Raw genomic sequence first — 115,343 nt, 5'->3', positions numbered from 1 at the left:
CCAGCCACAGTGTCAGCAGGCCGCCCACCACCAGGGGGCGCTGGCTGAGGTGGACGGTGAGCGGGTGGTTCACCAGGAACCACACCCAGTCGGGGCCGGTCCACCCGGCTTCGCGCAGGGCGGCGAGATCGTCCGCGGCCGCGTCGGTCAGCTGGGGGAGGGCCGGCGCCATGTCGGCGAGGAACGAGCGGAGGGCGAGGCACAGCGCGGTGAGGCAGGCGGCGGCGCCGAGAAGGGGAACGTAGTACGGCGCGAGCGGCCTCGTCCGCGCCGGCGGGAGCCAGGCCCGCGCCGTGGCCGCGACCCAGGCGGTTGCCACCGCCGCGGCGGCGGCGAGCGCCACCCAGGCGGTTGCCCCGCCGCGGTAGACCTCGAAGGTGCCGGTGATCGCGCTGCCGGCCGACAGCGGCAGGCCGAGCGCCAGCCCCGCCCCCAGCCCGAGCCCGGCGGCCCACACCTCACGGACGGGCACGCCCCCGGTGCCGCCGGTCCCCGCGGACAGCACGGCCGCGCGCCACAGCGCGATGCCGGTCACCCCGGCGGCCAGCGGGGCGAAGACCAGCCCCGCCGCCCAGCGGGTGCCCAGCGCGTCGAGGTTGCCGGTCAGCAGCCAGACGTACGTCTCGACGTGCTCCCCGGCGATGGCGATCGCCAGCCCCGCGGCCAGCGACTCCCAGAACCCGGCCCGGAACAGCGGCCGCGGATCGTTCGTGGCGGCCAGCCTGGTCCCGGGATCGGGATGCGCCGCGACGAGCGCCGTCCAGGCCCTCCGGCCCGGCCCGGGCGGGCGCCGGTCCACCTGGCTGCCGAGCGCCCCCGCCCGGGTGAGCAGGCGTCGCAGGGCGCCGTCCCCGCTCCACCGCGCGGCTCGTACGTCGGCGTAAATCTCCCGCGACCGCAGCACCGCGTTGCGTGTGAGGTACACCAGGACCGTCATGACGACCAGCCGCCACCCGACGCCGGCGACGGTCGCGGGCTCGTCGAACAGGACCACGCCGAGCGGTACCAGCGCGACCGCCACGAACGACCACCACACCGCGATCGTCAGATACGTCCAGTCGACGTCCCCGCCCCGCAGATGAGCCAGCTCGTGCAGCACCACCGCGCGAAACCCGGCCCGATCGGTCACGAACGTGGTGACCAGCCCCGCGTCCAACTGGACGCGCCGCCGCCCTGCCCGCCCGAACGCCACCCCTCCGCCGCCGGGCCGCGTGCTGACCAAGAACTCCGGCGGCCGCCGCAACCCCGCCCGCCAGGACAGCTCGGTGAGCTCGACGACCAGATCCGGCGCGTCCTCGGCCGTCAGCCGGGTGAGACGCCCCCGCCGGACCCGCCACACGGGCATCAGCCAGTACGCCGCCAGCGCGGCCAGCAGCAGCACCGCCACCCCCGCGCCCATCCACAAGGCCTTGTCCCGCTCGTACGGCGCCACGCACTCGGCGAACCCGTACGCCCAGCTGCCGGGATCCCCGGTGCCGGCGACCGGCCGATCGGCCTCCTGGGCACACCGCAGGTACCGCGCCGAGGCCCCGGGCACCAGGTCGAGATAGATGACGTTGAACGCGAACAGACTGGTGCCCAGCGTCGACACGATCAGCAACAGAAACCGCGCCCCCGTCTGCGACGGCAGCAGGAACGGATCGGCCCGCCGGCCCGGCGGCGCGCTCATCCCCTGCCCACCCAGGACGGACCGCGACCCGGCGCCAGACTCATGACCGCCACACGATCAGGCGGTCCACCCATACCCCACCCACAAACGCCTCAGCCGCCCCCCGCCGCGCGTCGGCCGGGCCCTGCGGCGTGGCCATCACGCGCCTGAGAGTGCACCGCGCACGGCGTCGGCGAGCAGGTCCGCCTTGGGGGCCTCCAGCCCGAGCTGGCACGCCTTCTCGTACGCGGTCGCGCGGACCGTGTCGAGTTGCGCCCCGGTGAGCGGGGCGGGGTCGCCGGCCGCCGCGAGTTCGGCGGCCGTGCCGCGCCGCAGCACGGCCCGCAGCACCCTGCGTGCCTGCTCCGCCCCACGGTCCACCGCCGCCTCCGCGAGACGTTCGCCCAGCGCGTCCAGCACGAACGCGATCACCGGCAACACCACAGGAGTCAGCAGCACCACCGCGGTGTCGACCCCGAAACCGAGCAGGTCCTCTTTGCCGCGCGCCGGGCCGCGTCCTCCACGAAAGAACTCGTCCGCCATCGGCCGCACCAATGGCAGTTCCTCAGGAGCGGTGACGGCGACCACGTCCCGAGCCACCTGCCGGACAAGATCCTGGTCGGCGACAGCGCGCATGCGTCATCCTCCTGGAAACCTAGCCATCCCTCGCGACAACCGTAGATTCCCCACCGCCCCCAGACCACGATGTCCCCCGAAACCATGACAACAAGGCACCCCACCGTCCCGTCCGCTCGCTGGGACGCTATGGCGGGTGCCGCTCACCGGCTGAGGTCTTTCGGGGCGGGGGCGGGCGTGCCGGAGGGGGGGTGTGGGAGGGTGATCTTTGTGGAGGAGATGTGGGATCTGGTGGTGGTGGGGGGCGGGCCGGCGGGGGCGGCGGCGGCGCTGGGGGCCAGGCGGGTCAAGCCTGAGGCGCGGGTGTTGTTGCTGGACAAGGACGACTTTCCCCGGGACAAGGCGTGTGGTGACGGCATCGCCGCTCATGGGCGGGAGGAGCTCGCGCTGCTCGGGCTGCCGGACGTCATCGCCGACTACCGGCCCACGCGGCGGCTGGCGGTGGTCTCGCCGGGCGGCGCGCGGGTGGAGGCCACGGTGGCGCGGCCCAACCACGTCGTCCCGCGCAAGGTGTTCGACGCGCGGCTGGTGGACGCGGCCAGGGCCCGGGGGGTGGAGGTGCGCCGCCACCGGGTGCGGAAGGTCGACGCGCACGGCGGGCACGTCGTGCTGGACGGTGCCATCCCGGCGCGGGCCGTGGTCGCGGCGGACGGCGCCAACTCGGCGATGCGGCGCCTCATCGGGATCCCGGCGCCCGCCGAGCGGCACGTCGCCATCGCCGTCCGCGGGTACGCCGACGTGCCCGCCGACGACGACGTGCAGTTCATCGCCATGCAGAGCGAAGGCTGGCCCGCCTACGCCTGGTCGTTCCCCATCGGCGACGGCACCGCCAACGTCGGCTACGGCATGCTGCTCCCGAACCTCCGCGCCACCGGCCGCCCGGGCCGCGAGGTCCTGCACGGCCGCCTCGCCGAACTCCTCCCCGCCCTCCCCGCCCGCGACCTGCGGGCCCACCACCTCCCGCTGTCCACCGGCCGCCCCACCCCGGGCGCGGGAAGGGTGATGCTCGCCGGTGACGCGGCCGGCCTCATCAACCCCCTGACCGGCGAGGGCATCTACTACGCCGTCCTGTCCGGCCGCCTGGCGGGCGAGGCCGCCGTGCAGACCCCCGCCGCCCCTCTCCCCGCCTACCGCCGCGCCCTCCGCCGGAGCCTCGGCCGCCACCTCCGCACCACCGACGCCCTGGCCTACGCCGCCCGCTCACCCGGCTTCATCGACGCCGCCATCACCACCGCCGCCCGCCGCCCCAAGGTCTTCGACCTCCTCACCGAGGTAGGCCTCGGCTCCGGCACCGTCCCTCTCTCCGTCGCGCTCGCCGTCACCTGGAGCTGGCTGACCCCCAGGTGAGCCCGCGCGGCGCGAAGGGGCCCTCCGCCAGGCGAGAAGCCGTCTCGTCAGGCGGGACGCCGGGGCAGCGGGTGCCCGGGGCGGGAAGGATCAGTGAGATCAGGTAGTCGTCCACGATCGCGGTGGTGCAGGGGGTGCGGGGTGTGGCGCCGTGGCCCCAGCCGTCGTAGGTGACGAGCCTCGCCCGGGGGCCGAGCTGCGCGGCCACGTTCCGCGCCATCGAGTACCCGGTGACCGGGTCGTGCCGCGTGTTGATCACCAGCAGCGGGGGACCGGGGCGCACCCGCAGGCGGTGCTGCGGGTTGGGGATCGGGGCGGGGGTGCCCAGGCAGCGGGCGACCTCCTCGACGCGGTCGGCGGAGTAGCGCATGTCCGGCGCGATCAGGGCCGTCCGGCGCAGGTGCCGGGCGAACTCCCGGTGGTCCCGCACCGGCATGTGGAAGTCGGCGCAGCGGATCCGCACCGGGTAGGGCACGACCTCCGGTGACGGCGGCGGCAGGTCGGGCGCGGGGAACGGCGCCCCGCTGTCCAGGGCGCGCAGCACCTCGGCCGACTCGGCCCAGACCGGGCCGCGCAGCGCGTCGCCGAGCGCCCGCAGCAACTCGGCCGGCCGCAGCCGGTACGGCGGGCCGGAACCGAGGACGAGCTCGCCCCGCCCGGCGCGCGCGAGCAGGCGCGCCCAGAGCGCCCGCACGTCCTCGCTGTGCAGCGCGCAGCGGGTGTCGCGGGCGCACCAGGCGGCGAACTCGTCGAAGGAGTCCTGGCCGGAGGCCGCCCCGGCGTCCAGCAGCCCCCGGGTGCCGAGGCTGTGGTCGAGCACGCTGTCCAGCACGACGGCGCGGACCCGGTGCGGGAACTCCTCGGCGTACTGCCCGGCGAGGACCGTGCCGTAGGAGATGCCCATGAACGACAGCGAGGGCTCGCCGAGCGCGGCCCGCACCGCGTCCAGGTCGTACGCGGCGCTGCGGGTGTCCACGTGGTCGAACAGCGGGCCGGTGCGCGCCCGGCAGTCGGCGCGCACCCGCCGGTTGTGCTCCGCGATCCGGTCGAACTCCGCCTGGGTGGACGGCACGGGATAAGGCTCCTGGTCGACCAGGGCGCCAGAGCACAGCACGGGATGGCTGCGGCCCACCCCGCGCCGGTCCACGCCGATGATGTCGAAGTGCCGGCGCAGCCGTTCGCTGAAGTACGTGAACCTGTCGTCGGACAGCACCAGCCCGGCCGCCGACCCGCCGGGCCCGCCCGGGTCGAACAGCAGCGACCCGATCCGCGCCCCCGGATCGGCGGCGGCCCGGCGCGCCAGCGCCAGCTCGACGGACGCCCCGCCGGGCCTCGACCAGTCCACCGGCACGCGCACCGTGGCGCATTCCACGGCCTGGTTCCCGGCGCACGGCGTCCAGGTGATCGCCGGGTGCACACCGGCCTCGGCGGGGGCGGTGAGGGTCAGGGCCATGACGACGGCGAGCGCCAGGCGGAACGTCGCGCGCATGAGAGGGGTCCTCTGTCTCGGGCGTCACTCGGAGCGGACGGTGTCCTCGCGGGTGGACACGTCCATCAGGGGTAGGGCGGCCATGGTGATGGCCAGGGCGGCGAGCACTCCGGCGGTCAGGCTGAGCAGGAACCCTGGGCCCGGCGGGGACCAGGGGTCGTGGCCGACGGCGGCGAAGACGAACGAGGTGAACGAGCCGAGGGCCAGGCCGAGCAGGACGGTGAACAGGAGCGGGACCGCGGTCTCGGTCAGCACGACGCGGCGCAGCTCGCCGGCGCGGGCCCCGGCGGCGCGCAGCAGGGCGAAGGGGCGGCGGCGGTCCAGGAGCCCGGCGATGACCCAGACGGTCAGGCCGCAGCCGGCGATCAGGACGGCGAACCACGTCACCAGGCGGGCCAGCGTTCCCACGTCGGCCCACAGGCGGGTCTCGCGCAGGACGACGTCGCGCCGGCTGTTGAGGATCGCCCGGGGGAGCAGGATCGCGGCCTGGGTGCGGACGCGGGACTCGGCGGCCAGGGAGCCGTCGGTCGGGACGTAGACGGCGCGCACCGGCAGGTTCGCGAGGTCAGGGGCGGACTCCAGGAAGGATCCGGACATCACCCCGATGGTCGCCTCGCCGCCGAGGCCCCGGCGGCGTTCGGTGGGTGACAGCGGGCAGGTGGTGTTGACGACACGGGACAGCTCGCGGCAGGGGACCACGGTGTTCCAGGCGGGGTCGAGCCGGGTCACCACGGCGCCGCCGGTCATCAGCGGCGCGAGCCGGGACGCGGGCTGCCTGTCCACGAAGACCTCGACGACGCCCGGACGCAGCCCGCCCCGGAAGGCCGACCCGGGCCGGTCCCCGGCGACGCCCGCCAGGCCCGCGAGGAGCGTCGCGACGTACACCGCGAGCGCCACGCCGCTCACGCCGCGGTAGGCGGCCCGCGGGTCGTCCGCGATGCGCCGCGCCGCCATCAGCGTGGTCGCGCCGCGGCCGCGCCGCGCCAGTACGTCGCCGAGCACCGAGCAGGCCCACGGGCCGACGACGACCGAGCCCGCCAGCGTGGAGACCAGGGAGAGGGCGAAGACGCCCCGCAGCGTGTCGTTCCCCATCACGTCGTGGTCGCGCAGCACGACGGCGGTGAGGAGCCCGGCGAGGCCCGCCGCCAGCGGCAGCGCCCGCCACGCGGTGGGCCGGGGGCGGCTCTCGCGCCGCGCGATCCCGAGCGGGGTGATGCGCACCCGCAGCAGCGCCGCCATCGCGGTGAGCACCGCCAGCACCGGCACCCCCGCCAGGACCGCCGCCAGCCACGGGCCCGGCACGGCGACGTCGGCGTCGAAGAAGCCGAACCCGTCGAAGGTGACGTGCCGCGCCACGGCCGGCCGGGCCGTCAGGTATCCGGCGAGGCCGAGCGCCGTTCCCGCGAGGGCCCCCACGCCGGTCTCGACGGAGGCCGTCCGCGCGGACTGCGCCCGGGTGGCGCCCGCCAGGCGAAGCGCCGCGAAGCGCTGCTCGCTCCGCACCGCCGCGATCCGCGTGACCATGAAGACGAAGACGATGACCGGGAGCAGCAGCAGGACGGTCCCCACCGCGAGGAGGAAGCGCGAGATCAGGGTGTACGCGTAGTTGCCCGGCCGCCCGGTCATGATGCCCCGGACCTCCTGCGCGCCGGTGAGCTCCCGCAGGTTCTCCGGGGTGTGCCCGGCGACGCCCATCAGCTGGCCCGGGTACGCCAGCGCCGCCTCCCCGATGGTCGCGACGACCCGCCCGGGGAACCGGTCCTTGAGCTGGTCGTCCGGGGTGACCGCGAGCAGGCGCGCGAGCGCGGGCGACACCGCCACCTCCCCGGCCCGCGGGAGCCGGTCGAACCCCGGGGGGACCGGAGGGTTCGGCCCGAGCGGGGCCACGTGCAGCCGGAACAGCGGTTCCCCGTCGTGGTCGTCGCTGACGGCGAGCCACAACGTGGGATCGGGCGCCGTGGCCGGGGTGGCGGACGAGCTGTCCCGCCATGCCGACCGTTCCGCCCGCCCTTCCAGCGCGGACTGCGCGGTGAGGCTGAGCAGCAGCAGCGTCACCCCGAGCCCGACCCCGAGCGCGGTCAGCCCGAGCCGGGCCCACCCTTCCCGGCCCCCGCCGAACGCGAGGCGCAGTCCCAGCTGGAGGGTGTTCATCGCACACCGTTCCCCGGCACCCGCGGCCTGGGGTGAGTCGCCCGATGGGGCGTGTCGGTCACGGTCATGCCGAGGACTATACATGGCATGTATACATCATGGGTATAGTCGCGCGGACGTCACGGACGACAAGGCCCCGTGGCGCGCGGGGCACCACGGGGCCGAGGCCGGGCTCGGGTCAGCGGCGCAGGGGCTTGAGCGCGGTGTACACGGCGGCGGAGATGAGGAAGCCGACCTCGAAGGTGATGTCGCCGACGTCGGGGAAGCGCGCGGGGACCAGGCCGACGTACAGCTCCTGGTTGGAGAAGAGCCAGACGGACAGGACGACGCCGGCGACCATCGCGATGGGCCCGGCGAGGTTGCTGTGCGAGCGGTCGTACAGGCGGGCTTGGGGCACCTGGCCGCGGCGCAGGTAGTGGTCGACCAGCACGATGGCGAGCCAGGGGCCGATCCAGTAGGAGATGACGAGAAGGAAGGACTCGTACTTGTGGCCCGCGTCCTCCAGGCCGGTGAGCGCCACGAGGAAGCCGACGACGCCGCAGGCCAGGGCCGTGAGGGCGCGGCGCAGCGTCAGCGGGAGCCGCACACCCATGGTGAGCAGGGACATGGCGCCCGAGTAGACGTTGAGCGCGTTGGCGGAGATGGCGCCGAGCGCGATGGCCAGCAGCGTCAGGTTGGCGATCAGGGCGGGCATGTGGCCGGTGAAGGCGGTGGTGGGCTGGCCGAGGGCGTCGCCGCCGATGGTGACCGACGCCGCGCCGACGATCTCCAGCAGCACGCACGGGATGAACACGCCGAGCCCGGCAGCCAGCCCCACGGCCCGCTTGCTGGAGTCGGGCGGCAGGTAGCGGGTGTAGTCGGCCGCGTACGGGTTCCAGCCGGCCGCGTACCCGAAGGTGGCGCCGACGGTGAGCAGGAACCCGCCGATCCCGCCGCCGCTGCCCGCGAACCCGGGCTGCGCCTTGGACAGGATGACCACCGACGCCACCACGAAGATCACGGCGAGCAGCGGGAAGGCGTACCGCTCGAACGCCTGCACCAGGTTGTGCCCGAAGAACCCGAGCACCACCATCACGCTGACCACGATCACCAGGGACAGCCATGTCGGCAGCCCGGTCAGCGTGTTGAGCGCCAGCGCCCCGCTGACGCTGTTCACCGCGAACCACCCGATGCCGGCGGCCACCGAGTTGAACGCCGACGGCAGCAGGTTGCCCCAGTACCCGAACGGCAGCCGCCCGAGCACCATCTGCGGCACCCCGGCCGACGGGCCGCGCGCCGACAGCACGCCGTGCGACAGCGCGCCGAGGCCGGTGCCGACGGTGACGGCCAGGGCCGCCTGCCAGAAGCCCAGCCCGAACGCGGCCACCGCCAGCACGCCGAGGAAGATGGTCGCGAACTCCAGGTTGGGGGACATCCAGGTCCACAGCAGCTGCCTCGGCGTGCCGTGCCGGTCGGCCAGGGGGATGAACTCGACACCGCCGGGCTCGACCGCGGTGACCTTCGCGCCGTAGTCGCCTTCGCGGACCGTGACGCCGGGGGGTTCCAGAACCGTCATACCGTGATCGCCTTCAGTTTCTCGAGGAGGTATTCGGACGCGACGACCGGCGGGTGCGCGACCGCGCCGATGGGTGGCCCCAGGGACTCCACCTCGGCCAGCGGGTCGCACTCGTAGAAGTAGATGAGGGACACGAGTTCCTCGTCGGGCGCGCTCGGGTCGGGCGGCAGCACCCGGTGGCGCGTGGAGCGCCAGCGGTCGCCGGTCCAGCGGGCCAGCAGGTCGCCGATGTTGATGGTGAAGGAGTCCTCGGCGTAGGGGGCGTCGATCCACTCGCCGTCCAGGGTGAACACCTGCAGCCCGCCGACGCCCTGCTGCCGGTCCAGCACGGTGACCGTGCCGAAGTCGGTGTGCGGGCCGATGCGGAACTGTCCCGGCTCGGGTGGCCCGACCTGCGACAACGGCGGATACCTGTTGATGTTCATCGTGTACGACGGGTGGCCGGCCCGGGAGGTGAAGAAGTCGTCCGGCAGGCCGAGCGCCGCCGCGCAGACGACCAGCAGCTCGTCGGCCAGCGCGCGCATGTGGTCGAGGTGCGCGGTGACCAGGCCGCGCAGCTCGGGGACCTCCGGCGGCCACACGTTGGGCAGGAACCACTCGGCGTCGATCACCGGGTCGCCGATCGGGAGGTCGGCGCCCACCGCGAACGTCTCCTTCAGGTCCGGCGGGGTGGGCGTGCCCTCGGCGTACCCGTTGGCCTCCACGCCCGGCGGCAGCCAGCCCCGGCCGCCGACGGTGACGGCGTAGCGCCGCTTGACCTCCTCGGGCAGCGCGAAGAACCGCTTGGCCGCCGCCCGCACCCCGGCGCGCAGCTCCGGCGGCACCCCGTGCCCGGTGACGAGCAGGAAGCCGATCTCGCGCAGCGCCTGGTCGACCCGTCCGGCCACCTCGGCGCGCTCGGCGGGGCCGCCCTGGAACCAGGGGGCCAGATCGATGATCGGGACTGTTTTCATGGATTCATGAGTCCTCTCCGATGTCCTCGTGCCACAGCGCCGGGTTGGCGGCGATGAACGCGGTCATCAGCTCGGCGCACTCGGGGGAGTCCAGCACCGTGACGTTCACGCCGTTCGCCGCGAGCCACTCGTGCTGGCCGGTGAAGGTACGGCTCTCGCCGACGACCAGCCCGGTGATGCCGAACTGGCGGATCAGGCCGCTGCAGTACCAGCACGGGGACAGGGTGGTCGCCATGGTGGTGCCCCGGTAGGTGCGCTGGCGCCCCGCGCTCCTGAACGCCGCCGTCTCCCCGTGCACCGACGGGTCGCCGTCCTGGACGCGCCGGTTGCGTCCCCGGCCGAGCAGCCGCCCGTCCGGGCCGAACAGGGCCGCGCCGATCGGGATGCCGCCCTCGGCGAAACCCTTCCTGGCCTCTTCCAGAGCGATGGCGAGCATGGCGGCCGGGCCGGTGACTTGGCTGGTCATGCGGCAACTATCCCCCGGAAGGGGCCCGGCGAGAACGGGCAGATCGTCCGTAGTATGGCTACCTTCACCGGACAAACCGTAAAGCGGGTACGCATGCCGCTCACGCTCCGCGAACTGCTCACCTTCGACGTGCTGCGCGACGCCCGGCCGCAGGTCCTCGCGGGGGACGCCTCACTGGACCGGGTGGTGCGCTGGGTGCACTCCAGCGAGATCTACGAGATCGGGCCGCTGCTCACCGGCGGCGAGCTGCTGCTCACCACCGGGCTCGGGCTGGCGGGCACCGACGCGGGCGCCCGGCGGCACTACCTGCGGGAGATCGCCCAGCGCGGCGTGGCGGGGGTCGCGCTGGAACTCGGCCGCACGTTCCCCGAGACCCCCAGGGAACTCGTCGAGGAGGCCAGGCGGCAGGAGCTGCCGTTCATCGCGCTGCACGCCGTGGTGCCGTTCATCCGGATCACCGAGCACGCCAACACGCTGATCGTCGACTACGCCAGCAGGCGGCTGCGCCTCGGCGACCGGGCCACCCGGGCGCTCAACGAGACGCTCATCGCGGGCGCCGGGGTGGCCGGGGTGCTCGCCACCGGCGCCGAGGTGATCGGCGCGCCGCTGATGCTGGTGGCGGGCAGCGGGGCGCTGGTGGCGGCGCACGGCGTGGCGGGGGACCGGGACGCGTGGCGGGCCGTGGAGCACGCCGGGTGCGAGACGCCGGTCACCCTGCACGGGCGGCCCTGGGGACGGCTGGTGGCCGGGCCCGGCTCGGCGCTGCCCGCCGAGGATCTGATGGTCGCGCTGGAGCGGACGGCCGTCGCGCTCGCCCTGGCCATGCTGCGGACCGGCAGCCCGCCGAGCGAACGGGACCGGCAGGCGTCCGCGCTGCTGAGCGACCTCATCGAGGGCACCGCCGAGGCGGACGCCGCGGTGCGCGCCATGATGGCCGGGTTCCAGCCGCCGCCCGAGCACGTGCTGGTCGGGGTGGCGGCCGACGCGATGGAGTCCGCGGCGGCCCTCGCCGTCATCGACCGGGCCGCGCACATCCTGCACACCTCCGCGATCCGGGGCCGCGTGTCACGGCTGGTCCTCGGCGCCCTGGCCGTCCCGCGCACCGTCGCGGACGCCGTCGGCGCCGCCGGCCAGGCCCTGGAGGAGGCCCTGCGCCGCCTCAGCGCCACCCAGCTCCAGCTCGCGGTCGGCCACGCCGCCGCCGACCTCACCGAGCTCGGCGTCTCCCTCCGTGACGCCCGCGCCGCCCTCGGCCTGCGCCGCACCGCCCCCCTGGTCACCACCCGCGCCCTGGCCCTCGACCTGGAGCTCACCCGCCACTTCGACCCCGCCCACGCCGCCGACCTGGTCCGCCGCACCATCACCCCCCTGGTCGAATGGGACTCGGCCCACCGCACCGACCTGGTCACCACCCTGGAGGTCTTCCTCCTCCACGGCTGCAGCGCCACCCGCACCGCCGCCGCCCTCCACCTGGGCCGCCAGTCCTTCTACCAACGCCTCCAACGAATAGAAACCCTCCTGGGCCACACCGTAACCGACCCCGCCGTCCACACCGCCCTCCTCCTGGCCACCACCGCCCACCGCCTCCTCCGCTAACCCCCACCAACCCCAGAACATCGCCGCTACCCGCCTTTAGATATTGGGGTCGGATTCCCCCGGAAAGATTGAGCATCCGTTCGGCTGCTGGCGCCGCCTCCTCTAGTTCGTTCGCCTCTGCAAGTGCAACGGAAAGCCATGATAGGTACAGAGCCATTTCTCGGGTAAGCGTGGCGTTGTATCGGCTGAGTACATCAGTTAGGAGGGGAGGCGCGTAGTGGTCGCCGTAACTTGATATAGTCACGCGCATTCATAATGTGGAGTTCGCCGGCATCTACCCAGTACTGAGCGCACGCATGGCGGCTGGCGCGTTCCCTGCACGTGCGCCACGCCACGCGATCCCATGCCAGCGCCAGTGCTCGGGGAATGAGTGTTGCCGTGCCGAATCTAACGCCGCATAGGCAAGCGCTACCCCTTCGGCTGGATCACCCATGTTGGAGGTCTGGCATGCCGGCGATCCGATAAGGTTCGACGCAAGAATGCCATCCCCGCCATCCCGTGCGGCGCTAATGCCGAGCCGGTAAGTATGTGCTGTTTGGTCGTGCTGGCCGGCGTCGCCGGCGACCCATCCCGCAATCTGGGCAAATTCTCCAATGGCTCGGTGGGGCCGGCGGAATGGCCTAACGCGTCCGCGCCTCACCGGCTTCGCGGTCGAGGGCCGGGGCGCAGCGGACACTGGCGCCGATCCGTGAGGCCTCGGCTCGGATGACCTCGCCCCACTGCGGCCATAGCCGCGACAACCGGGAAGTGATCATGACACGGTCGAAGGTGTTGTCGGGCCAGGGTGTCCGCAAGCCAAGTCCGTGGTGCGTGATGAAGCGGCAGTCGACGGATGCCCCGGTGAGGAGCCTGTCGTCGAAATCGACCAACGCGCCGCGCAGCCCACGACCAGGCACGCTCGCGCCGCTGCCGAAGACCGCCACGCGGGCCCCGGGCGGCAGGTCCGCGGTGCCGCGGTCCACTTCTGGCCGCACGTCCAGGTCGGTGACCCGGTCCTCCCAGTCGACAAGGTCACGGTACGCGTCTTCGGCGGGGAACATGATGTAGTCGCGCGTCAGCAGTGCCCAGAAGAACTCGACGGCAGGGTCGGCGTGTGCCATGAGCATGCGCAGCGCGTTGCTCTTGTTGCTGGCGATACCGGCCTCGCGGTCACGCTCGTGCGGTATTTCCACCGCCCAGGGGAGGGTGTCGCAGGCGAACGGCACACCGTACCGGTGCAGGCGGTACCCGAGTTCCAGGTCCTCCCCTCCCCAGCTGTGAAATCGCTCGTCGAAGCCGGCCACCGCCGCGTAGTCGGCGGCATGCACCGAGACGTTCAGCGTCCAGAAGAACAGCCACGGCATCCTCAGCCCGGTCAAGCTGAAGTCGACCTTGTCCAGCGCTTCATGACGCGAGTCGCGGAACTGCGGATCGCAGAGATAGCGCTGGTACACCTGCTGCGGGCTGAGCGAGGTGAAGGACTCGGCAAGCCCCGGGGTAGGGTCATAGGGCCGGTATCCGTAGGTGTAGCCGATCACGGCCGCCCCGCGGGCCGGCGATCCGGGGCCCGGACGGTGCTCGGCGTGGCCGCGCAGGTGGCCGGCGAGCAGGTCAGGTCCCGCTAGCGTGCCGCTGTCCAGGAACACCAGGATCGGCGCTCTGGCGATGGCCGCGCCCATGTTCCGCGCCTTGGCCACCCGGTACCCTTGGTCCTCCTGATAGCGGTAGCGGATCGCCAGGCGGTCGCTGAACTCCTCAGCGACCTGCTCGCTGTCGTCGGCGGATCCGTCGTCAGCCACGATGACCTCGAACGGCGGCGGGTCGCGCTGATCGGCAAGCGACTCGAGCGTCTTGCGCAGCAATGGCGCCCGGTTGTAGGTGGGGACCACCACGGACAATTGTGGCTGGTTATGCATGCGATCACCTCAGGCGCTTTCTGCAGGAGACGTCTGCCGTTGGCTGCTCTGGGACGTGGTAATTGTACCCGACGGGATCTGAAGCCACGTTGCCGAATGTCGCCGTTACGCCACTACCGGAACGGTGTCTATGCGCTGTTTTCGCGTGGACGCGAGAGGGGTGCGATAAGAGCGCCGTGAGAGCGAAGGAGGACCGGTGCCCTCCACGATCGGGTGTGTAAGCCAGATGGCCGAAAGGGTCGGCTCGATTCACGATTACAAGGAGGGTCGAATCTCGTCGTGAGCGTCTCTGTCCGGGGCATTGACGGCATCTACGGAAGGCCGGCCGCCGGACTTACGGTTAGCCTCGGTCGAGAGGTCGACGACTCCCGCTGACTGCACCGTGTTCAGGGAGGATGGGTAATGAAAGCTAAGTCAGGAGTGCCTTCGCAGTCCCCGTCCCTGCCCGCAGGTCATATCACAGCCGGTGTCGCCGTTCTGCCCTCGACAGGACTGCGCCTTGACAGTGGGATACCATTCGATAATTGGCTTGGAATCGGCCAGGGGTTGGCCGAGGCCGTGAGTGGCTCGGCATGGTGCCTGGGCGACTGGCTGATTTACGGTGAAACTCGCTTCACCGGGCGTTACCGCAGTGCTATCGAGCAAACCTCGCTTGATTACAAGACGCTTCGCAACTATGCGTGGGTCGCCAGGAAGTTCGCGCACGCAAGGCGGAGGGCGGGATTGAGCTTCGAGCACCACGCCGCGGTCGCCGGTCTCCCCGAGCCGGAGCAGGACTATTGGCTTCGGAAGGCAGAGTTGTTCGGCTGGTCGAGGAACGACCTGCGGCGCGAGGTGCGCGCCAGCCTCGCCGCGCGCGGCGAGGACCTGGCTGACCGAGGTATCGCGGCCGGGGCAACCGCCGACGATCACGCCAGGGGTCACGATCATGCCAAGCATGAGGGTGCCGGTATCGGCGACAGCGCCATGGCCTTGAAACTGCACCTGGATGTCACCAACGATCAGCTTGCCATGATCACGGAGGCGGCCAGCAAGTCCCAGCTCTCCGTTGGAACGTGGGCGCAGCTGATGCTTGAGCAGGCCGCTCGCGCGACCCTGGCATTCGCTTCGCGTGACCCGAACCCGGCGACGCGAGCCATCGGAGTCAGCTGACACTCAGCGGCGGACAGCGACACGGTGCCTGCCGGCAGCTCGGCCTGGTGAATGACAAGCGAGGTCGCCCCGCTCCCCTCACCAATCAAGCTGGGCGAACCGCTGAACGGCGTCGCGGTACGCCGCAGTCGCATCGGCGCGCGTATGTGAGGAGCCCTCGGAGTAGAGCAGAATGCGGATTCGCTCGCCTACCTCTTCGCTTCGATTGAAGCTAGCCTCGAACGGGAAGTCCGTGTGGGACCAGTCCTCGACCGCCTCCAGCGTGTCCAGGTCGAGCCGTAGCGCGACGCCGGCGATGCTGTGGAAGCTGTTGAAACCAAACAGAGAAGCCGGTATTACGGCCCTGCCGACGGTGCGGGCCAATTGGGCCAGCGGAGTCCGGCCGCGCATGGTGACCTTCATCAGCTCCCGATGCGCCCGGGCAACGGCCTCCTTGCCAGGCGCTGCGACGTCGATTCGCAGCGGGGCGACGTTGAGGAACATCCCCCGCGCATCCACGCCGTTCGGTACCGCGAGCCGGGTATTGACAGGGACGCCGGTCAGGATGCTCCGCCCGCCGACCAGTCGCGCCTGCGCCTCAAGGTGGATCGCGAGAAGCACGGACTTCAACCCGGCGGAGGAACTCGCCGCAAGTCGGCTCAGCATCCGATTCTCCTGGCCTGCGATCTCCACCGAGTCCTGCCAGGTGTGGCGGTCGCGAGTGGTCTCGGCACTCGACAGCGTTTCCAGCCCGTCCAGGTACTGGCTCCACCACTGTGAGTCGGCGAGCGTGAGCGACTGGAAGAGCTGCTGCGCGCTGTGCTCGCGGAGTCTGAAGCGGGGCGAGGCGTTCGAGGCAGATGACGCCGGCCGCTCGGGTGGCCGCCCGGTGAGTTCCGCGACGTAGCGGTCTAGGAATTCCACCAGGTTCAGGTGGGTGCTCCACCCGTCAGCAATCGCATGCGGCTCAGTAAGGGTCAAGGTGATCGCCGTCTCGCTCAGCAGGTGGACCGTGATCGTGACGAGGGGCGGATCCTTCAGATCGATGGTCCGCGTGTTCTCGGCGTCAGCGAACTCGGCCAACCGCTGTTGCTGTTCACGGTCGTGGAGCCCCCGCAAGTCGCAAACTTTCACCAATGGCCGGTCGACGTGGTTCAGTACGACCTGCATCGGGCGCGAGTAGCGGTCCAAGTCCAGCAGCGAGCGGAACATTTCGTGCTCCCGCACCAAGCCGAGCCCGGCCGCCTCGAAGGCCGCGGGCTCCACGCGAGGTACGGTCAGACGCGAGGTCGCGACGTTGTGATAGGCCGGGACACCGATGGCGCCGCGGTCTCGGAGGGCAGCGGCCATGAGCATCCGGGTGGCCATCACGGCCTGTTGCTCGCTCATCGGGAAGGCATCCACGGCACTGGCCGGCAGCCGTCGGCGATCAGCCGGCGAGACCAGGCCCAGCGCGGGTATCTGCGCCCATCGGTCGTCTGGAACCTCGAATGCCTCCACCTCGCTGTCTCCGGCTGTCGCGTAGAGCGTCGCGCGGACAGACTCGGAGATGGTGTCGCGGCCCCGACCTGTCACGATCGCTCCCCCGTTGGACGTGCTCGGGCCGCGAGGGACTCGATCTCGTCGTCTTCCAGTACGTCGCGGATGGTGAGTTCGACACCCCGTGTACGCGCGACGGCGATGAAGCGCACACACAAGATCGAGTCGCCGCCGACGGCGAAGAAGCGCGCCGAGCGGTCAGGCGGTGCGTCAAGGCCGAGAAGCTCAACCCAGATGCTCCCGATCAGCTCCTGAGTTTCATCGATGGTTCTCACGGCTGCCTCCTGAGGTCCAAGAGCTTGCCTTGGCTACGGGGATCCACGGATCCGCCGGCCCCTTCTATCGCGACACCAGATGGTCTCCGATGACCATCGCGTCGATGTCTATCCGAGAGAACGTCGCCACCGCGTCCTCGGGTGAGCAGACGATCGGCTCCCCGCGCGAGTTGAACGAGGTGTTGAGCAGGACCGGAACGCCGGTGATCGCCCGGAAGGCATCGATCAACCGCCAGTAGAGATCGTTGTCCTCGCGTCGCACCACCTGGATCCGGGCAGTGCCGTCGACGTGCGTCACCGCCCCGAGTCTCGGACGCCAAGCCTCACGAACATCGACGGTTTCGATCATCCACAGATACTCGTCAGGATCGTCGATCTCGAAGCACTGCTCTGCGTACTCGAGCAGGACCGCCGGCGCGAGCGGCCGGAACTCCTCCCGTTGCTTGACCATTGAGTTGATCCGGTCCCTCATCTCGACCCGTTGTGGATCGGCGAGAATGCTGCGGTTCCCCAGCGCTCGCGGGCCGTATTCCATCCGGCCCTGGAAGAGCGCGACGACCTTTCCGTCACTCAGAAGCCCGGCAGCCTCGGCGACGAGGTCGTCGAGTTCGCATCGCCGCCATCGCAGGTCGGTGCGCTCCAGCGTGGCCTGGATGCGCTCGGAGGTGAACGCCGGACCGAGGTAGGGTGGCCCGATGCGCGGGCGAACCCGCTTCCTGGGCGCCTCGGCGCCCTCCTCCATCACCGTCAGCGCCGCACCCAGCGCCGTTCCGTCGTCGCCGGCCGCCGGTTGGGCGAACTGTCGCCGGTACATCCCGCTCTTGCGGATGGCCTGGTTGACGACGCAGTTCAGGGCCACACCGCCGGCCAGGCATAGATTCTCGCTGGACCGCTCATCCCGGTGCGCCGCCAGGAAGCCGACGATGGTCTCCTCGGTCACGGCCTGCAGCGCCGCGGCGATGTCGAGGTGACGCTGCTCGAGGTTCGCACCCGGTTCCCGGGGCGGGCCGAGAACCGAGGCGAGATGTTCCAGTGACCGCTGGTAAGTAGCGCGTTCCTGTGCTGTTTCGTTCAAGTATGTTAGAGGCGTGGTGTAACGGCCGTCGTTTTGGCGGACGACAAGGGTGTCGAACGCCGGACGAAGTCGTTGCGGGTCCCCGTAGGGCGCCAGTCCCATGACCTTGTACTCGTCGAGGTTCATCCAGAATCCCATATGCATGGTAACCAGCCCGTAGACGAGTCCCATGGAGTGCAGTCCGCGCACCTGGCCGCGCAACCGCAGTCCCTGCGATCCGCCTGTGTAAAGCGATGTGCTCTCGAACTCTCCCATCCCGTCGGCGACCAGGACATCGGCAGAGCCGAAGCCGGAACAGTGCAACGCGCTGGCGGCGTGGGCCTGGTGGTGCAATATCGGGATGACCTTCAGGTCATCGCTCCAGAGTTCCCTTGGAAATGCGTCGAATAGATCGCGGTGTATGACTTCCGGCGCGTACACGTTCTTGTATTCCTCGATCGCCCCTTCGGATTCGAAGTACGTCTGGTACCGGCCGAAGTCAAAGTTGTGCGCGACCGCGCTCACGTCACGCGGAGTGATGCCGGCCGCTCCGAGCACATACTCGATCGCGGCCTGCGGGAATTCTCCGGTGCCCTTGCGTCGCACGAAACGCTCCTCGGCCGCGGCGGCCACGATGCCATCCTCGGTGACGAGAGCCGCTGCCGAGTCCGCCCCCTGGGCGAGCCGGTACACGCGCTCGTCCAGCCCCGGAAACGACCGCCGCATGTATGGCTGGCTCTGGCCCAGCCCACTGATTCCCAGGACATACCGCACGATTGCTGTTCCTCTCTTATCGACACTGCCGGTTCGCATCGGTTTTCTTCGATCTCGATGAACCTTGGGCAGATGTTTCGTCGGCGGCTCCAGCCGGGCCGGGTCAGGTCAGGTCAGGTCAGGTCATCGCCACCGCGATCTGTCGTTCCCCCTCGTACGGTTCGCGTCCGTGGGCCGTCAGCATGTTGTCGATCATCAGCAGGTCGCCTCGCCGGTAGTCGAACCGTGTCGCTGCCTCACGATATTTCTCGCGGATGTGCGCGCATACCTCCGCTGGAATTTCCGCCCCGTCACCGTAGACGGTGTTATTGGGAAGGCCGGACCTTCCGAAAAGCTCCTCAAGGACTCCGATGACACGCTCGGGAATGGTTGTCCAGTGAAAGAAGGCTATGTGGTTGAACCACAGTTCATCGCCGTTTCCTGGATGGCGGTGAAGAGCCACTCGATCGGCTACGGTGCGGAGAGTCCCGTCGCTGTTCCAGTGCGTCTGTATGCCGTTGTCTCCGCAGTAGAGATCCACGGCTTCGCGGCTCGTGGTTCCAAATACCTCGCTCCACGGCAGGCCGATCTGTGGATGGTAATTCCGGATGTGCCGCCAGCCGCGCCTGCGGAACTCTTCGACGATGCCGACGTCAAGCGAGGCGGTGACCTGACGCACGTCGGCTAGTGGCGTTGCCCCACCTGAAGCGGGCGGCCGCTGGCAGAAGAAGAAGAGCCTGCCCGGCCAGGTCGCCTGGTAGGAGTTTTCATTGTGGAAGAATATTTCCTCCTCCCGGGTGTACTCGGTCGACGTGTAGATTCCGGACTCGAGTTGCTTCCGCGGCGTGGAGCGCTCCGTATACGGCAACGGGTCGCCACCCAGTGTCCGAACCGCCTTCGCGAAGTCGGCTGTGCTCTCGAGGGGAAACCCTCGGAACAGGACACGGCCCGCTGACATCAGCCGCTCGTTGATATGCCGGGACTGATCGTCATTCAGCCTGGCGGTCAGGTCACTGTTCAGGTCGGATGGTGTGATCGGGGTGTCCGGCACCTTTTCTGTCACTCCCATGACGCGCTCGACTTTCCACGTTCTGTGACGTTGATCTGTGTGTCGATCCGAATGGAACGCGGCAGCGCATAGGACGGAAATGTCTGGCGCAGGTGCGCAAGAAGATCGCTTTGGGTCGTCCCGCCGTCCCGAGTCACCACGGCCGAGTGGAGGCCGTGCACCTCGTCCGCCTGGACGGCGGCGCTCACCACCCCTGGAAAGGCGTTGAGGCAAGACTCAAGAGCGGCCAGGTTGATCCGAAAGCCGGCGACCTTCGCCTCCCGTCCCAGCCGGCCGACGTAGGTGTAGGTGCCGTCGTGGTCGCGCCGCACGCGATCTCCGCTGCGGTAGCTGCGCTCGCCGGCGGAACCGGGGAAAGGCCGCAACTGCCCGCGGCCGTCCGCAGCGTCGTCCGAGTCCGAGGCGGTGAGGTAACCAGTCGCCACCTGCACCCCGGCGATTACCAGCTCGCCCTCCTCGACCTCGTCTCCGGCCCGGGGCGGCCGTCCCTCGATACTCAACTCCACGCCTGGCGGGGCGGTCCCGATCGGAATCTCGTGACCGGTGAAGCCGGCCGGCACGAAGTAGCGGCAGCAGCCCACGGTCGCCTCGGAAGGGCCGTACTCGTTGACCACCAGCGTGTCGGGGAGGCTGTGCCGCCAGCGGGCAATACTTTGCCCGTACAGGGCCTCACCTCCGACGACCAGGACTGGCATCGAGCACCGGGCTCCACGCGCCTCCAGCAGCTCACACAGCATGTTGACCTGGCTCGGCGTCATCTTGACGAAACTGGAGCCCTGGAGGATGCCGGGGTCGGTGGCGACCTGAAGCGGCCAACGCAAGGGATCGAGAACCTGTACTCGCCTGCCGTTCAGGAGCGGTCCGAGGAGGCTGGTGATCGTCAGGTCGAAGCCCAGCGAGGTGAACAGCGGTGCCCCCCATCCTCGGGTGCAGTCGTACTCGCGCATCGACCAGCCGAGGTAGGCCCGCACGGCGGGCTCGGGTACGACGACTCCCTTTGGATCCCCGCTGGTGCCCGAGGTGAAGATCACGTACACGGTGTCCTGCGGGACGGTTGGTATGAGGCGGTTGGCGCCTGGATCGTTGGTCACGTCCCCGGGGCTGAGCCAGACGACGCCGTCGGTCGTCCCGCCGGCGTCCCCGAGGATGAAGGCGGCACCGCACAGACGGGCGATCCTGGCGGCAGTGCGTGGCGGCATGCGGAGATCGATGGGAGCGAATGCGGCTCCGGTCATCAGGATGGCCACGATCTGGACGAGGGCGGTCGTGCTCGGGGCCGTCTGGATAGGCACGATCGCCCCGGGTCCGGCCCCGCGTCGGCGCAAATGGATGGCGACCTCGCGTGCGTGCGAAAGTAGCTGCGCATGCGTGGTGACCGCGCCCCGCTCGATGACCGCGGCGGCGGTAGAACTGGTCAGTTCGCCGGCAAGGCTGTGCGCGCGTGTGGTCACGGCCTTGCCAATCCTGCGCAGTCAACGAGGTCGCCGACGGCGACCAGCAAACGACGCACGCCCGTATAGGGGTTACGAGCGTGGCTGCGGCGCAGGTTGTCGACGACTATCGCGCGGTCCGCCTTCCAGGGCACGACTTCCTCCAGGTCGGAGCAGATTTCTACAAGTTCGTCGATGACGCCGTCGGGGATCGGCCTGCCGTCCCCGCGTCGGCACCCTTTGGGAAACTCGTGAGGCTCGTAGAGCAGACGGAGCGAATCGTGAATTTCCTCGTCCAGTGCCCGAGGATGCCAATGCAGGATTTGTGCTGTCAGCGAGGGTCGGCCAGTGGCCGGGTCGAGGATGACAGCCGGCCGCCGCTGCTCGGTGGTGAGGATGCCGCCGCGCTCATCCCACCTCCAGGTGGCGCCTTCCCGTTCGCAGGCGCGCTCGGCAGCGGCTGGATCAGTGGTGCGGTAGACCTGGCGCCAGTCGAGCCCGAGGTCCATCCCCAGTCGGCGAACGTAGGTGACGCCGGTGGCGAGGACGTCCCTGGCCGAGCTGCTGAGCCGCTCGTAGACGGCCGTCATGTCCGCGGTCGGTGTCTGCCCGCCGTCCCCGATTTCCTGGCAGCCGAAGATGAGTCGCCGGGGCCACATGCGCGCGAACGTGTTCTCGTTGTGCCACAGCAGCTTCCTGGTCCGTGAGAAGGGGGTCGGACTGTTGATCGTGCCCGTGGGGTCATCGCCGATGCTGTTGTGCTCCGGGTTGTCTTTGGCGAGCGGCCCGCAAGCCGCAGCGGCGAGTCGCTGGAAAGTCGCCACGTCCTGGCACAACCCATCGCCGTCGATGACGACCGCACCGTCACGGCGAAGGTGCTCCGCGACCGCCGTGGAGTTGGCGAGCCACCACACTTCCGGTGGGCCATCGAGCCTAAGGTGCCGCATCGGAGGCCGCCCTTTCACCGTGTGCCGCCGCCGAGATCAGGTGCCGGCGTGCCAGCTGCGCCAAGCGGGCGATACCGGTGCTGTCGGCGGTGCCGCGTCGTGCGGTCACCGTCACTTCAAGGCTGGTGTCAGTGACCGTCACGCCTACTGACAGCTGGTTACGTGCCACCGGCAAGCGGATGTCGATGGGCCGCAGGTGATGCAGACGACGCCGATACCGGATGTCACGCAAATAGAACTTGCAGGGCCGACCGCCGTGGCCGGCGGCTTCGCTGCCCGGGCGGATCTCCTGCCGCATGGCGGCGGCCAGCCGGCGCATCACGGCCGTGTGGACGGCGGCGGCCGCGGCCGGACCGGACGTGCCGCGGTCGACGGTGGCGATCTCCAGTTGAGACAGGTGGAATCCCATCGTGTCCTGGGACGTGCCGGCCAGCGGGCGGAGGTCTACGTCGATGTACGCCATGACCGACGCCGGCTCCGACCAAGCCGCCGCGGCAGCCGCCAGGTGCCCGACCGTCCAGGCGAACGGGGTGACTCCGGCCCTCCGCGCCGCGGCCGCGAGCCGCTCCCAGACACGGTCGCCATTCGAGATCGCCAGGTGCCGCTGCAGGTCGGTCACGAGCGGGGCATGGTCTCGCGTGGCAACGCGGTGCACGGAAGGGCCGAAGCCGGGATGGCGATGTCCCGCGTCGCCTGCCCCGGGTCCGGTGAGCCGGCGGTCGACCTCGGTCCAGAAGATCTCCTCGGAATGCGCGTCCCAGACGATGTGGTGGGCCAGCACGAACAGCCGCGTGGCGTTTCCCTTGTGATCGGCCTGTGCGGCCAGGTGGACCAGCGGCCCGGTCGCGAGGGAGGTCGGCAGCCCTGCCAAGTGGGAGACGACGTCCGTGCGCCGCCATTCCGCCGGGAACGCGAGGACCTCCGCGGGCAGCGAATCCGCGGGCGACTCGAGGAACTTGTGAAGTAGGCCTTGCTCGTCGACTGCGAACCGCGCCAGCGCCTCGGGATGGCCGGCCCGGACAGCGGTCATGGCGCCGGCCGCGTCGCGAAGGCTTACCTGCGACCCGGGGCATAACTCCGCGGCCGCCAGGCACAGGTAGCGCCCCCGCGGTTCGGCCGCCTGCTCCTGATACCACAGGCCGAACTCGGCCGCGGTGGCAGGCAGGACCATCGCCACCTCAGCGTCGCCTCGCTTCGATGACGCAGCGCGTTATGGTGGCCAGCTGCGGAGTCTCAAAGACCTCGAGCATCGGCAGCGTGACATCGCACGCGGCTTCGACCGATCGCAGCAGCCGGATGAAGGTGAAGGAGTCGGCGCCGCTTTCGAAGAGGTTGTCGTGCGGTGCCAGCTTCATCGCGGACTCCGGCGCGATATCACGCCAGCAAGCTTCGACCTCTTCCAGCACCTGCGGGTAATCCATTGGCCTCATCGACCCGCCTCTTCTCGAGCACCGGCTGCGGCGGTCTGTTCCGCGACGAGGTCGCCGGCCAGGTCGTGCCGGAGGAATTGGCGGGTTTGCTCGATGTCGCCGGCCAAGACGCGGTCGTCCTCGAGCCGGGGCACTCGTGTGCGGTAACGCTCCTTCGCGCCGCGGACTGCGGGGGAAAGGACCAGCCCGGCCTTGAGATCGGCGGCCTGGCATGCGGTCATCAACTCGATGGCCAGCACGTTCTCCAGGTTGTCCACGATCTGCCGCAGCTTCAGCACGGAGGTGCCACCCATGCTCACGTGATCTTCCTGCAGCTGGCAGGTCGGAATCGAGTCGACGCTGCCGGGGTGCGCCAGGGTCTTGGCTTCGCTCACCAGCGCCGCGGCGGAGTACTGGCTGATCATGAGCCCGGAGTTGACGCCGGGATCCTCGGTGAGGAAGTCCGGGAGACCGCGGCGTCCGGACAGCAGCTGGTAGGTCCGGCGCTCGGAGATGGCGGCGAGCTCGGTGGCGGCGATGCCGAGCATGTCCGCGGCCATGGCGACCGACTCGCCGTGCAGGTTGCCGCCCAGGAGCACCAGGTCGTCATCCACGAAGAACAGCGGGTTGTCGGCGGTCGTGTTGATCTCGTTGAGGATCGAGTTCTGGGCGTATGCGATGTGCTCGCGCACGGCCCCGTGGACCTGAGGAATGCATCGAAACGAGTAGGGGTCCTGCATCGACGGTACAGCGGTGTCCAAGGCTGAGTGGTTTCCGCCGTGGGTGTAGTGGGAGAGGTTCGTGGCGACCACCGCCCGCCACCGGTTCCCCGAATCGCGGTGGTATCGCTCGTGGAAGAACCTGTCGGCGCAACTGAATGCCTGGGTGCTGATCGCCGCGATCAGGTCGGCCGAGCGCGCGAGCTCGAGGAGGCGCCGCAGTTCGATCACCGCGACGGCCGAGATGTACTGGGTCCCGTTGGTCAGCGCGAGACCGTCCTTGGGACCGAGCTCCACCCGGCCGAGGCCCAGCTGCTCCTCGACGTCCCTGGTGTCGCACACCTGGCCGTCCACGGTGATCTGGCCGAGGCCCAGGAGGGGAAGCGCCAGGTGGGACAGGGGTGCGAGGTCTCCGCTCGCACCGACGGTGCCGCGCTCGGGTACCACGGGGTGGATGCCGTTGTTGAGCATCCTCACCAGGCTTTCGGCGACCTCCAGGGACACGCCGGTGTAGCCGCTGCGGAAGGTCAGCAGCTTGATCAGAAGCATCATCCGGACGACTTCAACGGGCGCACCGAGCCCGATGCCGCATGCGTGGGAAAGGATGTGGCGACGCTGGAGTTCTGCCTCATCGCCGGGCCGGACGCGGATGTTGGCCAGCGCGCCGAAGCCGGAGTTGACGCCGTACAGCAACTCGGGCCTCACGGTGAGCGAATCGACCCACTTGGACGAACGTCTGATCGCCTCGGTGGCCTCATCCGCCAGGACTACTGTGTTGCCGGGATCGATCCCGGCCATCAGGTGCTCGAGCTCCCAGCGTTCACGGGGCCGAATCGCGACGTTGGCCATCGCCGAACCTCCTCATTGAGAACTGCTTTGTCATGGTGGCGAGAGTGGCGTCGGCCTCAGCACGCAGTGCACGTGCCATCCCACCGTCGGAGCGGCCCGTGACGACGCAGGTGATGTCCTTGGCCAGTGCGCTGGTCCGGAAGTAGCACGCGAGGGCATGGCGCGGGGGCGAGCCGATGAGCTGCGTGGCCGAGCTCGCCACGCCGTCGATCTCGACAGCCGGCGCGGGCACCTGATCCTCCAGGACGACGACGACGTCGCCGACGGGTGCCCACCCTTGTCCCGGCCGTACGCTGCCGAATCCCGGGACCAGCGCCGCGAAGTCGACAGCCGCCAATAGGTCGCGGTTGACCGCTTCGATGACGCGGGTGGTGTCCTGGCCGGCGGCATCGACCAGCAGGGGCACGTCAACCACGTAATTGCCGATCGAGCGGACCTCGTCTGGAGTCCGCGTCGAGACCGGTGTCTCGACGACAACCTGGTCCCGGTCCAGCATCCGGCCGGCCGCCCTGGCGATCAACGTGATGAGGACAGCCGCCCGGCTCACTGACAGGCAGTCCGCGAGTTCCCTGATTGGCTGCGTCGGCAGCCGCCAATCGACCACCGACGCTCCCGCGGCAGCACCGTCCGGGCGCAGCCGCTCGTCGTAAGGCTGAGCCTTCAGCCCATGCCTGACCGTGGACCAGTGCCCTGCCGCAGACTGGACGAGACGGGCATCCGGTCTTGCTGGGGGCAGCACGCACAGCGAGGACAGCGATGTTCGGCGTTCCGGTGTGCTCAGGCGGTGCTGCAGCTCCGCCACGAGCAGTCCCATGCTCACTCCGTCGCACACCAGGTGGTGGGCAACCAGATAGACGCCCACCGGTGCGGGCTCCGTGCGCGAGCGGACCAATATGGCCCGGACCAGCTGATCCGCCTCGACGTCGAACGGCTGGTACGCACTGCTGTCCACCTCCGGTTGGGGGAAGGTGCCGGCGGATGCAGAGATCTGGAGTACGTCGACCCGCGCGACGCCTGCTCCGCGCAAGACCCGTCGCGGGCGATCGCGGCCCGGGACGTACCGGACTCTCAGCTGGGCTACGTCCTCGAGCAAGTCCGACAGCGCTTGCCGGAGGCGCTGCTCGGTGATGGCCGCATGCGTGGTGAATCCCCCGACGACGTTCAGTGCACCGTCGCTGGGAAACATCTGACTCCACACCCAGATCGGCCGTTCAGTGGAGGTCAGCTCCTCGCCGAGGGTCACGGGGGCGGCGGTCGACGCGGATTGCGGAGTCTGACGACGCTTGCGGTCCACCACGCCGGCGAGCCCGGCGACCGTGGGGTGGGCCAGGTAGTCACGGATCGTCAGCCTGACTCCCAGGTCGCGCTCCAGGTGAGCGCTCAACTCGAGTGCCAGGAGGGAGTGTCCGCCGCTGGCGAAAAAGTCAGTCGAGCCTGTTACGGCCACGTCGGGCAGTACCCGCTCGAACGCCGCGGCGACCGCCTTCAGCGTCGTATCGTCCGCCGTCACCTCCACCTGTTCGCCGCCCGATCCGGCCACCTTGAGCGACCGGTAGTCGACCTTCCCGGAATGCAGGCGCGGCAGGTATGGACGGATCACCACCCGGTCGGGCAGAAGGCGGAGCTCCACCGTCTCGGCGATCTGCGTCAGGACCGCGACACGATCGAGGCGGCTGTCGGACGGCACGATCCAGACGTGGATCGCCACCTGCCCGTCTGTCTCATCGGCTCGAGCGGCCGCCTGCCCCACGGCCGGGAGCGCGTGGAGCACCGCCTCCACCTGGTCGAGATTGATCCGTACACCGCGTCGTTTCACGGTTCGATCGCGCCGTCCCGACAACCGCAGACGACCACGGTGGTCCAGATAGCCGAGATCCCCTGTCCGGAAGACCGGGACGCCATTGGGTGCCGGGAAAGCTACAAGCGAGCCGACCTGCTCCGATCCGTATCCGCGACATAGGTGCTCAGACTCCACCACGATCTCGCCGGGGTGTTGCGCTGAGGATCCGGATCGGCCGTCCAACGGCTCGATGGACAGCGTTCGTCCTGCGATCGCTTCACCAACCGGAATGTCGTCCGAGTCGGCGTCCTCCGAGGTGATCTGGTGCCAGGTCAGCAGAACGCACTCCGAAGGGCCGTACTCATTGTGCAGTCCGACCTTGGCCCCGCAGCGCTCCGCAGCGTCGAAGACCTGCCTTGCCACCTGCGGGTCGAACCGCTCGCCGCTGCACATCACCTCCGTCAGGTGCGGCGGCCACGCCGCCCCGGGCCGCACCGCGGCGGACGCCACCCGCCTCAGGATCGACGGAGTGGTCTCAAAATGGGTGATGCGCGCCTCCCTCAGCCACTGAAGCACCGCGTCCCCGTCATTGCGTATGGACATCGGCGCGACAACGCCTGCCGCGCCACTGGCCAGGGCCGAGATCAGTTGGCAGTAGTGGGCGTCGTAGGTGGGGGCCGCCCACAGCGCCAGGCGGTGGCCCGGCGCGAGGCCATATCTGCCGACGAACTCCGCGCAGTAGTACTCGATCGCCGCACGACTCATCTCGATCAGCTTCGGGTCCGCTGTCGTGCCAGAAGTCCGAACGCAGTATGCCGCTGCCTGCGGTGTCCGCACCGCCATGCGTTCGCTGTGCTCGAGCACGGCATGGTCATCCCATTGCCGGGCGACTTCACTCAGGTCCCGCCCGGTAACGGTGACCAGTTGATTTATCAGGTTCGCGGGCGTGGTTTCGGCGGATGGGCCGGCCAGGAGGACCACATCGGCGGCGAACTGATCGATGAGCTGCCGCCGCACGGCGTCGCTTTCCTGTTCGTCGATGACCATGAAGGTCCGCCCCGCCCAGAGACATGCCGCCATCAACGCGCTGACCTCAATCGACGCCGCACCGACGATGGCGACCCGTTCCGCGTGCCGTCGACCGAAGAACTCATCACATGCGCAGGCAAGGGCACCGAGGTCGGCGTACGACAAGACATCGCCTGTGCTGTCCACCAAGGCCGTCTCGGCAGCTCCACGCCGGATCCGCTCATCCAAGATCGTGACTAGCGATGCCCGTCCGTCTGGACCAGAGCTGATCATGATGGCTTCCCCTTGGTCACTCGGCGTTCGCCATCATCGCCACGAATTCATTCATGCTGGCCGCAGACAGCAGGTCGTCCAGTGAAACGTCGTATCCAGCCTCCCGCAGCCCTCCCAGCAGGGAAAGAATTCCTAGCGAGTCGAGACCAAGCCCGAATACGTCTACCGCCATGTCCGTCAGCTCGCGACCAGTCACCACGCGGAACTCTTGCTCAAGAACCTTGCGCGCCTGCATCGTCAGCCTCCTTTGTCGCGTAACGCGACGTAGTCACATCGCCGCGATCACGCCCATCGGCTTTTCCCTGCACTCCGGGTGCCTGAAGCCTGCGTGCTCGACAGTCCAGCGCATCCGTCACCGTACTTATCTGTTGCCCGATGATCTCGGGAAAGCCGGCCATCAGCCGGCGCAGTGCCGAACGGTCATCGTTATGCTTCGCACTGAATACCGCCACGGGCAGAGCCGAATAAAATCGAAGTACCGTGCTATATCGTTCGCTGATGTAGCGTTGCCATAGATCATCGCCGAGCAGCAACTGCAATCGCTCAGACATCAAACTGCTGTGCTCGAACAGCGCCCGCGGGGCATGGAGATCGAGCCCCGTACCTTTGGGCGGCGTGTCCAGGAGCTCATCCCGGTACGCTTCGAGCGCCGCTACGCCGTACAGGCGACCGTCCGGCATGGCCAGACCCTGGGTGGCTCGACCCGGATTCCCGGAAGCGAGAAAAAGCTCGAGCTCAGCAACCACAAACCGTGGGTCGAACCGGTAGGACGCCATTGGATTGAATTTGAAAAGAATAAATGATCGCGTCCACGGATGGTCCGCGTTCGCGCAGGACTCGTAAGCGGCGTCAAGCTCCGCCCATGAAACATGAGTGGTTTCAAATCGAATCAACTCGTCGTAACCAAGTAGATGCGCGATCCCCGCATCACCGTCTGATCCATGGATAAGAACGTCATGATGACAAGGACTCTCCCCGTACGTCGGTCGTCTCGGAATAAAGAACTCATCGACAAACGTGTAGATGTACCAGCCATCGAGAAGCTGTGCATGCACGAACTCGGCGAAGCTGCGGCCGATCCACCTTTGCATCCACTCGCGGCCGGCCCTGATGGTGTGCAGATACGGATTGGCCGCAAAATCATAGGAATAGAAGCACAGTGACGGGGACTCTATCGGGTGTTCATCATAGGCCAGGTGTATGAAGTTCGAGAGAATCCAGTCACGGTTCTTGGGAGCATGCGCCTCGATGATCGAGACCGGGTACGCATACGGCTGGTACGCCCGGATACTGGGATTCGTTGTCACCGGCAGAATTGTGCGTTGACGCCGCAGGTTCTCGACGTGTTCCGCCGCAACCTTGTTCACCGGTACTGTCCAACCGCCCACGCGCGCTCGGCCGGTCCCTGGATCCGGCTGACGGCAAGCGCGTCGGACATGAACTCGAGCGGGGTGACGATTTCATCCCGGACCGCCTCTTCCCATGCGATCGTCGGGCCGATCCCCCACTTGAACCAGGGAGTCAGGTCATCGACCACGAGCATGGCGCCTGGCTTGGCCAGCCGTCGAGCGTTCGTGATGTCCGCCTTGGCGCACGAGTACTCGTGGCCTCCGTCGATGAAGATGAGATCGAAACCATCCGCTGATCGGGGTACCTGGAAGGCTGGAACCGTTTGCGTGGAATCTCCGTAGATCAGGCGATGGCGACCCGGGTAACGAGAGTCGATGAACTCCTTTGCCGACTTGACGGAGGCCTCGGTGTTGATTTCAAAGGATGTGACCTTCGCCTGAGGAGAGCTTTCGAGGAAGGCGATGCTCGAGAAGCCGATATTGAAACCTATCTCGGCTATGGAACTTGCCTTCCGTGCACGCGCCAGATACATGAGATATAGGATCTGGGCCAGGCAGCTGATTCCGTCGTCCAGTGCGTTTCCGGGCCCTTGCGCATGCCGGAATATGCCCTCCATTAGCGAGTTGATGCGTGATTGATCGCTGATTCCCGAGTCGGAGAACAGGGCAGACTTGAGTCCCGCCGAAGGCATCGACATGTCCATATGGCAATGTTGCTTTTGAAGGCTTTCGCTGTCAACACTTCGGTGCTGCCGGCGCTGAGGAAACGTCAGAAGAGCCGTCATCGCAAGATTTCCTGCCGAGGGACCCCCGGTAGGGATGGAGTGATTTATTTGCGCGGCGTCACTCGGGAATCGATCACCCGGAAGCGGACATATTAGTACCGTCGCTGATCTTGACGGTCCTTCGCTTACTGGTATTGTCCGACTGCCCACGCGCGCTGGGCCGGCCCCTGAGGTCGGCTGACGGCAAACGCGTCGGACACGTACTCGAGCGGGGTGACGATTTCATCCCGGACCGCCTCTTCCCATGCGGTCGTCGGGCCGATCCCCCACTTGAACCAGGGAGTCAGGCTGTTGATCACGAGCGTGGCGCCTGGCTTGGCCAGCCGTCGAGCGTTCGTGATGTCCGCCTTGGCGCACGCGTACTCGTGGCCTCCGTCGATGAAGATGAGATCGAAACCATCCGCTGATCGGGGTACCTGGAAGGCTGGAACCGTTTGCGTGGAATCTCCGTAGATCAGGTGATGGCGATCCGGGTAACGAGAGTCGATGAACTCCTTTGCCGACTTGACATGAGCCTCGTTGTGAATTTCAAACGATGTGACCTCCACGGAGGGCGAGCTCTCCAGGAAGGCGATACTCGAGTAGCCGATGCTGAAACCTATCTCGGCTATGGAGCTGGCCTTCCGTTCACGCGCCAGATACATGAGATAAAGGACCTGGGACAGGGAGCTAACCCGGTCATCCAATGTGTTTGCGCGATCTTCTGCCTGCCGGAATATGTCCTCCATGAGCGATTGGATACGTGATCGATCGCTGATTCCTGAATCGGAGAACAAGGCAGACTCGAGTCCTGCTGGAGGCATCGACATGTCCATGTCGCAATGTTGGCTTCCGAAATTTACCGCTGTCAACGCTGTGGTGATGCCAGCGCTGAGGCAGCCTCAGAAGAGCCTTCCCGCGTGGCAGAAGGTCAGCTTCCGAGGTAGCGGAACGTCGCGGCATGATTGTTGTCCCGCCCGGCAGGACAAAAAACATGCAGTGCCCAGTTGACAGTTCTCTGGCTGACTCTCAGGCAGAGGCGGGGGCGTCTTGGTCACTTCGCGGGTGTAGTTTGTGCCGTCTGGCTGGTGCTGGTCGGCTGCTGGCGTTCGTTGAGTAGTGCGGCGATGCCGATCAGGCCTGCTACCGCGATGAAGGATCCCAGGCCGATGACCCAGCGCGGGCCGAACCATTCCGCCAGCACGCCGCTCGCGAGCATGGCGACGAGCGACACCCCGGCGTAGAGGGCGCCGGTCGTGCCCACGATCCGGCCGCGCAGCGAGCGCGGCGTGCTGAGCAGCAGCCAGGTCTGCCCGCCCACCCAGGAGATGGTGAAGGGCAGCCCGGACACGACGAAGGCGATCAGCGCCAGCGGCAGCGACGGCCAGATCGCCAGCACCACGATCGCGCCATTGGAGATGGCGGCGCCGAGCAGGACGGGAAGACGGTACCCCAGCCGGCGGACCACCGTGCCGATCACCGGGCCCGCGATCACGGCCGAGACCGCGAACGCGCTGTTGACCAGGCCCATCTGCGCGGAAGTGGCGCCGATCACGCCCAGCATCAGCACTGGAAACAGGGAAGACAGCGGCCCCTCCTTGATCGCGTCAAGGAGTTGCAGGAGTACCAGGCCCCGGACGCGACGGCTGCGTCGGAGCATCGCCAGATACCCGTCGCCGCCGCCTTCTTCGCCTTCCTCCGCCGTGCCGCCGGCGGTCGGCGTCTTCCGCCGGGAGCCCCGCAGGAGCAGGCTGAGCAGTGTGGCCAGCAGCATCAGCGCCGTCACCGCGATGGCCGTCCAGCGGAATCCGGCCCATCCCATGATGAACCCGCCGAGCGCCGGCCCAACCAGCCTGGTGGCATTGGAGGCGAACGAATTCAGGCCGTTGGCCTGGGCCAGGTCCTCGACGGTGACGTAGTCGGCGATGAGGACCTGCTCGGCGGGATTGTAGAGCTGCTGCAGGACCGCCTGGGCGAACACCGCGCAGACGAGGCCAAGCGGCGAGTCGGCGAGTGCGAAGAGGGCCACCAGTACCAGCACCCGGAGGAAGAGCGCGATCCGTATGATCCGCAGGGGGGCGCTCCAGCGGTCCGTGACAGTCCCGGCCAGGTGCCCGAAGGCCACCCCGGCCACGGTCGGGACCGCCGCGAGCACGGCTGTCCAGAGCGGCGAGAGGGTGAGCTGGTAGAGATGGACGCTCAAGGCGATGCCCACGCCCGATCCCACCAGCGATGAGACCAGGTTGACGACCAGCAACGTCCCGAAGTTCGGATTCCTCATCAAGAACCCGATCGGTTTGACCCCCTTGTTGACGCTCACCTGGCCGCTCCTCTCAGAAGGATGACCACATCAGCCATACGCGAAGACATAATCGTTACTTCAGTCATGATGTCAAGGTGTGTCTCTTGCTTATTGACGATTACAGATGCCTGCGCTAGAACTGGTCAAAGTCGATGGTCAAACCATCAATGCCTGCATTCGGTGAGCGTGCGTGGAGAAGTGGTATGTCAGTCGTCAAACTCACACCGCGATCTTCAGTACCCGTACATTTCTCGGCCGAGACCACCCGCCAAGGGCCACTGACCATAGGTCAGCTCAACATTCTGAAGTGGATTAATGATTTCAATTCGAGAGAGGGTCAGCCGTATCCCACCGTAATGTGTGCTGTCACCCTGAGTGGAACGGCGAGTGTGGAGGATGTCACTGACAGTCTTGCCCTCCTGATCGCCCGCCATGAAGTGCTGCGGACGTCCTTCGCCACCGGACCGCAGCCATATCAGCGTGTTTCCTCCGTTGGCACATTGATGGTTGACATCTATTCGCTGGAAGGCGGCCGAGCCGATCGGGTTGACGTTGAAGCCGAGCTCGCCAAGTACTTGGAGATCACAGCCCCAAGACAGCCTGCTGCGCAGCGGCTAGCCGGCCCACAGTTGCGAGTCGCCCTGGCCACGAGCGCCGAAGTGGTATGCGCAGGCCTCATTGAGTTCTCTCACATGGCTGTTGACAGGGCGGCCGCGCAAATCCTAGAGCATGAGCTGGCCGAACTGATAAGCGATTCTGCTGCTCGAGTCGTAGGACCGCCTCGTCATCAGCCTTTGGACCAGGCGGAACTCGAGCGCTCGGAGCGTGAATGTCAGAAACGTCGCAGAACGCTGGAACACTGGAGCAGCAATCTTGCCGTAATGCCCTCGCCTCTCTACCTGACGCCTTCTGCGGGGTCCGAGCTCACGGAGGCGAACGCTGACGACACGGTGGGCGTCTACATGTCATCACCAGCCATCGCACTAGCCGTGCAGTGCGTGAGCGCACGCACGCGAACCAGCCGGTCCAGCTGCCTGCTTGCCGCGTTGTGCGCCGTGCTCTCAGTGCGTACCGGCTATCGCGAGATAGTCTTTCCCGTGATGCCCTCAAACCGCTATGAGCGTCACCTTTACGACTACGTCGGTACGCTTGCCCAAACCGGCATCGCCGCTATCGATGTCGGCTCTGCGAGCTTCGATGAAGTGGTAAGGCAGGCATGGCGTGGCATGCTGAAAGGTTGCATGCACGGCGTTTACGATGTCTATGAGCTCGAAGAAATCGGTAACCGGATATCGCATGACCGCGGCGTCTATTTCTGTTTCGATGCCATCTACAACTGTAGTGTCATCGAAAGCGGTGTACCCATGAAGGAACCTGCACCATCGCCCGAGTACATGACCGCCATGCTGAGCCGGACTCAACTGCGCCGTTACCCTATGCCGTTCCGTCTGGCAACACCCGTCCGATTCGATGTTTCCAGGCTGGAAGGCGAGGTGGAACTGTGTGGCTGGAGTTCCGACGTCGGCCGAGTGCCGGCGGAACACCTGACATCGTTGCTGCAGGCCATTGAGCGTCTCCTGGTAGCAGCAGCCGGCGGCGACCTCGATCACGAGGGTATAATCGATGTCCTTCAGATGGAGCCAGTCCGCCGGGACTCGAACTGGGTAAAGACCGATATCCAGTGGGTTGAGCTGGCTGAAACTCAGAGACTCCTCGATGACGCGTTCGCACCGGTCAAGGCGCGGATTTTTTCACAGGTAGCCGGCGAACCGCTCGTGGCGTATGTCGAGGCTTCCGATTCCGTCCGTACGCCGGAGCAAGCTCACGCACGGTGCATGGCTGTGCTACCCGCACACCCGTCAGCGATGACGCCGCGCCATTACGTTATATGCGAGGCAGTTCCGGTCGGCGTTGACGACCCCATCGGTTGGCCGGCAGGGACAAGTGCAGGGACGGGAAGGAGCGCGGGCATCTAAACATTCAATGCCCGTCCGATGAGGCGCTGCAAAATCGATCGCCGCCGTGAGTCCGCGTCAGCCCTTGCGGGGCCGGTTCGGCTCGCCAAAGCCATCCACGTGCTACAGAACTACGTAGCAACCGCAGGGTGAAAAAGGTGCAATGGTATCGGCCATTTCCTCTCGACCGGTGAATTCGGCGATGGTCGGCGGAAGCCGTCGGGGGATAATGGTGTCGACCTTGCCTGTAGATTCCGATCCGAGACCAGTCCGGGGCGCGATTGTAAGCGAATTTTCCCGTTTCAGGATGGACTTGTGCAGCCTATCAAGCTGGTCGGACGGCTCCAGGCCAAGTTCCTCTCTGAGGATGGCCCGGACTTCCTGGAATGATTCAAGGGCGTCTGCTTGCCGGGCTGACCTGTACAGGGCGAGCATGTGCAACGCTCTCAGCGACTCGCGCAGTGGGTAAGCTTTGACGAGCTCACTCAGCTCGGCTACGAGGTCGTGATGCCGATCGAGTTTGAGCTCAAGCTCGATGCATTCTTCGGTGGTCCTGATTCGTTCCTCTTCAAGCCGAATCGCCATCGTTCTGACCACCCCGCTCTCGACGTCTGAGGCGACCGCGGGGCCGCGCCAAAGCGCGAGCGCGGCACGAAGCTCGGCTGCTGCATCCCTGATCTTCCGGGCAGCAGCCAGCTCCCGGCCGGAGTTGATCATCCGGCGGAACACGGCAGAGTCGAGCGATCCGGTGGGAATATGGATGGTATAGCCTACCAGGCTGGTGACGATCACATGGTCGTCGCCGAATTTCCGCAGCTGACGCCGCAAGGCGGATATGCAGGTCTGGATCTGGCCCTTGGCGGTGACGGGTGGATCCCCTCCCCATATCCCCTCGGTGATCCGGTCGAGCGATACGAGATTTCCTTCCTGCATGAGTAGCATCGCCAATATGGTTCGCTGACGGCCGCTCGGAAATCGTAGAGCCATTCGATCGAGTGAAACATCGAGCGAACCAAGGATCCTGAAATGCATAACACGAAGCCATTTCGACTTGATGGACGCGAGGTGGAGAATTCCGCGTTTTGGCGGATAGTCCCGTGGTCGCCTGGCAGGTGCGACGCTCCTCCCCATCGTCGCGGTCCGTTGAAGGGGCGGTGTCGCGCCACAGCGTCAGGAAGCGCTCGCGGGAGTCACGCCGGTACATCGGCACGAGGCTGCGTGATCGACTGCGACGAGCCGAGGGTCAGCCGACTCCGGTCGCGTTCGAGCAGGAAGTCCTGGTTCTGGTTGGGTCCTCGGCTTCCTCAACGACATGTGGCAGAGCCGGTCCGAGTGCGGCAGGGGGCATTCCGCAGCACCACCAGTGAAACTCTACCGAGATCAAATAGCTCGGATTCGAAGGCGGATTGGGCGTCATCGAGCGAATTCATATGACGAATCCCCTTTACTGGCCCGGCTGTTCGAGCGCGCCACTTCATCATGGCTCATGGTTTGCCGTTCAGGAAGGGCGCGGCGCCTGCTCACCCCACGATCTCGCCCGACCACGCACGGCGATTAGAGGTGCTCGCCGCGGTTATTTCGCGATTCTGATTCAGGGGGCGCCCAGTGTGCGGGCGCGGGTCACCGGCTCGCGCCAGACGATGTCGCGGACGTGGTTGCCGAGCCTGCGGTCCATCAGCAGCTTACGCAACTCGATCAGGTGGATCGCCCGTTGTGGCAGGTCACCGGTCCGGCCGGTGGCGTCCAGGGCCGGCCCGCCGGGCTCGCGGCACAGGAGCCTGAACGCCTGCTCGGCGATGTCCAGAGGCGAGCGCCGCACCGGGGGTGGCGCGCCGAATGTCGCTACTCATCGAAATCTCCAGAGCCAGAGAACATGAAATAAACGTGAAATCCACAGCTGGAAGGTGGATGGGATCAAGCTCTGGAGTCCGCATGCAAAAGAAATGGCGACATCTGCTGGATAAACTCCAGCGACACTCCGTCGGGTCCTCTTGCCGTGGTCCCGATCAAACTGCACACCGCCCGCGCGTTCATCGCCAGGACCCGCCACGCCCCACCGCCGCAGCGACCGCTCAATCCCCATCAACCTGGGTGACCCAGTGCAGCGACAGGTCCGTGGCCTTGCGCTCGGCCCTGATCTCCATCAACTCGCCGAGGATCGTGGCGTGGTCCATGACGACCAGGGCGCCCTGGTCGTCGTAGGTCGCCCGTTCGCTGACGAAGACCGGGCTGCCGGCCGGCTGCCGCAGCCGCGCCGCGACCGGGGCGGTGAGCAGGGCCGGCCTGATCCGTTCGGTCGCCCGGTGCACTCGCGCGCCGGCGTCGGCGAGCGCGGTGTACAGCGGGGTCTCGGTGAAATCGGTCCCCTTGATCGCCGAGGCGTGCGGTTCGGCGATCCAGGAGATCTGGTGGACGGCGGGCCGGCCCAGCACGTGCCGTACGCGTGCCAGCCGGAGGGCCCGGTGGCCGGCCGGCGCGTCGTCCGGCAGCAGGGTGAGCGAGCGCGGGGCCGGCCGGATCGCGGCCGACAGCACCTCGGTCCGCAGGGGGTAACCCTGCCTGCGCAGGTCGTCGCCGAGACTGCGCAGCGTGTCGAGGGGGTACTCCGCGCTGGCCGGGGTCACATAGGTGCCGCGGCCGGCCCGCTGGACGATCAGCCCCTCGCCGCTGAGGACCTGCAACGCCTGCCGCAGCGTCATCATCGTCACGCCGTAGGAGGCGCTGAGCTCACGCTGCGCGGGCAACGCCTCGCCCGCGCGGTAGTGGCCCGACCTGATCTTGTGGGTCAGGTCGTCGGCGATGACGCGGTAGCGGGGCGTACTGCTCATCTGACTCCCTATTCGAGTGCGCGTCGAATGCTCGCCACATATTCTCCCAGTTCGCGTGGCCGGGCGCCGTCGAGGAGCTTGCGCATCAGCGCCGAAGCCACCACGACGCCGTCGGCGTGGCCCGCCAGCTCGGCGGCCTGCGCCGGATCGGAGACCCCGAAACCGAACAGGACCGGCCGGTCGGTGAGTCCCTTGAGCTCGCGGCCGAGCCGGGCGGCCTGCCCGGGAATCTCGCCGCCCTCGCCGGTGGTGCCCATGCGGGTCACGGCGTAGACGAAGCCCCGGCTGCGCTCGGCGATCTCGCGCAGTCTGGCCCGGGAGGAGGACGGAGCGGCGAGCAGCACGAGATCGAGGCCCACTGCGGCCGCGGCGTCCGCCAGCTCCCCGGCCTCCTCCAGGGGCGAGTCGGGCACGATCAGCCCGCGCAGCCCGCTCGCGGTGAGCGCCGCACAGAACTCCGCGGTGCCATGCCGCATCACCAGATTGCTATAGGTCATCGCGACGAGCGGCACGCCGACGTCGAGCGTCGCGACCTCGTCGAGGATCCCCCTGACCGTGGTCCCGGCCGCGATCGCCCGGTCGGAGGCCTCCTGGATCGTGACGCCGTCCAGCATGGGATCGGAGAAGGGGAAGCCCAGCTCGACCGCGTCGGCTCCGGCGTCGGCGTAGGCGTGGACCACGTCCGTCCACCCGGGGGTGACCCCGGCGGTGACATAGGGCACCAGCAGGGGACGGCCCGTGCCACGGCGCGCGACCAGGAATTCCTCCAGGGTTTCGGTCACAGCAGCTCCTTGATGGAGGCGATGTCCTTGTCTCCCCTGCCGGAGAGGGTCAGCATCACGGTCGACCCCGGCGCGATCTCACCGGACTTGGCGGCCCGGATCACCCAGGCCACGGCGTGCGAGGACTCCAGCGCGGCCAGGATCCCCTCGGTGCGGGCCAGGTACAGCAGCGCCTCGACGACCTCTTCGTCGTTGACGGTCTCGTAGCGGGCGCGGCCCCCGTCGCGTAGATGGGCGTGCTCGGGGCCGATCCCCGGGTAGTCGAGGCCGGCCGCGACCGAGTGGGCCTCCTTCACCTGGCCGTCCTCGTCCTGGAGGACCAGCGAGCGGAAGCCGTGCAGCACCCCGGCGCTGCCGAAGGTCGCCGCCGCGCCGCCCTCGGCCTCGACCCCGACGAGCCGGGCGGTGGTGTCGACGAAGCCGGCGAACGTGCCCGCGGCGTTGGAGCCGCCGCCGATGCAGGCGACCACGTAGTCGGGCACGCCGACGGGGAGTTCGGCGGCGCACTGGGCGCGGGCCTCCTCGCCGATCACCCGCTGGAACTCGCGCACCATCCACGGATAGGGATGCGGGCCCATCACCGACCCGATGCAGTAGTAGGAGTCGTCCACCGACGACACCCAGTGCCGCATCGCCTCGTTGCAGGCGTCCTTGAGGGTGCGGCTCCCGGTCGTGACCGGCACGACCTCCGCGCCCAGCACGTTCATCCGCAGGACGTTGAGCTCCTGCCGTTCGATGTCGCGCTCGCCCATGAACACGGTCGCCTCGAGGCCCAGGAGCGCGGCGGCGGTGGCCGTGGCGACGCCGTGCTGGCCCGCGCCGGTCTCGGCCAGCAGCCGTCGCTTGCCCATGCGGTGAGCGAGCAGCGCCTGGCCGATCACATTGTTGATCTTGTGTGAGCCGGTGTGCGTGAGATCCTCGCGTTTGAGGAACAGGGTGATGCCGAGCTCACGGGAGAGCCGCCAGGCGGGGGTCAGCGGAGTGGGGCGGCCGGCGTAGACCGTGAGCAGGGTGCCGAGCCTGTTGCGGAACTCGGGGTCGCTCCAGGCCTCACGGAACGCCGCCTCGATCTCGTGGCAGGCCGGGATCAGCGACTCCGGCACGTACCGCCCGCCGTAGGCCCCGAACCGGCCGGTGGCGCCGGGGTCGCTCATCGCGCGGGCGGCGGGCACCGTGACGGCCTGCCGGCCGGACCAGGACATCGCACCCATGATCGCCTTCTCTCTCTAGACTGTTCTAGAACAGTAGCCCAGGGCTGCCGATTGGCAAGCCCTGGTTTTCGAAGGAGAAGTGCGGGGCGGGTGCGTACGCGGGGTGGGGGAGGGGTCAGGGGCGGAGGTTGGCCAGTTGCTGGGCGAAGGGGATCACGTCGGTCAGGGGGGTGGGGGGGATGGGGCGGGAGTGGAGGGCGGTGGCCAGTTCTTCGGCGGCGCGGGTTATCCGGGTGGAGAGGGACTCGGCGTCGCCGGGGGTGCCCCAGTCGTCGGAGGCGGCGTAGACGGCGGTGGGGGTGACGTGGGCGCGGAGGTAGCTGAAGAGGGGGCGCATCGCGTGTTCGAGGGCCAGGGAATGGCGGGGGGTGCCGCCGGTGGCGGCGATCAGGACGGGCTTGCCGGCCAGGGCGGTGTTGTCGATCACGTCGAAGAACGACTTGAACAGGCCGCTGTAGGAGGCGCTGAAGATGGGGGTGACGGCGATCAGGCCGTCGGCGTCGGTGACGGCCTCCACGGCGGAGCGCAGGGCGGGGCCGGGGAAGCCGGTCACCATGTTGTGGGCGATGTCGGTGGCGAGGTCGCGCAGCTCCACCACGCGCACCTCGACCTCGCGGTCCTCGGACAGGGCCCGTGTCGTCGCCTCCACCAGCCGGTCGGTCAGCAGGCGGGTCGAGGACGGCACGCTGAGGCCCGCCGACACGGCCACCAGTTTCAAGGGTCTCATCCACATCTCCCTAAGTGGTTCAGGCGGGAACCCCGCCGGGCACCGGGGCCTCCCCGGCGGCGTGGCGGGCGACCAGCGCGGCGTGCGTGGGTCCCTCGGGCACCCCGGCGGGCCGGAGCGCCGCGAACTCCTTGCGCAGCACCGGCACGACCTCCTCGCCGAGGATGTCGAGCTGCTCGAGCACCGTCTTCAGCGGCAACCCGGCGTGGTCCATGAGGAACAGCTGCCGCTGGTAGTCCCCGAAGTGCTCCCGGAAGGCCAGCGTCTTGTCGATGACCTCCTGCGGGCTGCCCACGGTCAGCGGCGTCTGCTCGGTGAACTCCTCCAGCGACGGCCCGTGCCCGTAGACCGGCGCGTTGTCGAAGTACGGCCGGAACTCGCGCACCGCGTCCTGGGAGTTCTTCCGCATGAACACCTGCCCTCCGAGCCCGACGTACGCCTGTTCGGGCGTGCCGTGCCCGTAGTGCGCGAACCGCTCCCGGTACAACCCGATGAGACGGACGAAGTGTTCCTTGGGCCAGAAGATGTTGTTGGCGAAGAACCCGTCGCCGTAGTACGCGGCCTGCTCGGCGATCTCGGGGCTGCGGATGGAGCCGTGCCACACGAACGGCGGCACCCCGTCCAGCGGGCGCGGCGTCGAGGTGAATCCCTGCAGCGGGGTCCGGAACCGTCCCTGCCAGTCCACGACGTCCTCGCGCCACAGCCGGTGCAGCAGCGCGTAGTTCTCGATGGCCAGCGGGATGCCCTGCCGGATGTCCTGCCCGAACCACGGGTAGACCGGCCCGGTGTTGCCTCGCCCGAGCATGAGGTCGACCCGGCCGTCGGCCAGGTGCTGGAGCATCGCGAAGTCCTCGGCGATCTTCACCGGGTCGCTGGTGGTGATCAGCGTGGTGGCGGTGGAGAGGATCAGCCGCTCGGTGCGCGCGGCGATGTAGCCGAGCATGGTGGTGGGGGAGGAGGGCACGAACGGCGGGTTGTGGTGTTCGCCGGTGGCGAAGACGTCCAGGCCGATCTCCTCGGCCTTCAGGGCGATGGCGACCATCGCCTTGATCCGGTCGTGCTCGGACGGCGTCGTGCCGTCGGTGGGGTCGGGGGTGACGTCGCCCACGGAGAAGAGTCCGAACTGCATCGCGCTCATGTCCTCTGCGAATGAGGTGCCAATTGAAATTTCAACCACCTAAGCGTACCGCCGCCCTTCCGTATTCCAGCGGCCCGCCCGTCCTTGCGACCGATTGTGCCCGCCGCCCCACGGACCCTCAAGATCGGCCTGGAACAGGGCAGGTCGCCGGCCGGATTTGAGCGCTGGATGTAATTTTCACCGTCGACCTGGGACGAAGCCGGGCTTCGTTGACACCGTTCCAACCGGCTCATACGTTCTGGCCGATCCGCCTGACACCCCTGGCCTCGCGCCCTCGTGTCCGCGAGCCCTCCGGATTGGACGACCATGAGATTTCCCCGGCTCCGCCGTGTCCTGGCGGGCGGGGCGTTACTCGCCGCGGGCGCCTTGGTGCACGCCGCCGCGCCCGCCGCCGACGCCTCGACCGTCCCCGCCCGTGTCACGGTGAACACCCGTGCGGGCCTCGCCACCGTGCCGGGCACCGGCATCGGTGTCAACCACGCCATCTGGGACACCCACCTCGGCGCGGCCCCCGTAGCCGACCTGCTGAAGGACGCGGGCGTCCAGATGATCCGCTACCCGGGCGGCTCCTACGCCGACATCTACCACTGGCAGAACCACACCGCCCCCGGCGGCTACGTCGCCCCCGACACCGACTTCGACACCTTCATGAGCGGCGTGCGGCGCACCGGGGCCCAGCCCATCGTCATCGCCAACTACGGCACCGGCACCCCGCAGGAGGCCGCCGCCTGGGTCGAGTACGCCAACGTCACCAAGGGATACGGCGTCAAGTACTGGGAGATCGGCAACGAGAACTACGGCAACGGCCACTACGGCTCCCAGTGGGAGGCCGACGACCACGCCGACAAGAGCCCGGCCGAGTACGCCCGCAACGTGGTCGCCTACTCCCAGGCGATGAAGGCCAAGGACCCCACCATCAAGATCGGCGCGGTGCTCACCACCCCGGCCGGCTGGCCGGACGCGATAACCGCCGCCGGTGACTCCGGCTCGTGGAACCAGACGGTGCTGTCCATCGCGGGCCCGAGCATCGACTTCGGGATCCTGCACTGGTACCCGGGCCAGAGCGGCATGGCCGACATGCTCACCAGGCCCGCGCAGATCGACGACATGATCCACCTGGTCAAGCGGCAGATCGCGCAGTACGCGGGGGCCGGTTCGTCGCGCATCGGCCTCGCGGTCACCGAGGTCAGCAGCACGGTCGGCACCAACACCCAGCCGGGCGCGCTGTTCGCCGCCGAGGCCTACGCCCGGCTGCTGGAGAACGGCGTGTTCACCGTCGACTGGTGGAACGTGCACAACGGCATCGGCACCGTGTCCGAGGTGGCCGGCCACACCGACTACGGCGACTGGGGCCTGCTGTCCAGCGCCAACTGCGCGGGCGACGTCTGTCAGCCGGCGCTCAACACGCCGTTCCCGCCGTACCACGCGCTGGACATGCTGAGCGTGTTCGCCAGGCCCGGCGACCAGATGGTCCGCGCCACCGCCGACGAGCCGCTGATCAGCGCGCACGCGGTGCGCCGCGCCAACGGCGAGGTGGCCCTCCTGCTGGTCAACAAGGACCCGGACGCGCCCCGCGAGGTCACCATCGACTACTCGGGCGGCTTCGCCCCCGCCGCCGGGGCGCCGATGGTCCACTCGTTCACCAACGGCGCCGCCGGGGTGAGCGCCGCCCCGGCGGGCACGGCCACCTCCCAGGTGCTGCCGCCGTACTCCCTCACCACGGTGGTGCTGCGCCCGGCCACGCCCGTGACCGGCGCGCCCGGGGCGCCGGGGCAGCCGGAGGTCACCGCGGTCACCGACACCACCGCGACGATCGCCTGGACCGCAGCCACGCCCGGCAGCCGCCCCATCGTCAAGTACGAGGTGCACCGCCAGGCCGGCGCGACCAGCGACCAGTGGGGTGAGACGCCGGGCACCTCGTTCACCGTGCGCAACCTGCTGCCCGGCACCCGCTACACGGTGAACGTCCTGACCAGGGACGCGGGCGGCGGGCTGTCGTGGGCGTCCGCGCCGCTGACCTTCACCACCGGCACCCCGGCGGCGAGCTCGTGCTCGGTCCGCTTCACCGACAACAACGACTGGGGCAACGGCTACATCGTCGGCCTGGACGTCACCAACAACGACACCGAGCCGCTGAGCGCCTGGACGCTCACCTACTCCTGGCCGACCGCCTGGCAGCAGATCAACGGCGGCTGGAACGCCGGCTGGGCCCAGGACGGCCGCAAGGTCACCGTGACCAGCCTGGAGGGCTCCACGCTGGCCCCCGGCGCCACCACGAGCGCGGGCACGGTCGCCTCCTACAGCGGACCCAACGTCCTGCCGGCCGTCTTCAAGCTGAACGGGAGGACCTGCACCACCCTCTGAACCGGGTCACGGTGGCACCGACGACTTACTTCTCGTTGACAAGAAAAGTCGTCGGTGTCACCGTGGTGTCATGCTCGATGTGGCGGTGATCGAGGACCCGGCCGCGGCCGAGGTCTCGCTGGACCCCGTGCGCGCCCGGCTGCTGGCGGAGCTGGCCACGCCCCTCTCGGCGACCATGCTCGCCGCCCGGGTCGGCCTGCCCCGCCAGAAGGTCAACTACCACCTCAAGACCCTGGAGCGGCACGGCCTGGTCGAGCTGGTCGAGGAGCGCAGGAAGGGCAACGTCCACGAGCGCGTCATGCGCGCCACCGCGGCCTCCTACGTCATCTCCCCGGCCGCGCTGGCCGCCGTCCAGCCCGATCCGGCGATGTCGCCGGACCGCCTGTCGGCGCGCTGGCTGCTGGCGGTGGCCGCCCGGCTGGTGCGCGACGTCGGGGCGCTGCTCAGCGGCGCCGAGCGGGCGGGCAAGCGGGTCGCGACGTTCGCCATGGAGGGTGAGGTGCGGTTCGCCACCGCGGCCGACCGGGCGGCGTTCGCCGAGGAGCTGGCCGGGGCGCTGGCCGTGCTGATCGCCCGCTACCACGACGAGTCGGCCGAGGGCGGACGGCCGCACCACGTCGTTGTCGCGCTCCATCCCGCCGTACCCTCCGGCTCCCCGGCCCGCGAGCCCGGGTCCGTGGTCGAGGATCACTGAAAGTTTCAGCCCTCTTCACAATCGTTTGTCATCCTTGTGCGGCGATGGATCACGGACCGCGGACACCGTCCCGCCCCCAATCACCGTGGACGCCCCCCGTCCGCCACCTGGCGGGTTTCCGGACCCGGTCGGCCGGCCCGCGGGCGGGACGCACCGTTGTTGACCCCACATGGGGTGGTGGCTACCATCCGGGTGATTTGATCACTACCGAAACGTTTCAATGGTGATCAAAAACTTTCTCCCGCCTGGCACGTCCCCTTCCCCGGAGATCGCCCTATGAGAAGGTTCGTCACTCCCCGGCCCCCCCGCGCTCCGTCGCGGACGGGCGGAGTCCTGTTGTCCCTGGTGGTACTGGTCACCGGCATCAGCCTGACCGTCCCCACGGCCCAGGCCGCCGGGCGTCCGGCCGCCAAGGCCGCCACCACGACCGGAGGTCACGCGGAGACACCCTCCTACATCGACACCAGGTCCGGCCCCGGACGGTTCCCGCTGGTCGCGAGCGGCAAGGCCGCCACGCTGGTGGTGAGCGCCGCCGACCACGCGGGCGTGGTCCGCGTCGTCGACGACCTGCAGGCCGACATCGAGAAGGTCACCGGCGTCAAGCCGGCCGTCTCCACCACCGTCCCGAGCCGCGGCGAGGTGGTGCTGATCGGGACCATCGGCAGGAGCCCGCTCATCGACGGCCTGGTGTCGTCCGGCAAGCTGAACGTCAGCGGGATCGCCGGCAAGTGGGAGACCTCGCTGCAGACGATCGTGTCCAACCCGCGGCCCGGCCTCAGCCGCGCCCTCGTCATCGCGGGCAGCGACCAGCGCGGCACCATCTACGGCGCCTACGACGTGTCCAAGAAGATCGGCGTCTCGCCGTGGCACTTCTGGGACGACGTGCCCGCCAAGCGGCAGAACGCGCTGTACGTCCTGCCCGGCCGCCACACCCAGGGCACCCCGGCGGTCAAGTACCGCGGCTTCTTCATCAACGACGAGAACCCGTCGCAGGGGACCTGGGCGCCGCGCTACTTCGGCCCCGGTCTCGCGCCGGGCTTCGAGGGCGGCTTCAACAGCAAGTTCTGGTCCAAGATCTTCGAAGTGATGCTGCGGCTCAAGGCCAACTACCTGTGGCCCGCCGTCTGGGGCCGCGCGTTCGCCGAGGACGACCCGCTGAACCACGCGACCGCCACCAGGTACGGCGTCGTCATGGGCACCTCGCACGAGGCGCCGATGATGCGCGGCATCGAGGAGTGGAACCGCCACGCCGTGGCCGCGGTCCGCGACAGCGCCGGCAACATCGTCACCCCCGGCCGCGACCCCTACGGCGGCACCGGCGAGTGGAGCTTCCGCCGCAACGGCGAGGCCATCAAGAAGTACTGGGCCGACGGCATCCGCCGGATGAAGGAGCAGAACTTCGAGGGCGTCGTCACGCTCGGCATGCGCGGCAACGGCGACGTCGGCCTGCCCGACGGCGACGGCATCGACCTGATGGAGAACATCCTGGCCGCCCAGCGGGAGATCCTGGCGCAGGAGAGCGGCGAGGACCTCACGAGCATCCCGCAGGTGCAGACCCTGTACAAGGAGGTCCAGCGGTACTGGGACCAGGGGCTGCGCCCGCCGGACGACGTCACCGTGGTCTTCTGCGATGACAACTGGGGCAACATGCGCAAGATGCCCGCCAAGGGGCTGCCCCCGCGCGCCGGCGGCTACGGCATCTACTACCACTTCGACTACGTCGGCGGCGGCCGCAACTACAAGTGGGTCGACACCATCAACCTGGTCAACACGTGGGAGCAGCTCAACCTGACCTACGCCAACGGCGTCGACCGCCTGTGGATGGTCAACGTGGGCGACATGAAGAACGAGGAGATGCCGCTCCAGTTCTTCCTGGACTACGCCTGGAACCCGTCCGCCATCCCGCTCGACAAGCTGGAGGACTGGGAGCGCGGCTACGCGGCGCAGAACTTCCCCTCGGACAAGGCCGCGGCCGTCGCCGAGGTCCTGCACGACTACGGCGTGCTGCAGGCCCGCCGCAAGCCCGAGCTACTCAACCGCAAGATCACCCTGGATCCGGCCAAGAACCCGGCGACCGACTCCAGCGCGATCGTCTACGACGACGCGGCCTCGCCCATCAGCCTGACCAACTACCAGGAGATGGCGCGGTTCGTCGACGAGTGGCGCCGCCTGGCCGCCAAGGCCGAAAGGCTCCGCGGGCAGCTGCCCGACAGATACGACGACGCGTACTACCAGCTCGTCTACTACCACACCGTGGCCTCGGCCAACCTGTACGAGCTGCGCGAGGCGCAGTTCACCAACCAGCTGTACGCGCAGCAGGGCCGCGCCGCCACCAACGACGTGGCGGACCTCGCGCAGGCGCGGTTCGACGAGGACCAGGCGATGTCGGCCTACTACAACAACGATCTGGCCGGCGGGAAGTGGAACGGCTGGCAGCTCCAGCCCAAGATCGGATACGGCGACATCGCGCGCTACGGCCCGAACGCGCCCTGGCAGCAGCCCGAGCAGAACAACGTGGCCCTGCCCGACGCGTTCTACCCGTACCTGAAGCGCATCGAGGTGCCGAGCGGCGCCGACATGGGCGTCGCGCTGGACGGCTCGGAGCAGTGGTGGCCGAACGCGGGCACCGCGGCCGTCCTGCCGGTGTTCAGCCCGTACCAGAGCTACGGGAACCAGTACATCGAGGTCTTCAACCGCGGCACCACCGCGTTCGGCTACAGCATCCGGCCGTCCGTGCCGTGGGTGACGGTCTCGCCGTCGCAGGGTTCCGTCGCCAAGCAGGTGCGCGCGACCGTCAAGGTCGACTGGGCGCGGGCGCCGAAGGGCAGGACCGAGGTGCCCGTCACGGTGACCGGGCCGAACGGCGCGCGCGTGGTGGTCACCGCGATCGTGGACAACCCCGACGTGCCGCGGCACCGCCTCAAGGGCTTCGTCGAGGCCGGCGGGTACATCGCCTTTGACGCCGCCCACTACAGCAAGGCCGTGGGCGGCTCCGGGGTCGGCTGGAAGGTGCTCCCGGAGATCGGCAAGTCGACCGACGGCGTGACGCCGACCCCGGTCACCGCGGACAGCCGGACCCCGGGCGGCAACAGCCCGCGCCTGGAGTACACGCTGACCAACTTCACCACCGGTCCGGTGAAGATCTCCACGGTGCTGTCGCCGCGGAACAACGTCCTGCCGACCGACGGCCTGAGGTACGCCATCTCGATCGACGACCAGGCGCCGCAGATCGTGAACATCACCACCACGACCGGCGCCAACGACACCACGATGAACCGTCAGTGGGAGCGCAACACCTCTGACAACGTCAACGTGACCACCACCACGCACACCCTCGCCACGCCCGGCGTGCACACGCTGAAGGTGTGGATGGTCGACCCGACCGTGATCGTCCAGCGGATCATCGTCGACACCGGCGGCCTGCGCTGGAGCTACCTCGGCCCGCCGGAGAGTCAGAAGCTCTGAGACCGGCGGCCCGGGGCCGCGTCCTACAGGGGGGCCCGCTGTCAGAGAACGCTCTCTGGCGGCGGGCCTCCCGCATGCGGGCCCTCGCGCCACCTGGTCACGGGAACCGCTGTCCCACCTGGGGATCCGCGTCCCATCGCGCGTGGACAGGGCCCTTCTCCCCTGGGAGAGCGCTCTAGTGAGGCTCTTGACTCCGCATCGTTACACGGCGAAGATCGGCGCACGCGGCCCAGGCCGGCCGCCGAGATCGTCATCCGATCGAGAACGGACCCTCATGACCAGACCCTTTGCCCGTTCCGGCGCCCGGCGGAAGCTGTCCGCCGCGCTCGCCGGGGCCGCGCTCCTGGCCGGCGGCGTCGCCGCGGCGCCGGGCGCCGGCGCCGAGACCGCCTCGGGCGGGCGGCAGCCGGTGATCGGGAAACCCCCCATGGACCACGGCTGCGCCCGCATCGAGAAGAGACTGCCCACGCTCGCCGACTGGCCGAAGGTGGAGAGCGCCGTCAAGCGCGACCCCTCCGACGAGAGGCGGATCGCCAAGATAGTCGCCGGGATGACGCTGGCCGAGAAGGTCGGCCAGATGACCCAGCCGGAGATCACCCAGATCACCCCGGAAGAGGTCAAGCAGTACTTCATCGGAACGGTGCTGAACGGCGGCGGCGCCTGGCCGAACCGCGACAAGCACGCCTCCACCCAGGACTGGCTGTCCCTCGCCGACGCCTACTGGCAGGCGTCGGTGAGCACCCGCACCAAGATCCCGGTCATCTGGGGCATCGACGCCGTGCACGGCAACAACAACGTGTACGGTGCGACGATCTTCCCGCACAACATCGGGCTCGGCGCCGCGCACGACCCCTGCCTGATCCGCGACATCGGCGAGGCCACCGCCCGGCAGATCCGCGTCACCGGCCAGGACTGGGCGTTCGCGCCCACCCTCGCCGTGGTGCGCGACGACCGGTGGGGGCGCACCTACGAGGGCTTCTCCGAGGACCCGCGCATCACCCGCGCCTACGGCTACGAGGCGGTCCGCGGCCTGCAGGACGGCAACTCCCACCGTCTCGGCAGCAAGGGCGTCATCGCGACCGCCAAGCACTTCATCGGCGACGGCGGCACGCTGAAGGGCACCGACCAGGGGGTCAACCCCTCCACCGAGGCCCAGATGATCAACCTGCACGGCCAGGGCTACTACGGCGCCCTCGCCGCCGGGGCCCAGTCGGTGATGGTGTCGTTCAACAGCTGGACCAACGCCGAGGCCGGCATCGACGAGGGCAAGCTGCACGGCAGCGAGCGCGCCCTGAAGACCATCCTCAAGGGCAAGATGGGCTTCGACGGCCTGGTGGTGTCCGACTGGAACGGCATCGGGCAGGTCGCCGGGTGCACCAACTCCAGCTGCGCCAAGGCCGTCAACGCCGGCATCGACGTCATCATGGTGCCGGGGGAGTGGAAGGCGTTCATCGCCAACACCATCGCCCAGGTGCAGAGCGGCGAGATCCCGATGTCGCGCATCGACGACGCGGTGACCCGCATCCTGCGCGTCAAGCTGCGCTCCGGCGTGTTCGACGCGCGCAAGCCGTCCGCCCGGCCGTACGCCGGCTCGGCCGAGGCGCTGCAGGCCAAGCGGCTGTCGCGTGAGGCCGCGCGCGCCTCGCAGGTGCTGCTGAAGAACAACGGCAAGGTGCTGCCGCTGTCCTCGCGGTCCAAGGTGCTGGTGGTCGGCAAGACCGCCGACAGCCTGCCGAACCAGACCGGAGGCTGGTCGCTGACCTGGCAGGGCACCGGCAACACCAACGCCGACTTCCCGAACGGCACGACCATCCTCGGCGGCCTCCGCGAGGCCCTCGGCACGGCCAACGTGACGTTCAGCGAGACGGCGGACGGCGTCGACCCGTCGGCGTACGACGCGGTCGTCGCGGTCATCGGCGAGACGCCGTACGCCGAGGGCGTCGGCGACCTGTCCCGCCGCACCCTGGAGGCCGCCAAGCTGTACCCGGCCGACCTCGCGGTGCTGGACAAGGTGTCCGGCAAGGGCGCGCCCGTCGTCACCGTGTACGTCAGCGGCCGCCCGCTGTACGTCAACAAGGAGCTCAACCGGTCCGACGCGTTCGTGGCGGCCTGGCTGCCCGGCACCGAGGGCGGCGGCGTCGCCGACCTGCTGGTCCGCGGCCGCAACAGCGGCCACGGCTACACCGGCACGCTGTCGTACTCCTGGCCGAAGAGCGCCTGCCAGACGCCGCTCAACCCCGGCGACGAGGGCTACGACCCGCTGTTCCGCCCCGGCTACGGCCTGCGCTACGGCCAGTCCGGCAACGTCGGCACCCTGGACGAGACCTCGCCCGAGTTCGCCTGCGGCCAGACCGGCGGCGGCGGCACCGCGACCGAGCCCCTGTCCGTCTTCGAGCGCACCGACTCCGCGCCCTACCGCAGCTTCATCGGCTCGCCCGAGAACTGGGGCGGCACCGAGATCGGCCCCGACGCGACCGCGTCCCACGCCGAGATCAACGTCGTCCCCGCGGACGTCAACGTCCAGGCCGACGGCCTCAAGGCCACCTGGACCGGCGTCGGCCCCGGCCAGATCTACATGCAGGACCCCGCCGGCGGCAGCGACCTCCGCGGCTACCTCAACGCCGACTCCGCCCTGGTCTTCGACACCATCGTCCACTCACCCCCCGCCGCCCGCACCGTGATCAGCGTCCACTGCGTCTACCCCTGCTTCACCGAGGTCGTCGCCACCAACCTGTTCACCTCCATGCCGACCGGCGTCAAGCAAACCGTCAAGATCCCCCTCTCCTGCTTCGCCAACGGCCTCGACCCGGAGAACATCAACACCCCGTTCCTCGTCTACACCGAAGCCGCCTTCTCCGCCTCCTTCGCCAACGTCCGCTGGGTCCCCCAAGCCGCCAAAGACCCCGACGCCAAATCCTGCTCCGACCTGACCTAACCCCCACCAACCACAACCAACCGCGGGCGCCCCTCCGGGGCGCCCGCCCCACCCCCTTGCGCCCGCCCCACCCCCTTGCCCTCGCACCATGGCCGATGCCCCCACCCCGGACGCGCGCTCGATCGGCGCCGCGACGGCGGGACGTGGTACGGCGAACCCGGCGCCGCCGTACGGCGGTTGACCTAGCCCCTCCTCCGTTACCCGCACGGGTTGTCCGCCCCGAACGGACATCCGCCCCGGCGGTCGCCCCGGCGATCGCCTTGGTCGGCGCCGCGACGGCGGGACGCGGCACGGCGAACCCGGCGCCGCCGTCCGGCGCTCGGCCGGAAAGCCGTGGACGTGACTGGTACACATTGAGCATGCGACCCGAACCCGGGCAGGTGCTGCACTTCTCGGAAGACCCCGCGATCACGCGCTTCGTGCCCCACGTGGCCGCCACCGCGCAGCAGCCGGAGGCGTACGTCTGGGCGGTGGACGCGCGGCGGGCACCCGACTACTGGTTCCCCCGCCAATGCCCGAGGGCCCTCGCGTGGACGACACCGTCCACCACCGAAGCGGATCGCGAGCGCATCCTGGGCCCCGGCTGCGGCGAACGCATGCACGCCATCGAGTACCGATGGCTGGAAGCGATGCGAACCGTCAAGCTGTACGCCTACCGCTTCCCCGCCGACTCCTTCACCCCGTTCGGCACCCCCTACCCCAACGCCCACGTCGCCACGGAACCGGTCGAACCCCTCGGCCCCCCGGAGCCGGTAGGCGACCTCTTCGCCCTCCACGAGGAGGCAGGCATCCACCTTCGCGTCCTCCCCGGCCTCTGGCCCTTCTGGGACGCCGTCACGCGAAGCACCCTCGGCTGGAGCGGCATCCGCCTGCGCAACGCCCGTCCCCGGTGAGCGGTCAGGCCCGCCGGCGCAGGGTCCACTCGATGGCGGGGCACCGGTCCATGACGACGTCGAGCCCGGCGTCGAGGGCACGCCGCCCGGCGTCCTCGTCGACCACCCCAAGCGGAAGCCAGACCGCCCCGGCCCCGGCCGCGATCGCCTCGTCCACCGCCTGCCCGGCGAACTCCGACCGCCGGTACACCCCGACGACGTCCACCTTGACCGGCACGTCGGCCAAGGACGCGTACACCGGCTCACCCAGCACCGTCTCGGCGGCAGGATGGACCGGAACGATTCGCTTGCCCCTCATCTGGAGCAGTTGCGCCTGCTCGTAGGCCGTGCGACCCGGGTCGTTGCCGAGCCCCACGAAGGCCCATGTCTGCGACTCGTCGAGCAGCCGCTCGATGACCTGCTCATCCGCGAAACGATCGTCCATGTCCGCATCAACACGACAGGGACGGCGCCGCTTCCCGCCTGGTGAGAGACATCAGGCTGATCCGGCGACAAGGGCGCGCGGGCGCCGTGACGCGCGTTACGGTCGGTCGAGCCCCCGAAAGGAGTCAAGCGCCGTGCGCGATACCGGGACGGTCGACATCTCCTACCACGACCGGGTGCGCGGCTGCCTCCTCGGCGGGGCGATCGGTGACGCGCTCGGCGCGCCGATCGAGTTCGACTCGATGAGCACCATCCGCCGGAACCACGGCGCGGCCGGGCTGACCGACCTGACGCCTGACTGGCGCGGCAGGACAGGGCTGATCACCGATGACACCCAGATGACGTTGTTCACGGTCGAGGGCCTGATCCGCGCCGGCGTACGAGCGCGCGAAAGGGGCTTCGTCTCGCTGGTGGACGTCGTCCGTAACGCCTACCTGCGCTGGCTCGACACGCAGACCCACCCGTCCCCGCCCCCCGCGGACGGCCTTGTCCGCACCGGCCGCCTCCGCGAGCAGATATGGCTGTACTCCCGCCGTGCTCCCGGCAACGCCTGCCTGTCCGGCCTGCGCCAGGGCCCCGGCCCGCTCGCGGCTCCCGGCGAACCCGGTCCGGTCAACCCCGGCTCCAAGGGCTGCGGCGCCGTGATGCGCTCGGCCCCCTTCGGCCTGGCCGCGCGCGACGCGCGCGACGCCTTCCGGTCCGCGGCCGACTGCGCCCAGATCACCCACGGGCACCCCACCGGCCACCTCGCGGCCGGGGCGTTCGCCGCCGTCGTCTTCCACGTCGCGCAGGGCATCCCGCCGGCGGAGGCCGTGCACGAGACCCTCGCTCTGCTCGGCGGGTACCCGGCCCACGAGGAGACCACCGCCGCGATCCAATACGCGGTCGACCTGACGTACGACGAACGGCCCGCCCCCGAGACGGTGGAGAAGCTGGGCGGCGGCTGGGTCGCCGAGGAGGCCCTCGCCATCGCCCTCTACTGCGTCCTGGCGGTGGGCGACGACATCGAGCGAGCACTTCTCCTGGCGGTCAACCACTCCGGCGACAGCGACTCCACCGGCGCCATCTGCGGCAACCTCCTCGGCACCCGCCACGGCCGGTCCGCCCTGCCGAGGCGCTGGCTCGACCGCCTGGAGGGTGGAGACGCCATCACCGGCCTCGCCGACGACCTCGCCGTCCACGTCACCGGAGGCGCCACAGCCCGGGACAGGTACCCGGGCTGCTGACCCCGCGCAGCGTCCGGGTTCTACCCGGCTCGTCCGGCCGTGGCACGCGCGGCCTCGTCGATCAGTCCGGCGACGGCGTGCGGCCGGGAGACGGTGACCGCGTGGGAGGCGTCGATCTCGACGGTGGCGGACCCGGCGCGTTTGGCCATGAAGCGCATCGACGCCGCCGGAATGGCCAGATCCTGAGTGGTGATCATGGTCCAGGACGGGACGGACTTCCAGGCCGCCCTGGTGGCGGTGTCCTGGAGCGCGGACGCCGCGATCGGCCGCTGCGTGGCCGCCATCAGCGCGGCGACCTCGGGGTCGACGTCGGCGGCGAACACCGCGTGGAAACCGTCCTGCCGGATGTAGAGGTCGGAGCCCGAGCCGCCGCCGGGGAGGGGGAACGGCACGGGGGCGAGGGCCGGGCCGAGTTCGCCCCCCGGGAACTTGGCGGCCAGTTCGGCGGTGCTCTCGCCGGCCTCCAGGTTGAAGCTGGCGACGTAGACGAGCGCCACGACGCCGCCGGCGCCGTCGGCGGCCTCGCTCATCACCGAGCCGCCGTAGGAGTGTCCGGCGACCACGACGGGGCCGGACTGCGCGTCCAGGACGCTGCGCAGGTAGGCGGCGTCCTCCCGCAGGCCGCGCAGCGGGTTGGCGACGGCGACGACCGGATAGCCGCGCCGCCGCAGCTCGGCGATCACGCCGTTCCAGCTGGAGGAATCGGCGAACGCGCCGTGGACCAGGACGACGGTGGGACTGGCGGGGGCAGTGGTGTTCATCGGGTACGGCCTTTCGGTGGCCGGGCGGCGCGAGACGCCCGGGCGCGGTGCCGTGGACATGCCCCCGCGACGACGGTCGACGGAGGCCCCGGCAAGGGCGCCGTGTCGTCCCGAGCTTCGGGATGCCCGGGACGGTGCAGTAGTATGCAATATATTGCAGGGGATTTCTGCCGTCAACAAGTCATCTGAGCTTGCGAAACGCCGCCTGATAGGCGCAATATATTGCATGCCCATCCCCGAGAACACGCCGGCGATCGACCGGCACCTCCTGCGCGACAGCGTCTACCACCACCTGCGCGACGCCATCGTCAAAGGCGTGTTCGTGCCGGGCGAGCAGCTGCGCGACATGGAGCTCGCCGCCTGGCTCGGTGTCAGCCGCACCCCGGTCCGCGAGGCGATGTTGCGGCTGGCCGACGCCGGGCTCGTCGTGGCCCGGCCGGGCCGGTCCACGACCGTCAGCTCGCTGGCCCTGCGGGACGTCCGCGACGCGCGCGACGTGGTCGCCGCGATGCACGAGGTGGCCGTGCGGGAGGCGGTGGCCGGCCTCACCGAGGCCGACCTCGACGCCATGCGCGCCGCGAACCGCCGGTTCCGCACGGCGGTCGAGCGCGGCGACGTCGACGAGGCCCTGCGCGCCGACGACGACCTGCACGGGATCCCGGTGACCGTGGCCGCGAACCGTGCGCTGGCCACCGTTCTCGACCAGTTCACACCCGTGCTGCGCCGCGCGGAACGGCTGCGCTTCTCCACGCTCGGCGGACGCGTCTCGATCGCCCGGCACGATGAGCTCATCCGGCTCTGCGCCGCGGGAGACGCGGACCAGGCGGCGGCCATCGCTTTCGACACCTGGCGTTCCCTACCGGCCTACGAGGAGGAATCGTGGCCCTTTCCGCCTTCCCCCGCCACCCCCTGACCTTCGGACCGAGCCCGGTCCACCCGCTGCCGCGACTGACCGCTCACCTCGGCGGCGCGTCGATCTGGGCCAAACGGGAGGACTGCAACGCCGGGCTCGCCTACGGCGGCAACAAGACCCGCAAACTGGAGTACATCGTCCCCGACGCGCTGGCCCAGGGCGCCGACACGCTGGTGTCGATCGGCGGCTACCAGTCCAACCACACCCGCCAGGTCGCCGCCGTCGCCGCGTCCCTCGGCCTGAAGGCGGTGCTGGTGCAGGAGAACTGGGTCGACTGGCACGACTGCGTCAACGACCGCGTCGGCAACATCATGCTGAGCCGCATCATGGGCGCCGAGGTCCGTCTCGACCCCGCCGGCTTCGGCATCGGCGTCAAGGAGTCCTGGACCCGCGCGATCGAGGACGTCAAGCAGCGCGGCGGCATACCGTACGCCATCCCCGCCGGCGCCTCCGACCACCGGCTGGGCGGCCTCGGCTTCGCGCGCTGGGCCTACGAGGTCGAGCGACAGGAACACGACCTCGGCGTCTTCTTCGACACCATCGTGGTCTGCTCCGTCACCGGCTCCACCCAGGCAGGCATGATCGCCGGCTTCGCCGCCCTGGAGGAGGCCGGCGCCCGCCCCCGCCGCGTGATCGGCATAGACGCCAGCGCCAAGATCGCCGAAACCCGAGCCCAGGTGACCCGCATAGCCACCGCCACCGCCGCCCTGATCGGCGTCCCCCGCCCCCTGCGCGACGACGAGATCACCGTCCTCCCCGCCTGGTCCGGCGACCACTACGGCATCCCGGTGGCCTCCACCCTCGACGCCATCCGCCTCACCGGCCGCCTGGAAGGCATGATCATCGACCCCGTCTACGAAGGCAAGTCGATGGCCGCCCTGATCGACCTCGTGACCAGCGGCGACATCCCCAAAAACGCCACCGTCCTCTACGCCCACCTGGGAGGCCAACCGGCCCTCAACGCCTACAGCGGCCTGTTCCCCCACACGACCTGAATGGGATCGGCTCGGCTCAGGACGAGAGAAACACCTCGCTGACGTGCCATTCGAGCCCTTCCCGATCGGGCCGGTCGGGACGTGACTCCGGGACGGCTATCGGCTGCCCGGCCCGCCGGTAGAACTCCTCACCGTTGCCGGACTCGTCCCGCAACCGAGGGCTGACCCGCAGCCGGTAGTCGGGATCCACCGTCAGATATCCACGGTCGAAGAGCGTGTGCACGTCGGAGCGCAGCAGCACTCCGTTGTCCAGGCGATGCTGGCCGCCAGCCGAGAGCGGACGGATGTGCGCGGCCTGCATACGGGACGGATCTTGTCCCCGGTGACGGCGCACCGCCGATTGTAGGCACGCAGCACCACGGCCTGGAAGGACTGCTGGCCGAGACGGCGAGGGCTGAGGCGCGGGTCGCCGTAGACGGGGCCGTCACGGTGCCAGGGCTGGGACAGGTCGATCTCCACAGGGCTGCCGAGCAGGCGCAAGAGCAGATCATGGAAGTAGTCGGCGCGGGGGTGTACGGCGAGGTCGTACCCCTTGCCCTGCACGATGTTCGGCGCGAAGTCCGGCGGCGGCCCGGCGGAGTCGTCGAGCGGGAAGAAGCGTACGTCGCGGACGAAGACACATCCGATCGCCGGGTCCTCACCCGGGGCGATCGGCCGGCTGCGGTATCTGCCTATCCGCCGTCGCATCTCGTCCACGTCGGCCATCCCGTTGGCCTGTCCGAAGAACTCCCAGGCCTCGGACACGCGGAGCAGCGCGAAGCCGCTGTAGAACCCGCCACCGATCACGCGGTTGTGCGGGTGGTGACTTTTGAAGAAGAAGGGTTCGCCGGGGCTGAGAACCCGGAACTCACGCGCCCCCGACGGCCGCCAGAAGTTCACCTCGGTCAACGCCGGACGAGCGGCGAGGAAGCGATACCACTCACCATCGGTCACCCCGACGTACGCCTTCATGGAGGGAATTGTCCATCCCGTTGATCGTCGCTGCCAGCCGATTCCCTGAACAACCGGCCCGGCTGGTCGCGCTCACCCATGTCCGCCGGGGGGTGTCGTCCGTCCCTCTCAGTTCGAGGCCGAGGCGTCGATGGCCGCGCGGTAGTCGGCCAGCGCGGGAAGGGTGGCACGTTTCTCCGTGGGAACGGTGTCGAGCACGGCACGGGCGGTGTGCATGATCATGTGTGAGCGATAGGCAGGGTCGAGAGTGTCGACCACTTGCGTGGCGAGTTGAACGGCTTCGTTGTGTCCGCCCTGCGTGCCGACGCTGATGGCTTCGTGCAGGCGGACGTTGGTGGCGTTCTGGTAGCAGGGAGAGGCGGCGAGGAGCTGGTCCCGGGCCTCGCGTCCGGCTTCGGTCCTGCCGCCGTATGAGTGCACCCAGGAAGCGGTGAACCAGACCCCCGCACCTTTCCAGCCGTACTTCTCGCCTTCCACCTCGCGACCGGACAGTTCTTCCAGGTGGCGGAGCCGGTCGCGAGCTTCCTGGTGTCTGCCGAGCACGGCCAGGGCTTGCGCTTCGGCACCCAGGGCCTTCATGACACCGGCGGTGAGCCTGCCTCCGGCCAGCGATTGGGCGTGGCGGGCCAAGGTGAGGATGGCCTCGGGGGAACGCGGCGCGTACAGGCCGAACACCGCCTCGGTGCCCCTCACCCAGACCTTCATGTCCGTGTCCCCGGAGGAGTCGGCGGCGTGGCGGGCGGTGGTCCACCAGCGGCGGGCCGCGCCGTACTCGCCGAGACGGGTGAGGACGTTGGCGTGCAGGGCCGACAGCCAGGCGGCGGCTCGTTGCAGTTCGCTGGCGCGTTCCGGGGCCTCGCGCGCGAGCACCTGCTGCAGGGCCGCCAGGTCCAGGACGAGGTCGTCGCGCACTGTGGCGGGCGGTCGGGTGAGGACGGCGTGCAAGTAGTCGGCGCAGGTCAGGTGCCAGTCGTCCACGGTGAAGCCGTCGGCCGTGTTCAGGACCCGTTCGATCGCCTGGCGAACGGGCTCACCTGAACCGAACAGCGGAGTTTGGGCGAGCAGGCCTAGGCCGGCCAACTGGAATAGTTCGCGTCGTTCCATATCGTCTCCCTGGGGGAGTGCGCCGCCGTTGCCGTTTTCACGGTAACTGGCAATAGTCCGGTTTGTCGCGGTGGCGAGTTCGTCCAGGGTGCGATGTCCGAGGCGTTGCACCACCGGCCACAACTTTCTCAACTGGCCGTCCGCACGCAGGGCGTCGTCGATGGCCTGAACGCGCGAACCGGATTCCGGAAGGCTCTCACCTCGCTCGATGGACCCCAGCATGGACGCCGAATATCCCGTCCTGGCCGCCAGTTGGGCGACGGTAAGTGGTGCGCCGATCCTTATCTCATATGAATCGCGTAGATCGCGAATGAGTGCCCCGAAATAGTGAGCCATCGACCGGTAACGGTCGCAGGTCTTGCGTGGTGCGGGCATGCCGTATCTCACCTCCGGGGTCACGGAATCGCCGACCGTTCACCGATGGGGATCTGATCTTGCTCCGGTCACCGGCGACCCGTCAGCCTGGCCATAACTGTAAATGATGGCCCGATTACAGAGCGCCAGTTCTGAAAGTCGGCCCCGATCCGATCAGGAGTGCGATCCATGCCCGACCGCAGGCCCCCCACGGGCGGACGGCACGAGCGCCGGGAGAGCCATCGATGACCGGCCTGGACCTCCACACCCCTAGCCGCCTGACCTCCCACAGCCGCCGCCCGCCATCCGGACGTCACCGCCAGGGCAGACCACCCGTAGCACCCGCCCACCGGGAGTGGGACACCGTCCAGAAGGCTCGCGCCGCCCAACTCGACCTGCTCGAACCAGGCTGGCTGGTCCTCTACGGCCCCTACTTCCGCCGCTTCTGCGCCATAGCCCGCACGCAGGCGGTCGCCGAGCCGCTGGTCGAGGCATCCGGCCCAGACGAACTGCGCATCCTGATGCGCCTCGCCGAAACCGTCCCGGCACACGGAAGCCGCGCCGCGAAGACGGAAGAGCGCCTCGTCACCCTCCCGCGAGCCGTCCAGGCCGCGCGCACCCCGGCCCGCGCATGACCGGGCACCTGCTGTTCGGAATGCCGGAGGACCAGGCCGGACGCCACCGCGTCGCCCTGAGCGACCTGCGTGAGGAGCTGGAGTCCCACGGCCTGCGCTGCCGCTCGGTCGAGCGCCTGAACCTACCCCTGGACAGCGGCTACTTCAGACCGATCCTTCTCCCGCCGGAAATGGACGTCTACGGCGACGGCCACCTCATCGCGACCATCACCGTGGTGGACGTACCAGGCGACGGCGGTGCCTGGTTCCTGCTCAAAGACCCCAGCGGCCAACCCACCGAAGCCCACAGCACCAACACCCCGGCGACAGCCGCCGCCGCCGTCGCCACCCTCCACGAAGCCGGCAAACCACCCCAGTCCGATCACCCACCGTGCCGCACCCCTGGCCACCCGCCCGACGAACCCACGCCAGGCGCGTGAGCACCGCCGTGCCCCCACCAGGGGCCGCGGGCCGGTGACATCGCCGTACCCGGGACCGGGACAGTGGTTCGCCGCACGCGCGCTCTGTCGACGTGGCGTGGATCGGCGGTGATGGCGACCCATGCCCGGTCTAGGTTCTCCGGTGCCTGGGCGAGAAGGTGGTTCCAGCCCTCGGCCGCTCTGCGGTCGGCGAACCGTACGGTCCAGGGCCTGGGGCGGGGAACCTCCTCTCCTCGCCGGGTCACGCCTGCTCGCCAAGAGGACGGGGAACCTCCGCGCCGTCGCCGGGGAAGGGGCCCTGGAGATCGTGTGCGAGACGTGGGTCGCTCCACGCGACGGCGGTGGACCGCCATGAGATGAGCGCTCGGCTGAAGGGCACCAGCTCGCCCGTGTCCGCCCCGGCCAGCAGGTGGCCGAGCAGTTCGCGCACACAGGTGTGCCGCTCGGTCTCGGGTAGCCAGGTCGTCCACGGCACTTCTTCGGTCATGACCTCCTCGGCCAGCTCGCTGTTACGCCGGGCGACGATCGCCAGGGCGCGGGCGGCGATACGGAGCGAGGCCGCACCCGCTTCGAAGCGCTCGGCGCGCATCAGGACGGGCCTTTGGGGTGGGGGCGACCGTGCGGACGCGGCAAACCGACGATTGGCTATAAAACGGTGCTAGGCCGACAATTTCCGCAAATGCCCTTCGGGGGTGAGTTGCCAGGGGTGGTATCACACCGAGATACCTCTATCAAATACTTCTTTCGTTCGTGTGGCGGATATCTCTGGGGTGCTCATACCCCTGTCCAATGCCAGATTCACCCTCTAAGGTGTGTGACCGGGGCATCACAGTCGAGGCGGTAGCATCCTTCATCCCTGGGGGGATAATGGTTGAAATCAAGAATGTCGTTATTCTTGGCGACAGCATGTCCGATATCGGGAACAAGTGGCTGTGGCCGACCGGGGAGCTGGGGCGGCTGGCCAGGGCGATGCGGGTGAACGAGACGGGGCGGTTCAGCGACGGGAAGAACTGGACGGACTTTCTCGTCGAGTGGGCGACCGGTGAGACGCTCATGTGGGGGAACCGGGATCTGGCGATCGGTAAGTCCACGAACTACCGCACGTTGTCGGGGTATTCCGTGCTCGGGGTCGAGTCATGGGACAAACCGGTCGAGCCGCGGATTCCGCTGGAACTCGAGGAATACCTCAAGGTACTGAAAACGCCGTCGAAGCCCACCAAGCCGCTGCCGGAGATCAGGTACGTCAATTACGCCATGGGCGGGGCCATCGTCACCAGGGACTGGTCGCCCAAGTTCGGTGCTCTCACCTACCTCAGGGGGCAGGTGGAGGACTACGTCGCTCAGCGCAATCTCACGTCCAAGCCGTTCACCGAGGACACGCTGCACGTGATCTGGGTGGGGCTCAACGACTTCGTCACGGCGGTGCGCCCGGACTACGACCCGAAGATCAAGTCGTTGCCGTCCACCCTGGACTACGGGGCATGGCTGTCGTGGAGCCAGACGAATCCGAAGGATCTCACGGGTGGTGTCGGCGTCTTCCCGGCCGTGGCGGAGATCCAGTCCCTGGTGGAGACGATCAACTCCAGCTTCCCCGGCGAAGCCGACAAACACCACTTCATGGTGATCGACCTGCCGAGCGTGTACAACGCCATCCGCTTCATGGAAGGCCTCGGGGAATCCAAGTGGATCGGCCAGGCGGAGGCGATCGATCCCGTCATCCGGCGCTACAACGCGCTGCTGGAGAGCCTCGTGCAGAAGTGGCCGGCCGGGCCGGACGCGCCCGACCCGGCTCGGGTCCACCTCGTGCGGATGAGCGCGTGGATGGATTACGTCAGCGAGAACCTGGCCACATGGCAGCTGTCCAAGAAGGCTCAGGACAAGGGGGTGCGGCCCTTCTACACTCCGGGCCTCCCGCCGCAGCCGAAGCAGGATCCCACGTCGTCGGACATGCGGCGGCGCATCACGACCAGCGACCTGGCCCACCCGACCGAGGCGGTGTACGGCATCATCGCCCGGTACTTCGTGAGCCAGTTGCTGGCGAACGGATACACCCTGGGCAGGCTGACGGACGACACCTGGCCGGACCACGCGCCCTTCGGGAACCTGCCCTTCGACGTCCCGAAGTGATCTAGCCAGCGGTCGCACGACCGTGGAGAGCCCTGTACGTTCCGGAGCGTACGGGGCTCTCGCATGCCCCCCGATGACCCTCGCCGACTTCTCAGGCGTCACCACTGCAACTCCGCGACCAACTCCCCGGCACAGACCTCAGGTGTGTGCGGGCCGGTGCACCAGGCCGGTCAGGAAATCCTGGGTCTCCGGGTCGTCGGAGTACAGCACCACCCCTGCGAGTCCTCGGGTCAACAGGACCTTGTAGGTGTTGCGGACCAGCCGGTCGAACTGCTCGTGGGTCACCGTGGACCTCGTCAGATCAGGGTCTTTGCAGCCCTCGCGCTCGGTCACCATCCGTCCGCCGCGCACCAGCAGGTCGGGGCCGATGATCACGCCGGCCCAGTCGAACTCCAGGCCCTGGGCCGTGTAGACGCAGCCGATCTGCCCGAAGCCCCCGGGGGCGGTCGCCCAGATGATACTCGGAGGGGCCTCGCCGACCTTCGAGGTGCTGTTCGCGTTCCAGGGGCGTTCCCAGTCGCCGATCCGTACGTCCCGTTCAGCAGCCGATCGGCCGCGTGACGCCCTTCCGCGTCAGCGAACCGTCTCTTGAGGTATTCGATGAACGCGCTTCGCTCGGTCTGCGTGAACAGATGGACGTTCTTGTCCAGTGCCAGCTCGAAAAGGGCCTGGACACCGCGTCGCGTGGCGTTGTGCAGATAGACCACACCCTCCACCGCCTCGGGTGTTCCCTCGACGGCGCTGCAGTTCTCGACGAGCTGGCGGCAGTAATTGGAGACCTGGACGGCGGGGTGGGTGTCGTAGTCGTTGCGGCTCAGCGGCACCACGACCAGCTTCTCGTCGTCCTCGTAGAGCTCGGCCTCGCTCCACTGCTTGAGTTCGACCACCACGAACAGGTCTCTTCCGGTGCGCCGGTCGACGCCGGCCAGGACGGCGTCCGCGGAGCTGCTCTTGTTGTGCGGCATCGGATATTCGAGCAGCACCTCGATCCGGTCGAGTCCGGCGTCACGGAGATCCCGCGCCAGCGCGGACAGGCTGTTCGTCCACGCCCGCATCTGGCTCTTCCCCGCCGGCCGCCCCGTCTGGCGCCTGGTTGCCTCGGAGAGCACCGCGGTGAACGCAGGTGCCGAGCATGCCGCGGGTGAGCAGCACCTTGTAGGTGTTCCTGATGAGACGGTCGGCTTGCTCGTCGGTGGTGCCGCGGGTGAGGGCAGGGTCCTTGCTGGCCTGCCGGACGGTGGTGAGCCTGCCGTCCCGCACCACCAGGTCCGGCCCGATGATCACCCCGTTCCAGTCGTACTCGAACCCCTGGGCCGTGTAGACGCAGCCGACCTGCTCGAAGCCGCCGTCCATCGTGGCCCACAGCGCGCTCGCGGGGGCGCTTCCCACAGCCCGGTCTCCCTTGACGTTCCACGGACGGGACCAGTCGCCGATCCGCACGTCGTGGACCAGTGAGTCGTCCTTGCGCGGGTCGCTCCAGGGCCAGCAGAAACCGGCCGTCATCCTGGCCGAGTACCCCTCGGCGAGCTTCCCGTGCAGCGCGGTCTCGAGTTCCCACGGTGACTCCGCGAGGCCGACGGCGAAGTGGTCGTCGCCGGTCCACGGCCCGGGAGAGCGGCCGTCGAGGCCGAGGAGCGACAGGACCCAGTCCTCGTACGCGCGGCTGCCCCCGCAGCGGAACTGCTCGTCCAGCGACACCTCGTGGACGCGGAATCCGCGGGCCTGCGCATGGGACCTGATCTCGGCGACGGTGCCTGTCTCGCCCGGCCGCACGACCTGGTGCTCGTCCAGCAGGAACACCGGGACCCGCGCCGCGTCGATGAGCTCGTCCACCTGCCGCCGGTCGCCGCGCAGGCGGGCCGGGGTGTAGCGGTTCTGGGAGGTCTCCCTGATGCGGTGCGCCTCGTCGCAGATGAGCACGTCGAGGTCGTTGCGCCTGGACTCGGTGAAGCTGTTGAAGTACTTGAAGAGGTTCTTCACCTCCTTGGCGTCCGCCCGCCGGGCTCGCTCCGCGGCGTGCTGAACGATCTCGTACGCCAGCCGCTGCTCGGCGAGCAGGACGAACTGCTCCCGCTCCTTGATCTCCGCGGCGGCGAGCTTGAGGAGCTGCTTGGACGGCCGGATCACACTGCCGAGCAGGCGGTCGGCGGCACCGGCACCGGGCTGCGGGGCGAACCGGTCGCGGAGGTAGTCGAGAAAGGCACCCCGGCGGCTTTTGGCGAACATGCGGGCGTGTTCGCCGTCGACCGCCGAGTAGAGGTCCTCGATGTCGGGGTCGGCCGCGTTGTGAAGGTAGGCCACACCCCTGATCGCGTCGCTACGGCCGTGCAGTGCGCCGGTGAAGTCGGCGATGTACTCGCAGTATCCCTGCACCTGGAGCACCGGATGCAGCCGTGGTGCGCCGGGCACTCCCTCCACCAGCACGAGTCCCGGGTCGTCCTCGAACAGCTCGGCCCGGCTCCACTGCTTCAGCTCCACCACGACGTAGGCGTCCTCGCCGGTGCGGCGGTCCACGCCGGCCAGGACGACGTCGGCGCGCTTGCTGGTCAGCGGCAACTGGTACTCGACCAGCATCTCGACCTCGCCGAGCCCGGCGTCCACCAGGTCGCGGGCGAGGACGGGGAGGCTGCGGTCCCACGATCTCTGTTCCGCGGGGGAGGGGGCGATGTGCGCGGTCCTTCGGAGGTGCTCGGCGATGGCCTCGCTGAGACGTCTTTCTGGCAGGGAGGCGTCGAGCGCGAGCTTGGCCAGACTTTCGGCTGAATGCCGAAACGCCGTCACGGACCTACCCCCAGGCAGCACGAGAGACTCGTGCGGTATGGGGGCGTGTCCGCGATCAGACGGTCAGTCGACCTCAGATCAGCGGAAGCCCGTCGGGCCGCATCACTACGCCAGGCACATTACCTGGATCACCGGGCGAAATCAGGCCAGTCGCGGACCGGTCCAGCGGGAGCCGGCCGGATCGGCTCAATTGCCCGTCCGCGCGCAGGGCTTCGTCGATGGCCTGGACACGTCGCTCGCACGGGGAGCAGGCCGAGCGGCACCGGGCGGTGCTCGGCGGCCTGTGCGAGGAGCTGAAAGCCCACGGTCTGCTCTGCCGCTCGGTGGAGCGCCTTCATCTCCCGTTGCGGGGGTACTACGCGCCCATCCTTCGCCCGCCTGAGACGGACGTCTACGGCGACGGTCGCCTGCTCGCGACCGTCGGGACGTCCCCGGCGGGCCGCCGGGAGTCCCTGAGCATCCGCTTCAGGGCCACCAGGCGGCCGGGTGCGCCCTCGTCGTCATCCTGATGTGCAGACGTTGCCGTTCAGGGTGAAGGTCGTGGGTGACGGGTTGCTGCCGGAGTGGGATCCGGTGAAGCCGATGCGTATGGACTGGCCGGGTCTGATGGTCTTGTTCCAGGCGACGTCGGTGGCGGAGACACTCGTGCCCGACTGGGCCCAGGTGGCCGACCAGCCCGAGGTCAGGCGCTGGGTGCTCGTCGGGAAGCCGAACGCCAGGCGCCAGCCGTCGACGGGTGCGCTGCCGGTGTTCTTGACGGTGACGTCGGCGGCGAAGCCGCTCGCCCAGTTCCTCGTGTTGTAGGTGACGGCACAGATGGCGGGCGTCGGAGTCGCCGAAGGTGTCGGGGAGGGGGACGGCGACGGGTTGACGTAGGTGGCGGCGTTGGACGGGAAGCTCAGGTTGCCGGCGTCGTCACGGGCCACCACCTGGAACGTGTATGAGGCCTCGCCGCCGATGCTCGCCAGGGTGCGCGGAAGCGAGCTGTATCCGGCGTAGCTCCATTCGGACGAGGAACGGCGGAACGCCATCCAGACGGTCGTGGGCGTCATGTCCCGGTACGCCCATATCAGCGTCACGTATCCAGGGCCGGGCCCGCCGCCGACGCGCAGGTCCCAGGGCGCGGGCGGGGTCGACGGGCCGGGGGACGGCGTCGGCTGCGGCGGTTCCCTCATGGCCCGGCCCTGGGTCAGGAGACTCGGCCTGCTCCTGTTGCCGGCGGCGTCCACGGCCACGACGTAGAACAGGTAGGCGCGGCCGGGCATGAGGCCGTGCACGTCGGCGTTCACCTCGGTGGCCGAGGTCCTGAAGTACGCCAGGACGGGGTCGAAGGCAGTGGCCGCCGGAGTGGTGTGCGACCAGGCGTACACCTCGTACCCGGTGACCGCGACGTCGTCGGTCGACGGCGTCCAGTAGAGGCCCGCGACGCCGTTGAGATAGACGTTCCGGGAGCCGAGCTCGGTGGGCTCGGTGGGCGGGGTGGTGTCGGCGCTCGCAATGGTCCTGGCCGTACCGGAGACGGCGCCCGAGGCCGCCGTCGAGCCTGAGGCGGGCGACAGGCCGGCGCCCAGCACGGCCGCCGCAGCCATGGCCGCGGAACATCCGATCAGAAGGCCACGCAACGCGGCCCCACGGGCACGGGAAAAGGGCATGAGGCGCCTCTCGCGTCGGGCGGGCGGGATCCCGGCGGGATCGCCCGCGGCATGCCTGGCCGGGAGCAGGTGGTGCGGCGGAACCCCCGTCTGTCAGGGATCATGCGCCGCAGCGGTGGCGGGGGTCCATCACCCGCGGGACGGGAGGTCGTCCAGGACAGGTCAGAGGCGGCGCGTCAGCACGGGGAAGCTGAAAATTACACTGCGCAGGACCGGTGACCAGTCGACCTGGTGCTCGTCCGCCGTCCGTCGCATCGCGCCGAGCAGATCGGCCGTGGCGTCGACCGGTGTGACGCCGAACCGCCCCGCCAGGGCCGTTACGGCGCGCGAGTAGTGGCGCCAGCCGGCCGACAGGGTCACGAAGGCCTGCTCGGCGAGCGAGGCGGTCATGCGCTGCTCGAACCCGGCGAGCTCGCGGTCGCCGAAGATGAGCGGCACCTCGGCCACCTGCGGCAGGGCGTCGAGCTTGGGGCGGCCGGGCAGCTCGCCGACCAGCGGGTACCTGGCGCGTACCCGGGCCCTGAGCTGGTCGACGTCGAGGCCGTGCCGGACGACGGCCGGCGAGGACGCGAGCTGGCGCAGCGCCCGGGCCGGGTCCAGCCCCGCCGGGTACACCTCGCCGCGGCCACGCGCCCTTCGCGGACCTGCCCTTCGACGTCCCGAAGTGATCTAGGCCCCTGCGCCGGAGCGGGGGCGCCTTCGCGGGGTCACTCCACCGTGCAGGCGCTTCCGTTCAGCGTGAAGGACGTGGGGGACGGGTTGTTCCCCGAGTGGCTTCCGGTGAAGCCGATCCTCAGGGACTGGCCGGGTCTGATGGTCCTGTTCCAGGCGGCGTTGGTGGCGGAGACGTCGGTGCCGGACTGTGCCCAGGTGGCCGACCAGCCCTGGGTCAGGCGCTGGCTGGTGGTGGGGAAGCGGAACGCCAGGCGCCAGCCGTCGATCGCAGCGCTGGTGGTGTTCCTGATGGTGACGTCGCCGGTGAAGCCGGCGGCCCAGTTCGTCGTCCTGTAGGTGACCGCGCAGATCACGGGGGTCGCGGTCGGCGTGGGGGACGCCGGCGGGGTGCGGTAGGTGGCGGCGTTGGACGCGTTGCTCAGGTTGCCGGCGGTGTCGAGGGCCACCACCTGGAACGTGTAGGAGGGCTCGCTGCCGATGCTCACCATGGTGCGCGGGAGGGTGCTGCTTCCCGCGTAGGTCCAGTCGGACGAGGAGCGGCGGAACACCAGGAAGGTGACCGTGCCGGCGCCGCTCGGGGTCGACCAGGTCAGCGTCGCGTAACCCGGGGACAGCCCGCCGCCGGCGGACAGGTTGTAGGGGGCGGGCGGGGTCGACGGGCCGGGGGACGGGCTCGGCTGGGGGGGTTCCCGCATGGCCCTCTGCTGGGTCAGGAGACTGGGCGTGCTCCTGTTGCCCGCCGCGTCCACGGCCACGACGTAGAACAGGTAGGGGCGTCCCGGGGTGAGGTCGGACACGGTGGCGTTGACCTCGGTGGCCGTGGTGGTGATGTAGGCCGTGGCCCGGGTGAAGGGGTCCGGTGCCGGGCCGGTGTACGACCAGGCGTACACCTCGTACCCGGTGACCCCGACGTCGTCGGTCGACGGTGTCCAGTAGAGGCCCGCCACGCCGTTCAGGTAGATGTTCCTGGGACCGAGCCCGGTGGGCTCGCTGGGCGGGGTGGTGTCGGCGGCCGTACCGGAGACGGCGCCCGCCGGCGGTCCCGGGACCGAGCCTGAGGCGGGCAACTGGCCGGTGCCGAGCACGGCGGCCGCGCAGAGTCCGAGCAGAAGGCCGCGCGACGCGGCCCTGCGGAGGCGGGATAAGGGCATGAGTGGCCTCTCGTCGAGCGGGCAGGACCCCGGCGGGCCCGCCCGCGGCGTGCCGGATCAGGAGCAGGTGATGCTGCCGGGCGCATCGGGGACACCGGCGGCCCACCGGAACGACCCCGTGCCGAGCACACACCTTGCGGCCGGTCGCGCCGACTCCCCCGAGCGGAACGGCGCGACGCGCCGTCTCCGACGGATCATGCGCCGCGTGTACGTCGCCGGTCCAACATCCACAACACCGGAGGCCGTCCTCGACAGGTCAGGGGCGGCACGTCGCCGTCGGGACGCTGAACGTTTCACCCACGCACTGCGGCCTCGCGCACCCGGCCACCTCGCCCGGGAGGCCGTCGCCGCGCGGCCGTGAGAGTCCGGACGGCGACATCCACGCGCCGGCTTGCCTGTTCTGCCGGGGCCTTGGCGGGTGGTGTCAGCCGCGCTCGCGGAGTCGTCCGCCGTGGCGGGTGGCCGTGCCTTCCGCCGGGGTGGCGCTCGCCGGGGTCAGGTGAGGGCGCGGGCGATCAGATCGGCGACCATGTCGGGGTCTATGTGGTGGCCGGTCAGGGTGCAGAGGTTCTCCTGGTAGAGCAGGACCGCGGCGAAGGTGGCCGCGGCGGCTTCCAGGCGGGCGGCGTCGCCTCGGGAGCCGGGGAGGGTGAGTTCCAGGGCGAAGCTGGCGCGGCGGATTATCTCGGCGTTGAGGTGGCGCAGGCGGTCGCGGACGGAGCCGTGCGTGTCGGCTTCGCGGAAGAGGATGCGGCGCATGGCGGGGGAGGCGCGCAGGGGGACCCGGCGGGCCAGGCGGGCCAGCGTTCCGGCGGGGTCGCCGGGGACGGCGTCCAGGGGGCCGTCGCCCATCTCCTCGATGCCGGTGCGTTCGCGGACGAGGGTGACCAGGACGTCGATCTTGCGAGGGAAGTAGTGGAAGACCAGGCCTTTGGGGACCCCGGCGCACTTGGCGATCTCCGCGGTGGCCGTCGCGTCGTAGCCGCCTCCGGCGAACAGCTCTTCGGCGGCGTTCAGGATTCGCGTGCGCGCGTCGGGGGTGTCGTCCTCGGTGGCGCCGGTCCCGGGCCGGCGGCGGCCGGCCCGGGACGACGGGGGGTCGATCACACGTGGGTCGGGCTGGTGACTCGGTTCTGGAGGGCCGTCCACAGCCCGACGATAACGGTCACGGCCCCGGCGAGCCACGCCGTCCAGGCCGCCGAGGCGGTGCCGTCGAAGCCGTAGGCCCAGGGCGACACCACCAGCAGCGCCCCGAACGCCGCGGTGACCCAGGCGCTCGCGCCGCCCGCGCCGAGCAGCCCCCAGAGCCCGGAGACCAGCAGCAGCACGCCGAGCACGAGCAGAGGCAGGGTGGCGCCGTCGACGTCGCCCGCCCAGACGAACACGGCCAGCACCGCCACGAGGCCCGCGACGAACGCGACGACGTCGGCCAGGGACTTGCTGAGATCCATCTGATTCCCCTCCAACCACTTGAAGGTGTCGTGGACCTCGACATTCACCCCTGATTGACCGCCCGGTCAATTGACTCCACCGTCATGGTCTGCTCACCATCCGTGAAACCCACCTGTGAGATCCCCGTCTGGTCGGCGCGACGGTGGGACGCGCGAGCCCCCGCCGGGGCGGGCCCGGCGGGGGCGTGGGGCGGGGTGGGGTCAGGCTTTGCGGACGTCTACGCGGGCCTTGCGGTAGTTGTTGTTGTGGCCGGTGGGGCGGTAGTCGCGTTCGGTGTTGCCTGCGATGTCCACGGTGAACCAGCGGACCTCGGTGGTGCGGTTGACGGTCAGTTGCTGGGTGCCCTCGCGCATGCCCGAGGACACGAGCTTGGGGGAGGCGAGGGTGGGGCGGGAGCCGTCCAGGGTGTAGTACAGGTTGGCGGGCTCGTCGATGGTGAACGTGAAGGTGGTGCTGCCGGCGGTGCGGCCCGTCACCTTCAGGTCGGAGCGGGGGGACCTGCGGTCCTGGGAGAAGGCCTGGGCGACCTCGAGGATGGCGATCTGGCCGGAGGAGAACTCCATGGCCTCCTCGTGGCCTTCGGAGAAGTCGGGCTGGAAGCCGACCGCGTCGAACTGCTTGGTCTCGGGGTTGTACAGGTCGGCGCCGACCTCGAAGTCCCAGCCGATGATGCCGCGGTTGAACCAGTGCTCGTCGGCGCTGTTGCCCGCCGCCGAGTACAGCACGTCCGGCACCGGTCCGGTGCGGCCGGGCCAGATGCCCGTGCCGCGCCAGTCCTGCACGGCGGACAGGATGTGCCCGGAGGCGTCCCAGAAGTAGTTCTCGGTGCCGAAGTCCACCCGGGGCAGCAGCTCACGGCCCGCGGCCTTGTACGCGCCGGGGGGCCACATGAAGTAGCCGCCGTAGGAGTGGGTGTTCATCGCGAACTTGATGTTCGGGAACTGGTGGGTCAGCCACGCCTCGTTGCGCGCCTCGGGCTCCGACAGCTCGGCGGGGCCGGCGTAGGTGCCGCTGGTGCAGCTGGAGGACGCGCCGCTGTACCCGTCGAACAGCGAGCCGACCGAGAAGTTCCGGTTCAGGTCCACGCCCCAGGAGTTGCGGTTCGCCGGGTCGCCGGTGGCCGCCGGGCAGTGGTTGGTCATGTTCTTGCGCTGCATGTTGAAGTCGTACATCGAGTAGTGCGCCCCGTCGGGGTTCACCGTCGGCAGCACGAAGATGTCCAGCCCGTCGACCAGCTTGCGGGTGGCGCCGTCGAAGGCGTAGTTGCGCAGCAGCCGCTCGGCGGTCTCCAGGCAGACCAGCGGGGTCACCCACTCGCGGGCGTGCTCCTGGCAGTACAGGTACACACCGGTCTTGGAGCCGTCGCGGGTCTTGCCGATGCGCAGCGCCTTCATCTGGTACGGGTCGCGCGACACCGTCGCCGGGGCCTTGAGGTTGTCGGTCAGCCGTGTGGCCGGGGCGGCGGCCACCACGCCGGCGCCCGCGTTGCCGCGGTAGGTGCTCGCGGTGAGCAGCGCCGAGGCGGCGGCGTCGCCGTTGAGCGCGGCCACCACCTGTGCGGCGGTGCTGTTCGCCGCGCCCGCGGCGTCGCCGCCCAGCCCGACGGTGACGTCCTTGCCGGTCACCGACACCGTCAGCGGCGCGGACGGCGCGGCGGGCGCGGCCAGGGCGACGCTGACGTCGTTGCCGCCCTCGTGGCCGAAGGCCTTGGACGTGACGTACAGGGTGCTCGCGGACGCGGTGCCGAACTGCGCCTGCGCGGCCCTGCGGTACCCGTTGGTCTTGTACGGCAGGTCGACCACCTGCGCGATCCTCGGGAACTGCTTGGCGAGCTTGACGATGCGGCCGGTCAGCTCGGTCGGGTCCATGTAGTGGTCCACGAAGTCCGACACGTAGTGCCGGGACGGAGGCTTGCGCCGCTCGCCGAGCCACTTGGTGACCGGGACGGTGATCTTCCCGCCCTTGCTGCTGGTGACGGTCACCTTGGACGGGACCGCCTCCAGCGTGATCGGCGCGTTGAACCGGTGGTACATGTACTGCCCGGCGTCGGTGAAGCGCGACATGGTGGTCGTGCCGCCGGAGTCCGGGGCGGTGCCCCGGCCCCGGTCCCAGGTCGCGGTGAGCACGGTCTCGGCGTCGGTGGCGCTGGACTTCACCTCGACCGACAGGAAGCGTTGGTCGTCGGTGCTGGTGAACCACTCGGCGCGCAGCGGGGTGAGGGTGTCGGTCTCGCCCTCCGCCGCCTCGGCCGAGTTGAGGGCCGAGCGGCGCTCGGCCTGGTTGGCCGCGTAGTCCGACTGGTCGGAGATGGCGCCGCGCACGTCGAAGCCCTGGGCGCGCAGCGCGTCCGCCTCGGCCGGGCTGAGCACGGCGTGCACTTCGAGGCCGCCGTCCACCGGCTTCTTGTACTCGGCGAGGTCGACGCCGAGTTCGTTGAGCTTGTCGACGCCGTCCTGCGAGGGGACGACGATGCGCAGCAGCGCGACGCCGTTCTGCTCGGCGCTCGGCAGCCGGTCCGGCGCCACGGGGCTCGGCGTCGGGGTGGGCGCGGCGAGGGCGGGGAGCGTGCTGAGGACGAGGACGAGGGGGATGGCGAGGCCGGCCGCGACGCGTACGGCTCTCGTGCTGGGGGAGCTCCTCATTGAAACGTTTTCCTCCGGTTGGCGCGCTCGGCACGGGGCAGGGACGACCCCGGTGGAGCACGCGAATGCTGTGGAGTCTTCTGCGCCTAAGGATCTTCGTCAAGACCTGAATGACGGGGTTCGCGTAGTTTGGGGTAGTTACAGGGCAGTAGTACGAAATGTCCTGACATACCGTTCGACAACCCTGCAAAATGGATATTTGCCGTGCCGTCGGAGGGTCGCCCCGAGCGCCTCCCCATCCCGGCCCTGAGGTGGCAAAGTCATCGCCCAAACAGGTGTCAACGTGATCAGAGCGGGCACGCGGACTGTCGGCTGGGTCGGACGCCGACCCCGGTCCAGCCGCGCCACGTCACTCTCACTGGGATCGCCATGGTCATCCACGACACCGTCACCGCCGCGCCCCGGCCACTGGCCGCGCCGCACATCGCCTGGCTGGTCCGGGCCGCCTGCCGGGGCGAGGACCCCGAGTTGTTCTTCCCGATATCGGCGAAGGGCCCGGGGCACGCCCAGCACGAGCGCGCCAAGTCGATCTGCCGGCGCTGCCCGGTCCGCACGCCGTGCCTGGACTACGCGATGCGGCGGCGCGAGGAGCACGGCATCTGGGGCGGCACCGACCCCGAGGAGCGCAGGACCACCGCCTTCCACCCGGTGCGTCACCTGCGGGCGGGCGGTGACCGCCGATGAGCGAGACCGACGCCAGGCCCAGCCGTCCCGCCGGGCTGGACGACGCCACCGTCGAGGCGCTCGGCAAGCTGTCGGAGGCCCTGGAGACCGCCGAGCGGGCCAGGGGACACCTGTACGCCTTCCACCAGCTCACCGGGCGCGCCCACAACATGCTGGCCGAGGCCGTGCGGATGCTGCGCGAGGCCGGGCACGAGGGCGAGGCGGACGTGGTGCGCACCGACCTGCTCGGCAAGGACGTGCTGCCCGGACGGTGGACATACCAGGTGATCGAGGAGTACGACGACGGCTACCGCCGCACGTTCCTGGAGGTCGAGGAGCTGGTCAGGATGCGGCTGGCGGGCGGTCGCCGGCACATCTTCGAGTCGGAGATGAAGGAGCGCTTCCAGGACGGCCAGGTCTGACGCCTACTTCAGCGCGCCCGCCGTGAGGCCGGCCTGGATCTGGCGCTGGAAGACGGTGTAGACGGCCAGCATGGGCAGGATGGCCATGCCGAGCGCGGCGAACAGCGCCGCCCAGTCGGCGTCGTACCCCGCGGCGGTGGAGATGTCGGCGATGCCCTGGGTGAGCACCCACTTGTCCTTGGCCTGGCCGCTGAGCAGCACCAGCGGGATCTGGTACTGGTTCCACTGCCCGAGCACGTTGAAGATGGTGATGCTCACGATGCCCGGCCGGGCCATCGGCAGCATGATCTGGAAGAACACCCTGCCGTGCGACGCGCCGTCCACGAACGCCGCCTCCGCCACCGCGCCGGGCAGCGTGCGGAAGAACGCCGACAGGAAGAACACCGTGAACGGCAGCGAGTACGCGATGTACACCAGCACCAGCCCGCCGTGGGTGTCCAGCCCGATGAACGGCCCCACCAGCGGCAGGTTCCCGGTGTTGCGCACCACGAAGAACAACGGCGTCAGCGCGAGGTACACCGGGAACGCCAGCCCCGACACGAACAGCAGATAGATCGCCCGCGAGCCCCGGAACCGGTACCGCGCCAGCACGTACGCCGCCATCGACCCGAGCAGCATGGTGCCCGCCGTGCCGAACGCCACGACGACGACGCTGTTCAGCATGTACCGCCCCACGTGCGCCTGGTCCCACGCGCGGGCCCAGTTGTCCAGGCGCAGGGTGGCGGGCAGCGACCAGGCGTTGCCGAAGATCTCGTCCTCGCTCTTCACCGAGGCCAGGAACGTCCACACGATCGGCACCGCCACCAGCAGCGTCCACACCACCAGCGCCAGGTGCGACAGCGCGGCCAGCGGCCCGAGGCGCGCGCGGCGCAGCGCCCGGCCCGCGCTCCTGCCGGGCACCGCCGCCTGTACGGCCAAACCCGCCTCCCTGGATCAGAACTCGACGCGCTCGCGGCGCGACAGCCGCAGCGCCAGCGCCGCGAAGCCGACGGTGAAGAAGAACAGCACCACACCCATCGCCGAGGCGTAGCCGAACTTGAAGTACTGGAACGCGTTGCGGTAGATCTCGGCCGCCATCACCGTCGTGGAGTGGTCGGGACCGCCGTGCTCGGCCGTCATCACCCACACGACGGCGAACACGTCCAGGGCGGCGATGCCGAGGTAGACCCAGCCGACCTGCACCGTGTCCCACAGCAGCGGCAGCGTCACCCGGAAGAACAGCGGCGCCGGGCCCGCCCCGTCGATCCGCGCGGCCTCGTACAGCTCACGCGGCACCGACGCCATGCCCGCCGAGAACAGCACCGTGTAGAAGCCGACCGCCTGCCACACCAGCACGCCGAGGATCGACCAGAACGCCACCCCCGGGTCGGACAGGAACCCCACCGGCTCCAGCCCCAGTGCGAGCAGCGGCGCGTTCAGCATGCCCGCGGCGTCCGGGCGGAACACCTGCTGGAACAGCACGGCCACGATGGCGACCGCCAGCACCTGCGGGAAGAAGAACACCACCCGGTAGAACCGGGAGCCCGGCACGCCGGACGCCTTGGCGCCGCCCGCGTTGAGCAGGAACGCGAAGAACAGCGCGATGACGATGGTGAGCACCGGCAGCAGCACCAGCAGCAGCCCGTTGTGCCCGACGGCCGTCCAGAAGACGCCGTCGCCGAGCAGCCGCCGGAAGTTGTCCAGCCCGACGAACCGGGGGTTGGCGCTCACCCCCCGCCAGTCGGTCAGCGCGATGGAGAACGCCTGGACGTACGGGGAGATCACGTAGACCACGTAGAGCAGCAGGGGGAGCGCCAGGAAGCCCGCGACGAACCGCGCCCTGGCGAACGCGGCCCGGTTCGCCGGGCGGAGCCTCATCGCGCGCCACCTCCCGTGCTCACGCGCGGGTGTACTTCTTGACCGAGGAGTCCTCCCTGATGGAGTCGGACTTGCGCTGCAGCCGGTCGGCCCACTCGGCGACCTTCAGCCGTCCGGCCATCAGCTGGCCGGTGGCGGCGGCCACCTCGTCGTGCAGCTCCTGGTACCACTGGCGGAACCGGAAGTACGTCACGTTCTTCCCGGCCGCCGCGAGGGCCGCCGCCGCGCTCGTCAGGCCCGGCTTGAGCGTGCGGCCCTCCGCCGCGCCCTCCACCACCGTGAGGGTGCTGACCAGCTCGGTGAAGCGCCCCGCGCCCTGCTTGGACAACATCGCCCGCATGTACTCCACGCCCGCCAGAGGGTTGGGCGAGCGGGCCGCCACGAAGTACTCCTCACCCGGCCGCGAGTGCAGCGTGCCGTACGGCAGCGCGTCGGAGGAGGTGAACGACGGCAGCGGGAACATGGCGTAGCCGAAGTCCGCCGGGGTGGTGTCCTTCTGCTCGTTCTCCAGCCACGACCCGCAGGGCAGCATCGCGACCTGGTACTTGTTGTGCGCGGTCTGGGTCTGGATGTGGTCCAGGCCGCTGGTGCCCTGCATCAGGAACCGGGCGCCGATGTCGGCGAACGCGCCCGCCGCCGTGGCCACCGGCTCGGCCTTCCACGCGCCCTCCGCCAGGTTGTCGAGGTTCTTCAGCACCTCGGCGCCCCCGATCTTGGCGGCCAGCGTGAGGATCGTCTCGTAGATGTAGAACGGGTGCTTGCCCGCGTAGGTGAACGGCGCGGCCTTTCCCGAGCGCTTGACGGTCTCGCACAGCGCGGTGAACTGGTCCCAGGTCTCCGGCACCTCCCAGCCGTTGTCCCCGAACAACTTCTTGGAGTACCAGATGCCCCACACCGTGTTGGCGTAGTTCAGCACCGAGAAGGTGCCGTCGTAGGTGCCGATCTCGATCGCCGACGGCAGGACGGTGTCCCGCACCTTGATCGCCGGGTCGTCCCAGCTCGGCGCGTCCAGCAGCGGGCCGAGGTCCTGCAGCTGCCCGTCCTGCGCGAGGGCGCCGAAGTCCATGGCGCCCGCCCCCGAGTTGTTCACGAACTCCGGCGGGTCGCCCCCGGCGAACCTCGGCTGCAGCGTCTTGGCGATCTCCTTGGTGGCGGTGTGCTTGATCCGCACGCCCGGGTGCTTGCCCGCGAACAGCGGCTGGTGCACCTCGCGGGCGTACGCGTCGCCGAACCCGCCGTCGAAGATGACCACCTCGAATGGCTGGTCCTCGGCGATGCCGAGCGGGTTGGCCGCCGACGTGGCGCCCGCCGTGGGGGAGCGCGACGGGTCCGGGCCGCCGCCCGAGGGCGACGCGCAGGCCGACAGCGCGCCGGCCGCCGGGGCGAGCAGCCCGGCGAGCGCGGCGGCGCGGAGCAGCTCGCGCCGGGAGAATCTGTTGTCCGCCATGGAACCTCCTGGGGGGTGGGGGCGGGGGGTTCTCAGCCGCCGCGGCGGATGCGCCCGGCGTAGCGGCCCTCCAGTTCGCGGTTGTGCTCGTCGCCGCCGAGGATGTTCGACGAGCGGTAGACCGGCGGGATCTCGCCCGCCGCGAGCATCGCGCCGACCACCTCGGCCACCGTCATCTGGGCCAGCAGCGCCGAGGTGATCGTGGACACCGCGCCGTACGCGCCGCCGCCGGGCAGCGGCAGCACCGCGTCGCCGTACGGGGCGCCGTTGTCCAGCACCACGTCCGCGAGGTCGAGCAGCTTCAGGCCGGTGGGGTGGCGGGACCGCATCTCGGTGCTGTGCTTCACCGAGGTCAGCGCGACCAGGGCGTGGCCGCGCTCCTTGGCGATCGAGGCCAGCTCCACCACCGAGCCGTTCACCCCCGAGCTGGAGATGATGACGAAGGCGTCCTGCGGCCGGACCGGCGCCAGCTCGTAGACGCGGCGGGCGACGGACGGGTCGCGCTCCAGCTCCGGCGAGGCGAGCAGCGACGGCGGCTCCCCGCCGTACAGCACCACGTCGCGCAGGGCCAGCCGGTTGGTGGGCACCAGCCCGCCGGCCCGCCCGGCGATCTCCATGGCGATGGCCTCGGAGTGGCCCGAGCCGAAGGCCTGGATCACGCCGTCCGCGCGCAGGGACGCGTGCAGCAGCGCGGCGGCCTCGCGCACCGCCGGGGCCTGGCTCACCGCGACCTCGTGCGCGAGGCTCTGGACGCGCTGCGCGTAGGCGGCGGCATCGATGTCCACTCGTCTCAGCTCCTTGGGGTCATTCCTTTCACTTACCGCCATTGACATGAAAATATTCACCATGGGGAGGGTGTTATCAAGGGGCTGCCCGTTACATTTCGGACAGGACGCCGTGGTGTGACGGTCACGCGATACTGGAAGAGCCGGGACGTCCGGCGGGACCGGGCCGCGGGAGGTCACGATGAGGTTCGCGAGCGAGGACGGCGCCAAGGCCACGCCGGGTGACGCCAAGCGCTTCACCGACGGGGTCCACGAGACCAGGTTCCTGGAGGCGGTGCGCGAGAACGGCCTGCGGGCGCAGCGCTTCTCCTACATTCCGAACGCCCGCTCCGGCTGGCACGTGCACGACGGCGAGCAGGCCCTGTACGTCGTGGCCGGCCGCGGCGTGATCGCCCGCTGGGGCGAGGCCGAGACCGTCGCGCTCGGCCCAGGCGACTGGGTGCACGTCGAGCCCGGGGAAAAGCACTGGCACGGCGCCGCGCCCGACGCTACTTTCGTCCATCTGGCCGTCACCGCCAGCGGTGCCACCCACTGGCACGGCCCGGTGACCGATGAAGAGTACGCCGCCGCGTCCCAGACCGCCCGCAAGCCAGGCGAAATATCTGACGGTACCGGCGCGTAGCATCACATAGAGACGACCGTCGCTGGGGGAGCGTTGAGCGAGGAAGAGATCAGGCGCGTCCTCGGCCTGCTCTATCAGGAGGACACCCTGCGGGCGCTGTCCGCGCTGGTGCTGACCGGCCGCGCCGAAGAGGCGGGCCTGGAGCCCGACGCCCTGCGCCGCGCCCTGGACCGCCTGGAGCGCGGCGGCCTCGTCGCCCGCGACGAGAACGGCTGGCACCCCCGCCGCGAACGCTTCCGCGAGCTCCTCCACGCCACCAAGCCCCCCGCCGCACCCCCCGCCTCCGCCGAGGACCGCGTGATCCAGACCTTCCTCGTGGAAGGCCGCCTCCGCGCCATCCCCACCCGCCGCGAGAAACGCCTGGTGGTCCTGGACTACATAGCCCGCGTCTTCGAACCCGGCGTCCGCTACCCCGAGAAAGACGTCAACGTCGCCCTCCGCGCCTTCCACGACGACTACGCCGCCCTGCGGCGCTACCTCGTGGACGAGGGCATGCTCGCCCGCGCCCACAACGTCTACTGGCGCACCGGCGGCTCGGTGGACGTCTGACGGCCGCGGCACGTCCCCGCGGAGGCGTCGCTCACCGTGCGGACGACTGGCCGGGTACGGACGGGGTGTTGTAGGCGCCGGAGTGGTAGATGAGCGGCTGGTGATCCCCGATTGCCGCGGCGCCGACGACCCGGGCCACGATGAGGTGGTGATCGCCGACGGGCAGGCGGCGGTCGATCAGGGCGCGCAGGTAGGTCGGCGCGTCGTCGAGCAGTGGCTCCCCGGTGGCGAGCCGGGACCACCGGGTCGGCGGAGCGAACCGGTCGATCCCGCTGGTCGCGAATCGCTGCGCGATCTGATGCTGGTCCGCCGCGAGGAAGTGGACCACGATGCTCTCCGCGGCGGCCAGTGCCGGCCAGCTGGAGGCGGTGGTGGACAGCCCGAAGGTGAGCAGGGGCGGGTTGAGGGATGCCGATGTCAGGGATGTCGCCGTGAAGCCGACCGGCCCGGGTCCCGCGTCCGCGGTGATGACGACGACTCCGGCCGCGTGCCGACGGAACGCGGCCCGGAAGGTGGCGGTGTCGATGTCGCTTTCGGGCCCGGCCGGTGGCGGCTGCTGTGCCGCGGGGACGGTGGCGCCCGGCAGGTGGCCGTTCGGCAGGGCGCGCGCCCTGTGGTTGTCGCCCGGAGTGGTCACCGAGTGGTCGCATGACATGACAGGTACTCCAAACTGGCCACCGGGCGTCGACGGACCCCCGCGGTGGCTGAAAGGGTTCAGATCGGCGGTCGCGAACCGCTTCGAGCTCGGGCGAGGGGTCAACGGCGGCGGCTGCTCGGCGCGCACGGGAGGTCGACCAGCGAGCGGGTGGTCGGCGCGACAGATCTCGCCATACCTCTAATTTCCTACACGGAAGATTGGTATTCAAGGGCCGGGGGGTGCCGGCGATCGGCCGCTCCGGCGAGTTTCCGCGCATCCACCCCTCCCGGGAATAGGACTCTAATCTCTACTATTCATGTAGGAATAGAAGCCATATCGAGAGGAGCGACATGCCGAGGGCGTACACGTACACCGAGCACGGCGGGCCCGAGACCGAAGCCTTCGCCGACCTTCCCCGGCCGGTTCCCGGTCCTGGTCAGCTCCTCGTCGCGGTGAAGGCGGCGGGGGTCAACCCCGTCGACTGGAAGCGGAGGGCGGGCTACCTTCCCCCCGGCGCGCCGGCGCCCGAGCTGCCGGCCGTCCTCGGCGGTGAGGTCGCCGGGGTGGTCGAGGAGGTCGGGGACGGCGTCGAAGGGTTCGGGCCCGGTGACGCGGTGTTCGGCAACCCTCTCACCGGTGGCTACGCGGAGTACACGCTGCTGCCGGTCGAGCTGACCGCGCACAAGCCCGACGCCGTGTCGTTCGCGGACGCCGCCACGTTGCCCATCGCGGCCGCCACCGCCTACGACGGCCTCTACCAGCTAGGACTGGCCCCCGGCGACACACTGCTGATCGTCGGCGTCGGCGGCGGGGTTGGCGTGGCCGCGGCGCAGATCGCCCGCAACGCCGGGCTCCGGGTGATCGGCACCGCGAGCGCGGCGAAGAAGGACTTCGTCGAGGAGCTCGGCGTGGTCCACGTCGAGCCGGGCCCGGACGTCGCCGGCCGCGTGCGGGCCGCCGCCCCCGACGGAGTCGACGCGATCTACGACCTGGTCGGCGGGGACGCGCTGGTAGCGGTGGCCGGTCTCCTCGACGACCCCTCGAAGCTGATCACCGCCGCCGACCGGGACACCGTGGCGCGGCTCGGCGGTTCCCCCGTGGCGCGCAAGCGCGACCGCGAGGTGCTGGAGGCGGTGGCGCGGCTCGTCGCGCAGGGCGTGCTGCGGCCGTACGTGACCGCGACCTTCCCGCTCGACGAGGCGGCCGAGGCGCTGCGGGCGGTGGAGGCCGGTCACGCGCGGGGCAAGATCCTCATCGAGGTGGCCGGGTGAGCGGATCCCACCCGCTGGACAACCCCGCCTGGTCGTCCCTGACCGGGCCGCACGCGCACCTGGCCGAACGGCGCGGCAACGTGCTGCGCTACCCGGTCGACGTCTCCCCGTTCATCGCATTGCCGGGGGAGCCGGAGGCCGCCGACTGGGACGAGGCGGCGGCGATGGCCGGTCCCGGCGCTCTGATCCCGTTCGCCGGCGCGAGCGTCCCGCCGCCGGGCGGGTGGGACGTGCCGGTCAGCGGGAGGGGGGTTCAGTTCGTCGGCGACGGCGTGGCCGCCCGGCCGGACGGCGAGGCCGTCCGGCTGGGCGCCGCGGACGTGCCGGAGATGCTGGCCCTCGCCGCGCGCACCAGGCCGGGGCCGTTCCTGCCCCGCACGGTCGAGCTCGGCACCTATCTCGGCATCCGGCGCGGCGGCGCGCTGGTCGCGATGGCCGGGGAGCGGATGCACCCGCCGGGCTGGAGAGAGATCAGCGCGGTCTGCACCGACGAGGCGTTCCGGGGCCAAGGGCTCGCGACCCGGCTGGTGCTCGCCGTCGCCGCCGGCATCCGGGACCGAGGGGAGAAGCTCTTCCTCCATACGGGCGCCGCCAACACCGACGCCATCCGCCTGTACGAGTCGCTCGGATTCCGGCTCCGCCGGACCGTCTCGTTCTTCTCCGCGCGCGTTCCAGGAGAGGCGCCGGCCGGTGCGGCGGCGTCCGCCCGGTCCGGGATCCGGTGAGTGACCCGGGCAGGGGCGGAGGTCCGCCGGTCAGGGAGCGCTCGCGTCCTGAGGGTGTTCCGGGGTCTCGCACTCCAGGGGGACGGCGGCGCTCCTGACCAGGTCGAGCTGCACCGTCTGGCGGGGCAGGACCGCGTCCAGCAGCCAGTTGCCCGCGATGCGCAGGCGGCCGCCGGGGACGGACAGCAGGTGGTAGCCGCGGGTGACGACCTTGGCGGGGAGGCCGGACAGCGGGACGCCGAGGGGGTTGGCGGCGGCCTTGGCGCCGGCCAGGTCGACCACGAAGCCCAGGTCGTGGTGCTTGTAGGGGCGGCGTTCCGCGCGGCCGTAGGAGGCGGCGACGTTGTCCGCCACCCGGGTGCCCTGGCGGGTGGCGTGCTGGGCCGTCATCGCGGTGAGCTCGCCGGGGCGGGTCAGGTCCGGGACCGCGGCCGCGTCGCCGCAGGCGAAGATCTCGGGGTGGCCGGGGACGGTGAGGTACTCGTCGGTGCGCAGGCGGCCCTGGTCGGTGGGCAGGCCCAGTGACTCGATGAGCGGGTCGGGGCGCACGCCGACGCACCACACCAGGGAACGGGTCGGCACGAACTCCCCGTCGGAGAGCTTGACGCCCTCGTGGGTGGCCTCGGCGACGCTGGTGCGGGTGCGGATCTCCACGCCCCGGCCGACGAGCGTCTCGTGCGCGGTGCGCGACAGGCGTTCGTCCAGCTCGGGCAGGATGCGCGGCGCGACGTCCACCAGGATCCACCGCAGCGGCTGCCCGCGCAGGCCGGGGCGGCGGCGCAGGATGTCCAGGGTGAGCAGCTGGCCGTGCGCGGCGACCTCGGTGCCGGTGTAGCCGGCGCCGACCACGACGAACGTGCAGCGGGCCGTCCGCTCGTCCGGCTCGTCGGCGGCCTCGGCCAGTTCGAGCTGGCGGATCATGTGGTCGCGCAGGTACAACGCCTCGGCGAGGCTGCGGAACCCGTGGGCGTGCTCGGCGACACCCGGCACGGGCAGCAGCTTGTTGACGCTGCCGACCGCGACGATCAGCCGGTCGTAGCGGAGCTCGCGGTGCCCGCCCTCGGCGTCGGTGCACAGCACCCGGCGGGCCGCGACGTCCACCGAGTCGACGTTCGCCAGCAGGTGCCGCACCCCCCGGCAGCTACCGGCCAGCGGGACGGCCACCTTGCGCGGGTCCAGGATCCCGGACGCGACCTCCGGGAGCAGCGGCAGGTAGAGGAAGTAGTCGTAGGGATTGACGAGCACGATCTCGATGGCGCCCCTGGCCAGGCGGGACAGCCGCCGCGCGGCGGTGAACCCGGCGAACCCTCCGCCGGCGATGACGACTCGCTCGCGATTGGCCATGGCCGTCCCTTCTGTAGCCGGGCGAATCCCACCAAGGTCCGCCGTACCCACCGGACCGGCGGGGAACCACCGACCCGGATGCCCAAGATCTTCGTCCTCCCGGCGCGGCACCGCCAGACCCCGCCGCCGCGCGGAAGGTGAACAGGCCGCGACGGCCGCTGTGATGCGGGGGTAACGGCTTTTTGTTCCGGGGGAAACGGTCCGGCAACGGCGGGCGCCTCGAATGGGGTGGACGCTGAATCGGCGGCGGCGGCTTTTTCCCAGGGAGGCTCGCATGCCCGGCATCCACCCCCACCCGGCACCCGCGGGACCCGCGCGGTGAGCGGACGCCGTCACGCGGTCGTGGTCATCGGCGCCGGGCAGGCGGGCCTGTCCATGAGCCACTGCCTCACCCGGCGCGGCGTCGACCACGTGGTGCTGGAACGCGACCGGGTCGGCCACGAGTGGCGGGCCCGCAGGTGGGACTCGTTCTGCCTGGTCACCCCCAACTGGCAGTGCCGCCTCCCGGGCTTCCCCTACGCGGGGACCGACCCGGACGGCTTCATGCGCCGCGACGAGATCGTCCGCTACCTGGAGGACTACGCCGCGTCGTTCGGCCCCCCGGTGCTGGAGGGCGTCACCGCGACCCGCCTCACCGCGTCCGGCACCGGGTTCGAGCTGGAGACCGGCGCCGGCACGATCGGCGCGGGGCAGGTGGTGGTGGCGACCGGGCCGTACCAGGAGCCGGTGATCCCCCGCATGGCCGAGCGGATCCCGCCGGGCGTCACGCAGATCCACTCGGGTGACTACCGCGACCCCGGCGCCCTGCCGCCGGGGGAGGTGCTGGTGGTCGGCAGCGGCCAGTCCGGCTGCCAGATCGCCGAGGACCTGCACCTGGCGGGGCGGCGCGTCCACCTCGCCGTCGGGTCCGCGCCCAGGGTCTCCCGGTTCTACCGGGGCAGGGACGTGGTCGCGTGGCTCGACCTCATGGGGTACTACGAGCGGCCCATCGAGTCGTTCGCCGACCACGACGCGATCCGGGCCCGCGCCAACCACTACGTCACCGGACGGGACGGCGGGCGGGACATCGACCTGCGGGCCTTCGCCCGGGACGGCATGCGGCTGTACGGCAGGCTGGCCGGGGTCGGGGACGGCCGGTTCACGTTCGGCGGCGGCCTGGAGCGCGACCTGGACCACGCCGACGCCGTCAGCGACGGCGTCAAGGACTCCATCGACGCCTTCGTCGCCGACCACGGCATCCAGGCCCCGGCCGAGCCCAGGTACGTCCCGGTCTGGCGGCCCGAGGGCACGCCGGACCACCTGGACACCGCCCGGGTCGCCGCGGTCGTCTGGTGCACCGGCTTCCGGCGCGACTACCGCTGGATCAGGGTGCCGGTGTTCGACGGCACCGGCTACCCCTCCCACCACCGCGGCGTCACCCGCGTGCCCGGCCTGTACTTCCTCGGGCTCCCGTGGCTGCACACCTGGGGCTCGGGCCGGTTCTCCGGCGTCGCCGCCGACGCCGAGCACCTGGCCAGGCACATCGGCTCGTCCGGCCACCACGCGCCCCGGCCCGCCGCGGCGCCGTCCGGCCACCACTACTTCGTCCATCCCGAACTGCTGGGGACGTGAACGCCATGGTCTTCGACGCGCACCGCCACATCGGTGTGCTGCCCGCGTACCCCTTCTACGGCGGCCCCCCGGTGAACCCGGACGTCACCGCGCGGGGAACCGTGGACCAGCTCATGGAAGACCTGTACGACGAGGGCACCGAACGGGCCCTGGTGCTGCCCAACTACGGCGTGCCCGACCCGGAGGTGGCGTTCGGCTTCAACGAGCTGTGCGTCGAGGCCGCCTCGCGCGACGACCGCATCCGCTGCGGCCTGTGGGTGTCGCCCCGGCCCGAGGACGCCGGCCGCACCGAACAGGCCCTGAAGCTCGCGGGGGAGCGCGGCGTGCGCGCGCTGAAGCTCAGCTTCCTGCTCGGCGGCCGTCCCACCGACCCGGCCTGCCGCCCCATGCTGGACCGCGTCTTCGCCGCCGCCCGCGAGCACGACCTGATCGTGCACGTGCACACCTCGCCCGGCGCGGCCTCCGACATCGACGAGGTCGGGAACCTGGTCGAGTGGTACGGCGACCAGGTGGCCGTCCACCTGGTGCACTTCGGCGGCGGCATGAGCGGCCACATCAAGCTGGCCGGTTCCCGTTTCTTCGACTGGATCGCCGCGGGCAAACGCGTCTACACCGACCTGTCCTGGGCGATCGGCTTCACCCCGCGCTGGCTGTGCGAGGAGATCGGCCGCCGCGGCTTCGGCCACGACCGCGTGCTGTTCGCCAGCGACGAGCCGTGGGGCGACTTCGTGGGGGAGCGCGCCCGCCTCGGCGCCGCCGTCGGCGACGGCGAGCTCGCCCGCCTGATCTTCCGCGACACCTTCGAGAAGCTCTACGCCTGACCCCTCACCGGGTTCCTCCGACCCCGGGCAAACGAACAAGGAGCGCCATCCATGCCGGACCTGACCGACCTCGAGAAGCAGAGCCTCACCGAGATCCCGCACCCGTCGCTGCCCCAGGGCTCCAGCCTGTACGGCGGCACCAAGGTGTTCCCCGACTACCAGGCCGAGAACGGCGAGAGCTACTTCACGCTGGTGCACGGCATCGCGCACGAGTCGTCGGTGAGCTTCGTCGCGATCCTGCAGGCCACCCGGGCGCTGCGCAAGGGCTTCGAGTCGGCCATCTACTTCTACGGCCCCGGCTCGCTGAACTGCCTGGCCACCCGCGGCTTCCCCACCACCGGCAACTCCGCGTTCCCCGGCGAGCACAACATCAACAACTCGCTGAAGACGTTCATCGAGGAGGGCGGCAAGGTCTACTGCTGCCGGTTCGGCCTGTCCCTGCACGGCGCCCGCGAGGAGGACCTCATCGAAGGCGTCATCCCCACCCACCCGCTCGACGTCCAGGACGCCCTGATCCACTACGGCCGCAAGGGCGCGATCATCAACTCGACCTACATGTTCTAGGAGGTCACGTGAGCGTCGGTACCAGGGTCGATGTGGCGATCCGGGGCGTGCGCGTGGACGCCCCCGTGCGCCGCGCGGGCGGGGCCGGGCCCAGCGACGACGGGCACCTGCTGCTCGGCGGGGCGGGCGCCGCGATCCCGCTCGACCCGGCGAGCCCGTACGTGGTCCGCGACGGCAGCCTGTGGCTGGGCGACGCCGACCTCGGCATCCCGGCCAGGCCGGTGGACCGGCCGCGGTTCTACGACCTGGTCACCGAGGACGGCGTGCCGTACGAGCGGCTCGCCCGGCTGCACGGCGCCGACGTGCTCGCCACCACCGTCGTGCAGACCTGCGTGCGGTACGGCGAGGCCGACCGCTGCCGGTTCTGCACCGTGGAGGAGTCCCTGCGGGCCGGCGCCACCGTGGCCGCCAAGACCCCCGAGCAGCTCGCCGAGGTCGCCGAGGCCGCGGTGCGCCTGGACGGGGTGCGGCAGATGGTGATGACCACCGGCACCACCGCCGGGCCGGACCGCGGCGCCCGCGTGCTGGCCCGCGCGGTGCGGGCCGTGCTGCGCGCGGTGCCCGGCCTGCCGATCCAGGTGCAGTGCGAGCCGCCCGCCGACCTGGCGTGGCTCGCGGTGCTCCACGAGGCCGGGGCCACCGCGATCGGCATCCACGCCGAGTCCCTGGACGAACAGGTGCGCCGCGCCTGGACACCGGGCAAGGCCGCGGTGCCGCTCACGGCGTACGAGGCGGCCTGGGACGAGGCGGTCCGGCTGTTCGGCCGCAACCGCGTCTCCACGTACCTTCTGGTCGGCCTCGGCGAGGACCCCGACGAGCTGGTGGACGGCGCGGCGCGGCTGGTGGCGCGCGGCGTCTACCCGTTCGTGGTGCCGTTCCGCCCGCTGAAGGACTCCCTGGCCGCCCGCGACGGCGCCACCCCGCCGGACCCCCGGGTCGTCCGCGACGTCACCGAACGGGTCGCCGCCCTGCTGCGCGCCGCCGGCATGACCGGCGCCGCCCAGCAGGCGGGCTGCGCCGCCTGCGGCGCCTGCTCGGCTCTCCCCGCGGCGGGCGCCTGACCATGCGCCAAGCCTCGTTCCCCCTGTTCCCCGGGCTCCCGTTCCCCCCTGACGGGCCGATCTGCGACGCGCTGCTGGGGGAGGCGCGGCCGTACTTCATGATCGAGGAGGCGGACGAGGGCGGGGTGGCCGCCTACCGGGCGCTGCGCAAGAGGGTGTTCGTCGTGGAACAAGGGCTGTTCCCGCGGCACGACCTGGACGAACGGGACGAGGACCCGCGCACCGTCGTGCTGGTCGCCAGGGACCGCGCCGGGTCGGTGATCGGCGGGGTGCGGCTCGGCCCGGCCCGCGGCGGGCCGGACATCGGGTGGTGGCACGGCGGGCGGCTCATCGTGCGGCCCACCGACCGGGGCGGCGCCGGGGTCGGCCCCGCGCTGGTCCGTGCCGCCTGCGCCAGGGCCGAGGCCGCCGGGGCGCTGCGCTTCGAGGCCACCGTGCAGGCCCGCGCCGAGCGGCTGTTCGCCCGCCTCGGCTGGCACGCCGTCCGCCCGGTGACCCTCATGGGACGGCCGCACGTCCTGATGCGCCGCCCCATGGGCCGGATCGCCGCGCTGGTGGCGGCCACCAAGCAGCCCCTCGGCCCGCTGCTCGCCGGGTTCCACCTCGGCGGCCCGGGGTTCGTCGGCGACGACGGCGCCCCGGTGCCCGGCAGCGACCTGGTGGCGGCGTGCGACGCGATCCTGCCCGCCATGGTGGAACGCGACCCCGACTGGGCGGGCTGGTGCTCGGTCCTGGTCAACCTCAACGACCTGTCCGCGATGGGCGCCGCGCCGGTCGGCCTGCTGGACGCGGTCGGCGCCAAGGACGCCGCGGCCGCCGCCCGGGTGCTCGGCGGCCTGCGCCGCGCCGCCGAGGCGTACGGCGTGCCCGTGCTCGGCGGGCACACCCAGCTCGGCGTGCCCGCAGCCCTCGCGGTGACCGCGCTCGGCCGCACCACCGACCCGGTGCCCGGCGGCGGGGGCCTCCCCGGCCACCGCCTGCGCCTCACCGCCGACCTCGGCGGCGGCTGGCGCCCCGGGTACACCGGCCGCCAGTGGGACTCCACGAGCCACCGCCGCACCCCCGAACTGCGGGCCATGCTGGACGCGGTGGCCGCCGCCCGTCCCGCCGCCGCCAAGGACGTCTCCATGTCCGGCATCGCGGGCACCCTCGGCATGCTCGCCGAGGCCTCCGGCTGCGGCGCCGTTCTGGACGTCGCCGCCCTGCCCCGGCCGGACGGGGTGGCCATGGGCGACTGGCTCACCTGCTTCCCCGGCTTCGCGATGCTGACCGCCGCCCCGCCGTCCCACCCGGGCCTTTCCGCCGGCCCCGCCGCCGGCGCCGTCTGCGGCGAGCTCACCCGTACCCCCGGCGTCCGCCTGCGGTGGCCGGACGGCGAGCTGACCGACGCCCTGACCACCCCCGCGACGGGCCTCGGGCCGGCGGACCCATGACCGGCGCCGCGCGGAGGCTGGACGGCGAGGCCGAGACGACGAGAAGGGCTGGGCGATGACGATACGCATGGCCGCCGTGGCGGCACCGTTCGACAGGGACGTCGAGGGCTGCTTCGCCCGGGTGGAACGGCTGGTGGCCGCCGCCCGCGCCGACGGGGTGCGGCTGCTCGCGCTGCCCGAGGCGTGCCTCGGCGGGTACCTGCACAGCATGGACGGCGACCCGTCCGACACGCCGCCCGCGCTGGACCCCGGCGGCCCGGAGATCCGGCGGCTGGCCGCGCTGGCGGGCGACATGGTGGTGTGCGCCGGGTTCTGCGAGGCGGCCGGGGACCTGCGGTACAACAGCGTGGCGTGCGTGACCGGCGACGGCGTGCTCGGCGTGCACCGCAAGGTCCACCAGCCGCTCAGCGAGGACGCCCTGTTCGCGGCCGGTGACGGTTTCGCCGCCTTCGACACGCCGGTCGGGCGGCTCGGCATGATGATCTGCTACGACAAGGCGTTCCCCGAGTCGGCCCGCTCTCTGGCCCTGGACGGCGCCGAGATCGTGGTCTGCGTCTCGGCCTGGCCCGCCAGCCGCACCGACCCCGCCCCCGACCTGGCCGACGACCGCTGGACCCGCCGCTTCGACCTGTTCGACCAGGCCCGCGCCCTGGAGAACCAGGTGGTCTGGCTGTCGGCCAACCAGTCCGGCACCTTCGGCAGCCTCCGCTTCGTCGGCAGCGCCAAGATCGTCGGCCCCGGTGGCGAGATCCTGGCCCGCACCGGCGTGGACGGCGGCACCGCCACCGCCGAACTCGACGTCCCCGCCACCCTCACCACCGCCCGCCGCTCCATGGGCCACCTCCGCGACCGCCGCCCCGCCGCCTACCTCGCCCCCGCCTTCCCGGCCGCCCCCGCGCCCGTGCCCGGCACCGGCCCCGCGTCCCGTACCGCTCCCGCGTCCGGTGTGGACGGCGCGGCAGCGGCGGCGGCCGTGGGGTCCTGAGCGGTGGTGCGCATCGCGGCGGCCTCCGCGCACTTCGGCCGGGACCTGGAGTTCGACCTGCAACGCGTCGCCAAGCTGATAGGCGACGCGCGGGCCGCCGGGGCCGCGCTGCTGGTGCTGCCGGACGCCACCCTCGGCGGCTACCTCGCCGACCTGCGCCACCCCGACCCCGACGCGCTGCCGCCCGCCCTCGACCCCGGCGACCCCGTCTTCAAACGGATGGCGGGCCTGGCGGGCGAGATGGTGGTCTGCGCCGGCTACTGCGAGGCCGACGGCGCCGACCGCTACAACGCCGCCGTGTGCCTGACCGGCGACGGCGTCCTCGGCCGCCACCGCAAGGTCCACCTCCCCGCCGGTGAGATCACCGCCTACGCCCCCGGCGACCGCTTCGACGCCTTCGACACCCCCGTGGGCCGCGTCGGCATGCTCATCGACTACGACAAGACCTTCCCCGAGTCGGCCCGCTCGCTGGCCCTCGACGGCGCCGAGATCCTGGCCTGCCTGTCCGCCTGGCCCACCAGCATCACCAACCGCGCCCCCCGCATGACCCAGGACCGCCAGTCCCGCCTCTTCGACCTGTACGACCGCGCCCGCGCCGCCGAGAACCAGGTCGTCCTGGCCTCCTCCAACCAGACCGGCGCCATGGGCGGCATGCGCTTCCTCGGCCAGGCCAAGGTGGTCGGCCCCGGCGGCGAGATCCTCGCGCGCACCTGGTCCAAGGCCGGCCTCGCCGTGGCCGAGGTGGACGTCCCCACCGAGATCGCCCGTGCCCGCCGCGTCCTGAACCACCTGGCCGAACTCCGCCCCGGGAGCTACCGGTGAGGATCGCCCTGCTGACGTACTCGACCAAGCCGCGCGGCGGCGTGGTGCACACGCTGAGCCTGGCCGAGGCGCTGGCCGCCGCCGGGCAGGACGTCACCGTCTGGACGCTCGCCCGGGGCGGCGACGGCGGTTTCTTCCGCGCCGTCGACCGCGCCGTGCGGCAGGTCATCGTCCCGTTCCGCGACATCCCGGGCGAGAGCGTGGGGGACCGGGTGCTGCGCTCCATCGCGGTGATGCGCGCGGCGTTCGACCCCCGGGGCTACGACGTCGTGCACGCCCAGGACTGCATCAGCGCCAACGCCGTCGAGGACTGCGTGCGGACCGTCCACCACATCGACCACTTCACCACCCCCGAGCTGATCGCCTGCCACGAACGGGCCATCGCCCGCCCGCACACCCACGTCTGCGTCTCCGCCGCCGTCGCCCGCGAACTGGCCGCCGGCTGGGGCATCGCCGCCACCGTCATCCCCAACGGCGTCGAGGCCGAGCGCTTCGCCGAGGCCGCCCGCCACGCCGACCTCCGCTGGCGCGCCCGCTTCGGCCGCTACGTCCTCACCGTCGGCGGCATAGAACCCCGCAAGGGCTCCATGGACCTCCTGGAGGCCTACGCCCTCCTGACCGACACCGACCCCGACCTCCGCCTGGTCGTCGCCGGCGGCGAGACCCTGTTCGACTACCGCGACTACCGCACCGCCTGGGACCGCCGCGCCGCCGCCCTCGGCGTCGACCCGGTCGTCCTCGGCCGCGTCGGCCACGACGACCTCCCAGGCCTGGTCGCGTCCGCCGCCGTCTTCGCCTTCCCCTCCCTCAAGGAGGGCTTCGGCCTCGCCGCCATGGAGGCCCTGGCCGCCGGCGTCCCCCTGGTGACCCGCGACCTGGCCGTCTTCCGCGAGGTCTTCACCCCCGCCGCCCGCTTCGCCACCACCCCTCGCGACTTCGCCGAATCCATGCACCACGCCATGACCACCCCCGACCCCACCCGCCGCACCGCAGGCAGAGAACTGGCCGCCCGCCACACCTGGCCCACCGCCGCCGCGAAGCACATCAGGCTGTACAAGGCCCTCTGAACACATCACCCATCCGGCCACGGCGACGGGCGGACCGCTGAGGCCGCGTCGTGGGAGAGTCCCCGCCGACGACCGCCGCCGCCGCGACGCACCGGCTTGACGGCACCGGCGTTCGGAACGCACGCCGTTCCGGGACGCCGCGGCGGCGCGGTGGTCACTGGGTGGCGGCGGTGCGCAGGGTGTGGAACTGCGTGAGGAGCGCGGGGTCGCCGGAGAGGCGCACGGCGTCGTCGCCCGTCCGGTTCCAGAGCCACAGCAGGAGCGGTGCGGGCTCACCGCTGACCAGGGCGTCGCCGTCGAAGCCGGTGGCGGCCTCCTGCACCTCGATCCCCTTGGGGGTGGCCCGGACGCTCCAGGCGTGATGTCCGGTGGCGACGGTGACGACGCGCTCGTCGGGCGCGTCGAGCAGGGTGCCGTAGTCCTCCCGCCAGACGACGCTCCCGTAGCCCATGAACAGCTTCAGCATCTCGTCCACCCCGTCGAAGGCGAGATCGCCGGGCACGGGGGAGACGTCCCCGCCCAGCGCCAGCTCCGCGTCCACGCGGTGGATGACGGTCTCCTGGGTCATCCGCCGGATCCAGAACCCGACCGTCTGGTCGGGCTCATGCCAGGTGGCCGCGTGGTCCCCGGGGGCGCGCCCCTCGAAGGTTCCGGTCAGCGTGGCGTACATCTCGTCCAGCAACGCCACCGACCCCGGCTGGACCGTCTCCGGCGGCCAAGGCTTGGGAGAGACCCCGAGCCGGATGGACTCGGCCTTGTGCAGATAGACATAACCAACATGCTGCGCGAGGTCGGCCACCGTCCACTCCGGGCACGAAGGCACCCGCGTCGCGAGATCGCCGGCACCGACGGCCGCCCGCAGCAGGGCGAACTCGTCCTCAAGGTGGCTGAGAAAGCGTGAGGTTTCCATACCCCCATCGAACCAGCCCGCCCGGGCGACCGCCTCCGATATCCCGCCACCCGGCGGCGGATCACGCCGGAGTGTGCTCCTGGTCGTACGCGGCGGCGACCCGCTTGGGAACGGCCATGCGCCACGCGTCCACGAGCAACTCCCGCAACTCGTCCCGGGTCACGGCCGAGAGCCGGACCACGATCCACTGATAACGCATGTTGGCCGCGTCCGGCATCAGGAACTTCTCAGGCTCGGCCGCGACCGCCGCCTCACGCTCCTCCTTGGGAAAGCCACACCCCATCAACGTCTCGTCCCGGGACAACGTGGCGTACACGATGCGCCCGACGTTGAACTTGACGCGGTCGCGCACCAGCCTCTCGATGGTGCGCGGCAGGGACATGGCCATCTGCCGCACGTCGTCGGCGGTGATCGGCGGCTCTGTAGCAGTCACGGGCGACACGGTAGCGGCCCCCACCGACAGAACCGGATCGCTCATCTCAGCGTGGAGGACACCAGCTGCGGACGGCCCGCGCCGAGGAAGAAGATGCCCGGGAAGCCCTTGGTCTCGAAGCCGGCGCTGCGGTTGCGACGGAACGCCGAGTGCTCGATCCGCAGCGTCCCGGTGCGGTCGTTGCTGACGAAGAAGACGGCCCCGCCGCCCTCCCTGGCCGTGTTGTCGGTCACGACCGAACCGGCGATCCGCACGGTGAACCGGTTGCCGTCGGTGTAGATCGCCCCGCCGCTGCCGCCGCCGGGGGTGCCCCCGCGCGCCGGGTTGGCTCCCCGTCCGATCGCCTTGTTGTGCGTGAACACGCTGTTCAGCACCACCCACGACACGCCGATGCTGCTCAGCGCCCCGCCGTTGGAGCACACCCCGCCCTGCCCCGCCGCGCCGCCGAAGGTGCTCTTGACGACGTACACCGGCAGATCCCGCCACTGGTCCAGCACCCGCACCGCCGCCCCGCCCACATCCGGCCCCGTCGCGTCACACCGGTTGCGGGCGAAGCCGGAGTTCACCACCTTGAACCGCCCACCACGCACGAACACGGCCCCACCTCCGCCGCCCTCGGCCCGCTCCCCGGTCGCGTTCCCGTCCGCGAACCTGATGTTCTGCACCGTCAGCTGCGGCCACTGCTGGTCGTCGCAATGCGACGTCGTCCACACCTGCGCCTTGTCGCAGGTGTTCATGTACAGGATCCGCCGCTTCCCCCCGCCGCTCAGCGTCACCTTGCCACCGCCGTCCAGCACCACCCGCTTGCTGGTGTTCCGCACCTTGGCCGTCGCCCGCATCACGATCGTCACGGCCTTGGCCCCGCACGCGAACCGGATCAGCCCGCCCTTGGCCACCGCCGCCACCACCGCCGCCGACGTGCAACTCGCGGGCGTCCCGTTCCCCACCACCCGGTCGGGCCGCGAGGTATTCACCGCCCGCCCGTCCGCCGGCACCGCGGCCCTCCCCGCGGGATTCCCCGGTCCCGCGGCGGCCCCTTGAGCACTCACCGGAACGGCGAGACCCGCCAGGACCATGACGATCACGACAGCAGCACGGCTCATCAGCACGCCCGCGATGCTACTGCGGCGCTTCCTGCACATCACTCCCTTTCGCGTATTTCATCACCCCGGTGCCCGTGGCTCACTTCCAGAGACCGGTGGCGACGGTGGTGTGACCACGCACCTGGAGGACCTCCCGGAAGTCCCGCTGGCGGTGCGGGACGCCGTGCACGAGCATGATCTCCCGGGGCCCGGTCTCCTCGGCGATGTCCAGCAGCCCGCGCCTGTCGGCGTGGGCCGACAGACGCATCATCTCGACCCGGGCCCGCAGCGGGACGTTCGTGTCCCGGCCGCCGTCGTGGAGGGTCAGGTGGGACGCCCGGCCGCCGGCGAGCCTGAGTAGGGCCGCGCCCCCGGACTCCTCGTCCTGGTAGCCCGACAGGAACAACGCGCTGTGCGCCTCCGGCAGGATCTGGGCGGCCCATTGCACCGCCGGCCCTCCGGTGAGCATGCCCGACGTGGTGATCACGACTCCCGAGGTGAACCGCCGCAGGTCGGCGGGACGGCGGGCGCGGGCCACGTTGCCCCCGAAGATCTGCAAGGGGGCGGGCGCGGCTGCCGTCAGGCGCTCGAAGGACGCCGTGACGTCGGCGGCCATGCCGTCCACCAGCACGGGGACGTGCGGCAGGTGGGTGCGCATGAGCAGGGCGATCTCCTGCGCGCGGCCCAGCGCGAACGCGGGGATGAGCACGCGCCCGCCCGCGGCGCAGACCTCCGACACCGCCTTGACCAGATCGCCGACCCGGGTCTCCCGCGGCGCGTGGTCCTCGGCGCAGCACGTGGACTCCATGACGAGCAGATCGGCGTCCAGCGCGGAACCGGGCAGCCGGTAGCCGTCCACGGTCTCCTGCCGGAACCCGGAGATGTCCCCGGTGACCACCACCCGCTGCTCGCCGGCCCGCACCACGACCCCCGCCGCCCCGAGGACGTGCCCGGCGGGGAACAGTTCGACCGTGACGTCCCCGATCACCCGCTCGACCCCGACCGGCACCTCCTCGCAGCGCCGCACCGCCTCCTCGACGTCCTCGCGCCCGTACAGCGCCTCACCCGCCGCCCCCCAGTCGCGGTGCAGACGCCCTCGGTCGCGCATGAGCCGCGCCGAGTCCGCCCACATGCGCGGCATCAGGAACGTGGTCTCCGGGGTGGCGAGGATGCGCAGTCCCGGCAGGCGGGCCGCCAGGGCGGGCACGTACCCGCAGTGGTCGACGTGCGCGTGGGTCACCACGACGGCGTCCGGCGGCATCCCCGGCAACACGTGCGCGATGTCGCCCGGCGGCTGCGCGGGATCGCCCGGCCGCAGTCCCGCGTCGACGAGCAGGCGGGTCTCCCCGGCCTCCACCAGCACGCACGATCCGCCGATCTCGGTCCCCCCGCCGAGGGGGTGGACGGTGAGACCGCGCTCCCTGACGACGCCGGCCCGGGGCACGCCGGACGGGGGCGGTGGCGCGACGATCGCCTGTAGCGCCGCGACCAGCGCCTCGGGCGTGATCCCGGCCGCCGACGCCGCCACCGCGAGCGCCGGGTCGTGCGGGTCCGCCGCGGCCGGCGGCGGGTTGCGGGGATCACGGGCCTCGGCCCCGCCCTCGGCCGCCGGGCGCCGCAACGACCGCAGCAGCCCGGTGGCCAGCGCACGCGGATCCCCGGCCCGCCGGTGCAAAGCCGACACCTGGGTGTCGAGCTCCTCGGCCCGCCGCTCCGCGTCGGCGAGCGCCACCTCGGCGGCGCTCAGCGCGAGCGCCGCCTGCTCGCGGCGGGCGCTCTCGATCCTCAGCTTGTCCCCCGACTGCTGTAAGCGGTCCTGGTAACGCCTACGCAGCCTCTCCCGCGCCGCGTCGTCCCTGGCGAACTGTTCGGCCACCCGCACCCCCGCCCGCGCGGTCCCGCCGTGCGGCGACAGCAGCAACGCGGCGAGCACGGCCTCCCGTGGCCGGTCACGCGGGATCCGCGGCCCGGCCCGCCGTACGGCCGCCCGCAGCGAGGGCACCTCGACCAGGGCGTCGAGGATCATCTGGCGGTGCTCGACGGCGAAGGTGCCGACGTCGAGTCCCTGCCCGGCCAGGCCCGGTCGCGCCAGCATGATCCCGGCCGCCGCCCGCAGAACGGGCAGCGCCGGATCGGGGTTCACCGCGACCGCCCCATCCACTGGGTGGCCCTCAGCAGCACCGTCTCGAGCCGGAGGGCCCCTTCCTCCAACGGCACGAGGGCGCCGAGGATCCTGAGCACCTCGACCAGGTCGGCGGTGGAGAGGTAACCCTCCTCGCGGAGGCTCGCCGGGGACAGCGGATCGGCCTCGGAGACGCTCACCGCGGCGAGGAACTCGGCGATGTCCTGCGGTGACGAGGGCGGCCCGCCCAGGGCGACGAGCGATTCCCAGGCCGCCGCGACCGCCCTTCCCGAGAGCACGCCGGTGGATCGCACGAAATGGTGGGGTTCCTGCTCCAGGAACGTCCGGCAGGCCGCCAGCGCGTGTTCCCGGTCGGCGTCGCCGGCGGTCAGCCCCTGGATCACTTTGCTGATCAGCACGGGCCACCCGCCGGTGACCCCCAGCAGCGCGTCCTGGCTCGGCTCGTCCTGGAAGCCGAGTTCCGCCTCGTACATCCACTGCCGGATCGATGGCCGGTCGAACCTCTGCAGCTCGGTCACCTCGGCCTTGCCGGAGAGATCGCGCTCGGCGCCGCCCGCGGCCGGCAGCCATGCCGAGGCGTACTCGGCAGGGGCGATCACCACGACCGCCAGCGTGCCCCGGGTGGGGACGGAGACCGCTTTCGCCGCCGCCGCCACCGCGTCGGCGCCTTCCTTGAACGGCCGCCTGGCGAGGTCGACGATCACGAGGTCGTGGGCGGGACTCCGGACGGCGCGCTGCACCGCCCCGTCGAAGGTGAGACCGTCCTCTCCCACCCGCAGGACCTTCGCCCTGTGCCGCGGCGCCGCGTCGTCCAGGAAGGTGGCCACCCGGTCGACGTGCAGGGCGGCCGATCCCGCGACCATGTGCAGGGCGTTGCGCGGGCTGAGCAACCGTGTCACCTGGCTGCCGGTCAGCGGGGAGCGGTCCTCGTTGTGCTTCGAGGCCTCCCGGTAGGACTGCGCGTCGAAGGAGTCGGGCAGGTCGAAGCCCTCGGCGTGCCCGAGCACGGACTCGATCTCGTCGGCGCCGCCGAGAAGGGTGAGGATGTGCGGGGTGCGCAGCCGGTAGCACTCCCCCTCGGCGGCGAGCACACCCAGGTTGACGCACTCGTCGAGCAGCCCGCGGAAGCCGTCGCTGGTGGAGTCCCGGAACCCCTGCGGCCACCACTGGAGGCATTCGGCACGTAGCTGGGCCGCCGTCAGCACGGCGCCGGTCTCGTTGTCGAGCGCCTGGAACGCCACCGTGTAGGCGATGACCTTGTAGCGCTTGTCCAGGTTCAGCGTCCAGTCGAACCGGTCGCGGAAGCCGCGCGCCAGCCTCTTGTCCCGCCACACCGCGTCCACGTGCTCACGTGTGATCTCGTAAGGCAGGGCCGCCTCGGGCAGGGGCAACCGGCGCAGCCGCATCAGCAGAGCCTCGGCGAAGAGCTGAATGAGGGCGGGCGCGTTGTTCGCCTCGGCGATGATCCGCGCGGCCAGCCGTGCGGGCAGGCGGAACCCCAGCGCGGCCAGGGGCTTGGTGAGGAGATTGTAGGCGTCCTGCGGATCGAGCGGGCCGACCGCTATGGGATCGCCCAGATGGGCGAGAGGCGCGTTGGAGAGGCTCTTGAACCTGACGGTCTGGTGCAGCCCGGCGAACACGACCTTGACCCGGTGGCCCGTGTGGTCCATCAGGTCGCGCAGCATGATGACGTTGGCGAAGGAGGCGTCGCGCGCGTCCTTGTTGAGGAACTCGTCGGCCTCGTCGAGCAGGACGAGCAGCTGGCGTGCCGGGTCACCCTCGATCCACTCGCGCACACCGCGGCAGATGGCCTCGGGATCGGCCCACGGCGCGGTCCGCGGCAGCACCTGCGCCTCGGTCAGCTTCTCGGCGAGCATCGGCCACAGCGCGGCGACGGGCTGCGTCCTGCCGATGTTCTGGATTACCTCGGAGATGACCTTCCGATCCTGGTCGGTCTCCTGGACCTTGCGCTCGGCCTTGCGCAGCAGCGCGGACTTGCCGAGCTGCCGCCCGCCGTACACGAACGACGAGCCGGTCCTGCTGGTCACCTCCCGCAACTGGTCCTGCCGCCCGTAGAACATCTCCTCGGGGACCTCGCCGACGGGCGCGTAGGGGTTCGACGCGGTGAAGGGCGCCAGCAGGCTCACCGTCGTCGCCCAGTTCGCGTCCGGCAGGCAGGCGAGGTACGCGATCAACGCGTCGTCGAGCACCGCGACCACCGGGGTCGGCCTGCGCCGGCTCAGCACCGTGAGCTGGTGCCGCTGCTCGGGCGAGAGCACCCCGAAGTAGAAGACCAGGATGGTCTGGTCCTCCGGCTGGTCCTTCAGCCACTCGATGACCTCCTTCGGCCCGGAGGGACGCCACACCAGCAGCAGGCGGAGCCGGTCACCGGAGGGGCTCATCTGCGAGCCGAAGTCGGGCAGGAGAGCGTCCCCGATCCGCTGGACGTGCTTCAGGGTGATCCACTGCCGGTTCTGTTCCGAGGCGCCGGCCTTCTGCTCCGCCTCCAGGCCGATGAGCTGGAGGATCGCCGCGACCGCGGTCGTGAAGTTGCCTGCCGCCTTCGGTCCCTGCGCCACGGTGATCCAGGTGCGCAGCCCGTTCTCCGCCACCCTCCGCCGGCCGCGCGGCACGGCGGAGACGAAAAGGCCGGCTTCGCCCAGGAGCCGCGCGAGGCCGGGCGCGGCGACATCGCCGCCGCGGAGCAACGCGTCCTTGAGCGACTGCAGCCACTGGGCGCTCTCCCTGCCCCGCTGGTGTCCCCGCAGCCGGGCGGACATGTCCTCGAAGGCCCGGGGGAACCGCGGGTAGAAGCGCTTCAGATGATCGACGGTGTCGGGGCTCTCCGGCAGATCGTTGCCCGCCTTCGCCTGGGCGGTGAACTCCCGTGCGGTCGTCAGGTCGCCCGCCTCGACGAGGGAGGCGATCCGGTCCTGGACGGCCGCGACATCGGTGTGACCGGCGCTCAGCTCGCGCAACGCGTGAAGTTCCGCGCCGATCGCGCCGGCCCTGACCTCCTCCGCTTCGCGCTCCAGCTCGCCGAGGTCGCGCGAGACCACGCCGAAGTCGTCCCGGTCGTCGTCGCCGAGCGCTCCGAGCCTGGTCGTGAACCGGGTGGCGTCCTCTTCGGTGAGCACGCCGTCCCGCCGCCACTCCGCGATCCGGTCCATGATCGCCTCGATCTTGGCGCGGCGGCGCTGCCGCGCGGCCTCCACGAGCGTGTCCCGCCGCGCGCGCAGCGCCGCGGCGAGGACCGGGTCACGGGGCGCGAGGACGTTGAGCACCGCACGGGTGCCTTCGTGGTCGTCCATCGCGGCGCGTGCCTCGAAGGCGGCCCCCCAGTCCCGTGTCCGCGAGGCGCACACGGCCATGAGCTCGTCCAGCTCGGGCGGGGCCGCCGGGGCGAGGGTGTCGGCGGCGATCCGGATGCCGGGGGACAACAGCAGGTCGCAGTTCAGCACGTGAGCGGGAAGGGGCTCGGGACGGTCCAGGGGCTCGCCGGCCAGCAGGCCGAGCGTGGCGCCGGTCAGCATCCTGGCGCCGAGGGCCGCGTCGGCCATCCCGGGCTGTGACGAGTCCGCCAGCAGCGTCAGTTCCTCGTCGACCTGTTCGCGGTGCCGGGCGACGGTCGCGCGTAGTTCGTTCAGGTGCCTGGCGGCCCAGGAGACACCGGAGTCGTCGGTGCGCGACGCCTCGACCTCCTTGGCGGTCGTCACCCAGACCGCGACCGCGTCGAGCGCCCTGGCGATCTTCTCGATCAGTTTGGCGCGGGCGCCGGAGTGGATGTGGCTGCCGCCCGGGCTCCCGGCCCGTTGCTTGGCCGTCTCGTCGATCAGCCGGTCGATCGCGTCTCCGGCCCGCAGGACGTCGAGCTTCCGTCCCGCCTCGCCGGCCATGGCCCTGTCCCCGCGGGCGGCGATGGCCAGCAGTTCGCCCGGTCCCTTGGTGTCGTCCTGGAGCAGGGACTTCCACACCTCCGTGGCCAGCGCGAACTTGATCTTCTGTGACGGTCCCTCCTCACGGATCTTGGCGGCGCTGGCCGCTGCCTCGCGCAGGTTGTCCTCCGCCTGCGAGGCGTCGTACAGCTTCTCCGACAGGCGCGGGGTCAGGTAGGCGCCTGTCTTGGCCAGCTTGCTGAAGGCGTCGCCGTAGGCGGTCAGCCCGGGATAGGGCGTGAGCGTCGGCGCCAGCTCGTCCAGCAGCTGCGCGGCCTCCGGCGTCGGGTGGATCACACAGGTGCGCAGTGCCGCCGCCCACGCGAGGGTCTGCCCCGCCGGGTCGGCGGCGAGGGTCTTCATCGAAAGACCCGCGGCGTTGTCGATGAACGCGGCGGACAGCCGCCCGGCGAACTCGCTCATCTCCGCGGCGATCGCGGCGCACCGGCGCGCCCCGGCCTCGGTGGGCGGCCGCCCCATGGCGTGCCGCACCCACGCCGCCAGGGCGAACCGGCCGCTCCGCACCGCCGCCGCCTCGGCCTCCGCCGCGTCGCCGAAGCCCGTCGCGAACGCCTCCCGCCGTGGTTCCTCCAGCACACCCGGTGCTTCCGGGACGGGCGCACCTCCGTCCGGTTGTTCCAGCGCGACCGGTTCTCCGTCCGGCTCCTGCGGTGTGGTCGGCTCCTGCGATGCGTCCGGTTCCTGCGATGCGTCCGGCTCCTCGGGCACGTCCGGCTCCTCGGGCACGTCCGGTTCCTCCGGCACGTCCGGTTCCTCCGGCACGTCCGGTTCCTCCGGCACGTCCGGTTCCTCCGGCACGTCCGGTTCGCTTGGCTCCGCCGGGTCCTCTTGTTCTCCCGATTCCTCTGGAACGGTGACCGGAGCCGACGAGACCTCGCCGTCCGGCGCGGGGCGGGTGGTTCGCGGAGTGCCGGCCCTCGGGGGCTCGGTCCACCGCTCCTCGATGAAGACGTCCAGCGAGGTCAGGTCCTCGGCGGGCGGTGTGGCGGTGGGAGGCGGGCCGCCGGGGAAGACCAGATGGCCGCCCGTGGCGGCCACGGTCACCGCCCTCCAGTGGGTGGGCGCCTCGGACCAGAAGCGTTCCTGCAGTTCGGTCACGTGCATGACGGCGGCAGGATCGTCGCGCAGGGCGATGATCTCCGCCAGAAGCTCCACGACGGGCGACCGCGCCGTCGCGGCGGCGCGGATCTCGCCGAGGACCGTGGACAGCGCGGGCGGCCCCTCCAACCGGGTCATCGGCTGGAGCCGGGCACGCTGCTCCTCGGCGGACACCAACTGGTCGAACGCGACCTGGAAGGCGGCCATCGACGCCTCGGGGATCGGAGCGCCGCGCACCGACTCCAGCCGTGCCCGCATCGCGTCCATGGCGGACGCGCAGCCTCGCATCGTCCCGATGTCCTCCTCGGCGGGACGAACACCGCCGGCGAACGCCCGGTGCGCCCGTTCCGCGGCCTCCGAGGCGCCGGACAGGCGACGTCGCAGGTCGTCCAGCTCGGCACGCAGCACCTCGACGGACGGCTCGACGGCGTCCGCGTCCGACCCCGCGGGAACGGTCATCTCACACTCCTCGGCCTGGGGGACGGCTGACGCCTCCTCGGTGTCCGTCCGGTGGCCGGCGCCGGCGGGCATGGCGGCCCTCAGTTCGAACCAGGAGACCGGGTGCTCCGGGAGAGCGGGATGCGTGTCGCGAAGCAGGAGCCATCCGGTGCGGACCTCGTGCGCGGCCTCGGGTCCCATGCGCCCGGCCGGCGCGGCGAGGAACCCGAGGGCCAGCGGGGACAGGGGCAGTTCCCGGCGGTATATGTCGGCGAGAACGAGGTCGACCAACGTGTCGGGCATCGACTGCGAATTCCTCAACGCCCAGACGAGGTCACACGCCGCGGTGAGCGTGGTGCCGGCGTCGTCCGGATGGAGAAGGCGTGCGCAGTCGCCGGCGGAAAGCTCATGATGGTTCTCGAAGGCCGGGAAGAGGGGGGCGCTCAGCGCGAACAGCAGCGAGTCCCGTCTTTTCCTGTCGCTTCCCCGCAGGACGCGCAGCAGTCCGGTGGCGGCCGACACGCTGACCGAGCGCAGCTCGGGCGCTCCCACATGGCTGAGGACGCCTTTTCGGATGACGGCCGGATATTGCCGTATCTCCACAAGATCGTCGGCTGTCATCCTCTGCGCGACATCCGAGAGGATCACATCCACGCTCCCGAACACGGGTAGTGCGCGTGCCTCGCCCAGAGGGGCTTGGTGCCGGCCGTGTGGGCCGTTCGCTGTGCAGCATCGCGGCATTTTCCGGTCCCGCCTTCCCAGAGTAGAAGGCATCCTAGGGAAGCAGGTCCGCGAATCCCGATGAACCACCAAAACGGCGCGAAATAAGCTGATTCGCCGTCCGCCGTGCCTGGTTCGACGTCGGTCATCGACGCGGCACACCACATGGCCCGTGCCCGCGATGACGCGACGTGTCGCCACGTATTCGCCCCCGGCGGAGGTGGCCGGACCTGTGAGCCAAATCACCGTTGTTGTGCGTATTTGGCCGCAGTTGTGTAGATCCATGCTTTTCTACGCTGAGCCGGTCAAAGACCAGGACCGGCCCCTGCGGGGGCTCTTTCGTGAAAGCAGTGGAAGTGATGTCGGGAAGTAAACGCGCGCGTATGGGCTCGGTGCTCGGCGCGATCATGATGGTCGCGACGTTCGTCGTCGCGGGGACGGGGGCCGCGCACGCCGCCACGACGTACTACTTCAAGGTGACGTTCGTGCGGATCGCGTTCGGGAATGGGGGGATGAACGACTACATCGTCAACGTGAACTCGCCGGACTACTATCCGCCCGCGGCGGACAGTTACGGGGAGGGGAAGAACACGGGGACCGTGTACGGGCGGTATCACGCCTGGTCGCCTCAGGCGGAATACGATCAGTGGCGGATGTTCGGCACGTGGCGGGCCTCCAAGTACTGCGGGCGGGCCAAGGCGAACAGGACCGGGTGTTTCTACGAGGTGGCCAACAGGCAGGGGACCTCCGCGGCCGATTCCGTGCCGTGGGACTCCTCTTTTCCGGCGCCCATCGCGTCGGACGACGGCTACTACGCCTGGTACGACCTCGGGGACTTCTCCAGTTGCGCGTCGCACCGGAAGCCGGAGGACGGGGTCAGCTGCTTGACCTGGTACGAGAACGCGAACATCTACAGCAGGCGGAACAACGAGGTCACCGGGATCATGTTCCCGGGGCAGGCGTTGTCGGTGTCGGCCGAGGTGTGGGACGCGGATTGGATCGCCAACTACGGGGCCAGCAGTGACGACGACGCGTGCAACGTGAGCTACGGCCGGGTGTTCAGCGAGGCGGAGCTCAAGAACCTCGCGAACTATCCGCAGACCTGGGTGCTCACCGACAACGTGACCGGGTGCCGGGTCATCGCGAACGTGGCCACCTACTGAGATCGGCGGCTAGTCGTCGCGCTCGACGTCGGTGGTGATCGACGGGGTGCCGCGGACGCAGGTGACCTTGGCGGTGACCTTGTTGTTCTCCGACTCGAATTTCACGGTGGCGGGGTGGCCGGGCTCGTGTTCCACGTCGTCGATCGCGTAGCCCTGGGCGGGGCTCCAGGCGACGAGGGAGGGCACGCCGTCCTTGCAGGTGGCGACGATGGAGCCGCCGGGGGTGTCGAACGCGCGGCTGACCCCGGCGGGGCTCTCGGCGGGTGAGGCCGGGGCCCCGGCCCCGTTCGTCGGGGTGGCGCTGATGAGGGCTTGGGAGATCTGGTCGGGGCTCATGGGGGAGACGACCGGTTCGCTCAGGCCCTGGCCCAGGAGGGTGATCGCCCAGGTGGCGGTGGCGGTGGTGAGCGACGCGGCGGTCACCCAGCCGAGGGTCGCCAGCAGTGGGCCTCGTTTCACCATGACAGGGTGCCACGCCGACTACTAAAGGTTCCCTAACGCGGCCTCAACGCCGATACCGGACGGGGCGGGGGACCGGCGGGTGCCCATAATGTTGGGGCGATGGCACAGCTATTGCTCGTTGAGGACGACGCCGCCGTGCGGTCCGCGCTCATGCGGGCCCTGGGGGAGCGCGGTCACGCGGTGACGTCGGCGGCGACCGGGATGGCGGGGCTCCGCATGGCCGTCGACGAGCGCCCCGATCTGGTCATCCTCGACCTCGGGCTGCCGGACATCGACGGGTACGAGGTCATCCGCATGCTGCGGGCGGTCAGCGCGGTGCCGCTCATCGTCGCCACGGCGCGGGACGACGAGCGGGAGATCGCCCGCGTGCTGGACGCGGGGGCGGACGACTACCTGGTCAAGCCGTTCGGCGCCGTCCAGCTCGACGCGCGCATCCGGGCCGTGATGCGCCGGCTGCGCAGCGAGGAGGACGACGCGTCGCGGCCGTTCACGGTGGGCGAGCTGCGCATCGACCCGCGCAGCCGGGAGGTGACGCTGGCGGGCCGCGGCCTGGATCTGCGGCCGAAGGAGTTCGACCTGCTGTGCTACCTGGCCGCGCGGCCCGACCAGGTGGTCAGCAAGCGCGAGCTGATGACACAGGTGTGGCAGATGCCCTACGGCGGCGCGGACAAGACCGTCGACGTCCACCTGTCGTGGCTGCGGAACAAACTGGGGGAGTCCGCGCAGCAGCCCCGGTACATCCGGGCCGTGCGCGGCGTGGGCGTCAAGCTGGTGGACCCGGCGGCATGAGGCGGCGCCTGCTCGTCCTGGTCGGCTCCATGGTGTCCCTCGCGCTGGTGGCCTTCCTGGTGCCGCTGGCGCTGCTGGCCCTGACGCTGGCCGCCGACCGCGCCACCGCGGACGCCCTGGTGCGCGCCCAGTCGCTGGTCCCCGTCGCGTCGGTCGGCACACCGGCCGCCCTGGAGCTGGCCGTGCAGCAGGCCAACAGCGGGGGCGGCCACCCGCTGACGGTCTACCTGTCCAACGGCACGGTCCTCGGCGTCCCCGCGGTCAGGTCGGACGCGGTGAAGCTCGCCCTCACCGGGCGCAGCCTGACCGCGCAGGCGCAGGGCGGCCGTGAGATCGTCGTCGCCGTCACCGGCCGTTCGGCGGGTACGGCCGTCATCCGCGTGTTCGTCTCGGACGCCGACCTCAGCAGAGGCGTGCGGCGGGCGTGGCTCATCCTCGCGCTGGTCGGGGCCGGTGTGCTGGCCGTCAGCCTGGTCGTGGCCGACCGGCTCGCCCGGTCGCAGATCCGTCTCATCGCCGGCATCGCGCAGGTCTCCCACGACCTCGCCGCCGGGGACCTCACCGCGCGCGCGCCCGCGGAGGGGCCGGAGGAACTGCGCCGCGTCGCGGGGGCGCTCAACCACCTCGCGCGGCGCATCCGGGTGCTGCTGGCCCAGGAGCGTGAGGCGGTGGCCGACCTGTCCCATCGTCTCCGCACCCCGCTCACCGTGCTGCGGCTGGAGGCCGAAGGCCTTCCCGAGGGCGAGCAGGCCACCAGGGTCGGCGCCGCCGTGGACGCCATGGAACGCATGGTCACCCAGGTCATCAGGGAGGCCCGGCGCTCCCGGCAGGACGAGGCAGGGGAGTGCGACGCCGCCCGCGTCGCCGCCGACCGCGTGCACCACTGGTCGATGCTCGCCCGCGACCAGGACCGCCCGGTCGTCCGCGACCTGGCCGCCCCGCCGCTCCACGTGGGCACCGGCGAGGAGGCCCTGACGACCTGCGTGGACGCCCTGCTGGAGAACGTCTTCGCCCACACCCCCGAGGGCACCGGCTTCACCGTGCGGCTGTCCCCCCGTGAGGGCGGCGGCGCCGTGCTCACGGTCGCCGACCAGGGACCGGGCTTCCCCCACGCCAGGGCCCTGGAACGGGGAGTGAGCGGCGGTTCCTCCACCGGCCTCGGCCTCGACATCGTCCGCCGCACCGCCGAGCGATCCGGCGGCTCGGTGACACTGGCCAACGAACCGGCCGGAGGCGCCCGCGTCACCGTCGAGTTCGGCCCCCGCCCGAGTTAACCCCGCGTTAGGGCCGCCGCAGCTTCGCGCTATCTCCCGTCCCCGCAGGCTTGGAGCCGTCGCAAGGGACATCGATCGCATCGGAGATACGGATGAGCAAGTCAAAGATCGTCGCAGGCCTCGCCACCGCCGCCCTGCTCGTGGTGGGCGGCGGAACCGCCCTCGCGGCGGCCGGCGCCGCGGATCCCACCCCCGCCACCGGTGCGCCGTCGACCTCCCCGTCCTCCACTTCCGCCTCGCCGGAGCAGACCCCTGCCGCGGCCCCCGTGGCCCCCGAGGTCCCCAGGGAGCAGGCGGAGCGGGCGGCACTGGCCAAGGTCGCCGGCGGCCGGGTGACCTCCACCGAACTGGAGACCGAGCACGGCCACCAGTACTGGGACGTCGAGGTGACGGCTCCCGACGGCGCCGAGCACGAGTTCTCCGTCGACACCCGGACCGGCGCCCTGACGGCCGGCGAGGTGGACCACGACGACGACGGCCCTGACGGCGACGACGACCGTGACGGCGACGAGGACGACGACTGAGATCGCCTGACACCGGCGGCTCCCCGGACCGGGGAGCCGCCGTGCTGTCACGGGCGTCTCGTGGCGGCGGACGGACGCCGGGTCACCCGTTCAGCAGGCGTGTACGGCCTGGGACGTCACCGTGCGTGGCAAAGGGTTGCCCGGTGTGTCGTAAAGCGGGTGAGCGGCGGCGGGGGCTGGGCGAGAGTGGAAGGGTGACGATACGGGGGATCTTGCTGATGATGCTGGGGGCCGGGCTGGCCGGGTGCGGCGGGCTGAGCACGGGGGAGCTGACGCCCACGCAGCTCGAGGCGGTGCGGGCCCAGGGGGTGGCGCCGGAGATGGTGTACGTGGTGGACGTGCCGGGGTTCCAGCTGGTGGGGCAGTCGGTGAGCCTCTACCACGAGGAGGGGTACCAGGCGTTCTACCTCTCGCCCCGGGGGCGGCAGGTGTGGTTCGGGGTGGACCGGGGGGCGTTCAGCGACGCGGTGTGCCCGGAGCGGCCGGTGCACGGGGCCGAGCGGGTGAGCGCGGCGGTCACCTGTGAGCGGGACGAGGTGGGGTGGTACCGCGTCAGCGGGGACCGGCACGAGTACGCGGCGGACGAGGACGGGCGGGTGCTGCGGGTGAGCGGCGTCCGGGGGGAGATCGGCCGCAAGGCGCTCCGGACCGCCATCACCGGTGCGCACCCGGCGCCGGGGGTGACTCCCTCACCCCCGGCGGGGTGAGCCCGGGTCAGACCGTGGTGCCGGTTGCCTCCCGCGGTGCGAGAGGTGGAAGGTCTCAGCGGCCCGGCGGGTCAGCGGACGTCGCGGGGACGGAACTGGATACTGATCCGCGGGCCGGTGGGCCGGGACAGCTTCGGGATGGAGTGGTCCCAGGTGCGCTGGCAGGAACCGCCCATGACGATCAGGTCGCCGTGGCCGAGCTCGTGGCGCAGCGAGTGGCCGCCGCCCCGGGGGCGCAGCAGCAGCGGGCGGGGGGTGCCGACGGAGACGATGGCGACCATGGTGTCCTCGTGGGCACCCCGGCCGATGCGGTCGCCGTGCCAGGCCACGCTGTCGCGGCCGTCGCGGTACAGGCACAGGCCGGTGGTTCGGAAGGGGGCGCCCGGCCGCCCCGCGTAGTGCTCGTTGAGGGCCCGCATGGCCTCGGGCAGCAAGGGATCAGGCAGGGGCTCGTCCTCGTCGTAGAACTTGAGGAGCCTCGGGACGTCCACCACGCGGTCGTACATGTGACGGCGCTCGGCGTGCCAGGGCACGTCGCGCGACAGGCGGTCGAACAGGGAGTCGGCGCCGGTGAGCCAGCCGGGGCGCAGGTCGATCCACGCGCCGTCGGTGAGAGGGATGCGCCGGACGGCCGCGCCCAGGGGGCCGACGCCGGGTTCCCCGTCCAGATCCAGCAGTGAGGCCTGGAATCCAGCGGTCATGGCGTCATGCTACCGCGAGTATTCAAACACCCATTCGAGCGGGGTGCTCTGACCTGGTCAAAAACTCCAGCGAGTGCCGCTCGGTGAGCCGCCGCCGGCCGGAGGCGCGGCGGGGGTGACCTCGTAGACGTCGTAGGGGGAGGGGCCCGTGGCGCGGGTGCCGCCGCCGTGGAAGGCGCCGCCCTGGACGGTGAGCGCGATGCCGTACTTGGAGGAGAAGACGCCTGACAGGCGGCCCAGCTTGCCGTCGTCCAGCACCCGTGCCGCCCGGCCGCGGACCACCAGTTCCAGGCCGCGGGGGTCGGTGGTGACCACGCAGTCGGTGGCGGCGGGCAGGGTCTCGGGGTCGTGCATGGCCTGGCTCACGGCGAGATGCAGGGCGCCGTCCAGCCACACGCCCAGGACCGGCACGATGTTCGGCCGGCCGTTGGGGCGCAGCGTTGAGAGCCAGTAGGTGCCCGCGTCGTTCATCGGACTTCTGGCGCTCGCCCGTGGCGTCGTGGACGGCTCGTCGGCAGGGGAAGACTGCTCGGCCACGGGCTCGTTTTCGGCCATCGCCACTCCTTTCTACCTTTAGTGGTTGCTTGAAAGAACTTTGATTGCAAAAAACAAGCGTAATGCATCTGGCTAAGCGTGGACTAGAATCCGATGCATGACGGGGCGCAGCTACGGGCAGTTCTGCGGGCTCTCCAGAGCCCTGGAAAGCGTGGGGGAACGCTGGGCGCTGCTCATCGTGCGCGACCTTTTCGTCGGCCCCAGGCGCTTCACCGACCTGCGCCGCGGCCTGCCCCGCATTCCCACCAACATCCTTTCGGCCCGCCTGAAGGAGCTGGAGCTCGCGGGGGTGATCCACCGCAGGGTCCTGCCCCGCCCCGCGGCGTCGGTGGTCTACGAGCTGACCGCCTACGGGCAGGCGCTGGAGGACGTGGTGCTGAGCCTCGGGCTGTGGGGCGCCATGGCGATGGGCGACCCCGAGCCCGGGGAGATCGCCACGGTGGACTCGGTGACCATGGCGCTGCGCTCCACGTTCCGGCCCGAGGCCGCGCGCGGCCTGAACACCTCGTACGAGTTCCGCCTGGGCGGGCTCGTGCTGTCCGTGCGGATCGACGACGGCGCGCTCACCGTCATCCCGGGCCCCCTGCCGGACGCCGAGCTGGTGCTCGAGTGCGGGCCGGAGCTGCGTGCCCTGATGGCGGGCGAGCTCGCCCCGGACGAGGCCGTGGAGAAGGGCATGGTCACCCTGACCGGCGACCCCGCGGACCTGGTCAGGCTGGTCGAGGTGTTCCGCATCCCCGCGATGCCCTGACCCGCCGCGGCTACGGCTCGTCCGTCCACGGCTCCTCCTCGGCGAGGTCCAGGCCGAGCTGGTCGGCCCACTCCTGCGCCCACGCGCGCACCGTCGCTGCCTCCCCGGCCTCGCAGCCGTGCCGGGCGAACTCGTCGTCCGGGCGGCCGGCCGCGAGGTCCAGCCGGGCGCGCAGCTCGTGCGGGTCGAAGTCCTCGACGGCGCCCTCGGCCAGCAGCGCCAGCTCCACCGGGCTGAGGTGCAGCCGGGCCCGGTACGCCTCGACCAGGTCGCCGGGCAGCGCGGACTCGTAGAGGGCGGCCATGGTGCGCGCGAGGTCGTCCAAGCGGCTACCCGCGGGCGGACGCGCGCGCGACCAGGTCGCCGGGCGGCGCGGGCTCGTACGGGCCGGCCATGGACGCGCTACCCGCGGGGGGACGCGCGCCGGGACGGGGCGGGGACCACGATGGCCGTGATGATGAGGTCGGCGTCGGCGACCCAGCGGCCCGTGAAGCGGGACAGCTGCTGCCCGTGCACCCGCGGCCCCGGCACCCGCAGCCGCGCGGAGAACTCGCCCCGCGCCGGGTCGACGGACACGATGATGTCCTCGAAGTCCAGCCACCGCTTGGTGAGCGGGAACCACGACTTGTAGACCGCCTCCTTGGTGCTCCACAGCACCCGGTCCCAGTGCACGCGCGGGTGCCGCGCGGCGAGGCGGCGCAGCGCCTCACGTTCCTCGGGCAGCGACACGGCGTCCAGCACGCCTTCCACCAGCGGCTCGTTACGCTCGGCGTCGATGCCGATGGCGGCCACCTTGGACGCCACGCCGACGACGGCCGCGCGGTAGCCGGTGCAGTGGGTGATGCTGCCGACCACGCCGGCGGGCCACTGCGGCTCGCCGCGCAGCCCCGGCAGCACCGGGCTCGGGCGCATGCCGAGCTTGCGCAGCGCGTCGTGGGCGCACAGCCGCGCGGTGGTGAACTCCGCGCGCCGCTGCGCGTCGGCGTCGCCGATCGCCCGGTCCTCCTCGGGGAACAGCATCGGGTCGGGCGGGTCGGCGAAAAGGTCGGCGGCCACCACGAAGTCGGGCAGAATCGACTTGATCATGGGCCCGGCCGCACCGGGGGCGGCGCCGCTCATTCGCACAGTGGTCACCTCACGAGCGTATCGGCGAGGTGAATGCCGAAGGCATCTCCGAGAGCGCTTTGTTCACCCCGCGCGTGTCCGGCGTGGCAGGACACGGGGGGTATAAGGGGTACCCGGCTCAGCCGCCGCCCACCGTGGTGAGGCCCTCCGGCCGGGTCGCCGCCTCGGCCCGGCCGAGCATGGCGCGGGCCTGCGCCTCGTACACCGGGATGCCGAGCGTGCGGAACACGGTGAGCGCCTGCTCCAGGTGCGCGACGGCGTGCGCGTTGTCGTCGCACGACAGCGCCAGCTCGCCGAGCCCGAGCAGCGCCCGCCCCTCGGCGAAGCCGTCCCCGGCGGAACGGCCGAGCCGCACGGCCAGGCGCAGCGCCTCGTCGGCCTCGGCCGCCTCGCCGAGCCGCAGCCGGGCCACGCCGAGCCCGCACAGCACGTACGCCTCGCCGATCGGGTCGCCGATCTCGCGCACGATGTCGATCGCCGTGCCGAAGATCTCGGCCGCCAGGGTCGGCTCGTCCCACTGCAGGTAGGTGTCGCCCATGCGGTGCAGCACCTGCGCCTCCACCCGCCTGCTGCCGCCGCGGCGGCTGAGCGCCAGCGCCTCGGCCAGCAGGCGGCTCGCGCCCTCGGGGTCCCCGTCGTCCAGCCGCAGCTGCGCCAGGTTGTGCAGGACGTACGCCGCGCCCACCTGGTCGCCGGTACGGGTGAAGATGTCCAGCGCGTGCGAGTAGCGGGCCGCGGCCTCGTCCGTCAGGCCGCTCATCCGGTCCAGGAAGGCGACGTTGCGCAGCACCAGGGCGACACCGAGGTCGTCGCCGACCTGGTTGAACAGCTCGATGGCCTCTTCGAAGTCGCGCCGCGCCTCGGCCAGGCGCTTGAGGGTGATGTGCAGCGAGCCGCGCGAGTACAGGATGGCGGCCTGGCCGCGCGGGTCGCCCACGTGCCGGGTGGCCGCCAGCGCGACCTCGTGGGTCTCGCGCCAGTCGTCGAGGTAGATGCGCGACTCGAACAGCGTCACCGCGCTGATCGCCAGGTCCCAGCACAGCTCGGCGAACCCGGCCCGCGCCGCCTGGCGGATGCCCGACACCAGCAGCGGGCGCTCCCGCTCGTACCACACCATCGGGTCGGCGACCAGCTTGTCCACCAGCTTGGCCGGCAGCGGGCGGCGCTGCGCGGAGCTGTGCACCTGGAGGTACTCCTCGCCGTACACCCGGCGGTGCGCGGCCTCGGCGACGTACAGCAGCGCGCCGAGGGCCCGCTCCAGGGCGGTCTTGCGCTCGGCGGCGTTCTCCTCGGCGGCCAGCCGCTCGCGGGCGAAGACCCGGACCAGGTCGTGGAAGCGGTACTGGCTGTGCACGCCGAACCCCGGGCCGGCCGGGCCGATGAGCTGCGCGTCGGCGAGCTCGTCCAGGAGGTCCTGGGCGTCGGTGTGCGAGCCGCCGAGCAGCGCCCCGGCGAGCCACGCGGAGAACACGCTGGTGTCGAGGATGGCGAGCAGGCGGAACAGGCGGCGCGCGTCGGCGCCGACGCTTTCGTAGGTGAGGGAGATGCTGGCGCGGATGCCCATGTCGCCGTGTTTGAGCTCGTCGAGTCTGCGGGTCTCGTCCTCCAGGCGGGTGACGAGTTGCTCGATGCTCCAGTGGGGGCGGGCCGACAGGCGGGCGCCGGCGATGCGCAGCGCCAGCGGCAGGCGCCCGCACAGCTCCGACAGGGCGACGGCCTCGCCGGGCTCGGCCCGCACGCGGTCGTTGCCGGCGATGCGGCCGAGCAGTTCGAGCGACTGGTCGCTGTCGAAGATGTCCATCTCGATCTGGATCGCGCCGGGCAGGCCGGTGAGGCGGCTGCGGCTGGTGATGATCACCGCGGAGGTGCGGTTGCCCGGCAGCAGGGGCATCACCTGGCTCTCGCGCGCCGCGTCGTCCAGCACGATCAGCGTGCGCCGGTCGGCGAGCAGCGCGCGGTACATCTCGGCGCGCTCCTCCAGGCCGTCGGGCATGTCGGTGCCCGCCACGCCGAGCGCACGCAGGAAGCGCTCCAGCACCTGCATCGCGCTGATCTGCCGGTACGCGCCGCCGTGCAGGTCGGTGAACAGCTGCCCGTCGGGGTAGCGGTCGGCGATGGTGTGCGCGGCGTGCACCGCGAGGGTCGTCTTGCCGAGGCCGCCCTGGCCCGCGATCACGATGATCGGCACGGCCAGCCGGTAGCGGTCCTCGGCGGCCAGCGCCAGCTCGCGCTGGATGGCGTCGATCTGCTTGGTGCGGCCGGTGAAGTCGGCCACCGCGGCGGGCAGCAGGATGGGGACCGGGCGCGCGGGCGGCGGCTCGGGCGGCTCGACCGGGATCGTCACCCGGGCGGGGCCGTTGAGGCTCTCGTCGGAGGTGAGGATGGCGTACTCCAGGCGCTGGAGCTGCTCGTTCGGCTCGATGCCGAGCTCCTCGACCAGCGTCTCGCGCGCCAGGCGGTACACCCGCAGCGCGTCCGCCTGGCGGCCCGAGCGGTACAGGGCGAGCATGAGCTGGCCGCGCAGGCGCTCGCGCAGCGGGTGCTCGGCGACCAGGGCGGTCAGCTCGCCGACCAGCTCGTGGTGGCGGCCGAGGTCCAGCTCCAGCTGCAGGCAGTCCTCGTTGGTGGTGATGCGGTGCTCGGCCAGCCTGCTCGCGGCGGACCGGACGGGCCTGCTCTCGATGCCCTCCATGGCCTCGCCCCGCCACAGCGCCAGTGCCTCGCGGTAGCCGCGCACCGCGGACTCCGGGTCCCCGGCGTCGCGGTCCCGGCGGGCCTGGGCGGTCAGCGCCTCGAAGCGGCGGACGTCCAGCTCGTCGCCGTCCTCGGCCTCCAGGATGTAGCCGCGGGGGTGGGTGACGATCAGGGTGGGGCGGCCGTGCGCGGCGAACAGGCGGCGCAACGCGGAGATGCAGATCTGGACCTGGGCCTTGGAGGTGGGCGGGAGGACCTCGCCGTAGATGGCGTCGGTGAGCCGGTCGACGGTGACGACCCGGCCCGCGTCCAGCAGGAGGAGGGCGAGCGTGATGCGCTGGCGTAAGCCTCCGACGTCCAGACGCTCACCGCTCGCGAGCACCTCAAGTGGCCCCAGAATCCGGAACTCCACCTGCTAACTCCTTGCCAGAAAACCTCGGACCCATCCGGAAGTCTTCGCGCAATCGTCGTGAGAGACGTGGCGGGTGCGCGGCCTCGGCCGGGTCGGGCCTGGGATCGGCCGTGCCCCCCTCTTCGTGGCGTGGGGGTGGACGAAGCGGCACCGGCGTTTCTCTCACTTCCCCCTAGCACCTGTCCACTTACCTTCGGATAGTACAACCTGGTCGGTAGGGGGACCAGACACATTACTGTGAGTACGGTATTGGCATTGTTCACCATAGCGGTGCGGAGTGCGACCCATTCGGCGAATAAGACCGATATATATGCCCCTAAACGGGGATATAACGGCCAATAGTCCCGATATATCTTGAGTGGCCGCGCGGTGGCGCCGAACAGGCCGAAACCTCACCGGCGACGGTCCGCACTGGTGAGCGCCACGGCCCCCCGGGGTCCCCCGGGCCCGGCGCGGGGGGCGCGGCCGTAGGGGGCGGGCAGGGGTGTCTGCCGTGACCTGCGCCGACCTAGCATCGAACCAATCGAGCTTGCGACGGTTCTTTAGCTACACGATGAGGTGGTGTCCCTGGTCGGTGGTCTACTTCGCAGTAAGTCCCCACGCGGCAAGGGTCATCGTGTGAGCGCCATTCGCACGATGGCCTTTGTTTTTCGCCACCGATATCCGTGAACACCGCCCATTCCCCCGCGTGCCCACCACGTCGTCATCCGAGCGCGAACGCCTCGGCCACCGGGACGAGGCCCCGCACCACGCGAGGACACCCACCCTCGCGGCCCACGAGCAATGAGGAGTGAAGATGTCCCGCCGCCTGTTCACCTCCGAGTCGGTCACCGAAGGCCACCCGGACAAGATCGCCGACCAGATCAGCGACGCCGTGCTGGACGCGATGCTCAAGGGCGACCCGAGGAGCCGGGTCGCGGTCGAGACGCTCATCACCACCGGCCAGGTCCACGTCGCCGGCGAGGTCACCACCGAGACCTACGTCGACATCCCCGGCCTGATCCGCGACACGATCCTCGACATCGGCTACGACGCCTCGCACAAGGGCTTCGACGGCGCCTCCTGTGGCGTGTCGGTGTCCATCGGCGCGCAGTCGCCCGACATCGCCCAGGGCGTGGACGACGCCTACGAGCACCGTGAGGGCGGCGGCGAGGACGAGCTCGACCGCCAGGGCGCCGGCGACCAGGGCCTGATGTTCGGCTACGCCTGCCGCGAGACCGACGAGCTGATGCCGCTGCCGATCCAGCTGGCGCACCGGCTGGCGCAGCGCCTCTCGGAGGTCCGCAAGAACGGCACCGTGCCCTACCTGCGCCCCGACGGCAAGACCCAGGTCACCGTCGAGTACGACGGCGACCGCCCCGTGCGCCTCGACACCGTCGTGGTCTCCAGCCAGCACGCCCCCGAGATCGACCTCAAGGAGATGCTCGAGCCCGACGTCAAGGAGCACGTCATCGACCCGCTGCTGGCCGGGCTGTCCATCGACACCGACGGCTACCGCCTCCTGGTCAACCCCACCGGCCGCTTCGAGATCGGCGGCCCCATGGGCGACGCCGGCCTGACCGGCCGCAAGATCATCGTCGACACCTACGGCGGCATGGCCCGCCACGGCGGCGGCGCCTTCTCCGGCAAGGACCCCTCCAAGGTCGACCGCTCCGCCGCCTACGCCATGCGCTGGGTCGCCAAGAACGTCGTCGCCGCCGGCCTCGCCGACCGCGCCGAGGTCCAGGTCGCCTACGCCATCGGCAAGGCCCAGCCCGTAGGCGTCTTCGTGGAGACCTTCGGCACCGAGAAGGCCTCCGTGGACGCCATCCAGCGCGCCATCCTGCAGGTCTTCGACCTCCGCCCCGCCGCCATCATCCGCGACCTCGACCTGCTGCGTCCCATCTACTCCGCCACCTCCGCGTACGGCCACTTCGGGCGTGAGGGCTTCTCCTGGGAGTCCACCGACCGGGCCGAAGCGCTGCGCCGGGCTGTCTGAGGAGCGCGGCCATGACGTCATTCCGCGACGCGCTGTCCCAGCGGATCCTGGTGGCGGACGGGGCGATGGGGACGATGCTGCAGGCGTTCGATCCCTCGCTCGAGGACTTCGAGGGACTTGAGGGCTGCAACGAGGTGCTGAATGTGACCCGGCCGGATGTGGTGGCCGGGGTGCATGATGCGTATCTTTCCGCTGGTGCCGATTGCGTGGAGACCAATACTTTCGGGGCGAACTGGGCGGCGCTTGGTGAGTATGAGATCGCTGAGCGGATCGAGGAGTTGTCGCTGGCGGGTGCGCGGATCGCGCGGGAGCGTGCCGATCACTGGAGTGAGCGGACGGGGCGGCAGCGGTTCGTTCTTGGGTCGATGGGGCCGGGGACCAAGCTGCCGAGTCTTGGTCATGTGACGTTCGGTGTGTTGCGGGACGGGTACCGGCGTAACGCCGAGGGGTTGATCGCGGGTGGGGCCGACGGGTTGATCGTGGAGACCTGTCAGGACCTGCTGCAGGTCAAGGCGGCGGTGCTGGGTGCGCGCGAGGCGATCGCCGGATCCGGGCGCGATGTCGTCCTGGTGGTGCAGGTCACGATCGAGACCAACGGCGCGATGTTGCTGGGGTCGGAGATCGGGGCGGCGCTCGGGGTGATCGAGCCGCTTGGCGCCGACGTCATCGGGCTGAACTGCGCCACCGGGCCCGCCGAGATGAGCGAGCACCTGCGGTACCTCGCCCGGCACTGCAACGTGCGCCTGTCGTGCATGCCGAACGCCGGTCTGCCCGAGCTGACCTCCAACGGCGCGCGGTATCCCCTCGGGCCTTCGGAACTGGCCGCCGCGCAGGTGGGGTTCGTGGAGCAGTTCGGGGTCGGGCTGGTCGGCGGATGCTGCGGCACGACGCCCGAGCACATCGCGGCGGTGGCGGAGGCCGTGTCCGGCCGTCCCGTGGTGCGGCGCGAGGTGGCTTCGGTGCCCGGGGCGGCGTCGCTCTATTCGCATGTGCCGTTTTCGCAGGATGCGTCGTATCTGGCGATCGGGGAGCGGACCAACGCCAACGGGTCGAAGGTGTTTCGGGAGGCGATGCTGGCCGG

The 115,343-nt window shown here is 70.5% G+C and carries 99 protein-coding genes (1 of these 99 running past the window's edge); 38 read left to right on the top strand and 61 right to left on the bottom strand.

What is annotated here, in order from left to right:
* Positions 1-1,669: the 5' portion of a M48 family metalloprotease gene (locus ACFP1K_RS15150; protein WP_380752630.1), read on the bottom strand. 998 nt of this gene lie to the left of the window's left edge; the window shows 1,669 of its 2,667 coding nt (coding positions 1-1,669); it begins with the start codon at positions 1,667-1,669; its stop codon lies beyond the left edge, outside the window.
* A gap of 138 nt (positions 1,670-1,807) precedes the next feature.
* Entirely contained in the window at positions 1,808-2,284 is a 477-nt protein-coding gene (locus ACFP1K_RS15145) for a hypothetical protein (RefSeq protein WP_380752627.1), read from the bottom strand.
* 201 nt (positions 2,285-2,485) lie between these two features.
* Between ACFP1K_RS15145 and ACFP1K_RS15140 the strand changes: the two genes are divergently transcribed.
* A complete protein-coding gene (locus ACFP1K_RS15140) occupies positions 2,486-3,631 on the top strand; it encodes an NAD(P)/FAD-dependent oxidoreductase (protein ID WP_380752624.1) in 1,146 nt (381 codons plus the stop codon).
* Here the strand turns inward: ACFP1K_RS15140 and ACFP1K_RS15135 are convergent.
* The 5 genes from ACFP1K_RS15135 to ACFP1K_RS15115 all read right to left on the bottom strand — a co-directional run bounded on the left by ACFP1K_RS15135 (position 3,603) and on the right by ACFP1K_RS15115 (position 10,245).
* Positions 3,603-5,120, bottom strand: a complete 1,518-nt coding sequence (locus tag ACFP1K_RS15135) for an alpha/beta hydrolase (protein ID WP_380752621.1) — start codon at positions 5,118-5,120, stop codon at positions 3,603-3,605. The genes ACFP1K_RS15140 and ACFP1K_RS15135 overlap by 29 nt on opposite strands.
* Before the next feature lie 24 nt (positions 5,121-5,144).
* On the bottom strand, positions 5,145-7,271 hold the full coding sequence (locus ACFP1K_RS15130) for an FtsX-like permease family protein (RefSeq protein WP_380752618.1): 2,127 nt from the start codon (positions 7,269-7,271) through the stop codon (positions 5,145-5,147).
* Between the two features lie 178 nt (positions 7,272-7,449).
* Entirely contained in the window at positions 7,450-8,826 is a 1,377-nt protein-coding gene (locus ACFP1K_RS15125) for a purine-cytosine permease family protein (protein ID WP_380752615.1), read from the bottom strand.
* Positions 8,823-9,779: an isopenicillin N synthase family dioxygenase gene (locus ACFP1K_RS15120; RefSeq protein ID WP_380752612.1), complete on the bottom strand. Its 957-nt coding sequence runs from the start codon at positions 9,777-9,779 to the stop codon at positions 8,823-8,825. Before ACFP1K_RS15120 ends, ACFP1K_RS15125 begins: the two co-directional genes overlap by 4 nt.
* Before the next feature lie 4 nt (positions 9,780-9,783).
* A complete protein-coding gene (locus ACFP1K_RS15115) occupies positions 9,784-10,245 on the bottom strand; it encodes a nucleoside deaminase (RefSeq protein WP_380752609.1) in 462 nt (153 codons plus the stop codon).
* Between the two features lie 93 nt (positions 10,246-10,338).
* Between ACFP1K_RS15115 and ACFP1K_RS15110 the strand changes: the two genes are divergently transcribed.
* Positions 10,339-11,841 (top strand): PucR family transcriptional regulator, encoded by a 1,503-nt coding sequence (locus ACFP1K_RS15110; RefSeq protein WP_380752606.1) that lies wholly within the window; start codon positions 10,339-10,341, stop codon positions 11,839-11,841.
* 620 nt (positions 11,842-12,461) lie between these two features.
* Here ACFP1K_RS15110 and ACFP1K_RS15105 read toward each other — a convergent pair.
* Positions 12,462-13,736: a glycosyltransferase gene (locus ACFP1K_RS15105; protein ID WP_380752603.1), complete on the bottom strand. Its 1,275-nt coding sequence runs from the start codon at positions 13,734-13,736 to the stop codon at positions 12,462-12,464.
* Between the two features lie 546 nt (positions 13,737-14,282).
* On the opposite strand from ACFP1K_RS15105, the gene ACFP1K_RS15100 reads away from it, so the two are divergent.
* Positions 14,283-14,888 carry an LmbU family transcriptional regulator gene (locus tag ACFP1K_RS15100; RefSeq protein WP_380752600.1) on the top strand — a complete coding sequence of 202 codons (606 nt, stop codon included), beginning with the start codon at positions 14,283-14,285 and terminating at the stop codon, positions 14,886-14,888.
* 78 nt (positions 14,889-14,966) lie between these two features.
* Here ACFP1K_RS15100 and ACFP1K_RS15095 read toward each other — a convergent pair whose 3' ends face one another.
* The 15 genes from ACFP1K_RS15095 to ACFP1K_RS15025 all read right to left on the bottom strand — a co-directional run bounded on the left by ACFP1K_RS15095 (position 14,967) and on the right by ACFP1K_RS15025 (position 32,426).
* A complete protein-coding gene (locus tag ACFP1K_RS15095) occupies positions 14,967-16,442 on the bottom strand; it encodes a condensation domain-containing protein (protein ID WP_380752597.1) in 1,476 nt (491 codons plus the stop codon).
* Positions 16,439-16,681 (bottom strand): phosphopantetheine-binding protein, encoded by a 243-nt coding sequence (locus ACFP1K_RS15090; RefSeq protein WP_380752594.1) that lies wholly within the window; start codon positions 16,679-16,681, stop codon positions 16,439-16,441. Before ACFP1K_RS15090 ends, ACFP1K_RS15095 begins: the two co-directional genes overlap by 4 nt.
* Before the next feature lie 64 nt (positions 16,682-16,745).
* Positions 16,746-18,509, bottom strand: coding sequence for a carbamoyltransferase family protein (locus ACFP1K_RS15085; RefSeq protein WP_380752591.1), 1,764 nt, complete (start codon positions 18,507-18,509; stop codon positions 16,746-16,748).
* Positions 18,510-18,627: 118 nt separating this feature from the next.
* Positions 18,628-19,551 carry a TauD/TfdA family dioxygenase gene (locus ACFP1K_RS15080; RefSeq protein WP_380752588.1) on the bottom strand — a complete coding sequence of 308 codons (924 nt, stop codon included), beginning with the start codon at positions 19,549-19,551 and terminating at the stop codon, positions 18,628-18,630.
* Positions 19,548-21,008: an AMP-binding protein gene (locus tag ACFP1K_RS15075; protein ID WP_380752585.1), complete on the bottom strand. Its 1,461-nt coding sequence runs from the start codon at positions 21,006-21,008 to the stop codon at positions 19,548-19,550. Before ACFP1K_RS15075 ends, ACFP1K_RS15080 begins: the two co-directional genes overlap by 4 nt.
* Positions 21,005-21,934 carry a TauD/TfdA family dioxygenase gene (locus ACFP1K_RS15070; RefSeq protein WP_380752582.1) on the bottom strand — a complete coding sequence of 310 codons (930 nt, stop codon included), beginning with the start codon at positions 21,932-21,934 and terminating at the stop codon, positions 21,005-21,007. The genes ACFP1K_RS15075 and ACFP1K_RS15070 overlap by 4 nt, the downstream gene beginning before the upstream one ends.
* Complete coding sequence (locus tag ACFP1K_RS15065) at positions 21,921-23,111, bottom strand: hypothetical protein (protein ID WP_380752579.1); 1,191 nt, start codon at positions 23,109-23,111, stop codon at positions 21,921-21,923. Before ACFP1K_RS15065 ends, ACFP1K_RS15070 begins: the two co-directional genes overlap by 14 nt.
* 1 nt (position 23,112) lies before the next feature.
* Positions 23,113-23,355, bottom strand: coding sequence for an acyl carrier protein (locus tag ACFP1K_RS15060; RefSeq protein ID WP_380752576.1), 243 nt, complete (start codon positions 23,353-23,355; stop codon positions 23,113-23,115).
* Positions 23,356-23,360: 5 nt separating this feature from the next.
* Positions 23,361-24,911 carry an HAL/PAL/TAL family ammonia-lyase gene (locus tag ACFP1K_RS15055; protein WP_380752573.1) on the bottom strand — a complete coding sequence of 517 codons (1,551 nt, stop codon included), beginning with the start codon at positions 24,909-24,911 and terminating at the stop codon, positions 23,361-23,363.
* Positions 24,883-27,948 carry an AMP-binding protein gene (locus tag ACFP1K_RS15050; protein WP_380752570.1) on the bottom strand — a complete coding sequence of 1,022 codons (3,066 nt, stop codon included), beginning with the start codon at positions 27,946-27,948 and terminating at the stop codon, positions 24,883-24,885. The genes ACFP1K_RS15055 and ACFP1K_RS15050 overlap by 29 nt, the downstream gene beginning before the upstream one ends.
* Positions 27,949-28,009: 61 nt before the next feature.
* Positions 28,010-28,228 (bottom strand): phosphopantetheine-binding protein, encoded by a 219-nt coding sequence (locus tag ACFP1K_RS15045; protein ID WP_380752567.1) that lies wholly within the window; start codon positions 28,226-28,228, stop codon positions 28,010-28,012.
* Complete coding sequence (locus ACFP1K_RS15040) at positions 28,206-29,360, bottom strand: hypothetical protein (RefSeq protein ID WP_380752564.1); 1,155 nt, start codon at positions 29,358-29,360, stop codon at positions 28,206-28,208. Before ACFP1K_RS15040 ends, ACFP1K_RS15045 begins: the two co-directional genes overlap by 23 nt.
* The gene (locus tag ACFP1K_RS15035) at positions 29,357-30,127 is read right to left on the bottom strand and encodes an O-methyltransferase (protein WP_380752561.1); all 771 of its coding nucleotides are present in this window, start codon (positions 30,125-30,127) and stop codon (positions 29,357-29,359) included. Before ACFP1K_RS15035 ends, ACFP1K_RS15040 begins: the two co-directional genes overlap by 4 nt.
* Before the next feature lie 125 nt (positions 30,128-30,252).
* Positions 30,253-30,855, bottom strand: a complete 603-nt coding sequence (locus ACFP1K_RS15030) for an O-methyltransferase (protein ID WP_380752558.1) — start codon at positions 30,853-30,855, stop codon at positions 30,253-30,255.
* Between the two features lie 305 nt (positions 30,856-31,160).
* Positions 31,161-32,426 (bottom strand): MFS transporter, encoded by a 1,266-nt coding sequence (locus tag ACFP1K_RS15025; protein WP_380752555.1) that lies wholly within the window; start codon positions 32,424-32,426, stop codon positions 31,161-31,163.
* A gap of 185 nt (positions 32,427-32,611) precedes the next feature.
* Here ACFP1K_RS15025 and ACFP1K_RS15020 point away from each other — a divergent pair, with 185 nt between their 5' ends.
* A complete protein-coding gene (locus ACFP1K_RS15020; protein ID WP_380752552.1) occupies positions 32,612-34,384 on the top strand; it encodes a condensation domain-containing protein in 1,773 nt (590 codons plus the stop codon).
* Between the two features lie 102 nt (positions 34,385-34,486).
* Here ACFP1K_RS15020 and ACFP1K_RS15015 read toward each other — a convergent pair whose 3' ends face one another.
* From ACFP1K_RS15015 to ACFP1K_RS14985, 7 genes are all read right to left on the bottom strand, one after another.
* Positions 34,487-35,350: an AfsR/SARP family transcriptional regulator gene (locus tag ACFP1K_RS15015; RefSeq protein ID WP_380752692.1), complete on the bottom strand. Its 864-nt coding sequence runs from the start codon at positions 35,348-35,350 to the stop codon at positions 34,487-34,489.
* A gap of 604 nt (positions 35,351-35,954) precedes the next feature.
* Complete coding sequence (locus ACFP1K_RS15010) at positions 35,955-36,182, bottom strand: hypothetical protein (protein ID WP_380752549.1); 228 nt, start codon at positions 36,180-36,182, stop codon at positions 35,955-35,957.
* A gap of 253 nt (positions 36,183-36,435) precedes the next feature.
* Positions 36,436-37,191: a GntR family transcriptional regulator gene (locus ACFP1K_RS15005; protein ID WP_380752546.1), complete on the bottom strand. Its 756-nt coding sequence runs from the start codon at positions 37,189-37,191 to the stop codon at positions 36,436-36,438.
* Between the two features lie 8 nt (positions 37,192-37,199).
* Positions 37,200-37,973 carry a tryptophan synthase subunit alpha gene (gene trpA / locus ACFP1K_RS15000; protein WP_380752543.1) on the bottom strand — a complete coding sequence of 258 codons (774 nt, stop codon included), beginning with the start codon at positions 37,971-37,973 and terminating at the stop codon, positions 37,200-37,202.
* A complete protein-coding gene (gene trpB / locus ACFP1K_RS14995; protein ID WP_380752538.1) occupies positions 37,970-39,175 on the bottom strand; it encodes a tryptophan synthase subunit beta in 1,206 nt (401 codons plus the stop codon). Before trpB ends, trpA begins: the two co-directional genes overlap by 4 nt.
* A 124-nt stretch (positions 39,176-39,299) precedes the next feature.
* Positions 39,300-39,911: an FMN reductase gene (locus tag ACFP1K_RS14990; protein ID WP_380752535.1), complete on the bottom strand. Its 612-nt coding sequence runs from the start codon at positions 39,909-39,911 to the stop codon at positions 39,300-39,302.
* 19 nt (positions 39,912-39,930) lie between these two features.
* Positions 39,931-41,040: an LLM class flavin-dependent oxidoreductase gene (locus tag ACFP1K_RS14985; RefSeq protein WP_380752532.1), complete on the bottom strand. Its 1,110-nt coding sequence runs from the start codon at positions 41,038-41,040 to the stop codon at positions 39,931-39,933.
* 315 nt (positions 41,041-41,355) lie between these two features.
* Between ACFP1K_RS14985 and ACFP1K_RS14980 the strand changes: the two genes are divergently transcribed.
* The 5 genes from ACFP1K_RS14980 to ACFP1K_RS14960 all read left to right on the top strand — a co-directional run bounded on the left by ACFP1K_RS14980 (position 41,356) and on the right by ACFP1K_RS14960 (position 51,400).
* On the top strand, positions 41,356-43,413 hold the full coding sequence (locus ACFP1K_RS14980; protein ID WP_380752529.1) for a cellulose binding domain-containing protein: 2,058 nt from the start codon (positions 41,356-41,358) through the stop codon (positions 43,411-43,413).
* Positions 43,414-43,483: 70 nt separating this feature from the next.
* Positions 43,484-44,107 carry an ArsR/SmtB family transcription factor gene (locus ACFP1K_RS14975; RefSeq protein WP_380752526.1) on the top strand — a complete coding sequence of 208 codons (624 nt, stop codon included), beginning with the start codon at positions 43,484-43,486 and terminating at the stop codon, positions 44,105-44,107.
* Between the two features lie 345 nt (positions 44,108-44,452).
* Positions 44,453-47,572 carry a glycosyl hydrolase 115 family protein gene (locus tag ACFP1K_RS14970; protein WP_380752689.1) on the top strand — a complete coding sequence of 1,040 codons (3,120 nt, stop codon included), beginning with the start codon at positions 44,453-44,455 and terminating at the stop codon, positions 47,570-47,572.
* A 274-nt stretch (positions 47,573-47,846) separates the two neighbouring features.
* Positions 47,847-50,507, top strand: coding sequence for a glycoside hydrolase family 3 N-terminal domain-containing protein (locus ACFP1K_RS14965; RefSeq protein ID WP_380752523.1), 2,661 nt, complete (start codon positions 47,847-47,849; stop codon positions 50,505-50,507).
* Between the two features lie 359 nt (positions 50,508-50,866).
* Positions 50,867-51,400 carry a DUF6886 family protein gene (locus ACFP1K_RS14960; protein WP_380752520.1) on the top strand — a complete coding sequence of 178 codons (534 nt, stop codon included), beginning with the start codon at positions 50,867-50,869 and terminating at the stop codon, positions 51,398-51,400.
* A gap of 4 nt (positions 51,401-51,404) precedes the next feature.
* Here ACFP1K_RS14960 and ACFP1K_RS14955 read toward each other — a convergent pair whose 3' ends face one another.
* A complete protein-coding gene (locus ACFP1K_RS14955; RefSeq protein WP_380752517.1) occupies positions 51,405-51,824 on the bottom strand; it encodes a CoA-binding protein in 420 nt (139 codons plus the stop codon).
* Between the two features lie 133 nt (positions 51,825-51,957).
* Between ACFP1K_RS14955 and ACFP1K_RS14950 the strand changes: the two genes are divergently transcribed.
* On the top strand, positions 51,958-53,049 hold the full coding sequence (locus tag ACFP1K_RS14950) for an ADP-ribosylglycohydrolase family protein (protein ID WP_380752514.1): 1,092 nt from the start codon (positions 51,958-51,960) through the stop codon (positions 53,047-53,049).
* Between the two features lie 20 nt (positions 53,050-53,069).
* Here ACFP1K_RS14950 and ACFP1K_RS14945 read toward each other — a convergent pair whose 3' ends face one another.
* Positions 53,070-53,810 carry an alpha/beta fold hydrolase gene (locus tag ACFP1K_RS14945; protein ID WP_380752511.1) on the bottom strand — a complete coding sequence of 247 codons (741 nt, stop codon included), beginning with the start codon at positions 53,808-53,810 and terminating at the stop codon, positions 53,070-53,072.
* A gap of 226 nt (positions 53,811-54,036) precedes the next feature.
* On the opposite strand from ACFP1K_RS14945, the gene ACFP1K_RS14940 reads away from it, so the two are divergent.
* Positions 54,037-54,723 (top strand): GntR family transcriptional regulator, encoded by a 687-nt coding sequence (locus ACFP1K_RS14940; RefSeq protein WP_380752508.1) that lies wholly within the window; start codon positions 54,037-54,039, stop codon positions 54,721-54,723.
* Entirely contained in the window at positions 54,690-55,718 is a 1,029-nt protein-coding gene (locus tag ACFP1K_RS14935; protein ID WP_380752505.1) for a 1-aminocyclopropane-1-carboxylate deaminase, read from the top strand. The genes ACFP1K_RS14940 and ACFP1K_RS14935 overlap by 34 nt, the downstream gene beginning before the upstream one ends.
* A 16-nt stretch (positions 55,719-55,734) precedes the next feature.
* Here the strand turns inward: ACFP1K_RS14935 and ACFP1K_RS14930 are convergent, their stop codons facing one another.
* The 3 genes from ACFP1K_RS14930 to ACFP1K_RS14920 form a co-directional block, all read right to left on the bottom strand.
* Positions 55,735-56,019 (bottom strand): HNH endonuclease, encoded by a 285-nt coding sequence (locus ACFP1K_RS14930; RefSeq protein ID WP_380752502.1) that lies wholly within the window; start codon positions 56,017-56,019, stop codon positions 55,735-55,737.
* On the bottom strand, positions 55,911-56,669 hold the full coding sequence (locus ACFP1K_RS14925) for a hypothetical protein (protein ID WP_380752499.1): 759 nt from the start codon (positions 56,667-56,669) through the stop codon (positions 55,911-55,913). Before ACFP1K_RS14925 ends, ACFP1K_RS14930 begins: the two co-directional genes overlap by 109 nt.
* A 108-nt stretch (positions 56,670-56,777) precedes the next feature.
* Entirely contained in the window at positions 56,778-58,109 is a 1,332-nt protein-coding gene (locus tag ACFP1K_RS14920) for a helix-turn-helix domain-containing protein (protein ID WP_380752683.1), read from the bottom strand.
* A gap of 263 nt (positions 58,110-58,372) precedes the next feature.
* On the opposite strand from ACFP1K_RS14920, the gene ACFP1K_RS14915 reads away from it, so the two are divergent.
* Complete coding sequence (locus tag ACFP1K_RS14915) at positions 58,373-58,762, top strand: hypothetical protein (protein ID WP_380752496.1); 390 nt, start codon at positions 58,373-58,375, stop codon at positions 58,760-58,762.
* Positions 58,759-59,181: a hypothetical protein gene (locus tag ACFP1K_RS14910; RefSeq protein WP_380752493.1), complete on the top strand. Its 423-nt coding sequence runs from the start codon at positions 58,759-58,761 to the stop codon at positions 59,179-59,181. Before ACFP1K_RS14915 ends, ACFP1K_RS14910 begins: the two co-directional genes overlap by 4 nt.
* Before the next feature lie 241 nt (positions 59,182-59,422).
* Here ACFP1K_RS14910 and ACFP1K_RS14905 read toward each other — a convergent pair whose 3' ends face one another.
* Positions 59,423-59,770 (bottom strand): hypothetical protein, encoded by a 348-nt coding sequence (locus ACFP1K_RS14905; protein WP_380752490.1) that lies wholly within the window; start codon positions 59,768-59,770, stop codon positions 59,423-59,425.
* A gap of 317 nt (positions 59,771-60,087) precedes the next feature.
* Between ACFP1K_RS14905 and ACFP1K_RS14900 the strand changes: the two genes are divergently transcribed.
* The gene (locus ACFP1K_RS14900) at positions 60,088-61,308 is read left to right on the top strand and encodes a hypothetical protein (protein WP_380752487.1); all 1,221 of its coding nucleotides are present in this window, start codon (positions 60,088-60,090) and stop codon (positions 61,306-61,308) included.
* 138 nt (positions 61,309-61,446) lie between these two features.
* On the opposite strand, the gene ACFP1K_RS14895 is transcribed toward ACFP1K_RS14900, so the two are convergent.
* Together ACFP1K_RS14895 and ACFP1K_RS14890 are read right to left on the bottom strand one after the other, a co-directional pair.
* Positions 61,447-61,833, bottom strand: coding sequence for a DNA/RNA helicase domain-containing protein (locus tag ACFP1K_RS14895; protein ID WP_380752680.1), 387 nt, complete (start codon positions 61,831-61,833; stop codon positions 61,447-61,449).
* Positions 61,834-62,313: 480 nt separating this feature from the next.
* Positions 62,314-64,089 (bottom strand): DNA/RNA helicase domain-containing protein, encoded by a 1,776-nt coding sequence (locus ACFP1K_RS14890; RefSeq protein ID WP_380752484.1) that lies wholly within the window; start codon positions 64,087-64,089, stop codon positions 62,314-62,316.
* A gap of 218 nt (positions 64,090-64,307) precedes the next feature.
* On the opposite strand from ACFP1K_RS14890, the gene ACFP1K_RS14885 reads away from it, so the two are divergent.
* Positions 64,308-64,598: a hypothetical protein gene (locus ACFP1K_RS14885; RefSeq protein ID WP_380752481.1), complete on the top strand. Its 291-nt coding sequence runs from the start codon at positions 64,308-64,310 to the stop codon at positions 64,596-64,598.
* Here the strand turns inward: ACFP1K_RS14885 and ACFP1K_RS14880 are convergent.
* The 6 genes from ACFP1K_RS14880 to ACFP1K_RS14855 form a co-directional block, all read right to left on the bottom strand.
* Positions 64,590-65,678, bottom strand: coding sequence for a cellulose binding domain-containing protein (locus ACFP1K_RS14880; protein ID WP_380752478.1), 1,089 nt, complete (start codon positions 65,676-65,678; stop codon positions 64,590-64,592). The genes ACFP1K_RS14885 and ACFP1K_RS14880 overlap by 9 nt on opposite strands.
* A 225-nt stretch (positions 65,679-65,903) precedes the next feature.
* Positions 65,904-66,356 (bottom strand): hypothetical protein, encoded by a 453-nt coding sequence (locus ACFP1K_RS14875; protein ID WP_380752475.1) that lies wholly within the window; start codon positions 66,354-66,356, stop codon positions 65,904-65,906.
* A 92-nt stretch (positions 66,357-66,448) separates the two neighbouring features.
* Positions 66,449-67,567 (bottom strand): cellulose binding domain-containing protein, encoded by a 1,119-nt coding sequence (locus ACFP1K_RS14870; protein WP_380752472.1) that lies wholly within the window; start codon positions 67,565-67,567, stop codon positions 66,449-66,451.
* A gap of 495 nt (positions 67,568-68,062) precedes the next feature.
* Positions 68,063-68,674 carry a TetR/AcrR family transcriptional regulator gene (locus ACFP1K_RS14865; RefSeq protein WP_380752469.1) on the bottom strand — a complete coding sequence of 204 codons (612 nt, stop codon included), beginning with the start codon at positions 68,672-68,674 and terminating at the stop codon, positions 68,063-68,065.
* Positions 68,671-69,018, bottom strand: a complete 348-nt coding sequence (locus tag ACFP1K_RS14860) for an SPW repeat protein (RefSeq protein ID WP_380752466.1) — start codon at positions 69,016-69,018, stop codon at positions 68,671-68,673. The genes ACFP1K_RS14865 and ACFP1K_RS14860 overlap by 4 nt, the downstream gene beginning before the upstream one ends.
* 201 nt (positions 69,019-69,219) lie before the next feature.
* A complete protein-coding gene (locus ACFP1K_RS14855; RefSeq protein WP_380752463.1) occupies positions 69,220-71,661 on the bottom strand; it encodes a M14 family metallopeptidase in 2,442 nt (813 codons plus the stop codon).
* A 369-nt stretch (positions 71,662-72,030) separates the two neighbouring features.
* Between ACFP1K_RS14855 and ACFP1K_RS14850 the strand changes: the two genes are divergently transcribed.
* A complete protein-coding gene (locus ACFP1K_RS14850; protein WP_380752460.1) occupies positions 72,031-72,345 on the top strand; it encodes a WhiB family transcriptional regulator in 315 nt (104 codons plus the stop codon).
* Positions 72,342-72,746: a hypothetical protein gene (locus tag ACFP1K_RS14845; protein ID WP_380752457.1), complete on the top strand. Its 405-nt coding sequence runs from the start codon at positions 72,342-72,344 to the stop codon at positions 72,744-72,746. Before ACFP1K_RS14850 ends, ACFP1K_RS14845 begins: the two co-directional genes overlap by 4 nt.
* A 3-nt stretch (positions 72,747-72,749) precedes the next feature.
* Here ACFP1K_RS14845 and ACFP1K_RS14840 read toward each other — a convergent pair whose 3' ends face one another.
* From ACFP1K_RS14840 to ACFP1K_RS14825, 4 genes are read right to left on the bottom strand one after another with little or no spacing between them, the layout of a single operon-like run.
* Positions 72,750-73,664 carry a carbohydrate ABC transporter permease gene (locus tag ACFP1K_RS14840; RefSeq protein ID WP_380752454.1) on the bottom strand — a complete coding sequence of 305 codons (915 nt, stop codon included), beginning with the start codon at positions 73,662-73,664 and terminating at the stop codon, positions 72,750-72,752.
* 15 nt (positions 73,665-73,679) lie between these two features.
* Positions 73,680-74,603 (bottom strand): carbohydrate ABC transporter permease, encoded by a 924-nt coding sequence (locus tag ACFP1K_RS14835; protein WP_380752452.1) that lies wholly within the window; start codon positions 74,601-74,603, stop codon positions 73,680-73,682.
* 19 nt (positions 74,604-74,622) lie between these two features.
* The gene (ngcE, locus tag ACFP1K_RS14830) at positions 74,623-76,050 is read right to left on the bottom strand and encodes an N-acetylglucosamine/diacetylchitobiose ABC transporter substrate-binding protein (RefSeq protein WP_380752449.1); all 1,428 of its coding nucleotides are present in this window, start codon (positions 76,048-76,050) and stop codon (positions 74,623-74,625) included.
* 32 nt (positions 76,051-76,082) lie between these two features.
* Complete coding sequence (locus ACFP1K_RS14825) at positions 76,083-76,835, bottom strand: sugar isomerase domain-containing protein (protein WP_380752446.1); 753 nt, start codon at positions 76,833-76,835, stop codon at positions 76,083-76,085.
* Between the two features lie 181 nt (positions 76,836-77,016).
* On the opposite strand from ACFP1K_RS14825, the gene ACFP1K_RS14820 reads away from it, so the two are divergent.
* On the top strand, positions 77,017-77,457 hold the full coding sequence (locus ACFP1K_RS14820; protein ID WP_380752443.1) for a cupin domain-containing protein: 441 nt from the start codon (positions 77,017-77,019) through the stop codon (positions 77,455-77,457).
* 33 nt (positions 77,458-77,490) lie between these two features.
* On the top strand, positions 77,491-78,006 hold the full coding sequence (locus ACFP1K_RS14815; RefSeq protein ID WP_380752441.1) for a DUF2087 domain-containing protein: 516 nt from the start codon (positions 77,491-77,493) through the stop codon (positions 78,004-78,006).
* Positions 78,007-78,037: 31 nt separating this feature from the next.
* Here ACFP1K_RS14815 and ACFP1K_RS14810 read toward each other — a convergent pair whose 3' ends face one another.
* Positions 78,038-78,661, bottom strand: coding sequence for a flavin reductase family protein (locus ACFP1K_RS14810; protein ID WP_380752439.1), 624 nt, complete (start codon positions 78,659-78,661; stop codon positions 78,038-78,040).
* Positions 78,662-78,993: 332 nt separating this feature from the next.
* Here ACFP1K_RS14810 and ACFP1K_RS14805 point away from each other — a divergent pair, with 332 nt between their 5' ends.
* Both ACFP1K_RS14805 and ACFP1K_RS14800 read left to right on the top strand, forming a co-directional pair.
* Positions 78,994-79,914, top strand: coding sequence for an NADP-dependent oxidoreductase (locus ACFP1K_RS14805; protein WP_380752437.1), 921 nt, complete (start codon positions 78,994-78,996; stop codon positions 79,912-79,914).
* Positions 79,911-80,639 carry a GNAT family N-acetyltransferase gene (locus ACFP1K_RS14800; protein WP_380752433.1) on the top strand — a complete coding sequence of 243 codons (729 nt, stop codon included), beginning with the start codon at positions 79,911-79,913 and terminating at the stop codon, positions 80,637-80,639. The genes ACFP1K_RS14805 and ACFP1K_RS14800 overlap by 4 nt, the downstream gene beginning before the upstream one ends.
* A 30-nt stretch (positions 80,640-80,669) precedes the next feature.
* On the opposite strand, the gene ACFP1K_RS14795 is transcribed toward ACFP1K_RS14800, so the two are convergent.
* Positions 80,670-81,983: an NAD(P)/FAD-dependent oxidoreductase gene (locus tag ACFP1K_RS14795; protein ID WP_380752428.1), complete on the bottom strand. Its 1,314-nt coding sequence runs from the start codon at positions 81,981-81,983 to the stop codon at positions 80,670-80,672.
* 318 nt (positions 81,984-82,301) lie between these two features.
* On the opposite strand from ACFP1K_RS14795, the gene ACFP1K_RS14790 reads away from it, so the two are divergent.
* The 8 genes from ACFP1K_RS14790 to ACFP1K_RS14755 are packed head-to-tail and all read left to right on the top strand — an operon-like array spanning position 82,302 to position 90,347.
* A complete protein-coding gene (locus ACFP1K_RS14790; RefSeq protein ID WP_380752425.1) occupies positions 82,302-83,594 on the top strand; it encodes an MSMEG_0569 family flavin-dependent oxidoreductase in 1,293 nt (430 codons plus the stop codon).
* 5 nt (positions 83,595-83,599) lie between these two features.
* The gene (locus ACFP1K_RS14785) at positions 83,600-84,415 is read left to right on the top strand and encodes an amidohydrolase family protein (RefSeq protein WP_380752677.1); all 816 of its coding nucleotides are present in this window, start codon (positions 83,600-83,602) and stop codon (positions 84,413-84,415) included.
* Between the two features lie 51 nt (positions 84,416-84,466).
* Complete coding sequence (locus tag ACFP1K_RS14780; RefSeq protein WP_380752422.1) at positions 84,467-84,979, top strand: MSMEG_0572/Sll0783 family nitrogen starvation response protein; 513 nt, start codon at positions 84,467-84,469, stop codon at positions 84,977-84,979.
* A gap of 8 nt (positions 84,980-84,987) precedes the next feature.
* Positions 84,988-86,040: an MSMEG_0568 family radical SAM protein gene (locus tag ACFP1K_RS14775; protein ID WP_380752419.1), complete on the top strand. Its 1,053-nt coding sequence runs from the start codon at positions 84,988-84,990 to the stop codon at positions 86,038-86,040.
* 2 nt (positions 86,041-86,042) lie between these two features.
* Positions 86,043-87,473 (top strand): MSMEG_0567/sll0787 family protein, encoded by a 1,431-nt coding sequence (locus ACFP1K_RS14770; protein ID WP_380752416.1) that lies wholly within the window; start codon positions 86,043-86,045, stop codon positions 87,471-87,473.
* A gap of 55 nt (positions 87,474-87,528) precedes the next feature.
* Positions 87,529-88,458 carry a carbon-nitrogen hydrolase family protein gene (locus tag ACFP1K_RS14765; protein ID WP_380752413.1) on the top strand — a complete coding sequence of 310 codons (930 nt, stop codon included), beginning with the start codon at positions 87,529-87,531 and terminating at the stop codon, positions 88,456-88,458.
* Between the two features lie 3 nt (positions 88,459-88,461).
* Positions 88,462-89,280: a carbon-nitrogen hydrolase family protein gene (locus tag ACFP1K_RS14760; protein ID WP_380752410.1), complete on the top strand. Its 819-nt coding sequence runs from the start codon at positions 88,462-88,464 to the stop codon at positions 89,278-89,280.
* Positions 89,277-90,347, top strand: coding sequence for an MSMEG_0565 family glycosyltransferase (locus tag ACFP1K_RS14755; protein WP_380752407.1), 1,071 nt, complete (start codon positions 89,277-89,279; stop codon positions 90,345-90,347). Before ACFP1K_RS14760 ends, ACFP1K_RS14755 begins: the two co-directional genes overlap by 4 nt.
* Positions 90,348-90,501: 154 nt before the next feature.
* Here ACFP1K_RS14755 and ACFP1K_RS14750 read toward each other — a convergent pair whose 3' ends face one another.
* From ACFP1K_RS14750 to ACFP1K_RS14730, 5 genes are all read right to left on the bottom strand, one after another.
* Positions 90,502-91,257, bottom strand: a complete 756-nt coding sequence (locus tag ACFP1K_RS14750) for a maleylpyruvate isomerase family mycothiol-dependent enzyme (protein ID WP_380752404.1) — start codon at positions 91,255-91,257, stop codon at positions 90,502-90,504.
* Positions 91,258-91,318: 61 nt separating this feature from the next.
* Positions 91,319-91,690 (bottom strand): MmcQ/YjbR family DNA-binding protein, encoded by a 372-nt coding sequence (locus tag ACFP1K_RS14745; protein ID WP_380752401.1) that lies wholly within the window; start codon positions 91,688-91,690, stop codon positions 91,319-91,321.
* 41 nt (positions 91,691-91,731) lie between these two features.
* Entirely contained in the window at positions 91,732-92,793 is a 1,062-nt protein-coding gene (locus tag ACFP1K_RS14740) for a hypothetical protein (RefSeq protein WP_380752398.1), read from the bottom strand.
* 79 nt (positions 92,794-92,872) lie between these two features.
* The gene (locus ACFP1K_RS14735; RefSeq protein ID WP_380752395.1) at positions 92,873-94,915 is read right to left on the bottom strand and encodes an MBL fold metallo-hydrolase; all 2,043 of its coding nucleotides are present in this window, start codon (positions 94,913-94,915) and stop codon (positions 92,873-92,875) included.
* Positions 94,912-101,055 carry an nSTAND1 domain-containing NTPase gene (locus ACFP1K_RS14730; RefSeq protein WP_380752392.1) on the bottom strand — a complete coding sequence of 2,048 codons (6,144 nt, stop codon included), beginning with the start codon at positions 101,053-101,055 and terminating at the stop codon, positions 94,912-94,914. The genes ACFP1K_RS14735 and ACFP1K_RS14730 overlap by 4 nt, the downstream gene beginning before the upstream one ends.
* Positions 101,056-101,486: 431 nt before the next feature.
* Here ACFP1K_RS14730 and ACFP1K_RS14725 point away from each other — a divergent pair, with 431 nt between their 5' ends.
* Positions 101,487-102,290 (top strand): hypothetical protein, encoded by an 804-nt coding sequence (locus ACFP1K_RS14725; protein WP_380752389.1) that lies wholly within the window; start codon positions 101,487-101,489, stop codon positions 102,288-102,290.
* A gap of 9 nt (positions 102,291-102,299) precedes the next feature.
* Here ACFP1K_RS14725 and ACFP1K_RS14720 read toward each other — a convergent pair whose 3' ends face one another.
* Positions 102,300-102,752: a hypothetical protein gene (locus ACFP1K_RS14720; protein WP_380752386.1), complete on the bottom strand. Its 453-nt coding sequence runs from the start codon at positions 102,750-102,752 to the stop codon at positions 102,300-102,302.
* Between the two features lie 99 nt (positions 102,753-102,851).
* On the opposite strand from ACFP1K_RS14720, the gene ACFP1K_RS14715 reads away from it, so the two are divergent.
* The 4 genes from ACFP1K_RS14715 to ACFP1K_RS14700 all read left to right on the top strand — a co-directional run bounded on the left by ACFP1K_RS14715 (position 102,852) and on the right by ACFP1K_RS14700 (position 106,046).
* The gene (locus ACFP1K_RS14715) at positions 102,852-103,541 is read left to right on the top strand and encodes a response regulator transcription factor (RefSeq protein ID WP_380752383.1); all 690 of its coding nucleotides are present in this window, start codon (positions 102,852-102,854) and stop codon (positions 103,539-103,541) included.
* The gene (locus tag ACFP1K_RS14710; RefSeq protein WP_380752380.1) at positions 103,538-104,815 is read left to right on the top strand and encodes a sensor histidine kinase; all 1,278 of its coding nucleotides are present in this window, start codon (positions 103,538-103,540) and stop codon (positions 104,813-104,815) included. The genes ACFP1K_RS14715 and ACFP1K_RS14710 overlap by 4 nt, the downstream gene beginning before the upstream one ends.
* Before the next feature lie 92 nt (positions 104,816-104,907).
* Complete coding sequence (locus tag ACFP1K_RS14705) at positions 104,908-105,339, top strand: PepSY domain-containing protein (RefSeq protein WP_380752377.1); 432 nt, start codon at positions 104,908-104,910, stop codon at positions 105,337-105,339.
* Positions 105,340-105,533: 194 nt separating this feature from the next.
* Positions 105,534-106,046, top strand: coding sequence for a hypothetical protein (locus ACFP1K_RS14700; protein ID WP_380752374.1), 513 nt, complete (start codon positions 105,534-105,536; stop codon positions 106,044-106,046).
* Positions 106,047-106,117: 71 nt separating this feature from the next.
* Here the strand turns inward: ACFP1K_RS14700 and ACFP1K_RS14695 are convergent, their stop codons facing one another.
* Positions 106,118-106,747, bottom strand: a complete 630-nt coding sequence (locus ACFP1K_RS14695; protein WP_380752371.1) for an alpha-ketoglutarate-dependent dioxygenase AlkB — start codon at positions 106,745-106,747, stop codon at positions 106,118-106,120.
* 57 nt (positions 106,748-106,804) lie between these two features.
* The gene (locus ACFP1K_RS14690) at positions 106,805-107,302 is read right to left on the bottom strand and encodes a hypothetical protein (RefSeq protein WP_380752368.1); all 498 of its coding nucleotides are present in this window, start codon (positions 107,300-107,302) and stop codon (positions 106,805-106,807) included.
* Between the two features lie 97 nt (positions 107,303-107,399).
* Between ACFP1K_RS14690 and ACFP1K_RS14685 the strand changes: the two genes are divergently transcribed.
* Positions 107,400-108,053, top strand: coding sequence for a winged helix-turn-helix transcriptional regulator (locus ACFP1K_RS14685; RefSeq protein ID WP_380752365.1), 654 nt, complete (start codon positions 107,400-107,402; stop codon positions 108,051-108,053).
* A gap of 10 nt (positions 108,054-108,063) precedes the next feature.
* Here the strand turns inward: ACFP1K_RS14685 and ACFP1K_RS14680 are convergent, their stop codons facing one another.
* From ACFP1K_RS14680 to ACFP1K_RS14670, 3 genes are all read right to left on the bottom strand, one after another.
* Entirely contained in the window at positions 108,064-108,378 is a 315-nt protein-coding gene (locus ACFP1K_RS14680) for a hypothetical protein (protein WP_380752362.1), read from the bottom strand.
* 77 nt (positions 108,379-108,455) lie between these two features.
* A complete protein-coding gene (locus ACFP1K_RS14675) occupies positions 108,456-109,187 on the bottom strand; it encodes a 4'-phosphopantetheinyl transferase family protein (RefSeq protein WP_380752359.1) in 732 nt (243 codons plus the stop codon).
* Between the two features lie 109 nt (positions 109,188-109,296).
* The gene (locus ACFP1K_RS14670) at positions 109,297-112,284 is read right to left on the bottom strand and encodes an AfsR/SARP family transcriptional regulator (protein WP_380752356.1); all 2,988 of its coding nucleotides are present in this window, start codon (positions 112,282-112,284) and stop codon (positions 109,297-109,299) included.
* A 796-nt stretch (positions 112,285-113,080) separates the two neighbouring features.
* Between ACFP1K_RS14670 and metK the strand changes: the two genes are divergently transcribed.
* Both metK and ACFP1K_RS14660 read left to right on the top strand, forming a co-directional pair.
* Positions 113,081-114,262: a methionine adenosyltransferase gene (gene metK / locus ACFP1K_RS14665; protein ID WP_380752353.1), complete on the top strand. Its 1,182-nt coding sequence runs from the start codon at positions 113,081-113,083 to the stop codon at positions 114,260-114,262.
* An 11-nt stretch (positions 114,263-114,273) separates the two neighbouring features.
* Positions 114,274-115,343, top strand: a 1,070-nt coding sequence (locus ACFP1K_RS14660) for a homocysteine S-methyltransferase family protein (RefSeq protein ID WP_380752350.1), incomplete at its 3' end; no start/stop codon positions are given.

The organism is Sphaerisporangium aureirubrum, assembly GCF_042658925.1.
GTDB lineage: Bacteria > Actinomycetota > Actinomycetes > Streptosporangiales > Streptosporangiaceae > Sphaerisporangium > Sphaerisporangium aureirubrum.
This window is presented reverse-complemented; position numbering and strand designations above follow the sequence as displayed.

Bases quoted from the DNA above. Each gene is read 5' to 3' on its own strand.
- ACFP1K_RS15145 (WP_380752627.1), bottom strand. From the start codon at position 2,284: ATGCGCGCTGTCGCCGACCAGGATCTTGTCCGGCAGGTGGCTCGGGAC.
- ACFP1K_RS15135 (WP_380752621.1), bottom strand. From the start codon at position 5,120: ATGCGCGCGACGTTCCGCCTGGCGCTCGCCGTCGTCATGGCCCTGACC.
- ACFP1K_RS15130 (WP_380752618.1), bottom strand. From the start codon at position 7,271: ATGAACACCCTCCAGCTGGGACTGCGCCTCGCGTTCGGCGGGGGCCGG.
- ACFP1K_RS15125 (WP_380752615.1), bottom strand. From the start codon at position 8,826: ATGACGGTTCTGGAACCCCCCGGCGTCACGGTCCGCGAAGGCGACTAC.
- ACFP1K_RS15120 (WP_380752612.1), bottom strand. From the start codon at position 9,779: ATGAAAACAGTCCCGATCATCGATCTGGCCCCCTGGTTCCAGGGCGGC.
- ACFP1K_RS15115 (WP_380752609.1), bottom strand. From the start codon at position 10,245: ATGACCAGCCAAGTCACCGGCCCGGCCGCCATGCTCGCCATCGCTCTG.
- ACFP1K_RS15110 (WP_380752606.1), top strand. From the start codon at position 10,339: ATGCCGCTCACGCTCCGCGAACTGCTCACCTTCGACGTGCTGCGCGAC.
- ACFP1K_RS15105 (WP_380752603.1), bottom strand. From the start codon at position 13,736: ATGCATAACCAGCCACAATTGTCCGTGGTGGTCCCCACCTACAACCGG.
- ACFP1K_RS15070 (WP_380752582.1), bottom strand. From the start codon at position 21,934: ATGCGGCACCTTAGGCTCGATGGCCCACCGGAAGTGTGGTGGCTCGCC.
- ACFP1K_RS15060 (WP_380752576.1), bottom strand. From the start codon at position 23,355: ATGGATTACCCGCAGGTGCTGGAAGAGGTCGAAGCTTGCTGGCGTGAT.
- ACFP1K_RS15055 (WP_380752573.1), bottom strand. From the start codon at position 24,911: ATGGCCAACGTCGCGATTCGGCCCCGTGAACGCTGGGAGCTCGAGCAC.
- ACFP1K_RS15045 (WP_380752567.1), bottom strand. From the start codon at position 28,228: ATGCAGGCGCGCAAGGTTCTTGAGCAAGAGTTCCGCGTGGTGACTGGT.
- ACFP1K_RS15035 (WP_380752561.1), bottom strand. From the start codon at position 30,127: ATGACGGCTCTTCTGACGTTTCCTCAGCGCCGGCAGCACCGAAGTGTT.
- ACFP1K_RS15030 (WP_380752558.1), bottom strand. From the start codon at position 30,855: ATGGAGGACATATTCCGGCAGGCAGAAGATCGCGCAAACACATTGGAT.
- ACFP1K_RS15020 (WP_380752552.1), top strand. From the start codon at position 32,612: ATGTCAGTCGTCAAACTCACACCGCGATCTTCAGTACCCGTACATTTC.
- ACFP1K_RS15015 (WP_380752692.1), bottom strand. From the start codon at position 35,350: ATGGCTCTACGATTTCCGAGCGGCCGTCAGCGAACCATATTGGCGATG.
- ACFP1K_RS15005 (WP_380752546.1), bottom strand. From the start codon at position 37,191: ATGAGCAGTACGCCCCGCTACCGCGTCATCGCCGACGACCTGACCCAC.
- trpB (WP_380752538.1), bottom strand. From the start codon at position 39,175: ATGTCCTGGTCCGGCCGGCAGGCCGTCACGGTGCCCGCCGCCCGCGCG.
- ACFP1K_RS14990 (WP_380752535.1), bottom strand. From the start codon at position 39,911: ATGAGACCCTTGAAACTGGTGGCCGTGTCGGCGGGCCTCAGCGTGCCG.
- ACFP1K_RS14985 (WP_380752532.1), bottom strand. From the start codon at position 41,040: ATGCAGTTCGGACTCTTCTCCGTGGGCGACGTCACCCCCGACCCCACC.
- ACFP1K_RS14980 (WP_380752529.1), top strand. From the start codon at position 41,356: ATGAGATTTCCCCGGCTCCGCCGTGTCCTGGCGGGCGGGGCGTTACTC.
- ACFP1K_RS14975 (WP_380752526.1), top strand. From the start codon at position 43,484: ATGCTCGATGTGGCGGTGATCGAGGACCCGGCCGCGGCCGAGGTCTCG.
- ACFP1K_RS14965 (WP_380752523.1), top strand. From the start codon at position 47,847: ATGACCAGACCCTTTGCCCGTTCCGGCGCCCGGCGGAAGCTGTCCGCC.
- ACFP1K_RS14960 (WP_380752520.1), top strand. From the start codon at position 50,867: ATGCGACCCGAACCCGGGCAGGTGCTGCACTTCTCGGAAGACCCCGCG.
- ACFP1K_RS14955 (WP_380752517.1), bottom strand. From the start codon at position 51,824: ATGGACGATCGTTTCGCGGATGAGCAGGTCATCGAGCGGCTGCTCGAC.
- ACFP1K_RS14945 (WP_380752511.1), bottom strand. From the start codon at position 53,810: ATGAACACCACTGCCCCCGCCAGTCCCACCGTCGTCCTGGTCCACGGC.
- ACFP1K_RS14940 (WP_380752508.1), top strand. From the start codon at position 54,037: ATGCCCATCCCCGAGAACACGCCGGCGATCGACCGGCACCTCCTGCGC.
- ACFP1K_RS14930 (WP_380752502.1), bottom strand. From the start codon at position 56,019: ATGCAGGCCGCGCACATCCGTCCGCTCTCGGCTGGCGGCCAGCATCGC.
- ACFP1K_RS14925 (WP_380752499.1), bottom strand. From the start codon at position 56,669: ATGAAGGCGTACGTCGGGGTGACCGATGGTGAGTGGTATCGCTTCCTC.
- ACFP1K_RS14920 (WP_380752683.1), bottom strand. From the start codon at position 58,109: ATGGCTCACTATTTCGGGGCACTCATTCGCGATCTACGCGATTCATAT.
- ACFP1K_RS14915 (WP_380752496.1), top strand. From the start codon at position 58,373: ATGACCGGCCTGGACCTCCACACCCCTAGCCGCCTGACCTCCCACAGC.
- ACFP1K_RS14910 (WP_380752493.1), top strand. From the start codon at position 58,759: ATGACCGGGCACCTGCTGTTCGGAATGCCGGAGGACCAGGCCGGACGC.
- ACFP1K_RS14905 (WP_380752490.1), bottom strand. From the start codon at position 59,770: ATGCGCGCCGAGCGCTTCGAAGCGGGTGCGGCCTCGCTCCGTATCGCC.
- ACFP1K_RS14900 (WP_380752487.1), top strand. From the start codon at position 60,088: ATGTCCGATATCGGGAACAAGTGGCTGTGGCCGACCGGGGAGCTGGGG.
- ACFP1K_RS14885 (WP_380752481.1), top strand. From the start codon at position 64,308: ATGGCCTGGACACGTCGCTCGCACGGGGAGCAGGCCGAGCGGCACCGG.
- ACFP1K_RS14880 (WP_380752478.1), bottom strand. From the start codon at position 65,678: ATGGCTGCGGCGGCCGTGCTGGGCGCCGGCCTGTCGCCCGCCTCAGGC.
- ACFP1K_RS14870 (WP_380752472.1), bottom strand. From the start codon at position 67,567: ATGCCCTTATCCCGCCTCCGCAGGGCCGCGTCGCGCGGCCTTCTGCTC.
- ACFP1K_RS14860 (WP_380752466.1), bottom strand. From the start codon at position 69,018: ATGGATCTCAGCAAGTCCCTGGCCGACGTCGTCGCGTTCGTCGCGGGC.
- ACFP1K_RS14855 (WP_380752463.1), bottom strand. From the start codon at position 71,661: ATGAGGAGCTCCCCCAGCACGAGAGCCGTACGCGTCGCGGCCGGCCTC.
- ACFP1K_RS14850 (WP_380752460.1), top strand. From the start codon at position 72,031: ATGGTCATCCACGACACCGTCACCGCCGCGCCCCGGCCACTGGCCGCG.
- ACFP1K_RS14845 (WP_380752457.1), top strand. From the start codon at position 72,342: ATGAGCGAGACCGACGCCAGGCCCAGCCGTCCCGCCGGGCTGGACGAC.
- ACFP1K_RS14835 (WP_380752452.1), bottom strand. From the start codon at position 74,603: ATGAGGCTCCGCCCGGCGAACCGGGCCGCGTTCGCCAGGGCGCGGTTC.
- ngcE (WP_380752449.1), bottom strand. From the start codon at position 76,050: ATGGCGGACAACAGATTCTCCCGGCGCGAGCTGCTCCGCGCCGCCGCG.
- ACFP1K_RS14820 (WP_380752443.1), top strand. From the start codon at position 77,017: ATGAGGTTCGCGAGCGAGGACGGCGCCAAGGCCACGCCGGGTGACGCC.
- ACFP1K_RS14810 (WP_380752439.1), bottom strand. From the start codon at position 78,661: ATGTCATGCGACCACTCGGTGACCACTCCGGGCGACAACCACAGGGCG.
- ACFP1K_RS14805 (WP_380752437.1), top strand. From the start codon at position 78,994: ATGCCGAGGGCGTACACGTACACCGAGCACGGCGGGCCCGAGACCGAA.
- ACFP1K_RS14795 (WP_380752428.1), bottom strand. From the start codon at position 81,983: ATGGCCAATCGCGAGCGAGTCGTCATCGCCGGCGGAGGGTTCGCCGGG.
- ACFP1K_RS14785 (WP_380752677.1), top strand. From the start codon at position 83,600: ATGGTCTTCGACGCGCACCGCCACATCGGTGTGCTGCCCGCGTACCCC.
- ACFP1K_RS14780 (WP_380752422.1), top strand. From the start codon at position 84,467: ATGCCGGACCTGACCGACCTCGAGAAGCAGAGCCTCACCGAGATCCCG.
- ACFP1K_RS14770 (WP_380752416.1), top strand. From the start codon at position 86,043: ATGCGCCAAGCCTCGTTCCCCCTGTTCCCCGGGCTCCCGTTCCCCCCT.
- ACFP1K_RS14765 (WP_380752413.1), top strand. From the start codon at position 87,529: ATGACGATACGCATGGCCGCCGTGGCGGCACCGTTCGACAGGGACGTC.
- ACFP1K_RS14750 (WP_380752404.1), bottom strand. From the start codon at position 91,257: ATGGAAACCTCACGCTTTCTCAGCCACCTTGAGGACGAGTTCGCCCTG.
- ACFP1K_RS14740 (WP_380752398.1), bottom strand. From the start codon at position 92,793: ATGAGCCGTGCTGCTGTCGTGATCGTCATGGTCCTGGCGGGTCTCGCC.
- ACFP1K_RS14725 (WP_380752389.1), top strand. From the start codon at position 101,487: ATGTCGGGAAGTAAACGCGCGCGTATGGGCTCGGTGCTCGGCGCGATC.
- ACFP1K_RS14720 (WP_380752386.1), bottom strand. From the start codon at position 102,752: ATGGTGAAACGAGGCCCACTGCTGGCGACCCTCGGCTGGGTGACCGCC.
- ACFP1K_RS14715 (WP_380752383.1), top strand. From the start codon at position 102,852: ATGGCACAGCTATTGCTCGTTGAGGACGACGCCGCCGTGCGGTCCGCG.
- ACFP1K_RS14710 (WP_380752380.1), top strand. From the start codon at position 103,538: ATGAGGCGGCGCCTGCTCGTCCTGGTCGGCTCCATGGTGTCCCTCGCG.
- ACFP1K_RS14705 (WP_380752377.1), top strand. From the start codon at position 104,908: ATGAGCAAGTCAAAGATCGTCGCAGGCCTCGCCACCGCCGCCCTGCTC.
- ACFP1K_RS14695 (WP_380752371.1), bottom strand. From the start codon at position 106,747: ATGACCGCTGGATTCCAGGCCTCACTGCTGGATCTGGACGGGGAACCC.
- ACFP1K_RS14690 (WP_380752368.1), bottom strand. From the start codon at position 107,302: ATGGCCGAAAACGAGCCCGTGGCCGAGCAGTCTTCCCCTGCCGACGAG.
- ACFP1K_RS14685 (WP_380752365.1), top strand. From the start codon at position 107,400: ATGACGGGGCGCAGCTACGGGCAGTTCTGCGGGCTCTCCAGAGCCCTG.
- metK (WP_380752353.1), top strand. From the start codon at position 113,081: ATGTCCCGCCGCCTGTTCACCTCCGAGTCGGTCACCGAAGGCCACCCG.